Here is a 115,343-nt window from a genome sequence, read left to right on the forward strand (position 1 = left end):
TTAACTCAAGTACTTTCTTTCCTAGACGACTTCCGCTTAGTGCAATATCAACTGACTGTTTTGCAGCTGGTCCTTCTTGTGCCTTTAGCTCATCAAAACGCTGAATACGCGCCTTTTGTTTCGTAGAACGGGCTTTTGCACCACGACGAATCCAAGCAAGTTCACGACGATATAAATTTTGGCGTTTCGATTCTTGTGCCAATTCTTGCTCTTCACGAAGTGCTTTCGCTTCTAAAAATGTACTATAGTTTCCTTCGTAGCTATATAGTTTACCATTATCTAATTCAAAAATACGATTCGTCACACGATCTAAGAAATAACGATCATGGGTTACAAGTAATACCGAACCTGTATATCTCGCTAAATATTCTTCTAACCATTCAACTGTCTCATGGTCAAGATGGTTCGTAGGCTCGTCTAAAATTAATAAATCCGGTGTTTCAATAAAACATTGTGCCATTGCAATACGTTTTTTCTGTCCACCAGATAAATTCCCAACAATTGCAGTGAAGTCCGTAATTCCTAATTTCGTTAAAAGAGACTTCGCATTTGCATTTGCTTCCCATGCACTCATTGCATCCATACGTTGCTGCACTGCAAATAATTGTTCCTGTACTTTTTCATTACTTGGATCTTTTTCAATATTTAATAGTGCTTTTTCATAATCACGAAGAAGACGAATTAAAGGTGTATCACCATGGAACACTTGCTCTAATACTGTCAGTTTTTCATCAAACTCTGGTTGCTGTGATAAATAACTAATTGTATACCCACGTGAATGCGTCATATCACCTGTATCAGGAGCTTCTAATCCTGCAATAATTTTTAATAATGTCGATTTACCAGTTCCGTTTACACCAATAATTCCGACACGTTGTCCTTCTGTAATACTACATGATAATCCATCAAATAACGGCTTTTCTCCATATGATTTTGATAAGTTCTCCACAGTTAACATTTTCATATTTGTGCATTCCACTCTTTCATAAATTGTTCAATAAACTGTTCCATATAACGATGACGAATTTCAGCCTCTTGTTTTGCTGCATTCGTATTCATTAAATCTTTTAATTTCAAAAGTTTTTCATAAAAATGATTTAAAGATGGATCATTATTTTTTCTATACTCTTCTTTCGTCATTTCTTCACGCGGCGGAATAGTTGGGTCATACATTAATCTCCCTTTCGCCCCACCATATGCAAATGTACGAGCAATTCCTATTGCACCAAGAGCATCTAAACGATCCGCATCTTGAACAATTTTCCCTTCAAGTGACTCTACTGTGCCGCCATGGCCACCTTTATAAGACATATTGGCGATGATATGAAGAATATGTTTACTTTCCTCTTCTTCAACACGTAGCTCTTCTAACCAATCAGAAACTTTTTTCATTCCTGCTTCTTCACTTTCATTTAGCTTTTCATCTGCCACATCGTGAAGTAATGCTGCCATTTCAATTATAAAACGATTTCCACCTTCTTGCTCAGATAAAGAAATCGCCATTTTATGTACACGTTCAATATGATACCAATCATGCCCACTCGCATCTTTTTCTAAAATATGTTTTACAAAAGTAATTGTTTTTTGAATTTTTTCTTGTTTTGTCATTTTATCTTCACCCAGTTACTTATTGTAACACGCCCGCATTTTTTCATCACATATTTTCTTGTCCGCCCATACACTAGGTGGTAGGCATCATCATGAAGGAGGAATAAACATGTTCTATAATAATCAACCGCCTTATCCAAGGCAACCATTGTATCCTCAACAACAAGAACAGAGATACACAGAACAATACGAAGAACAAGAGTTACAACAGCAAGAGCAACAATATGACGAAAACCCATATGCAACAACGCAAAACCAAGAAACTGAATTTCAACAAAATCCATATGACACACGTCCAAATTATGAATATCCTCAAAATCCATATGCAGCACCACAAAATCAAGAACAGCGATATCCTCAAAATCCATATGTAATACCACAAAACCAAGAACAACAATATCAACAAAATCCATATGTAGCACCGCAAAACCAAGAACAACAATATCAACAAAATCCATATGCAGCACCACAAAACCCATACACAACTCAACCACAACAACCGCAATATCAACAACAAATGTATCAACCAAACTACGACGCACGTGTCTCACCACCTAAACCACCAACAATAGATCCAACTCAGCCACAAATTTTACCGCCCGGACCAACACTAGACATTACACAACCACAAATCTTACCACCTGGACCAATTACTGAACCAACACAACAACAAATTCAACAAGTTGTCGGTACACAGTTTTTACCTTTCAAGAAACCTGTACTAGATTTCGTAAAACCATGGGTAGATTACGGTTTAAATGAAGCAAAACATACATCACACGAACACGCATTAACAGAAGTTGCTGCAATTATGTTTTTAGTTGGTAAAGGCTTCAATCCGACGATTGCTCATTATATCGTTGAATCTTGGGAGAAGAATGAACAATTTTAGAATTGTTTATTTGATAAAATACAAAAACACAAAAGTGCCAAACCCCTTATAAAACAAGGGTTTTGGCACTTTTTAATATCCAGAATAAATTTTATTGAAATAATTGTTTTTATAGATTTTCATACTTTTTTATATAGTACGTGAACAAAATGTGAGCAAAATGTGCGCAAATATATGAATCACATTTTGCTGTTGGTGCACTGGTTATTTAAACCAATTCTCAATTATGAGATTTATATGAAAAGCCAACACTTTTTCCCGTTGGCACCCGGACAGTTTCATGATATCCAGCCACGACACTTATGCACCGTGGCTTTATATATAAAATCAATTAAGCTTTTCGTCTTTTTCTTCCTTTTCTCCGTCCATTCCGACCAAGTAACGTTTTGATAAAGGAGCTACGCTATCCCCACAGTATTCTTTTTTCAAAGAACAATTAACTGTAGAAATATCGTACCGCCGATTCCAATGTAAAAAGGCACCTGATTAAGTGCCCTAAATAGTGCCCCGAACAGTACTCCTAAAATTCCATCACTTTTTAAATCATGCCAAGCGCTGTAGCAAAGTTGATGATACCTGATTTACGTTTTCTATAAAACTTACCTGGTTTCATTGCAAGGATAGTATAAATGTAATCATCATTTAATTCTTTGATACTCATATACTTCATTATATAACCCTCCCACTTCTCAATCCTTACATATGTAAGACTAAAATTTAAAATATTATATATATATGCCTTTATATGTGTATGAAATTAGTTCTGTATCCCATATAGGTTGGAAACCTTCATTTTCTTATGCCTATTAATGTGTAATTTACTAGCAGTGATCATTTAACTTAACACAATTACACTACATTTTCATAGTATATTTAATCATTTTCACCAGACATAAAGTATAAAAACAATTAAAGAAAAGAGACTGTCTTCAAAAGTTAATCTGAGGATACTTTTTTGACAATCTCTTTTCTTATATCAAAATTTTCAACTACAAAACTTACAAGTGATTATACAAATGTTATACCTGCACTTGCGAAGCCTGTAATAGCAGTAGCTATATCAAAACCTGGTGTAGTCGATGAAACAACAAGTAATATCTTATCTTGTGGAGCGACCGCAATTGCTTGTGCGCTAATACCACTTGAGGTATTACCGATAGCAATAAGACCACTAAATGCTGGTGTTAATAGTAACGGTGTACCTACTGGAGTAAAAGTATTACTTGCTGCTGGTGCGCTGTACAACTGCATTTGAATTTGTATGCTTCCTATCGATAAAGCAACCGCTACAGTTACACTAAAGAATCCTGCTAACGAAGTAATTGTACCTGCGCGAGGAGCTACAAATGCGAAATCAAATACTGGAGGTACAGGGCCTATAGTAATCGGGCCACCAGGTGGGACAATTACAGGGAAGAATGAACTTCCAAATCCAAGAAGTGCTCCTGTATTTGCTAATCCACCTAAAACAGTTGCTAACGCTACTGGCCCACCTGATGCAAACGGAATAACTGCTCCAGCTCCCGTTGCTCCTGTTAGGCCTGTTGGACCTGTTAGACCTGTTGGACCTGTTGGACCTGTTGCTCCTGTTGGACCTGTTGGACCTGTTGGACCTGTTGGACCTGTTGGACCTGTTAGACCTGTTAGACCTGTTGGACCTGTTAGACCTGTTAGACCTGTTGGACCTGTTGGACCTGTTGGACCTGTTGGACCTGTTGGACCTGTTGGGCCTGTTGGACCTGTTGCTCCCGTTCCTGTTGCTCCTGTTGGACCTGTCGCTCCCGTTGGGCCTGTTGGACCTGTTGGACCTGTTGGACCTGTTGCCCCTGGAGTAGCATTGATTAATTGAATTAATAAATTAAAAAGAACTTGTAAAGTTGCAGGATCGACATTTGAGTCGCAGGATACAGGGATAAGATCTAAAGCGAAGAAGAATTGTGCAAGGGCGCTATAAAATTGTTGCAATAATGTTGACAATTGTCCTAAATTAGGTGCTGGAGATTGTAATAAAACTATAATACTTTGAGTTAATTGTTTCAAAAAATTAACTTCTGGGGAAGGTAGTAAGGAATTTAAGAAAATTAAAAATTGATTAAATAAATTGAGTAACGCTAATCTGTTTGCATCACTTGGATTTGCAAAAAATGCTGAAATAGCTGATACTAATGAGTTTAGTAAAGTAATTAATTGACTTAATTGTTCCCTAGTTATAGGAACTGACTGTGGATTTTTACAACAATCTGCTGAAAAAACAATCGGATTGCAGTTATTATGATCAAAACAATCATTATGTTTCATTTATTTCCTCCTTATTTAATAATTTTGAGAGAATATTCTTATACTAAGAAACACTCAATTGTAATGGTGTTGAATATTTTTAAATATCCATTTTTCTTAGAATAAAAATAGTTACTAATAATTAAACTATAAAAATTCAGTTTAATTACATTCACAACTCACATAATATAAGTATACGCATCTATTTATCTAGTGCTTAGATTAATTCCCTAATGAAAAAGCGTATTTTTAAAGGAATACGTTATTACTCCTATCAACGTGTTTATTTTGTCAATAAACGAAAAGGCATATTAATTTATAAGTTCAATAATTCCATTCTAGAGTAATACCAAATGAAGTTTTTTGAAAAACTTTAATCTTCACAACCTAGTTGTTTATATCATGAGTTTCTAATAATACATTTCATTTTCCATTAAGAGCTAATCATTTTGCTTTTGCTGACTAATTATTTCTTTGTAACAACTTATACTCATCTTACATACATTATCTTGAATCCTTACTTGTTAAACCATTTAATTGTTCATGACTCACAAACATCAACAATATATAAATGGTGTACTGATTCATAAAAGAGTACCCTATAATGGTGCTCTTTTTTATTTTTTGTAACAACTTACACTCATCTTACATACATTATCTTGAATCCTTACTTGTTAAACCATTTAATTGTTCATGACTCACAAACATCAACAATATATAAATGGTGTACTGATTCATAGAAGAGTACTATATAATGGTGCTCTTCTTTATTTTTTTATAACGATTTATACTCATCTTACATACATTATCTTGAATCCTTACTTGTTAAACCATTTAATTGTTCATGACTCACAAACATTAACAATATATGAATGGTGTACTGATTCATAAAAGAGTACCCTATAATGAACTGCACCTCCAATTGTTAGACTGTGTCTAACAATTGGAGGTGCAGTTTTTCTATGGCTAAATTTACAGCTGATGAAAAAATACAAATCGTTCTACGTTATTTGAACGGAAATGAAAGTTATCGAGAAATGGGTAGATCGCTCGGTATAAGTGACACAATCATTTTGAATTGGGTAAACCAATATAAACAGAATGGTCTGGAAGCTTTTCTAAAACGATGTACAAATTACACACAACAATTTAAACTAGACGTACTAAACTTTATGATTGAAAACGGTATGTCCTTATTTGAGACGGCAGCTATCTTTAATATTCCTGCCCCTTCAACGATTTCTGTTTGGAAAAAACAGCTCGAAACACAAGGAATTGATGCCTGCAGTGACCCCTGTCAAGTAGACAGGATTTAAAAAGCGCAACTAAGTAACCTGAGTTCTATATTTATATGGACTCAGATTATTTAATTTCTTTTGAAATCTTTGATGCCTAATTGATTCATCAATCTTTGTATGCGCTTATGCTTCAAATGAAGGTTATAGGTGACTTTCAGTCACACTTGCACTCCTCTATATCCATAAATCCCTCTTAGTTTTTTATGACACTTCAATATCTTTTTCTTGGTTTTAGCGTCCTCTAGTTGTTTTTCAGAAGGCACTAAGTGCCGCTTTGTCCGCTTATATACCCACTTCTAGTTACACCAGCGATGGCACATAATAGGCTAATCGTATACCCCTTTTCTAACATCTCAAGTATAGCTTCAAACTTTCTCGTTTTGGATATAGCTTACATACCTCCTTTTACATCCCTAAGAGCTTTTTTAACATTTCATTCTCGGCTTCTAATCGTTTAATCTTAGCTTCTGGATCTTTTGGTTTTGTTCTTCCTATACCTGGCCCTTTCGCTTTTCCACGTTTTTCTTCTAGTCCTTTGATACCTTCAGCTTCAAAGTATTTCACCCAACGACTTACAACCGAGTGATGAATACCTAATTCTTTCGCAATGTTTTTATAGCTCATGCCTTCTTTTAAGTATAAATCTATAGCTTTTTTCTTAAATTCTACATCGTAAGTGACTCTAATTTTCCCCATAAAAAAATCCCCTCCATAGTAAACAGGTTAATGCGCTTTCTTTTTCCTGTCTACTATAAGGGGATCATATCAAGATCTCGTCCTCTTTTTGTTTTAGATATGCTCACCATGATCAATATAAGTATCGCCGTATTCGTATGCCGGCGCAGGTGGTCTACCATGATCAGCTTGTGATGTAAAAGATTCTGTAAAACTTCCAATAGTTAAAACAGCAGCAAAACTAAAAAATCCCATTAGTAATTTTTTCATTTTAACGCACTTCCCTTCTGAAGTAATTCTTTAGCATCATAAGATATATTAAAATATTGGCTTGCTTTCTCATGATTCCCTTCTTGATAAAGTTTTTTCGCTAAAATTCCAGAGTACACTTCAATAAAACTAAAATGAACAAAATCCCAATAATTCTTTTTAACAACCCCCTCCATATATGGTTAATATATCCAAGTATACTATGTTGTTATATGTTTGTGTATAAAATTCGTAATTTTTGTAAAAAAAGAGTGTTTAATGCGGAAAAATAAAAGAAATAGCGTTTATGTTGATTGCTTTAGTGGTAATCATTGTAATAGGATTTGATATTAGGAATCTAGATGATCAAAAAGACATTCTCATGTTTGTTATCTATACTATTCCTATAATGCTATTACTGCTGTATGCGAAAAAATTTAAATACATTAAACCAAATTTGTTTTTAACCTTAATTTTTTTAACTTTAGGATTATGGAGTTTATTAACATTCTATGTATTACATGATTTAGTAATATTGATATCAATAATTTTAGGAATGGGGATTACATTGTTAGTTATTTTTTTCTACAGAATAGCAAAAAATAGTTAAGTAACCTGTATTCTTAAATATAGTTAAAAAAAGAGCTCTTTCATGACTTGAAGAGTTCTTTTTAATATCAATAATATACACTGAATATTCAGTATATATTATATCAAGTTTTTAAAAATTTATATATCTAAAGGCGTGTTAAAATAAATGGAAATAATAAACATTGTCACTCTAAGAGGAGGTTGTTGTATGGAGGTTCAGGCACAAACAAATGAACAAATCATGCAAATGCTGAATGAATGGTACATTGAAATTCGCGCTAGACGCTTAAGAAATGCACATCTATTAAAAACTGAAATTGATAAAAAAATAAAAAATATGGAAGAAGATCAAAACTTACTTTTATACTACTCTCTATTAGATTTTCGTCATCAATATTTAGTTGATAGTTTAAGTATTGGAAAAGATAGTTTCAACAAAATCGAATCTTTTAATATTCCAACAGATGATTCTCTTATATACTACTATTACTTTTTTAAGGCGATGCATTCGACGATAGTCGGAAATTACAACTTAGCTAAAATTTACTATGATAAGGCTGAAATAAAACTAAGAGAAATACCAGATCAGTTAGAGCATGCGGAGTTTTATTTCAAACTCGCTACATTTAACTGTCACCATCAGCAGTATATACCTGCATTTCAACAAGTGTCCAAAGCAGAAGAAATCTTCTCTAAATATAACGGATACGAACTAAATATAGGATATTGCAATAACGTATCTGGTCTTATCTGTACACATTTAAATGAATTTGAAACAGCCGAGGAATTTTTTATGTCTGCAATGAATATATTTCAAAAACAAAAAGAAGAACAGGCTATCTTATATGTGCGTCACAATTTAGGGTTTATGTACGCAAACCAAAAGCTATCAGACTTAGCTATTCGTCACCTTTCAGAAGTCATTAAAGAATTACCAAATGATTATAAGGCTATATTGATTGCAGCATGTGAACATGAAAAAATTGGGGAAAAAGAAAAAGCATTAGAGTTGTTTGAGAAAGGCTTGAAAATTAGTACAGATCTGAAAAATGAAGAATATGAACATCACTTTAAAATTTCACAAGCAATAGCAAAAGGTGTATGTGCGGAAGAATTAGAAAAAATTGTATTAGCAGGTAATGTATATTTTGAACGAGAAAATATATATGAGTATGTAAAGGAATATAATGAAAAATTAGCACTAACATTCTATCGGGAAAATAATCATGTGAAGTCAAGTGAGTATTTTTATTTATGTTCTATAATGAAAGGAAAAAATCATTTAGGGGGGCAATAAAATGAAAAAAACAATTCTTTATTCGTTAGGAATATTAACTGCTTTTACCTTAATCTTAGGAAATGCAAATACCCCAAAAGAAACACAAGTATCCTCTGAAGAAGTTGTACAATACTCGCACGGTCATACAGGTGGTTAATTTAATTAGTTTAAAATATATACAAAAAGTGCCTACTCATGATAGAGTAGGCCTCTTTTACTTCACATAAACATAGGCTTCATTTGCAGTTACATAGTATGTTGTTCCTTTACTATTGTGCACTTTGTATTGCGGTGAACCATTAACAGATACTTTAGCATCAATCGTAAATCCAAGCCCTTCATCTACGGTTCCTGCTACATCTTTATCAGACCAAGAAGCAGAATCATAGAAACGAAGGTCGTCCACTTTAGATACAACACGTTTTCCTACTACAGAACTTGAAGTAGTAGTTTGTTCCCCTTGATATTTAATGTAGGATGGGTTGTTATAAATCCATTGGTTACCACCAAGATTTAACCAATCCCCTTGTTTTCCCCATACTTGATATGCTTCTCCTTTATTTAATTGACGGATAACTCCATGATTTGTTGATGGTCCACTTCTTAGGTTTACGTTAAATCCATCAATATAAACTACTCCTGTTTCGCCTACAACGTTTTGAGATGGCTCTTGTGGTTTTGGTTTAACTGTAACTGTTGCGCCTTCATACGCCTTTTGTACGTCCGCTCTGAATTGTGATTCTGATACACCATGACTGCGAAGGTAATCAATCGGATCTTCGTGGTCAGTTCCACCTAATTTGTAAGTAATATCTTTATGTGTCCATAAACCTTTGCTTGGATGAATCCCTCTATCTTTTAAAATCTTAGCTAATAGTTTTACATAACGCTCGTAAGAAGATTTAAATTTATCTGGGCTGCTAGTTTCAGAAAGTTCTACGTGAACAAATCTTTTATTTGCATATGGTCCAGCACCGTAAGCCACATATTTTGTATCGGCAATTTGGACTGTTTCGTTCCAATCTACAGCATAATGTACAAATGCATTTCTCCATGTTCTAGCTTCATAATTTCGAATGTTAATTGCTGGTGCTTCTGGCGTTGCAGTACTATGTGCAACAACGCCCTCATAAGCGCCCACACCGTAGCGATATGCTTGTTTCGGTAAGTCTTGGATAATTAGTACTCTATCAGCAAAAGAAGCCGTAGCAAACGAAAATATGAGTAATAGAGTCATAAATAACGAGCTAAATAGTTTAATTGGTTTTTTCATTGTGTATTTTCCCCTTTTTGCCAAACAAAAAGAGCACCGTCTTTTGACAATGCTCTCCTTATGTAAGGCGTGTATGTTTTTATTTGGTAGTATGTTTTTCTTTTCGTGCATCACTTCTTTGTATCTTTGCTTGAATTTCAGATGCTACACTTTCTAATAACCATGCAGGAATCCATTTTTCCCAGCCAATTCGTGCACAGTTTGCTGCGAAACTATTAAAAATGTGGTAACTCAATCCACCGACTACCATGAAGAAAAAGAAATCAGGTAGTTTAAGAGCAATATCAAATAAATGTGCAAGAGCTGGTAATGATAAAAGCACCACGGTTCTCGTGATGCCCTCAATTCCATATTGTGATGAGTATGTTCCATCTAGCTTTGAAGCTTTACTACCAGTAATCCAGTCAAGCATGATAATCCAGCAATAGATCGATATCCAAATTAAGTTCGCTTTACCGTATAACAAATTAATTATTGTTCCTAATCCGCCGCCTATAGCACCACCTACTTTAAATTGAGTACTTGTAATAACATCGCTTATATTCAATGCCTTGATGAGTTCGTGAATTCTTTCCAAGTTCTCACCTCCTTTCAAATTTTGGCCAAAATAAAAAGCCTACTGTTGTACGCTTAGAATTTACGTATTTAGTCTCTTCCAAGAATGCTCTAATGGTTCTTGACGAGGGTAGTTCACCTCTTGTTTTGAATCATTATTTACTATTAAATCCTCACAAAAAATCATTCCGTTTCGTTTTAGAGACTTTCTACTTCCAATAAAAAAAATATCATCAATAATTTTTCCGGTTCTTTGAACTGAATTTCTCTTTAATGATAGGAGTTCAGGATCAAAAATAATACCTTTAAAGACAGTAATGGTAATCACCTCATTCAATACGAAATGCTAATGGAGCAGGTAAGGAACCATAACTACCACTTGCATTTACGTATTTGTATTTTTGTATGTTCCCATTCACTTCAACTTCTAATATATCGCCACTTACTATACTTGCATCTGAAGTCCGATATATTCCTTCCAATTTCCCACGCACACCATAACTATCTGATAAAATATAAAACGGAGATAGTAGAAAGGTATTATCGATATTTGGATTTAATCCTGTAGGTATTTGCAACCAAGTACTACGATATGATTGGGAGATATTTGTCTCATTAGATCCTTTTGGACGATTAAAAGTAAGCCCGGTGTAAGGGGTTGAATAATTTCCACTCCAAGCACTAGCGTACCAAACTAAAGCGCGTGTATATGGTTCATGTTTTTCTTCTAACATCAATTCTCCTAGTACCCCAATGTATGTAACTGCAGGAGCTAATCTTGTGCTTGCAGGTGGAATTGTGCAAGTTATAATTTTTTCCTTATCAACGAATAGATAGAATTCAATCTCAGTATCTATAGCGATTTTAGGGCCATTTGAAGTAACACCATCAGAGTAATTCCTTCCACGGAACCAACTAGTCGGCCAAGATTGATCCGGAGTAGTCCCACGACCTTTCTCTTTATCATATCCATAACAAAATTTAAAGAAAGCATCAGAATATAGCGTTGATCTCACATCAAAATCTAATTTTTGTGAGCTGTCCTCCATGTTTCTTCCGTCATATGGTATAAGTTCGATATAGATATTTTTTTTACCATCATTTCCGTTCGAATACATGACATAGACATCATTTGAAGTTGGTTTTCCTTCATTTAGTTGTTTCCAGCCAACACGTAACATCTCGTCAATAACCAGATTAAATATATTCTTTTTTAACGGTGTGAATCTTTTGAAGATATGTTCTGTCATAGAGGACACTCCTTTATTGTAAACTTACTGCTTTAATGATTATTGTAAATAAAGCTGGTTCATTTCCTTTGTTTTCAATAAAAACATGAGCAGCACTTGTTGTATCTTTATCTTCGCAAGGGATTGCTAATATATCGTAAGCTTTCTTCTCTTGATTACTCTTATATATTTGTAGTCCGTTTTGTTTCTTATCAAAAATCGAAATAATAGATTCAACATCTTTATCGTTTGTTACATGAATAGTTCGAATATCAAATTTGTTGTATTCCATATTCATTGAAAGGTATTGAGTTTGTCCGTTTTGCACGAGTATTTGTTCAGATTTTTCGATAAGTACGGGTGATGAACTATCACCTACAGTTCCTTTGTAACGATTGATTTTCATTTCAGTACCCATGTAAACACCTCAATCATGTTGCAATTTAATGTTAAATAAAATAGGTTCAAACCCAATGTAGTTTAAATCTTTAGTTACCAGTACCCAAAACTCCCTAGAACTATTTGCGCTTAATGTATTTATTGAAATTTGTTTTACCCAAGCTAAGCTATCTAACGAAATATTTGCCCACGTATATCCCACCTTTTCCATATATTGCTCAATAGAAATTTTGAGATTATGAACAGCTACAGAATTTTCATTTTGGACCATCATTTTAATGATTCTTTTTCCCTCAATCATATTTCCTAAATTAGTTGGATCAGTATCGTTTAATTCTTTAGAGTCCATTATGATTTTTAAAGGAGAACCCATATTATAGATGTCACCGCCATAAAATAGGGTTTTCTTTTCTGCTATAAGGCTATTTTGTTCATCGTAAACTTCAATAGTTCCTTGGAACTCTAAAGATGGTAGGTTTATATCTATACCGGTATTTAATTTGCCCACTTGATTAATAGATAGTGTGGTGCCATTTTCATCTCTTAAAATTACTCTGTTATTTGGGAACAGTTGCCTTAACTTTAATTTGTGGCCACTCGTGATAATGATGCGATCAATATCTAGCGGCTTGTATGGATCTGCGACACCTTTCTTTAATACAACACCGATTTTAGTCGCTTCTAATTTGTCGCTATCTGCATAATCAAAGGTAGCATCTACCTTGCTATAAAAGTCCCATTGTTCACCAGTAGAAGTAGCAAGCCATTCTCTGTGTTCTTTAGAACTATTAATAGAATGAGATTCAAGAAATTCTATTTTATTATCAGCGTTTTGATATATAATCAATCCGCCCTTATCCCCTTCAACATCAGGAGTATAATCAGCAATGACTTGTATTGCTATATCTCCTTCCGGTTTGTTGATTAGTAACATTACATCTTTATCTGCTGTATGATTCAATCTTATAAAGCCTTTTCTTGCAGCGATACTAAATGAATCCGAAGGTGATATAATCCATTCCGGGTTTATAGAATCGAAATCATCTACGAAGATTTTTCCACTTTGTTTTTTGTATAAAGAAACTCCTTTTGTTATTTGGGTGGGATCAAAATAATCAATGGCATATAAAAAAGTATACTTCCCTGTATATCCCATACTTGTCCTTATTGTCACGGTATGCTCTTTGTTTTCTAATTTTAGGTTTTCATAAACAACTGTAAATGGTGGAGTTTTAGAAAAAATTTTTACATATCGCTCTTCACTACCGTCAATTTTAATAACTAAATATTCACTAAGTGGAATTGTGTCGTGTCCAGCCATAATCCGAAGACCTGTACCAAAGAATGTAAAAGATAACTCTGGAGAAGGTACTGCAGCAGTTGCATAAAATGCATTTCCACCCTCTGCTTGATAGTCAGCTCCTACGGAAAACCATCCTGTATTACCAGTAAGATTTACCCCTTTAAAGAAACTACCAACATTAGCAGGTTTACAATATTTTCTTACCCAACCACTTTCCGGATATATTAAATTTGTTCCTATGTCCATTTCTTCCTCCTTATCTTGTCTTCTTCCAATTAGAATTTGTCCACCAAGAAGAGCGGCTATGACGTAACCATAATTTCGGTTCTTCTTTTTGAACTTTTCTGTTTTCATCAACTTCAATTATTTCAGTAGGGTAAATATTATTAACAAGAAACTCATCAAATTGTATACACTCTGTATCAATGAATTTATTAATAATAAATGACTCGCTTTCAATAATTACAGTATCTACTCCAAGAATCTTCTCAAATTGTTCAGCTTCCTCCACAACGGTTTCTATATTAGTTTCTCTATCAAATGTATTATCTTTTATTTCATCAGCTACAAATTGACGAGAGACATCAAATACATCTTGCTCATGGATTAAGGATTGCTTTGCAGGTGTGTCAGCTGCATCATAATCATTAGCAATTTGTGAATCTAATTCTAATACAGGTCTTTTAAAATCTATTATTCCGGACACATCCGTCATGATATTTGGTGTGCAACGCTCCATATCAATGCTATCAACAATTTCAGAAGTTATAGTAACTTTGGAACGATCCATTATATCGGACAACACCGTCGTTGCTTGTAACTCCCGTTTAACCCTTGCAAATAAAACATAATCGGGTAAATAAATAGGTAATCCCATACCTTCAAATAAATCCATTTCTTCATTTTGGGCTTCTAATTCGATAACACTTCTTTCTGCTGTAGAGGATTCTCCCTCTATAACATCAATTTGTTTGTTTTCTCGTGTGCTCAATTCATCTGTTGTAATATATGAAAGGATATTTTGTGATTTCCTATTAAACTCCCGTGATTCAATGGAATCTGCTATTACTTCTGGCACTACTTTGTGGGCATTAGTTTCATTGTCTAATATGGTATGGATCAGTTCTTTTTCACGAGTAGCATTATCAAATTCAATAATGTTTTCTGCGATAAGATCCCAAGTTAAAACAAAATCACCTGCAGTATCGACCACATCAATAGCAAGTTCACGGCCCTTATTATCCATCGATTCCAATACTTCGATAGAATCCCCAGTTAATTCATTTGTAACTCGAATTGATTGTGTTTCATCTTCAATTTCACTTTCGTGACATGAGTGAATTTTATTTGCCTGTTCATATCGTGCAGAGGATGCTATTACTTCATTTTGAGTTCTTTTTGAATCTTCCATATCAAAGGTTTCTAGTTCCAAAGATAAGTTTTTTCGTATAAATGTTTCGTCTGTTGGAACTGCTGCTATTGTTTCTATATGTTCTCTTTCAGCTAATTCAAATGATATTGAACCTCCATCAACTTGAATAATATTTCTATCTGCAGTATTAAATTTTGTATAATCTGCTTTTAATTCTCTTTGGATTCTTGCAAATAAATCATAATCAGGTAAATAAACAGGTATTCCTAGATCGTTAAATAAATCATATTCTTCATAAGAAGCAGCCACTTCATGAATACATCTATCCGCCATTTCTAAAGGATGTGTTGTTATTGCAGTTAACTCTTTAATTACAATCTCACCTGTGCCATTCTCAAATATATTAGACTGCAGTTCTTTTTCTTTTCGGTCTGCCAATATACTTTCGTAGAATTCTTCTCCATACAATACACGAGCTACTTTCACCCATTCGGGAAGTTCTTCTACTTCTGTAGCAAACTCACGAATTTTCTTATGAAGAAGCTCTTCTTCTATGACTTCATTCATTTCATATTCGTCTGTAGTTCTAGACATAATAGATTCATTTACGATTGTTATTTCATGCGTATCAAATGGTTTATCTGCAAGTTCTTCTTTCACATGGCCCATATCAAAAATACAGCTGCGTTGCTGCGCTGACTCATCAGCTGTAATATCTATTGCAAAGCATCTTGATTGTGTGAGGTTTTCCATTTCAGAAATATCTATATTAACGTTACGATCTATATCAAAAGCATTTAACGTTGTAATACTTGCTTCAACTTCAATGTCCCTGGAAGCCTGGTTAATTACATCAGAGAAGACACCTTTAATTTTGTTTACTCTTGTTGCGAATACACCTGCATTATCCTCTTTAACAGCCTTAAATCTTGAATTAGGTGGCATACTTACAGGAAACTCATGCACGTTTTCACCGAAAGGATTAGCAATTGAAATAGAAACACAATAAGTCTTTTCATACGAAAGACTTGGACTAACAGAAACTATATGATTCTTTTCATTTATAAATAAAGAAGGGGCAGCAATCGAGTAATTTTTCTCGTTCATCTTTTGCCTTCCCCCTTTCTTGTTTAAATATCTTCTTTATAGATTGCTAGGCCAATTGGATTGAAAGGCGAAAACTTACTTGTGAATGGAGAAACTGCTGTTGTTGGTAGTGTGTAGCGATATAATTGCGCCATTTGATAATTAGCTAGAATTTCACCACCAGGGTATTCCTTAAAAGTTACAGTTTTATCTTCCGGATTATAATCGTAATCCGTTTTAGGAACTTCCTTACAATCCATGAATAGATTTAATGTATTTTCTTTTGGTTTGTGCTCTAAATGGAATATCTTTTTAGTTCCATCGCCTTTACCAATCACTTCATCTGTTACAGTTTTTTCAATTTCAAGCTCATCTGCTTGTTGAATATTTTTTGGATGTACTGCGTATACATCGTCAAGTTTTCCTACATATCCATCATTAGGATGTACAATGTAAATTTGTGATAAATGGTATTTACCGCTATACATAGAAGGATTAAATCGCCCCTGGCCACTATCAATATCAGCATTATGGGTAATAAATGCAAGGTAATGCTGCTGATACATAGATCCAGTTAATGATTGAGACAAAACAGGCGTTAGGTTTCCACCGGATGTGTTTTCACCATAGTCCATATTTGCATTACCAATTTTTTTGGTAGAATTGTTGAATTCTTCCCCAGAACGGCAGCCGCCCATAATAATTAAATTCTTTTGCGGTTTGTTATCAAATGTATACATTCTTCCAATGTACAATGGAACAAACAAAGCTCTTACAGGGCTTGGTGTTGGATCAATTCGCATAAACATTACGACACGATCTTTATGAGCGTTACCATACATGTAAACAACAGAATCACGTTTCCAATCTTTTGTAAATCTTTGCTCCGGTGTCAAACTTAGGACTGTATATGGAGAAGCATTCACAAAATTGATGGATGTAAAGATTTCAGCTAGGACTTTAGATGTACTTTGTACGTCAAATGAAGTCTTTGCGGGTAGGATTTCTGTTACATCACTACCATTACTAGATTCTAGTAAACGTGTACCCGCGATTTTTATGTTGTCTGCACTTGCAGGAGCAACTTTGAAAATAATTGTATCGCCTGTAAATGTATAGTTATTTGCATCTAAAATTGTTCCGTTTTTGTATACTCCAAAACGAATTTCATCAAAATCTGGGTATGGTAATTTAAATACTGTTTTTGTACCATTCCCATTTCCTAAATCTGCATCTGGATCACTTATTTTAACTTCCTTCTCAATAAAGTAACGTGTATAAGTGAAGAAAATAATATCATTTGTTGGTTCATAGGCGTCATTAGCTAAACGATATTCCCCCGTAACTCTGGCTCCTTTTGCTACTGGTGTATTAAATTTAATTAATCCTGTTCTACCATCCACTGTATATGTGTTTTTTTCTTGATAGATACTATTTATATAAACAGATAAGGAACTAGCAATGATTGGAGAAGTAGGAATAATGAAGTCTGTTTTCTTTCCATCTCCCGTTCCGAAATCCCCTAATCGCGATTCAGTGGCTACATATCTTGAATCTGCGAAATCAGAATCAGCAGTATCGTATGCAACTGCAAAACCAAATCTTCTACGCTCCAAATCACTTCCAGCGGATTCGAATAATCGCACATCTATGAATTTGCTGGTTTCTCTTCGGATACGGAAAAATAGATCACGTTTCCATCCGTGATCTACAAATAGCTTTTCTAATTCAGTAGGTAAGGTTTGTAAATTTACAATTTTATCGAACCACATTTATATTCATCCCCTATATAGTTTTCTCGAAAATACCTAATCCTGCTGGACGATATGCAGTAGCTGGCATCTTTGTAATTGGTGAAATTGCATCCACGGTAAAGAATCTGTAGATGTCGTGTGTATCTGGACATGTATTTTTTCTAACTTTTAATTTATCTCCATTTAGCAATCCTAACGGGGAGAGAAGTACAACATACGGCATATAACCACGTACCCCTTCATCTGGATGTACAATATAAGCCCTAGATGTATGAACTCTTCCGCTATATAAAGATGGATTGAATTGATACTTATATTCGTCATTATCATGGCTTTGCCATGCTGTAGGATATTGGCCACCATTAGCACCTGTCCGATCAGGTGGCATAATATTACTTGGTATATTCCATGCAATATAATGCGCTTGGTACCTTGCGCCAAAACGGGAACGTTTAATAATTACGTTATCAATGCCGTTACCTGGTGATTTAGGGTATTTCTTTGTGCGTGGCATATAGTTCGATACGTCCCTAAATGGCGTGTTACTTTCAAAATTAAAGCTGTGAGATGAGTTTTCTCCACCTTCATCGTAAGCAGTTCCAGCCCAAAGAGCATCTGCTATGGTGTCGTCATTTCCATAGCTTTCTAAGCGTCCCATGTATACTGGGGTTACAGGGACAGTATTATTTTCAAATGCTGGCGTTTTATCTGCTTGTATTAGTAGGACAACTCTATTTTTATCAACTTGTCCTGTAATACGAACTAAAGAATCTGGCCACCAATTTGTATCAGCGTCTATATTTAGCAATTTAGGGTTTCTCAAAGTAGATTTAACCCAAGGCGACATCATCAAATCAGGCTTATCTGTATAGTCATAAACGGTATATGTATAAGGTCTTCCGTTGTTTATTTCTGTTTTTTCTGTAGCTATCACTTCGGCCAATTCTACATCTAGAATGGATTGGAACTCTTTCTTGTCTTCTGCTCCCATAATAATTACACTATCCTCTTGATAACTTGGAAGTTTTTCAATCATATATAAATACATACATGAACGATCTTTATATTGTGGGTTGTTTTCTAAGTATGTTTTAAATGCAGTTTTACCATCAGGCTTAGAAAAATCAATGTCTAATTGAGACTTTGCGGTCCACTTCCAAGCTTGAACAATTCCGTATAAACCACCATCGTTGTTTTTTAAAATTACATGCTTTGCAGCCCAATAATTATGAACAGGATCGTCTGATTTCGTAGCTTTATAAATAACCTTGTAAAAGCCACTTACTTTCTTCCATCCATTTCCAATAATGGTATTTATTAACTCCATATGGAATTCTGCTTCTGATACTATTTTTTCAATATATGCCATAGGTTTCACGCTCCTAATCTCTTAATAGTTGATAATTCAGCTTTACTACTTTGGATGTTCCGGTTATATTGTGGTATTCGAACTTTAATAAAGCGTTAGCCGGAATAGGTCTAATAATAGAAAAATTGAATCCTTCTGGTACGTCTTTTACATAAACATTTTTAAATATTTGTTTTCCATCGATAAATAGATTCCAATAATCACGATCACTATAATTTGATGCAGCTATAGAGAATGCAATTAACTCTGTATCGAATGGTAATGAGAATTCATCTTTCTTAACAGCATCATCTATTCCGATTCTTCTACCTTCTATATACGGTTCCGTTTTTGTAGGGAAATAAGGAGCGTCAAATCTACCGCCCGCCATATATGTAACAGCAAAACTCATGATACCCCTCCTTTATGATAAAAAATGCAATTCAAACCATACTGTTTTATCAAGGATGCCTTGATTTTTAAATGAAAATTGAACCGTACTTCCTGCTGCTAAAGATTTATAAACCATAAAGTGCATACCTTCGGGAATATCCTTGGTATATATGTTTTTACAAATCGTTTTACCGTTCACAATTAAGCTCCATTTATCATCTAATTCATATATAGATGCACTTACACTTATTGCATACAGCTCCATATCTGCAGGTACAGTATATGTAGTTTCATTTGTTTGGAATGAAAAAGAATCCATAATGAATCCAGGTATGAATGGTTCTGTTTTAGTTGGATGAAAAGGCGGATCTAATCGACCACCGGCTAAATAGGTTGTTTCAAACAAGAATAATCACCCTTTTTCGTGTATTAAAAAATTCCCGTGCATCATCACGATACATCGGGAATTGGTAAATCAGACAGCATACCGTTACCTTTGTTTAGAAGGCGCGGTTGCACACGTTCTAGCTGTTTTTGTGCATTGTATATTAATTGTAACTCCATCTCTTTTCCAGTTACTTTATGAGAGACAAGGACCTTTTCTAGCATACCTTGTGCGTTGAAAACCAAATCATAGTGTAGGTATTTATCGCCATCGACTGCAGATAGGCGGGCACCGTCACGAATAAGCGTATATCCTTCGGTCATGCCTTCTTTAAATACATCATTTGGATCATTCCCAGGCATTGGTTTACCACCGTTATAAATTTGCCTATCGATTAATCCCTTCATCAAATACATGATTGGATCATATAAGTTTTTTTGCATTATCATAGAATCACCCCTAGTTCACTCTCGTAACAGACCAAGTTTTTGCTGGTCGTTGGATATAATAGTGATCTTTGTCTTGATTTACCCGAGGAAATGATAAATCTGGTAAGGAACCATAATCGAACAAGATGTTGTTCTGTGTATCCAGTACTTGCAACCGTCCTGTAAGAATCCCCTTAGGATTTCGAACTGCTTCAAATACAATAATATTCACACCATATTCAAGTGGAATATCAACATATGTTGGATTGTTTCGGATGAAATAGTTTTCCGCGACTAATTTATCATTACAGTAAATATTTAATAAGTCGCCATCCTCTACATCCCAATCCCAAAGCTTTAATCTTAATGTATCTACATTTACTGTAATACCAGTTATATCTGTATATGGAGCAGGTTCATAACCATAGTTAACAGTTAAATCTAAAGTTTGATAGAATCCATCATCTGCAGAAATCATTGTATTAATTCCTTTAACAAAGTAATTCCACTGTTGGCCAGAATCTCTATTGTAAACAGAAATAACATCAAACAATTGAATCCTTGGATCACCAATTACTGCGACTGTAAGTGTTCTGAACTTCTGGATTGCTTTTAAATGATATGCTGCAGCAACCGCTCTTCTTGCAAAGAACGTTGTCGCCCAAGGAACCTCTACCATTTCCTCCCGTAAATCACCTTGCGATACGTTTTTTAATAGAAACGAATTAAGAAATCCGTTTGCGTAATCACCGCATTTAACAACAATACTGTTACTTATGTCCTGGTCAGTTAGCTGCATATCTAAAGAGATAAGATTTTCCCCTTCTCTAAAACTAAATTTTGCAGGTTCGTTAATTGCATAGTCTGGCATCTTCATAAATGTACAACTTCCGTCTGGTTCGTGTTTGATGTAGTGGAATGTTGTATCTATAATATCGCGTACAATTTCATCCCATTTTTGAAATCTCTTTCCGGTTGCTCCTTCAACAATCCAACTTTGATTGGTACCAGGAATATTTACTCTGCTACCATGCAATGTAACTCCGGCTTTTTCAAAAAAGAATTTCACCACATCATAAACATTACCGGTTGGTGCTACGATCTCATCTGATCCTGGTGTTGGGATAACTGATTTGTGTAAAACCTTTTTATATGATGTTGTACAGGTTACAGAGATTGTCCCATTTTCGGCATTTACCTTCACATCAGATACAAAACCATGTATATACGGTAAAGCTTCTTCACCGTATCCGATAGACACCTTAAATTCAGTCTGCGGATATAGCTGGTTTGTATTTGTTACTTCACTGTTATAAAACCATTCTTGAATAGAAGAGAACTTACCATACCAGTTGTCAGGAGCCATTTGACCGTATTCATTCGCAAAGGTAATAGTAAATGTACTAGCAAACTGGTCTGCGTTCTCCTGTACGTCTAGGCCTGTTACACGATGTTGTATTTGGACGTAAGAAGAAGAGTCTCTCTTTTTCATATAAACAATTAAATTAGGAGAGTTATTCCCCACTTGGAAATAGCTCCCCAACATTCTAATTAAAGAAATAGATCCTTCTCTCACATTCCATCAACTCCTACTCCTGCTTGTGACATAGATATTAATTTACATTTTGCTATGACCAACGTTCCTTTTCGTATTGCATCTACTTCATTCGGCGGTATTATACCCCCATAGGTACCGTAATCGCCAGTAATAATATGGGGGCGGTATATTTCCCTCATGAAATCACGCCAATAACTGATATCGTTAAATAAAATATTGAATTCTACTTCGCATCCTTTATTCCCGTTACTTTGGAAACGGGGATAACCATGCATAATATTATAGTTTTTTAATCCGTCTAATGATTTAGGCATTTTTGTTTGCTCAATCATTGCGATGTTTGGGACGAATCCAAAAGCGTAATAATGAACGTCACGTATATAAGCTACATCTGCACCGCCATAACCGCTTGTTGTGAATTCAATTGTTTGTGGTCCTGCACCAACAAAAATTTCTCTGGATTCCCAGGCATAGGCACCTCTTGCTCTAAATTTTTCAATACCATTTACCCGAACAATAAAGTATTTATCCGGTAACATACCATCAGAACCAATAGGAACTTGGGACATAAAAGAGAAGTTATATGTCCCTGGCCATGAAAAATCAATGGTATATCGTATTGTGTCTTTTAACTCTGCAGCCTTTCCTAAGAGATGGTATGAACCACCTCTTCTATGCAATGTTTTTAATATACTCATACATTTCGCACCGCCATTCCCATTAGATCATCAGCAACTACGTTTTGTAGAAGCTTTCTCATTTTTACAAAGTCATCTGCAGATTGTAGTTTTTCAACAGAGACTTTAAATGTAGCATTTTGAATTGAAACGCCTTTATCTGTTTTCTTCTCAACGTGGGTTTGTCCAGCAAATGGATGTGCAGTTTTCCCGATTAGATCTGCAGAACGTGCGCCCATTTGTCCGATTTGAGTAGATACATCAGTTACTAGTTTCATTGGTTTAGGTGGAACAACAGCTTTATTTAGTAGTTCAGAAGCTCTGTCTACTGCAGGAATCATTTTTTCCATCCCTACACCTAGACCTTCTGTAATAAATCCACCAAATTCCATCATTAGGCGTGAAGGACTTCGAATACCAAAGAACTTTTTAACTGCTTTTGGAATTCCACTTACTACACCTTTCGCTTTATCAGCTACCCATCCGGCCATTCCAGCCATCCCTTCACCAATACCAGCGATAATATCTTTTCCCCAGTTAACTGCATCTTTTGCTACATTTTTTACTATAGAACCAACTTTACTGAATACATCTTTTACAGTATCTACAACCCCTGTAAATGCACCAGTGATTGCTTTCTTTATAGTTTTAAAGTTACTAACAATAAATTCTTTTATACCGCCCACAACATCAGTTATCGTGTTATATAATTTGTTGAAATTAGTAATTACAAACCCAACAAATTCACGAACTGCATTAATGATTGTAAACTTTATAAAATTCCAAGCCGCTTGAATCACATTTTTAATTGTGTTCATAACGCTAGAAATTGTATCTTTAATAGATTCCCAAGAAGATTTCACAAAATCTTTTAAGAACTTTAATACTGTAGTAAAGGTTGATTTAATTGCGTCCCAGGCTTTCTTTACAATTTCCTTAATCGTATTAAAAATACTGGATATTGTATTTTTCATTTTTTCGAATTCGGTTTTTACGTACTGCTTTATTAGTGCTAAAGCCATAGAGAAAATTCTTTTAATAGCATTCCATCCAGTAGAGAAAATTTTTTTCCAGGTGTTAACTGCCTTTTGGACACTATTCTTAATGAATTTCCATGTGCCTTCTACAATCTTTTTCAAACCGCTTAATGCTAGATTGAAAACAAATTTAATAGCGTTCCATCCAAATTCGAAAATGTTTTTCCAAATTTTAATGTTGTATTCAATTCTTTGTTTTATATATTTCCAAGCTTCCTCTAAGACTTTACCCAAAAATGATGAAGCAGATTTGAAAAGTTTTTTTGTACCATTCCAAAATCCAGAGAAAAACTTACCTAAGCCATTCCATGCCTTTTTTGCACCTTTTACGGTTGCGTCCCAAGCTTTAGAACAGACATCGCCAATCCATTTAACTGCTTTCTTGGTGTATTTTACGATGTCATCCCAGTTTTTATAAATTAGATATACTAATCCTACAATTGCTAGTATGGCAATCGTCCAGGGATTCATCAGTAAGGTCATCATGGATCTGCCCAACAGCGCTAGAGCTTTCCCAATTCCACCAAACATACCGATAAGTTTAGGGCCGACTTTAAGAATACCTGTAAATAATAATGGCACTTTAGTAAGTATTGGTACTAGGAATCTTAATGAACCAACAAATGCACCTACTCCACTTGTCATAAAGCCCATCATGGCAACTAATGGACCTAATACAGCAACCATACCTAAAATTGCTACAACACCAATTTGAATTGGCTTAGGCATAGAACTAAATGCTTTTGCAGCAACTTCTACTGCTTTAATAATTGGAGGAAGTGCCACTTCTGCAATATCTAAAATAGCTTGTCCTAATGGTTCTAAAGATGCCATTGTAGTACGCATTAACTTTTGCCAACGAACACCAAAAGCTTCTTGCTGCGTCTTCTGCATTTTTCCCATTGTGCCCTCGACATCGCCTAACGCACCATTTGCATTATTAAGACCTAAGACAGCTTGAGCACCCATGTCTTCCCATTTTGTACCGAATACAGCAACACCAAGTTGGTTTGCTTTTACTTTATCGTCCATCTTACTTAAATCACCTAAGACGGCATTAAACACATCTGCAGAAGTTCCTTTACCTTTGTTAAAGTTATCCCAGACCTTTTGTGTTTGGGGTGACATTTCAGCAAAGGCATCAGATACACCTTTAGAACCATCCTGTACCCGAATACCGAACTCTTTTACAAGGTCGTTAATGTAATCGAGATTATAACTGCCATCACGAGTACCGTTTGCCATAATGGTAAACATCTCGTTAGCAGAGAAGCCGGCTTGTTTGTACAATGGTGCATATTCGGCCACATTATCAAACATTTCATTTGAATAGTTCAAACCTTCTTGTCCACCAGCAGCAAATAAATCAAATGCTTCTTTGGAAGAAATACCAAACTGATTCATTAACTGCCCTGCACCACGAGTTACTTCATTGATATCAGAATCAAATGTTTTACCCAATGTCATAGCGCTTTTTGTAGCTTCTTCTAATTCTTCGTGAGGAACGCCTTTCATATTCTGATACACTTTTATAAGAGACTGATCCACTTCTTCAATACTTTGGCCAAATCCATCTTTCCAAGTTTCTTTTGCGATTTTACCAAGGTTTTCAGCACCTTTTTCAGTAAGACCTAAAGAAGATTGGATGTTTCTTTGAGAAGTATCGAAATCAGAAGCCACTTTTACAGCTGCAGCACCGATACCAGCTAAAGGTAAGGAAACACCCGTTGTCATGTTTGTACCAACATCTTTCATTTTGTTACCTACATGACTAATTGATTCCCCTGCCTTTTGAAATTTATCATGCATTCCATTTGCAGTCTTTTGTACTCGATCTTCGAATTGTTGTAAATCTTTATAAGCGCCTTCTGCTTTAATACCAATCGTTCCGAACAGTTGGAACATTTCAGCTAACATTTACGCACCCCCTTTCACGGGGCCGATAACCATTTTATTCTGCATCTTCATCGTCTTCGTCTTCTTGGAAGTGGGCCATAATCTGCTCAACATGCGCTTCACATTCTTCTTTCGTCCATACTTCACCCATTTCATAAGACAATTCTTTATCGCCCTGGTTGTCAGTGAGACCAAAGGCTTGAAGATAATCATTGAAAGTAGTACCTTCTTCAAGCTGACGAGTTTGAAAGCCAATGAACGCCATCTTCTTCCACTCATTTAGCTCTTCTTGTTGTTCCTCTTTTGCTATGAAAGAAAATAAGTCCATTAAACGCGAATACGGTATAGATAAGACATAATCATCTGTCCATCCATACCGTTTCTGTATTTTATCGAAAGCACGTAACATATTTTGTTCGGCTTGCTCTAAATATTCATCTGTATTTTCGTCTACGCCAGGATTGGAGCCGCTGCTGATTTGCTCCATTTCTCGCTCTGAATTTTCACGAGTCCCTTGACCTGGTTGAAAAAAGTCATTAAGTCTTCACTTTCTAATAAGCCCTGTATAACAGCGACCATTGCTTCTGGAGGGAATTGACGAAACTCTGCAGCTTCTACCTTTAATAAACTTGCAAAGAACTCTGTGAAATCATCCTCACAAGCAGGAATCATCGTTAAAACACGGAAAGCGAATTCTAACCCTTTTTGTTGCTGTTTCTCTTTAAGTGCAGCTAAATACGCTTGTTTCTCATCTTCCGGAAGAGAATCTGCTGCTTTTGTTAGTTCATCCATTTCTTGCTTATCCTTTCCGAAATCAGCGAAGTTGGCCATCGCGCTGCGTCCAACCTTCGAAATAATCTTAGCGAATCGCCAAACGTCTGTTACATTTAATCGTCGCATTGTTACTTTTTCGCCTAAGATTGTAATTTCTGTACCTGTATTCATCATTTTTTCTAATATAGAAGTCATTTTGTCCGCTCCTTTTTTTGTATTCAGCTCGTTTTATGCAATAGAAAACCGACTACCATTTATGCGGTAGCCGGTGCTTTTTGTACTGTTGCTTTCTTTTTCTTTGGTAAATAGATCTCGTATGGTGGTGTAGTTGGTGCAGTTTCACTATAATGACCGATAAATTTACACTTCAAACCAACCGTTCCTTTACCGTCTTTTAAATCCACCTCAATAGAAGAAACAACCATTGCATTACGAATTACGAATATAACAGGTGATTCACTACCCGAAATCATACCAATTAATGCGATATCATGGTAATTCGAATCTGGAATATCATTTGAAGGCTTCATAATATCGTAATCTGGTTCAGTTGTACTATCTACCGTCATCCCAGGTAAAGCTAACTGCAGGTTTTCTTTTGTGAACTCTACTAATGTAAGTTCTACATGCGGTTCATCTTTTAATAACCACTTACCGCGCACCATTTTACCTAGTACACCATCAATATCTGCATCATAATACTCACGATCAAATCCCACTTTAGTTCCGCCTGTAGTCGCTCCTACAAGTTCACCTAATTCTTTTACACTTTTAAATCCTTTGTACATGACACCAGGACCGATAACAAAATTATCAGTGGTCCCTTCACGGACACCATTAATTAATTTCCAGCTCATTTGTCCTACCCCCTAATACAAGTCCGTTCGCATGGTTCGGACAAGAAATTTTACATTTATATGAATGATAGATGGGTCTTCATCTGGTACAGGGATACTACCTGCGCGATGTATAGAAATTATCCCATCATCTTTTAAACCGACTTCTCTATCTAGTAACTTCTCAATACGTGTAGCAATTGCATTTGCCTTATCATAATCCCCGTTATCACAATACACATCAAAATTAAGAATCATTCGGTCTATAATTTCAACGTCATCCGGATTATTTGCTTCAATTCTTATAACTGCATAAGGCATGTTCATATCATCTTGTGCGGTTTGGAATGTAAGAGCAGGGCCTTTGTCCTCGCCTTCACCATATTCTGATAGATTAGCTTTTATTATTTCATCGTTCTCTACAAGCATTCTAATAGCTGCAATAGCATTAGACATCTATTACCCTCCCATCATTCTTTTAAGTTCTCTACGTTCTTTTTCAAACGATTTTAATAGGAATGGACGGGCTTCCATATGACTTGTACCAGTTTCAAGCCATATTGCTTTTTTTCAAATCGCTCCCTACTGCACCCAATACCTCTGATTGAGACCGTTTAACATTGTATTTAATTGAATTTAACAAGTCACCGGTACGAACAGCAGGTGCTTCACCTGGTTTAGAAGCAGTATATTTCCGACTCGTATGAGGTATTTTGTATTGTTTACCACTACGGCTACCTGTGAGATTCTTCTTAACTTGATTTTGTAAATGAATAGATGCTGCTGTAACTTTTTCAACACACATAGCATTAATATGCGTCTTTACTTGCTCCATATTGCTTGAGTACTCAATTTCTACTGAATTCGCCATATAGAATCATACCTTTTCACAATAAATTTCAATGTGATGATTCATAAATGCAGGATTACGTGGTTCGCCTTTTACCTCAAACATATAATCAACGCCTAATTCTTCACTTTTGAAATGGATACGATCATTAGGCTTAATTTTGTAGGAAGCAGGTGCATATATCTTAAAGGTTGTATCGAAATTTTGTTTATCACGCTTAAACCTCTCATTATCAGCAGCAGAATTAGTAGTTACACGACAAGTCATATTCTCATAAACGTCTTCATCTACTTCTGCATAATTACCTGAGGATTGTTTATTTTTCATTTTTCGTTTTACTACTACCTCATGAATATATAAATCATCCATATCTCCATCATCGAAGTACGTATTCATGTAGCCATCACCGGCTTAACTCTTGCTCTAAAGCCTTTTAAACCATTGAGTATCTTATTGTTTGTAGCTGGTTCATCTAGCGTTTCTGGGCTAATCTGGTACGAATAATCCCCTATACTCTCCGATGTCTTCATACCTTTTCGTTGTAAGTTAGCACGAACTACTGCAGAAACAACCAAATCAATAATGCATTTCTTCATAAGTACCTGCAGATCATCATATTCTTGTATCTTATATTCGAATTCATACAATTGATTTTCGGATAAACCATAAACATTACGGCCATTTACAGTAATAGAATTGGTCATATCTTGTTTCGAACTAACATGAGTGACTTTTGCTATAGATTCAGCAGGAAAAGAAAGCCAGGCTAATTTACTTGTTTGGATGATTTCTTTCATTGGATTCTCCGGCTTAATTCTTAAATACTTCTTAGCAATAACCGCATAGTAATCTATTAGTTCTTGAATTACTGTATCAGGCATCTTCTGTACATTTACGCGGTCTTTAATGTCCTGTACGGTAATAATCATTATGTTTCTTTCTCCTTCTTATCGACTTCTTTTACAAGTTCAAAATGTCCAGTACTTACAAGGTAATCAGCTTTATCATTTGCAACTGTTTCTTCTTGGCCATTCTTAAACTTTTGTCCATAAGCGGTGTAAGTACCACCGTATCGCAGCGTAACTACTTTCATAATTAACACCCCTTTCACGAATGTAAACTATTGAATAAAAGTTTACATTCGTATTGTTGGTTTTATTGGTTACATCTCGTTTTCCATTAAAAACAAGAAAATATTAAAAAAGTATACATTCAAAACCCCAATAACAAAGGGTTTATTTCCATAAAAAATACGCCTGGATATTAAGCTCCAAACGTATCCGGAATATTTGTTAGGATTGCTACTGCATCCATTTCTTGAATTACAGCATCGTCATCAAAGTGAATTACATAGAATCGTTTATCTTCCATGATTGCACTTTCACCCTCGGTTGTTTTACGGACACGAGTCTCGTATGTATTAACCGCAATAAAGTTTCGTGGATCAGCAAGCATGATTACATCATCGGTTAAAGATGGAACAGTAACAATGCCATATCCCATTGGTTTATTAACTTGGTCACCAGCTCCAAGTAATGCAGCATCACCAGCGCCTGTAGAACGGTTTGTTAAATACTCAATCCATTTCTCTCTACGGTTCGGTGACATAATCCAACGTAGATTGCTATTTTTATATTTATTTGGCATTGCACCAGATAAAGCAAAAATAGAACCTTTACCAAATCCATTCGCTGCTACCGCTTCGCCTGTACCAGTTACTAATTTAGCGTGGTCAACAATATGAGATTCTGACGATTTTTTAATTTTCTTTAACCAACCATCATTGATCGATAAGAACGGATCAGAAGATTCAGTGTCTCCATTCCAATGCAAGTCCTCTAAATCAATACCTAATTGAGTTGACATAAGAGTCATTACAGTATCCTCGAAACCTTCACCTTCAATGTTTTCACGAAGAGTTTCTTCTGTAATTTCCCAAGGTAAGCGCATAGCCTTTGTATGGTACTCAATTTTAGAAGTCTTAACACCAGCACGGTATTCATCATCTTTGTTTTCTGTTTTCTTACGCAGAATACGTCCGCCAATTGCAATTTTGTCTAACTCACCTTGCTTCGCTTTACGCATTTCTTTTCGGTGTAACTGCGAGAATGGTGTTGAATCAAATGCCATTCGGAAGAATTCCTTGCTCTGCTCGGGATTTAGTAATCCGCTAGAAAGGGAACCTGTTGAAATAGTTTTTTCGATTTTTGATAAACGTTTCATTAAATCTTGATTGTTCATTGTGCTCATATTAATAATTCCTCCTTATATTACAAGTTAAGATTTGCGAATACAGATTTTTTAATTGGTTGTTTTCCTGGTGTGAACTCTTCATCTGGATCTAAACCTTTACGGATAGAAGCAGCATTTTCGATATTTTCAAGCCGCTTTGTAATTGGTTCTAATGCTTTTTGAATAACTGCTGCAGCTTTTTCTTCCTCTGTTTGCTCTTCTGGCGTCGGTTCTACCTCTTCACCATTCACCTGTTTTTCAATCTTTTCTAACTTAGTAGCTAGTGGTTCTACTGCTTGTTTAACAATTTCTGCAATATCTTCTGCTTTCATTTCATCTTCCTCCTGTGGTGAAGCAGCTTCTTTTATTTCAGTAATTAAAGCTAATGCTTCATCTAATTTTGTATGATTCTTTTGGGATAATACTTTCCCCGCTTTTTTAATACTTTCTAAAACGATGCTTTCTGCTTGTACACTGCCTTCTGATTTCGCAATGGTATAACCACCTTTAATAGAAGAAAGTATGTCCTTCATATCATCAAGAGCAGCCGTCATTCGGTCGATATCGGGGTTACTTTCCCAAATCTCCCAATAGAACACATCTTCGAACAAATTAAAAACGGCACGTAAATCGCGGTTCTGTCTTTCGTCTAAAAAACGATCTTTTACTTCTCCTTTTTTAATATCGTGTTTTTCACCTTTGAAGAAACCGACCATTTTACGAATAATACCTTTCTCTTCATGAGTAAGATCATCTGCTTTCGTGATTTCTACACGTTCACCAAATCCACCCATTGAAAAGCCAGTTACATCACCCTTTTTAATTTCTTCCCAGGTGTCTGTATCATCAACACGAACAGTCATAAGCCATGTTCCTGCTTTTACTTCTTGTTCGCCTACTGTCATATCACTTTTAGCAATCCAGTTTTCAACAACCGTCCCTTTACCAGCAATTTCATCATGTTGTTTATCGATGTGTTGGTAATTTTCCATAAAGGTATATGCAGCCTTTTCAATTTCCTCTGCGGTCATTGTGTCCCCGTGTGAATCCTCTACATCCGGTTCGTATACCACGCCTGTAACCAGCTGCTTCTCTTCCTCTGTTTTAAGGATTGGAACTTGCTTTGATATATTTGGTTGTTTATCAGTTGCACTCTTCATAATGGCGAATTGACGACCATTTGCACCTTTTGTAACCAATGAAATATAACTAATCTCGGCGTTTTTTAGTTCGTATGCCATTGTTTTACCTCCTTCCCTATAAATATTGGGGTTCCACTGTCAAAACGCATGCAGCCAATTTAAAGCCGTATACGTTTTGACGATGAAACCCCAATCAAATAGGTGTATTTTATTACTCTTCTGAAATCATTGTGCAGCGACAATGCGGATGAGCCGGCGGACACATCTTTCCATTACTAAATAGATCATCAATATCTACCGTTTCCCCATGTAAACCACCACATTCTTTACAAACACGCTCATCATTTCCTGTAAGCCATGTTTTCTTGTTTCTATTTGCGCCCTTATAAGCAATTAAATTGCCGTAATTCATTGCATATGTAGTTTCTGTACGTGCAATCATCATTGCTCTGTAGTTACTTGCTTCTGACATTACATCTGCAATAGAAACACTTAATGCATCGACCCCCATTCCCTCACTAAGATTCTTTAACATTGTTTCTCTTAATCTATCTTTAGTAGTTTCATGGATTCCCTTTGCTAATTCAAAAGCGTAAGTAGCTACCCATTTTGCAGCAACGTCACCAATTGGATCTAATACCATCCAGGGTAAACCGTTAGAAGCTATAGTACTCTGTACAAACTCTGTTACATCATCCTGTAGTGTGTCCGTGACTTCATCGACAAACATTTGTCGTTCCTCATCCCAATCAACACTATCCAGAAATTCATCAACTTCTGCTTCTGTAATTACAAAATCAATCTCTTCATCTGCTTTATTAATACGAATTACGGGAAGCAGGTTTAAAAGCCGTTTTCCCTGCTCAGAAAAAAATCAGCTACCTTCTTTTGCATAGCTTTCTCTATTTCTTCATGCTTTTCCCTAAATGCATTAATAGCAATTAAGTTATCTTGCTCATTATCTGCAGCTTTTGCAATTGGTTCTATTTGAGAAACGGATGGACCACCTTCAAAGAATGTATCTCCATCTGCTACAGGTTCGTAACCTACTACTTTACGAGATTCATTCCGTGTTAATATACGTTTCTCATAACCATCTGCCGCATATTGCATATCAGCTTCACGATCATCTGTATCAATTTCGTTTAATTTGAAATACCAATCTAATCCACCGAGTATTTCAGAAAATACACGAAATAATTGATAGTTTAATCGATGTTCTAATATTCCTTGTCCAGGCTCAATAATAGAACGCTTGTACATCTCGTTCATTTCTTTAGCGGTTGTTTGTCCTAATGAGCCTGTCATAGCCCAGCCGATACGATAAGGCGGCACACGATGAGCCACACATATCTCCATTGCGCTATCCTGCTTATATAAACGAAAACTGCCTTCTTTTACATCTGGACTAACTTTTTCTAATCTAGCTTTTGCCCCTGGCGGTACGGGGACAACGGCCAATTTATGATGTTCTCCTTTTGTTTCTGCAGAGAAAAATGCTTTTAGTTCATTTTCCGTTCCATCATCTATTTCATCAACACCCTCAAGAAATAGCAAAGCATCCGGAATTGTCTTTCCTGTAAAGAAGTTAATATTGTAATCTCTCACCGCTTGAGAACCTACTATTGAGCCGATAGAACTAACATAATTAGGTATCCCATAATAAGAAGAACGCGAACCGAATTTACGAATAACAATTACTTCTCCAGCTTTTTCTGTTCCGCTTTCTGCAACATCCTCTGCATTTATCGCCCTACCATCAGCAAGACAGAAATCATCGGGATAATTGAACTTTTTAAACCATCGTTCTTTGTTATTTACAATTTGAGCAAATCGGACTTTATCCTTATGAGCACGAACCGTATGCGCCGGAATATGGTACAGTTCCGATGGTTCGTTTTTTTGATTCCGAACAACTTCGATAATCCCCCAGCCAACAGTTTCATAATCATCCCATACAGCTCTAAGAATTTCTGAGCTCGTCATTTCTGGATTACAATTCCGCATAAATTCTTTTAACCTTTTATATTGCTTCTGATTCGCTTCTTTCACTTCTTCAAAAGGAGCAAAATCGAAACCAACACCTGCAATATCATCGACTTTTGCGCTAATACAAGCAGAATGGATTGGATTACTTTCCTTTATTTCCAACAGCACCGACATATCATAAGGTGGTTTAACCAACCCTTTATCGCCATATATTTGCGCGAATGGATCTACAGTCATTTGCTTACTGTTGTCTTCCCTATTTTTTGGGTCATCTACTGCTTTATTAATACCAAATACTTTTACATTCTTAATGGTTTTCTTGTTGCTCATACCGTTTGTGTGTCCTCCTTTCTTCTATTAATAGAGATCAAAAGAAATAGCCGAACAATAAATGTCCGACTACACTCTTTTAACCTTACCGCCCATAACTAGTTTCGGTTTATAGAAGGCTAGAACTATAGCATCTGCTCTATCGGGTGATTGCAATCCGCGTTTCTTCATTTCTTCTTTTCGCTCTAATGCAATCTTACCTCTACTTGTTATTCTGTATTTACGGCTAGAAAATTGAGAAATCATTTTTTCATCATTTGGAATCTCCATTGTAGGTTCTTCACCCTGTATAAATGCTTTCATATTCTCTTCAAGTAAATCTCTTACAACGGCCCAACCTTCTGTACCTGCATTATCATAATGCTCATCATCAAGCGGCTTCCCGTTATTCACAACCGGATATACTTTGAATGGTAATCGTTCAGATTTAATAACTTCTTTCAATCTGTCCGTAACACCACCACCAACACCACTATCATCGACTTTTATATCCACTCTTTTTAACTGCTTGTACTTTGCCATGTATTCCTTAGCTAATTTCAATACATGACCAGCAGTTTCCATAGTATCTTGTTTATAGTGGTTTAATAATTTAAAGACTTTATTTCCTATCCTTGGAACAATTACAGTTTCATCATCACCAAATCGCGCAACGTCAACACCTAAGTCAAGTGTTTCACCAGTTGGCTCCACTTTACAAGATGCTGCTTGCTCTACAATTTCTAACGGGATAAATGCATCTGCTTCTGCTTTAGGAAATTCACCAAGTACACGTACACGCCAAACATCTGAACCCTCACCATATTTCTTTTTCAATACTTCTATATTGTCTTTACTGGTTCGAGGGCTATCTAAGCTAGAGACTTTATGTATTTTATATAAATCTCTGTCACGATTATGAGAATCATAAAATACACCGCTTGTTCTTGTTGGGTTTCCGCATAAAAACAATTTATTTTCTGCGCCAGATAAAGTACCAAGTATAGCTTCCATAATAGGATCTGCTATACCAGAAGCTTCATCACATACAAATAACATATAGTCTTCGTGAAAACCTTGCATATTCTCCGGCTTTGTTGCCGTTCTAGCAGTAGCAAACCAACGTTCTTCACTACCAATCATGTATACTCGTGTTTTAGTCCATTTAAGTAGATTTTTAACTGCACTACCTTCTAACCACTTCGCTATTTCGGCCCAAAGTACAGTAAATAACTGTTCCTTTGTAGGAGCTGTACAAATAACTTTTGGATTCGGCCTACAGCAGAGGAACCAGATAACAACAACTGACTCAAGACCTGTTTTACCTACACCTTGGCCAGAACGCACTGAAACCTTTGGGCTTTGTGCCAAATCCATAAGAACTTTTCTCTGCCATTCATCCGGATAAAAATTCAGCATATCCTCGGCAAACGCAACCGGATCATCCCAATAAACATCGATAATCTCCATAAATTCACTAAAAGCCGTATTATCCATTAGCTTCAGCTTCCTTTTGTTTACGTCTGCGCTCCGCTATCTTCATAAGTGACTCTTTCCAGTCTTCAGTATTCTGATTAGTGTCACCATCAACTTTAATAGAAGCAATTTCTTTCTTGAGTTTCTCAATGCGTAGCTTTTGTTCCTCTGTATTAGCTAACCTATCATACTTTTCAATTTGAGTTACTAACGTTGACATAGCTTTCGATTGAGCATTTAAGAAACTAGCTTGCTTATCCCAGGCGAATTGAATTTCCCATTCTTCCTCGAATCCGCTTTCGGTAAGCTTTTTCTTTCGCAGTTCCTTTGTCATGTCCTCTTTATCCCTAACAAACATGATACGTTGAGCATGAATGATTTGAGTGTACTGCAGCATAATACTATCCCAAATGATTGATAATGAATCATTGTTAACTGCTTCTTTTAATTCTTCTTTCAGATCATATATTTCTTGCGGTAAATACTTTCTATATAAACCATGAGTAGCTGCATTACCATTACGTAGTGGAGCAGCGCCACCAGAATTACCAACAGCATTTTTATTACCCTTTTTGGCTCCACCACGATTGTTTACAGCGTTCTTATTACCCTTGGGTGCTCCTGGTTTCTTTTTGGAGTACTCCGTATCTTTCTTTGGAGTACTCCGTTCATTTTTATGGAGTACTCCATTTAATTTGTCTATCCATCCATCTTTGGATTTCCATCCGCCAACCGTTTTTTCACTTACAGTTTTTTCGGATGTAGACAACAATTCGGCAATTTTACGATTCGTAATATCACCATTATGTTCTTTAAATATTTCATACGCTTTGTTACGGTCTGGACTTCGTTGTCTGGCCATAATTACATAACACCTGCCCCCTTATCCAATTATTTGCACTTCCTTCTCTAAACACTCAATGCATATATGAGCATTATCCGCATTTGCTTCACGGAGATATGTTTTATCAAAATGAGTAATAGTTAATGGCATTTTTAATGTCCACATGCAGGGTTCATTACAAACAGAGCATGTAGGAACGTTTATAGTTTCTCCTTCCATTTACACCACCTCACGCTAATCGCTTCACAAAATAAAAAAGCAGCGAATTCGCTACTTCAAATTTTTCGTATTTTTTTCTTCTTCATTTATGTATCTATATAAAGTTGCCCTTGAGACATTGAACATCTTACAGACATCAACTTTAGGTAACCCTTGTTCAACCATTTTTAGCATACCCTCTATCTGTTCCGGAGTATGAGCACGTTTGCGACCGCCTTGTTTTCCTCGTTCTTTTGCAGCAGCTACACCACTAACAACGCGTTCATTAATAACCTCGCGTTCCATTTCAGCCATTGCACCAAATATATGAAATAAAAACCTTCCCATTGTTGTAGATGTATCAATACCATCTTTAATAGAAACAAAGTGAATTTCCTTATCATTAAATTCTTGCAATAAATTAACTAACTGGTGCATGGTTCTTCCTAAACGATCTAACTTGTAAACAACCAATGTATCACCTTTGCGAAGTTTGCCAAGTAATAATTGAAGCTCTTTTCTGTCCTTTTTCGCTCCACTTTCTTTTTCTGTAACTATTTCTTCACAACCATAACGGTTTAATTCATCCAATTGCATATCTAAATTTTGTTTTTTAGTAGAAACCCTAGCATATCCGAATATCATGCACCATCATCCCTTGTTATTTGATATAAAAAGTGTATCAAATTCCTGTATCAAAATCAATTATTAATTGATACATAGTTTTGAGACATTTGTTATACCATTTTTATAGGTTTTAAGGCCCATATATTCAGTGTCTCATAATGTTTTGTTTTTGAGACACTAGTTTTCGGACAAACGCAGTTGCAATCCACTTAAAATACCATTAATTAGTTCAGTTTCTTTTTCATTGGATTGAGTTAGCAATTTATCGATAACTTTCTGATCAGAATAAGCTAACAAAAATGAAGATATATAAGCTAATGCATTTACATATTCTGTAGCATCTTTACTACCATTATTTGCATGAGCAGTATATTGCACATTTGACAATACCATCACCCCTTACAATATTTGGGTTGTGTTGAGTTTGTTTCGTTTAATTGGGAGCATTCAAACCATACTCTAAATCTCTCATTATCTAAAATCCACGTATTGCCGACCTTTTTGGATTCAATAGCACCTGCTGCACATAGATTCTTTATATGACCAGGAGAAAGGCCGCTAATAAGATGGGCATCATTAACACCAATAACATTATCTAGCGCTGCATATGGTTTCAAATTAACATCTTCCCATTTAACACCATACATCCCTATACCCATTTCATTCATTTTTGTTTTATCTGTCATTCTCTCTAAATGATCCAATACAATAATATTAATTAATTCCCATGTAACTGCATCAGATAAAACTCGTGTCTTTAACTCTGCTGTTAAATCATTTAATAATTCTAATTCCATATGTATCACCTCATAATAAATGCAACACGTTTGCGCTTATCTTTCCTTAACAACAAACAAGACACCACCCAGATCACGGCAGCGCCTGCTCTAATTGCTATACACATGTTTGTTCTAAAAATAAAACATCCCTAATGGACACATCATAAGATTAGTAACCGTATTTTCTGTTCGTTAATTATTATGTTTATAGGCCTAGATTGTGCACATCTATATTCAGTAAGCGCATACCCTATTACATGAATACTACTTTAGGAGTGATTATATTATGAATCCTTTACCGATGAGGATTGTTGTAGCTCCAGCTTCTTCTTGGCAACATTTACCTCAATATCCTTCATATGGTCAATATGGTATGCAACCTGGGCACATTCCCTTTACTCCTACAATTCCGCCTTCTCCCGTAATATATCAATATCATTATAATTTCCCATCATTGTATTTCCAAGAGTTTCACGGTACATTTAACATCTAATATCTGTACCATTGGTCAATTCATGTTACACATTAAACGTATTTAAATACGTTTAATATGTATTTTCTATATAACAAAGAAGAAAGCACCCGTTATGGATGCTCTGATATCAATTATTTATTTGTATTTTAATTAAGGTAAATGAAGTTTTACCCTTCTTCCAATCACCTAATATTGCTGCACCAATCTTTTTATGCATTATTAAGTAACTGGAAGAAGAGCAAAAGCTCTCCTTAATAACGGTATCATTCAATCGTTACCATCTGCTGGTTTCGGATTTTATGCGCCATCATTACGAACCGTTTAGAATTTAAAAAACAACATAATGAGTTGTGTTTCCCGCCACTTCCCACAATACAAATATAACACGTTAATTACAAAATAACCGGCACATTTCCTGCCAAAAAGCGGTCACGACTCTGCCAACTTTTTCATAGTTCAAATTTTCCCACTGCATCTGTTAATTTCACTGATACACCGAATATACTTTTTTTCATTTCTGTCATTTTCTTTTTTATAATCCACTGTGGATAATTCAATTCTTCTAGAATATTTCTAAAATAAGTTGGATTTAGCTTTAACACATCAGGATTTCTTCCAGTATTCCTTTTGTATCTAATTATTGCTTCTAATAGTTCTTCATTTAACATGAATCACAATTACCTCCCCCTTGCATTTTATATTTATGTATATACACCATTCGATACCTTGATACTGCCACTTACCCATATCTTATATTGTGTGTAACTGAACTCTTTGCTGAATCCCTTGGTATCATTGATTTCATTTAACTTTCTCTTTTGAGTTACACAGTTCGAAAATTATGAGTAACTGTATAGGGATACCACCAGCATTTTGCAAAATAACCTACGCTATGTGGAAACATAAAATAAAGCTGCCCATGTGGACAGCTTATTTACATAATCATCGTTATTGGTGGTCGTATCCGAATACTGTAAAAATTGCTAATCCATTAGGGAAATCTAGATCTCCAGCACCAAACGGTCCTACACGTATAGGGGTTGTAGGATTAGTAATATCATAAATTTCTATATTGTCACCGAAAACATTCGCTACATAAAGGGTAGTATCTGTAATAGCTAATACAGCAGGACCATTTAAATTTTCAGCGCCGAACTCTCCTACACGAACAGGAGTTGTAGGATTGATAATATTATAAATTTCTATTGTGTTATCTCCAGCATTTGCTACATAAAGAGTGGTACCTATAGTAGCTAATCCTGCAGGAATATTTAAATTTCCTGCGTTAAATTCGCCAACTCGTATAGGAACCATAGGATTGGTAATATTATAAATTTCTACTGTGTTATCTCCAGTATTTGCTACATAAAGAGTGGAATTTGTAATAGTCATGCCAGAAGGACCATTTAAATCTCCAGCGCCAAACTGGCCTATACGAACAGGGGACGTAGGATTAGTAATATTATAAATTTCTACTGTATTATCACCACCATTTGAGACATAAAGAGTGGTACCCGTAATAGCTAATTGATCAGGAACATTTAAATCTGCTGTCCCAAATTCTCCTATGCGTATAGGGGCTATAGGGTTAGTAATATTGTAAATTTCTACACCATCGCCTAAATTTGCGATATAAAGAGTAGTACCTGTAATAGCTAATCCCGCAGGACCTAAACTAGTTATAGATGCAAATTCTCCTACGCGTACAGGAGTTGTAGGATTGATAATATTATAAATTTCTATAGTGTCATCATCGATGTCGCCGTCAGTACTAGATACATAAAGAAATTTAGCTTTCACAATAATAGGAGGAACAGCAGGTGGGAAAGCAGGGAAAAGCCTAGGACAGCATCTCTTTGCTTTTGAAAAATATGAGTTCAAAATAATTCACCGCCTTTTTTTGAAACATAATATAATTATTTATATTCAAATCAAGTAATTTGGCTTGTATACTTGTCTAATAAAATTTGTGATGTATATTCTATACATATTCAGTTAACATAATGTCTCATTATCGATAGTTAATTAAATAAATTATGATAGATCCCATTACAATATCACCGCCTATAGTTAGGGGACCATATAAAACACGATCAGATAAATCATCTGTTTTATGGGGGTAGCAGCTTATCGTTATTCATATTTCTCTGACTGTATCCTTTATTTATCAGAGTCTTTTAATATAATCTTTTCTTTAGGAGGGAAGAATCAAGCTAGCCACAACTCCTGCATGGTCAGAAGGCCATAGCGCCGTTGGTGTACGATCCTCTTGCTCTTCTCCTACAACGTCCACTTTTTCAACATTGAAATCGCCTCGAAAGAGAATTAAGTCTATTCTAACAAATAGTTGCGAGATCAAATTTAATACATTAGAATCTTGGCAACATGTTAATCCATTTCCTTTTCCTGCGATAGTCCATGTATCTTTAAATCCAGCATTTATCAAAAGATTGTAAGATGGACCACTGCCGTCAGAATTTGAGTTGAAATCCCCTATGAATACTAAGGGAAGATCAGTCGCTCCTGGGCCAGTTAAAAGTTCGCTAGCTTGAGCGAGTTGTATTGGAAGTGTTTGGGGGATTTCAGGTGTAACGGGTTGTAAATGAGTATTTACGAGTCTAAATTTCTTTCCAGATATTTCAACATCAACAGATATAAAACCAAACAGGAGTTTTTCAACATTACCGCCAACTGGAACGGGAAGAAAAGCTTCAAAAATCTTTGTTTGTATATTTGAGAACTTAAGTCCTGAATTTTTTCGCACCAAAATCGCATCTCGATCTACAAATCGAACGTTGAAGCCGGTGCTACTAGGTAACGTAGCGTCCGTAGTGTCTAATATTGTTAAAACTTCATAATACAATCCTCTTTTTTCTAACTCCTTGAGAAGGATCGAAACCAAATCATACTCTACTGCTACTTCAGAATTTTGAGGTAACAAAAGTTGCCATATTGCTGCTTCTTGAAGACCTAATATATCTGGTTTTTTTCTTGCAATTTGATCAGCAATAGCCCCTGCTCGTACCGGAAAATTTGTTGCTTGAAATAGTGTAAAGATCTCAGTAACGCGTTGCGGGAGTTGCTCTGGAGTGGTTCCTAATAAAGGCGTTAAGATAGTTCCAAAATAGATGTTCCATGTCATAATCGTTAGTGGTCCTTGGGGTTCTGGAATCGGAGGGACAGCAGGTGGAAAAGCTGGAAAAAGTCTACGACAGCATCTTTGTTTTGAAAAATATGAGTTCAAAACAATTCATCTCCTTTTTTCGAAATTTAATATAATTATTTATATTCGAATCTAATACTTTGGCTTGTATGCTTGTTTACGCCTAATCAAATTTATGATGTATATCTTATACATGTAAGGTTAACATAACGTCCTATTATAGACATAAAAAAAGGATCTTCAATCCAAGATCCTTTTTAATACTTTTAATAGTTTTATTCATTTACCATGGCATCAGCTTTTGTTACATGTACAGTACCAAATGGATGGTTAGGAGGAGCATATATTGAATAAAGTTTTAGAGGGATATTACCTGTATTGGTTAGATTATGCCATGTTCCAGCCGGTATCATTATGGCATAATCATCATAGACATTTCTTTTAAAGTTTAAATTATCTTTACTTTTTCCCATTTGAACAATCCCCTGGCCTTGTTCAATACGTAAGAATTGATCAACGTTAGAATGCATTTCTAAACCGATATCTTCGCCAACATTGAGACTCATTAAAGTAACTTGTAAATGTGTTCCTGTCCATAAAGCAGTACGATAGGTATTATTTTGTTTCGTTGCTTCATTGATATTAACGACAAATGGTTTTGGTCCATAATCAGTTAATGAAATTCTTCTGTCACCGTTGGAAGAACGAAAAGAATCATATCTGTTTGCATGCTCTATCTCATTAGGAAAAGTCGAGTAAACAGACTGTCTTCCATAGTTATACATTGGTATTGGCATGTTAACATAATAAAAATATTGATATGGATATATATAAGGATTATAGTGCATTTTCCCCAATCCTTTCACGTTTTTACAAAATTATTCTATGCACTTGTTAAGGAAATGTACTTAGATTCAAGATGAATTATTAAAAACATATGAATACTCTATACAGAACTAGGCAACATAACGTCTCATTATCGGTAGCAAGAAAAAAGCGAATCACTATTTTCAAAAGGAATTCACCTTTTTCTTTAACCCTATTCATATTTTTATACATCCCTATCCTGGCGCGGTTTTAGTGTTCTCCTTTGTTACTGAATGAGCCGAAAAACTGTATAAAATCTTGCATGCTCTTAGCGTGGGATTTTTCCAAAATGCTACGATACCCCTAGATTTTAAAAAAAAGCAATGCTTAGATTTTAAACCTAGTCATTGCTTTATCCATTGCATCTTGGTTTACGCCTATATAGCGTAGTGTGACCTTCTCTGACGAATGATTGAATATCTCCATAAGTAATGCTATGTTTTTCGTTTGCATGTACATATGGTACCCGTATGTCTTTCTCAGCGTATGCGTTCCTATTTCATCTAATCCAAACTCTCCCGCTGCTCCACTTAATATCTTATATGCCATACTACGACCTATTGGACGATTCTTCCCTTGTCTGCTTTGTAGTAAATACTCATTGTCTTCTCTTTCTTCAATAAACCTTTTAAGTTCTCTTTTCAGTGCTGCAGTAATTTGTATGCGTTTTTGTTTCCCTGTTTTCTTTTCCCTCATAGATATATGACTGCCTTTGACATCCCCTACTTTTAGTTTCAAAATATCTGAGATTCTAAGACCTGTATTAATACCCATAATGAAGAGAATGTAATTACGTAAGCTTTTTTCCTTAAAGAATTCTTTTAGCTGTTGTATTTGCTCTGGATCACGTATCGGTTGAACAAAATTCACTATTCATTACCTCCTGTTTCTTCTGTCTCGTAAACTTCTAATCCAAGCGCAAAAGCGAGTTTGTAAAATGCTTTAGACTTCCAACGTCGATAAGTACGCTCTGACATCCCTATTTCGTTATAAACCATGTAATCACATACATCCTCATCTTCTAAATAACGTTTATAAATAATATCTCTTTGAATTCTTCCAGCACGTCCGTTTCCTAATCGATTTAAAAACTGATCAATACGTACTGACATTCTTTCAAGCCACTCTTCTCGTCTACTTTGTTGAATATTTGCTATTGCAACATCTTCTAACGGTTTACCAACTGCATGTGTAGGACCGTACTCACGCATTTCATAAGAAGGAGTGACCTTCATTTCTTTACGCATCATCCCGAATTGTCTATGTATACGTACACTTTCCAACAAGCCTTCTAAATCCTCTTGTGTTGCTGTTCTATCGATTTTTGGTAAGAAAGATAATTGTTTAGTCATGTAAGACCACTCCTTTTTATTTTTAAATTATTTTTGTCTTAAAGCTCCACGTTTCCGCTCATAACAAGGTCTATGCATCCCCATCAAATCCTCAATTTCACGAGTGCTAAATTTCTCTTTTCCTTTTTTCTTTTTCGATTGGTTCGATTGCTTTTTCCATTCGCGTAGTTGACCTTTTAATACCTTCATTCCCCATCTCCCTTTTTAAAATAAAAAAGACACCTATTCCTAAAACAGCTTTAATTACTGTTCTAAAAATTGGTGTCCTCTAGTTTTCTAGCCGGACTATATTCTGTTTGCTTTCACTTTAAAAGAATTATTGTTTTAACTGTTCTATTAAATTACTCTATTCATCATTCCCTTCCAATTCCTCACTCTCTTCACGTATTTGTCCAATCAATGAAATTACAGAACCAACTGCCTGAACCCAACTTCCTATAATATCTATTAGTTTTCCTTCTTCATTTTCATTAGTTTCGTTGTTTACCTGCGTGTCTGTATCTCTCTCCCCATCATTTATACTACGTTCTTTATTAGACTGTTCCTTATTTCTGATACTTTTTAATTCGTCAATACCTCCTATTGCTTGTAATGAATTCCCAATTGATTGCAATAAGTTTCCTATAATATTTAAGGATTCATCTTTATCGGATGTATCCTCAAATTCATCTGCTAATGCTGTAAGTCCACCCAAAGCCTGTGTCCAATTCCCGGCGATCACTAATTTAATTTGTGTTTCTTCTCTAAAATCAATAATCAATCCAGATATTACAGTGACATTACCAATTGATTGGATTTCATTACCGATTTGTTCAAGAGACACTTCTCCTTGACCATCAGCCTCTAAAGCATTTCCAACAGCCTGTAATACGTTTCCATAAATATTTAAATCCTTTCTTACATTACTGCTTATAAAATCAAAAGGCGTACTTCCAATAGCGGAAGTAATTGTTCCTATTGCTGCTACCCATGCACCAAATATCTCTTTAAATTGATTCTCCATTTAAAACATATCCCAGCATTAAGTAATTAATATAATCCTATTCAATTACTCATCTCACTGTTAATAATTTCAAATGTCTCTTTGCCATCTCCTTTTTTATAATAATGTCTTATAAAAGTATTTTTTTAGGAATTATACGTATTTGTTAAACGTAATTCTATATTGCTTTTATACATATTACTGAACCAACTTTATAAACCGACTACATCTTTGAACTTATTAAAATACTCAAGATTCATTATCCCCTCCACATAATGTAAAATGTTCAAAAAGCTCATATTGATCAGTGAAACATTCTAAACATTTTGGACAGATATACATTTGTATCACCACTTTCTTTTAAAATAAAACTTTTATTAAGTTTTATTCCCATATAACTCTTCCGATTCCGTTTATACTCTAATTGTAACTTTAAGTTACATACCACTTCTATACTATAACTACATCTAAAGTTTCATCCCTGATTGAAGCAGTTAGCTTTGCTAGCTGCTTTTTTGTTCTTATTTTCCTACTCATCACATACATTTTTAACGTGTTCATTTTGTTCACTGAGTTACCTCCTATCTTTAGAGCAACCTAAGTGGTTGCTCTTTTCGATTTCTCCTTCACTACAAAATGAAATTTTTGCATGTAAGGATACTTTTTTAATTACTTAAAACAAACCAATTTATATTTTATAAATACATATTTATACTTTTTTACTAGTGTACAAGCCGTATCTTTTAAAAGAATCACAACATAGAATACTATACAGGACAAGGCTTTCAAAAACTTGTCTGAGTTAAACCTCAAAAAGGGGTGAACATAAATGCCTATCGTTAAGCCTTTTATAGCTGGGAGACGATTTGTAAGTACAGCAGCAACTGGAACTGCCGCTGGAGCGGATTTAACTTTTGCTAACACAGACTTCACTGATGACACCGGTGCTGTAACAACATTCCCTGCTTCTTATGCTTATTTTACACTTTATATTAATGGCATTATTCAAACTAGTGATACTATTACTGGTGTGACTACTACAGCTGCTACTATTGTAGGGGGAGCCGTCCTAGATGGAGGTACTCCTATCGCAATTGAATTTACAATAACGTAAATTTAGTTTTCTTTTTAGAGGTTTCATTAAAAGAAACCTCTAATTTTTAAAAATGACATTAAGATTAGTAGCAACTACATATACAGTGCATATACTAGTATAGAATGATAGGAATTTATACTCACTCTCGAAAAGAGCACTTATAGTGCTCTTTTTCAGCTTTTTATTATACAAAATGAAATTTTTATATTACTCTTCATCTAAAGCGGTAACAGTTAAATAATTACGAGCCTTCTTTCTGCTGGCCACTCTCTTTTATAAGCTGGCTTTTTATAAAAAAGTATTGTCTTAGGAAGTACACCAAAATGTTGAGTGCACTCCTGTACAGTTCCAATACATATTAGCGATTCACCCTTATAAATGGCGTACTCCTTTAACTCCTTTATCCAACCCCCTTCGCTCTAAAATTTAAGATTATTTTCACTTCCACATAATATTTTAAATTCTGCTTATAATATAGCTGTAACTTAAAGTTACATATCATTTACATGTAGGGCCTAATTTTCCTTTGTACAACAAGTAGTTAGTTAATTACGCTGACTGCTCTGTTGTACAAAATGAAGTTTTTATTACATTCACTTTCATTTCCGGATAATATTTTCAAGTTCGTGCAAACTATTTATGGGATGCTTGATTGATTGTCATTTGAGATGTTCTCCAATTTGATCCCACTCCGTGTAAGGAAAACAGCTATATAAGCTGTTTTCCTTTTTAAATAAAATGAAGTTTTTATTTGGTTTTCTTTTTTGCATAATATTTTCGATTCTGCTCATACTATTGTTGTAATTCGCAATTACAAAAGCAACATTTGATAAGCACCGTTTTCTTTTCTTAACAGGACAGCTAGCTAATCACGCTAGCTGTTTTATTGTATAAAATAGCGTTTTTATAAAAAATCTTTCACATTTAAACTGGACAAGCATATGTTATTGTATAGAGATCCTCCGCTCATAGGATTCTTACCTTTCTAAGAGCACGCTTATAGGTGTGCTCTTTTATATTTGCTATGAAATAACGATTTTGTTCACTTTTTCGATACATTTATGAAACATTCATGTGTTATCTTCAGTAAGTCCTTTTAAAAACAGAAAGATTTATTATGTAAAAGGCCCTAGTCCCCTCTAGGGCTTTCTTACATTCAAATAAAAATTTTGTTAAAGTTTTTTCACCTTTTAACTGGACAAGCATATGTTATTGTATGGAGACTCTCCACTTATAGAAATCTACCTTCCTTGTCAAAGAGCATGCTTATATGCGTGCTCTTTTCGCTTGTTATAAAATAAGGATTTTGTTTTAAAATTGCACCTACCTAAATAGCACGCATACAATATCGTGTGTATTCATATTCAATATAAATTTGAATCGGAGAGCTCTTTGAAAAGAGCTCTCTATTTTTCAAATCAGGACCTTGTTCTATTTTTTTATTTAAAACATAGAAATCAAAATGGTGGTAAGTAATTATCTTGATCATTCTGTACACCCCATTTAGGCACCTATACAAGGTGCTCTTTTTTGATACATACAAAATAACGTTTTTAATTAATTACGAGAGCGGATTTTATTATTTTGTACAAGCACTCTATTCTTTTTTTTATAAAATATATAGATATCTCAAAGAAAGGAGAGCGACATAAGTATGGCTGATTATTTTTATAAAGATGGTAAAAAGTATTATAAAAAACAATCATACACTCACCATCAAAAAGACAACTGTTTTATCGAAACCCATACAATAACTGGTTCGAATACAGCTTTAAATTTCAGCGTACCAGCTAACACTTCAAGAACTGCTTTTGAAGATTTCACCAATAACCACAATAAAACATTACTTGATCTTCGCATCCCCGGTACTTCCCAACCAATTGAAGTAACTATCCGAACAAGAAGTTCTCGTCTGCCGATTACTGTAACAATAGTTGCAGGTGAAACCAGGGTATTCCAAGTAGAGGATTTCCATAGCCTCACTCTCACAAATAATACTAATATCAATAGCAATATTGGTATATTCATTCAAAAAACATTTTGTATCTGTTGCAATAATCAAAATGATTCTCGTAACAAGTATTATAAAGAACAATCAAATTCTCACTATCAAAAAGATAACTGTTTCATCGAAACTCATACCGTAGCTGGTTCAGAAACTACCCCAACCGAAAATGCACCTTTAACTATTATCGTACCCCCTGACACTTCAAGAAGAGTTTTTGAAGATTTCACTAATAATCACAACAAAACATTACTTCAAATATCTGTTCCCGAAGATGTCTCCCCCATCGAAGTCACTATTCAAACAAGAAAATCTCCTACACCAATTATCGTGACTCTTGCTACAAATGAAACAAGAGTATTTCAAGTAGAAGATTTTCAAAGCCTTACTCTCACAAATAATACCGAATTCCTTAATTTCATTGAAGTATTGATCCAAAAGACATTTTGTATCTGCTGCAATGATAGAAATGATTCGTGCGATGAATATTACCGTGATTACGAATGTGAATGTTAGATTGACTCCCCAAAAGAATCCTTATAAAGGGTTCTTTTTCTTTTACCTTAGTATCATCTAATCATTCACATTTGTTCAACATTTCATCTCTTAACAAAATTCCGATTTAATTAATATCCTACAAAATAATACTTTCATTAAAAAATCATTCATATTTCATTTTACGAATAATCTTTTTTACATCGTACATACTATCTGCAAGCCGATTTCCCAAGGCTGTACTCTTTCCAAACGGAGCTCTCTCCTCCGTACCACTTGAGAACAGGCGGGTAACTTAATTAGTTGCCTGCCGTTTTTACGTAAAATCGTAAAATTTCTTGTCCATACTTTTTAGAGAAAACATCTTATGCCGCAAATCTGTTTATATTTAATTTCTTGTTACATAAGTAGCAAGTTTTCACTTTTGTTTTTCTCCATCTTTGTTTTTTCAGCACAGTTCCCCGTTTCTTATTCAAATAAAGATTTTGTCAAAGAATTTCTTCACCTATTAACTGGACAAGCATATGTTATTATATGGAAGGTCCCCCTTTCATATAAAGCTACCTTTCTTGTCAAAGAGCATGCTTAAATGTGTGCTCTTTTTCGCTTGTTATGAAATAAGGATTTTTTTAAATTTTTTTAAATTTTATTAATCTAATTGATTCCTTTGCATACAATATTATCACAAGGAATTCCACAGGTTTCTCTGGTCCAGTTACCTTGAATTTCTTGCAGACCTTGAGGAAAGAATCCTTTTATCAAAAAGGGTTCTTTCCTTTATTCGTTATAAAATAACTCTTTTATTAAAAACTTCTCACATTTAAACTGGACAAGCATATGTTATTGTATGGAAACTTTCCATTCATAGAATTCTACCTTTCTTATTTGAGAGCACACATATAAGTGTGCTCTTTTTTATTTAAGATAAAATAACACTTTTGTTATAAATCAATTGTAATTAATTCCTTCTTCCAGCAACCAATTCAATACGTAACTTGTCTCATAATTAAATTGATTTCCTATGAGCCGTGACCCCTTAATAAAAACAAGCATCTAATAAGGTGAAGTATTTTTATATTTCGATAAGTACTATTTAACAAATGAAAGGATGTTGTATATGTGTTGTTGTCCAGATCCTCAGTTTGTCTCTGTTTCTACATGTAATACTTTCACCACAACAGGAGGCGATGTAGTTGGTGGAGCTACAGTATTTAACAATACTGGCGGTCCAGTCCTTTCTGGTTATGTTACTCTAACTAATAATCCTGCAAGTGGTATTATCACTGCTTTTTTAGCAAATAATGGTACAAACATTATTGGCCCAATAACTCCAGGAAATAGCCAAACTGTTTATGTGTCTAACATAGGAACTTTGGTTGCCTTTTCTGGTACCGCTAGCCAACCTGTAAGTGGTAGAGTTTGTGTTGACGCTGCACGTCAAGTAGCTTAGATTGCAAGAAAAAGATATTAATTCATTTTGGATTTAATATCTTTTTCTTAATTTATTTACAACACTCATACTATAGAAATGAGGCATTAAATATGAAGAAGGACATTTGGAGTTTTAAATATCCAATTCCAATACCATGTGCTTTTCCAATCCCAATCTGTAATTCATTACCAATACCAAAAGAAGAACAAAAACTTGTGTGTAATGACATTTGTGGTAATTTTCTACTTAGTGACAACATTACCTTGCTAGAAGTTTGGGAAAAAAAATTAATCAACCCGTTACTGCTACTGTCACGATTTTTAACAGTTTACAAAGCTCACTTATTGAAGCTGATGTGCGACAAAACACAGGTAACTCAATTCTTTTCACAGTTCCTCCTGGAAATTCGATTTCCAAAACGATTGAAGATATCAAGGCCGTTACCATTGGCCTCACCGAATCTGGTAGTGCAAATGGTAAGTTTTGTTTAGATATAGTTTTCACTATAAAGTCCCTATAATTATTCTGAAGGGGCTTATACATATTTCTACAAACCTCCCTCGTTCCTTAACAAAATTCAAATTTGATTAAAGTAACTGTGTTTTTCGTTCTTCCATACGAATTACTTTTCCACTTTGATATACAAATGATTGTTCACCAAATCCACCTTGGGGTGGTTCTATTAGTCGGACCTGACCATTTTTAACAACATATATTCCGTTTATTTTCAAATCTATTTCAGCTGTCATTTCTACAAGATTTTCTTTAATAATTCCCACTAAAACCACTCCCGTATGTTATGATTATTTTGTCGAAGCAAGTCGGGAGCAATCTCGACTTTTTTATTTTGTTATAGATATTCCACAACATTATCAGGAATAAATGATTGTTCTAATGATAAATAAAGTCGTATTGAAATCGGTTCTTTATTATCTCTCGCAGACTTGCAAAGCTCCTCCGCTTCTTCCCAATCGAACCGCTTATCATTCACTCGCTTAAATCTCCAAATTCCAATTGTATATTCCTCAAATAATTCATACTGATCATTTGGCGCTGTTGTTGGTTTTAATTCATCAGTAGCTCTTACTTGCTTTGGTACTTGAACAACTACATCCGTAAAACGAACTTTAGAATTCAATCGATGAATGTGTGCTTTCTCAGTATCGAATGCTACTACAGGCTCAACATCAAATATCGTTAACTGCTTTGGCATTACAATCCTCCTAAGCCTCTTTTTTATATTTAGATAACACTTGTTCTAAACGTTTCCGTTCAGCTTCTAATTCGATTTCACTATGCTCTACTGATTGAGGATGTGTTTCCGTATCTTGAGTATGTAACCAATCAGGAACAATTTCTTTTCGAGCATTACTTGTCCCGCCACGAGACTGGTATTTCTTACGGAATTGAGCTTGTGCAGCTTCAACATCAGCAATACTCTTATACCCCTTAGCATGCCAATCTCTTAAAATACCTTGTACATAAGACATATTAGGTGCATTCTTTTCTAAAGCTATTTTCATTGCTTTAATAACAAGCTGTGCATTCAAATCTTCAATCCATGCATTAATACCCTCAGCTACAAATGGTTTAAGAACTCCAAAATTTTGCTCATAGAATGCTATTGGATTTTCTTCTGCAACTTTTTTATCTCTTGAGCAGCTTGCTGCTTCTTCTTTTGTTTTTGTTTCTTCTTTTTCTTTTTCTTTTGTTTCTGTTTTTGTTTCTTCTTTTTCCTTCATAGGGTCTTCGAAGCCCCTTATAAGCCACTCAAAACGAGCTTGGAAGTATTCCTTAATACGAGGGATTTTAAAATCTTGCTGCTGTTCTAACTCTAAACATGTCTCATAAAAATCAATTAAAAAATCTTCACACTTAATATTTTGGATTTCTTTTAACACACACTTTTCAATATTCATATTTGTAATAGCATTGAATTTAAGCCAATTAAGCAACATAATTTCTTTCGTCTTTTTGTTGTAATGAATTTTCCCGTAATCAGCAAACCGCTCTAGCAGCTTCTCAACCGTTTCACGGTTATACCCTGTATCCATTTCTATCACCCGTAATGGAAGCTCATAGATACCACTCTGAGAAGTTTTGCTATTAGTCATTAAATATAAGTAGAAGTATTTTTCCTCCGGTGTAAGATCTAAAACGAAAGCATCTTGCCAATACGAAACTTGAACAGGTCTATAAACTGCCATATTATTCATCCTCCATTGTTTTACTTGATTTGCTTTGATATACTTAATCTAATTCAATTTTTAGAAAGGCTCTTTATAAGAGTCTAAAATCTATCACTCTGCAAAGTGATAGATTTTTTATTTTCTTCGACTAACTACTGATGCATTGATCCCCTGCCCTTGAAGGCTTTTAACAACTACATGATAACTCTTTGATACATCGTGATCCTCTTTTTCATTACGAAGACTCTTGAATTCTTTTGCGCATCTATTTAATTCCTTCTCCCAATGATCTGCTTCATCTAATGAACTAGCATTGAACATGTTATGAATACATGTCACCATGCAGTTATGTAATTCATTTGCAAAAGCAAAATCACCTGGTAGAACTAAGTCGAACAGACGATTACATTCTACTTTCATAAATTGCTCCCCATTTTTAATAATTTGATACTGTACGCATCGCTATGACCAGAATGTAATGTATATTAAGCGGTTAGAGTTAACAAATCTTTCTGGTCATAACGACAAGCACAACAGCTTGTCGCACTAAATTGTTATATGCTATAATTTATCTATTGTCATGATTGGCTATCGCAGGCTATGCGGTGGCCTTTCCTTTTTTCTTTTTGTTTTTCAAAACAAATGCTGCTTCTATAATTCGAATTCTTATCTCCATTAATTTCTTCTCTTGTTTTAAATCCCTAGCTTTCGTATAGTCCCCACAAACTGCTGCAATTCTAATATCACCATATAAATTTGCTTCCTTACGAATTAGAGCCTTATATTGATTTAAAGTTGGACTTGCATAATCAATCGTCATAACTTAAACCTCCCCAATAAAATAATTAAATTAAGCTTTTATATACTTCCTAGCTCGTAATGATACTTTCCAATACTTAAAGACTTCTTTCATTGAAATACCATATTGATCACATAGGACCGCTACGAGGCTCATCATTGAACCTGTAGCATCCAAGATTTCATGCATTACCTTTTTCAAATCCTCTTTCTCACTTTCGGACCAAGTTTGTGAAGGTTTAAACCAACATACCGTATCGAGTTGTCCCAAAGCTTCATTTGTCTCTTGATAAACCATATATCTCATACTTGTAGGATGAAGATCTATTTGCTCTCCATTAAAGAACGGGATACTTACATATCCTGCTGCTTCACTCCACATTTTAAAAAACAACTGTGGATCATCAATTCCTTCAGTAATGCATTTTCGTAAATCTCCTGGTAATCGTCGCTGTTCAGTTTCATATTTTGCTAGTGACTCACGACTCACGGGGATTTCTAAGGAGAGTTGTTCTTGGGTGATTCCCTTTCGTTTTCGTGCCATAGCAACTTCTTTTCCTATGGACATCGTTTACTTCCCCCATTCGTACCTAAAGCAATATTTATTTGTGACAACTTACTATGGTAATTTATTATTAGATGGATTCTTTAAATGGATTGTAATACTCAGTATTGTTTTCTACCCAGTCGGTATGATTCTCCATCCACTTAAAAAGAAGATGTGTAGGAATAAGAACTCCTGCTTCGCGACATACTGGAAAATCAGAACGGTTTAATAGCTCAGATGCTTTAGTGCGTTTAATATGTAACAGCTCCATTAATTCCGAAATAGTTAAAAATGGCGGTAACTCTTTCATTGGTTGAAGATGTTCGGTTGCCTTTTGTACTTCTTCTCGGATTATTTTACGGAATGATTCAATATCAAAATTAATCATTAACATCCCCCCTTCATCACATTATGTTCCTTTAAGGAACATTTATTCTCAAAAAAAATAGTCCAATTGAAATTCAAGCTTCTTCCCAATCTTTTAGCGATTAGAACTGACGGTGTTTTAGTTCCATTTTCAATATGTGTGTAATAACTTCTAGACATATTACATTGATTTGCAACCTCTTCTTGAGTATAACCTTTTACGCATCTAAAATCTTTTAACCATTTCCTCATATCAATACTCCTCTCTATATTACTAATGATTATCTTAATTCAATTATATGTTTCTAAAAGGAACAAGTCAACAATAAAGTTCCTTTTAGGAACTTAAATAACAAGTTACTATTAGTAACATAAAAATTAGTTTATAATAAGAGATACTATTTTAACTCAATGGTGGTGATTATTTTGAAGACTTTTGGAGAACAGTTGAAATGTTTACGCGAAGAAAAAAAGAAGAAAGACTCTATTTGGACACAAACATATGTATCTAATAAGTTAGGTGTTGCACGTACTACATATACTGCATATGAAAATAACACAAAACAACCACCTATGGAAACTATTTTAAAAATCGCTGATCTTTTTAACGTTACTACTGATTTTTTACTAGGCAGGGTGTCCAATTCTAATCGAATAGAAACATCTATATTAGATAAAACCACATACGATCCAGAACTAGGTCTCTGGTTTAAAGATATTAAAGATGCGTCTCCTGAGAAACGTGAAGAATTAAAACGTTTTTGGGAATTTATTAATCAATCTGAAAACAAGCAATTTCCAACAAATAAAAAAAGTTAAGTGTTGATATGCTATTAACACTTAACTTTACTTCAACTAAACATTGCGCTTTTTCCAAAAATAACCAATTCTATAAAAAAGAACACTTACTTAATAAAAAGAACAAAAAACATTGTATAATACTTATCATTTCTCTACTCAATATTTAAAACCAAAGAAACGATTTTCATCTTGATCCTTTTTCAAATCTGCTATCACAAGCTTGTTCTTTTTAAAATAAGCTAATGCCTCTACATCTACATCTTTTCTATTAAGCGTAACAATATATTGCCCTCTTCCATGCGCACATAAAAACTCATGAGCGGTTTTTAGCATTTTAAATGTTGCATAATTATCAGTTACAGAAAATGAACCATCATGTACCAAGAAGTTTATAGGTAGTCCGTTTTCGATTCTATACATTAACCATGTTAAATCAATTGCTCTTATTTTAGAATTATATCGTCCAAATGACTCTTCTTCAGGAATGAAACTATCAATTGTTATTCTCCCTGATTTTGCGTTCATTTTATCATTATTATTAAAAGAGAAGGTCAGATAGCCAGTTTGAACATTATATGTATCTAAAATAATTTGATTAAATAATTGATTTAGTCTAATTATTTGTTCATTATATGATTTGAAATTGTTGTTTAATTTTACAATTTCTTTGGATCTCTCTAATTTTTTTTCTTGGATTTCTATATTAATTTCATTTATTCTTTCGTAATCGGCTATTCGTATCTCAATTTGAGCAAGTTGACTTTGAAGAAGGCTTAATTTCCTCTGAATATGAGAAATATCATTAATAAAATTTGTTTCTTTGAGAGTTTTTGTGCACTCATTAATTTTATCAGTCAGAGTATTGTTTTGTTTTTCCAAAATACTTAATTCAAATTCCGCTTCTTCAATTTTCGTTATAAAGAAATTCCCTCTATCTTGTCTCATTAAATTATAAAATGTTTGGATATCCTCAAAATTCTTTTCAATATTCTCTGGCAACACAACATTGATTTGATTATAGAATTCTTTTAACCCATTTAGTTTTTCTAACTCAACACTTTTTCGATTAATATGTTCAATATTTTTCTGATACTGCTTAATACTATGTTTTATTTTATAGATAGATGATTGAATCTTACTCTGTTGTTCTTTTAACACTGAATATACATCTGCTTGTTTAGTACTAAAATCCCCTATATTAAGTTCTAAAATTTGCTTCTCTAATATAGCAATTTCCTTTTCAATATTCTGTTTTTCAATTTCTAATTTTTCAGCCGAATGCTTGTAAGATTCTATAAACTTTTTATCATCTTCCATTTTTTTAATTTGCTTTGTCATTTTATCTATATCAGTTTCATAGTTGTTAGGTAAATTGAATAATGAATTCAATACTTTATGTTGCTGTAAAGCATTCCTTCCCTTAATAATGACAGAATTAAACCCTTCTTTCTCATCTCTCATTATGTATTCCCTTAAAGCCGCAAAACTAATATTATTCATATTAAAATTCATTAATTTATCGATATATAATCTATATCTATTTGTTTTATATTTTTCCCATATACTTAAATCGATATTGAAACTTTCTCCATCCAAAATATAACCATGCTCTTGATCAGTAAAAAGCCTCGCTAAGTGTACACTTTTTCCATCTACCACTATTTTTAAAGTTACTAATATATTATTTTGAATTAAAACACCTGGAATTTTTTCTTTTGAAAAGTCTTTTCCTAGTAAAAAGTGTAACTGCCTAATAAAAGTTGATTTTCCTACACCATTAGTGTCCTCGTTTTCATTTCTTTTATCTCCTAATATGACATTCAATCCAACTGTATTAAATGTGTAATCCTTTATTAATTTTCTTGTATGAAAATTATATATGCTTAATTTCTCAATTATCATTACATCACCTTCTTTATTACATGATTGACAGTTTCTAATTTTCCTATACTATATAAAAAAACTAAACTAAGAAAAAGTGTCTTTTCCATGTTTATATTAATTTCTTTTTTTTGTGTTTCATAATATTTTGTGAATAACTCATCAATATGCATTGGTTTTTCTAAACATTGATATAAAACTTTAGATGTATATAAAATATTTTCTTCAAGAGTTTTATGTTTGGTCATCATAAAATAGTTCATCTTTATTCCTACTTTCACTCTCTATATAACATCTTCAATACTCTCATTAAAGATATCACACTCATTAATCACCCATGCAACAAAAATTTTAGTATAAAACCTCAGTCTATCACCATTAAGTGGGATTTTATTTTCATATAATTCCGTTATATTTGTTACTAAGGTTTCAAAAACCATATCTCCAGATTTATAACTCGACAAATCAATTTTACAATACTCAGTAATAATTAAATCCGTAATTAATTCTTTTTTATCACTTTCAATATAATCTTCTGTATCAAGTATTTCAGTAATTAATGGAAACCTTACTGACAAACGCTTATCAAAGTTAATTTTCATGGTAGGACTACATTTCATATCCTTGAATTTTCTTGTAATTCCTTTAAACTCCGACCCTAGTGCTAATGGTCTATAGCTAGGTGATTTCTCATGAAAATCAATTATAAAATCTCTAAAATCATCGTCATCATCTATTTCAAATAACTTTTCCTCTGTAACTATCTCATTAATTATTCTTTTTTTTTTTAATTCTTCTAGGTCATTTAATAATAAATCTAATTGATTCCAATTTTCAATTTTTACGGTTTCTATGTATTTTGCTGATGGTAAACTATTTTCTGTTGATACTAAATAATGAGTTTTCGAATATCCATTTAAAATAGTATCTATGTGATCAAATAACTGCTTTACATATGGATCATTGAAACTAAAACCAAGAAATAGAAATGTATAATCTTGAATTAATGTCTCCATTTTTAATATTGCAGCACTTTCTTTCGTATATATATCATCATATTGCTTTCTGAATAATATACATTTATCCGGATCATTTATACAACCATGAAGTTTTAATATAAACTCATCTTTCTCCCGAATACCAGCAATATGATATAAGTTATCATATGTGAAAATATGTTTTATATCAGAATTATATTCAATTAACTTATCATAATTAGTAGTAATTAACTTTTTACTAATATGGATTAATTTCTCATGCTTTTCTGAAACTATTGGGTCTTTAATATTATTTAATAATCCCTCTATCATTTTACGTTTAGGTGTAGATTTTTCCATTAAATCTAGTATATCTAGAACATCTGTCCCAGTTTCTAATAAAATCTTTAGCGCTTCATACTTTTTATCCTGAGTTTCCCTTTGAAGATGAATAATAATTTGTTCTACTAAATCAACCCAATTATAATTTCCACAATCCAGAGAAAATCCAGAACCGACAAATAAAATTAATTTTTCATTTTGTAAATCACTTTGAAAATCAGGTATTTCCAAAAGTTGGTTAGGAGATATCATTTTAACATTTTTCCTTCCTTCTACTATAATATATTTAGATTTTTTGAGATTTTTATTTTATCTATCTGCTTTAATAATATAATTATATGTTTTTAAATCGTTATTTAAGTTCTATGATAAAAAACGAAAACTTACGAATAAGTCACTGTCTATATTTTACCTTAATTTCTAAAATATAGACAGTGATTTACAAATGTGTTCATTCAACTTTTCTTATCCATTCCACTACCTAATCCCCCTTACTTGCAGTACGAATAATAAATACAAGCCATTAACTAATCCATATTTGTTTAAATTTTGTTCATTAATATTCTTCCAACTTCTTCATTTTTGTTATATCATAAGAACATACGTTCTCAAAATACGAATGGAGTGAAAATATGTTTCAATCGCAACCCTACTATACAACACAACTTGAAGACTATATCCAGCACTTGTACCAATCCATATCTATTATTGTTCCTGAACAAATAGATATGATAGAGATTGCGAAAAAGTTAAACATTTGGCTGTATTTTGCTCCGTTTGGAAGTCATGCAATGGAAAGAAATCAAATAGCTAATTTAGTTATTGATAGTCGTATCTCTCCGCAAGAACAATGGGAGGATTTTGGCCATGAGGCCTGTCACATCCTATTTCATTCTGGTAATCAATTATTAATGCATCAAATGTTTCTAGATTATCAAGAAGCAAAGGCCAAAAACTTCGCACAACAATTTTGTGTACCTACTTTTATGTTAAGAAAGCTTCCTCCCCTACAGTTAAAAGCATATATAATCTCAGAAAAATTCAATGTAACCACACAGTTTGCTGAAAAAAGGCTTTTACATTATGAAAATCAATTATTAGCAAGTAAATTACAGAATCAAATATCACAATACTGTAATTTTCAGAAATAACGATTTGGGAGGTGTTGAATATGAAAGGAAGTTTTCGTAAACGTGGAAATACATGGTCTTTTACAATAGATATCGGTATAGATCCGGCCACAGGAAAACGCCAGCAAAAAAGTAAAAGTGGATTTAGAACAAAAAAAGAAGCCCAAAATGCTGCTGCAGCGATGATTACAGAGATAGAGAAAGGAATATATTTTGATGACAAACAATTAACTGTTTTAGATGTATGGGAAAAGTTAAAGCCTCTTCGTAAGGCTGAATTAAAAATTACATCTTATGAGAAAGACATGAGCTTAGTAAAGCTCTATATCCTTCCCCCATTTGGTTATAAAAAAATTAAAAGTATTAAACCTGTAATGATTCAAAGCTACTATGCTGAACTTAAAGAAAAAGGCCTGTCAAATGGTACAATCAGCAATATACATCGCTGCTTCAGATGCATATTCAAACATGCAGTAGAATGGGAAATCATACATGATAATATAATGAATAAAGTAAAAAAACCACGTGAAGAGCAAGGCGAGATGAAAACATGGTCTAGTGAAGAATGTAATCGATTCCTCCAGTATCTAAAAGAAAAAAATATTAAGTATCATATGTTCTTCTTACTCGCAATCTATACAGGTATGAGACGTGGAGAATTACTTGCACTAACGTGGAAAGATATTGACTTTGATAATAAACGTATCCTGGTTAATAAATCACTTGTAAAAACAGAAAAAGGACTATTTAAAGCTGCTACAAAAACTAAGTCCTCAAATAGAAGTATTAGTATCTCTTCTTTTGTTATAGGAAAGTTACAATCCTACTACTCCTATAAAAAGAAAGAATTTTTCCGTTGGGGTATACACTTGAATGAAGAGGCGTTTATTTTCACCGGCAATACGATACATTCGCCCTTACATATAGATGCTCCTCATCGCTTTTTGAATGATCACTATAAAAAAGCTGGTGTTCCTCGGATTCGTATACACGACTTACGACATACTCATGCTACACTTATGCTTCAGGCTGGAGAACATCCTAAAATCGTACAAGATCGCTTAGGACATTCATCTATTCAAATGACTTTAGACAAGTATAGCCACATCACACAGAACATGCAGCAACAAGCAGCAGAAAACTTCGAGAGCATAATAAAATCTAATGAAAACACCTGATAAAAAATGAAAAGATTTAATGTGAGCAAAATGTGAGCATCAAGGGAAACCAACACTTATAAACCTTGATATAATAAGGTTTTTCATACTATATCGTTGAATCTTGGGAAAAAAATGAGCAGTTTTAAGGGTGTTTATTTTTAAAACATCAAAAATGCCAAATCCCTTATATCATAAAGGATTTGGCATTTTTAAGTATCTAGAACACTCGCTAAGTTTAAGGAGAACTTAACAGACATGCGTCCGGCATAATGCCATGTCCACACCCAAGGATCGGTTACATAAAATAACGTATCTAACATGGGAAGTCTATTGGTCTTTTCCCCTTATAGTAACACTCTCTTCTACTAAGACCTTTTCTTTCTAGGGCCTACAATTAATTTAATCGCTGTTCTTTCTTCATTATTGATAGAAATCTCTTGAAATGCTGGTACGAAGGCTAAGTCAATACCACTTGGAGCGACGAACCCTCTTGCAATCGCAATTGCTTTAATCGCTTGATTTATAGCTCCAGCCCCAATCGCTTGAATTTCCACATTACCACTTGTTCTTAGTACACCCGCTATTGCACCCGCGACTGAATTTGGGCTTGATTTTGAAGATACCTTTAATATATTTTCCATGTAAGTTGCTCCCTCTATTATTTAATCTCTCTTTCGTTACAATTTTAAATATTTTAGCGTATCTTTAATTACTATTCACACCAAAAACAAACGATGCTTCATATGTACATTATTCTATATTTTCTGATTTCTTCCTGCTCAGCTACGCAAATAAAAAAATAAACTGAATAACCTAATATACATACAGTTAAATGCCATAACTTCACCAAATGATAACATCCATACAGCGAAAGATAATATTGCTGTTTGTCAGACGAAATTAATATAGTAAAGTGAAACTTTAATGAGTGGGGGTTTTGTTCATCCCCACCTAACTTCTTTGCTTTCGCTGAATTTTGAGATGGGAGTCTTACTGCTCGGAAAATAGCGGGATAAACGTATCCTCATTACTTCCATCTATTTAGAAATTCCATTTATTTTTCTATCAAATTATGAACCTTATCATCTTCAAAAGGTGTTACAGGTAATACCCAAATACTACATTTCATCATTTGACCACTTTATATTCCACATCTATCTCCTTTTATAGTACAAGCATACACGCCAATTGTGATTCACCTTCATAAACTACTATGTGGTTTAAATTTATTAAGAATAGGAGGTAATATATTGGGTTCATACTATCATTCTTCAAACTCGTATAAAAAATGTTCATGTGACCATTCACATAAACGAAGCTGTCCTGCATACGGAACTTTTTGGCAAACTGAATTTATAACTGTTCCTTTTGGCGATCCTTTTCCATTTAATCACGTTGGACCTTTAGCAGGAGGCGTTTCCTTACTAAATCCCACTACTATACACTTTAGACAAGCTGGTGATTATAGAGTTTCGTTCATTTCCAGTATTAATACTACTTTAAATCCTGTATTTCCACATATCCCAGTCATAACCATATTTTTAAATAATAATCCACTTGCTAATAGTCAAGGTGACTTCGCTATTCAAATGAATACTTCATCAAATAACGAATGTCTTCAACTTGTTGGCGAAACGATTGTTACAGTGCCTGCTAATTCAACTCTTCAACTTAGAAATAATAGTGGTTTTAATCGTCAAAGTATTGCAACTTGTGACAATGGTATAAATTCAGTTGAATTAACAGTTACAAAACTAAGTTAATATTATTTCTTTACATTCAGATGCTATTTCAGCATCTTTTTTTATTGAATAACAGTTTTCTTCGACTTTTATTATCTTTCATCACGCAAAAAAAGTGCAGAATTCTTTCTAACACAAGATTTCTGCACTTTTTTATTATACTTATTTATTCTTCCTTATTTCTCTACATAAACCGACTTAACAATCGTACGATTATATGATTTTCCTTCTTTATTCATCCCTTTTATATCCATCGTAACGTTATATACTCCCGGTTGTTTTATATCTTTCAAAGCACCTGTAAATGTATTCGTATTAACATTTTGTAATTCATTAAATTCAGAGACTAACTTACCTTCTTTATTAACGACTCTTACTGTTATGGAAAGATCCCCTTTCATTTCAGGTGCTACAGGTGATTTTTTCAGTTTATACTCAGGTTTATTTACTTTAACTTTTGTAGGCATTTGAAGAACAAATGGCGCGCCACCCTTGTAATCGCTTACAACTAAATATGCATCTTTCGACTGTTTCGCCATCATTTTGATTTTCCATTCGCCTACTTCCAATTTATTAAACTTAAATGTTCTAATTGTCGCCCCATTAAAGAAAGATTCGCCTTCACTAGTAGTTATAGCGCTATCTTTATTTGCATAGATTTTTCCTTTTGGAGATACCATTTGTACTTCAACATCAGAAGAAGCAGTTAGTACAGAAACTATTCCTTCAGCCTTTTTATCAACAGAAATACTTTGCTCTATCCACTGATTTTGTGGTAATTCGCCTCCTAAAATATTTTGATTTGAAGTTGTATTTAATTGTTCTAGATTTTCATTTGAACTAGTGCTGGATGCTACTAAAGCTGGTAATCCCACATTTGTCGTACGTAAATATGGTTCAATTCGTGCAAAAACAGCTGATCCTTTTCTTATATTGTCATGATCAAATCTGGAATCTGTAAATAAATGTGTACCGTACGATAGCTTGGCACTCCATTCATTTACTAGTCCATCATTTGAACCGTACGATGATAAATATAACCCACCCATAGATAATGCAGAAAATGTTGGCCCCCAGCTAGTTCCAGTAGCCGTATAGTAACGGTTTAATTTAGCTGCTGGGTTGTTATCTATTATTGAACGAAACTTTGCCATTTCACCTATTTGTAACGAGTACGTACCATCATCTTTTTGACCTAATATAGAAGCAAGCCACCCTGCCCACCAACTATATGACAAATCTGCTAAATTTGAGCCGTGATGCGGTGTAGCAAGTGTAATAACATTTCCAACAAATCGATTCGCACCATATTCAACTAATGCGGCTTGTGTATCAATACCACCTTTACTATGCGCTACAATATTAACTTTTTTACCGAAATGATTATATATTTCTTCCAGTTTTTGTGCTAACAATTTTCCGTTATCCCACTGACTAGCCGAACCTTTCCCCGCTGCATCATACAATTGTATAAACACTGTTTGATAGCCTGCTTTTAAAGCATAATCATACATATCATTTATATCATGATATACTGTCTTTCCATACCAACTATCAGCATTACCATTTCTTCCTTGTACAAAGAGAATTGGCGGTTTATTCTCATCATAATTAGCAGGTTTTTGGCCTAAAAACCATTCTCCAGGTGTGAATACTTCTGTATCAGGAAACCCCTTTCCAAGCTCTTTTACAACTTCTGCCTGTACATTTGTGCTAATCGTTGGAGCCATGATAAAAAATACAATTAGTAAGGCCACACATCTTCTCATCAGTCGCATATTACTCCCCCTATTTTTTTGAAAGAAGGTGTTCTTTATAATATTTTCCCTTCCTTAATAATAGCTAATCTTTTATTTTAAAAAGATGTTAGCCCTATTTTTAGAAGGTTACTAGTTGTATACCCTCTTCCTTAACTCTCGTTATTCTCTTTGTTTCTACCTCTTCCTTTTGATAGAATACGACAAAAAAGTTTCTCAATAATTGTTAACTTAGCTACATCCAGATATTTTTTAAATCAATATTGTTTATATAAAGCATACAAATCTTGAAAAAATTTTAGTGAAAAAACATTTTATTACTAGTTAGTTATTTAAAAATATAATAAAGATATGTACTTTCTTTTCATTAAATACAAACTAATTTTAAAGGAGCTTATATTATAAGACTTTCCTACGATTAAAAATTAAACTGAAATTTCAGAATAGAAAATCACATTTCCAGAAACATATATTATGATAATTTCCGCGCACTTGAATTAACTTTTTAGAAGTACTAACCTATCGGTGAGCAGAAGAAAATTCTGTAAAAAGAAAGGAGAATACTTTATGATGACCAATTTACAAAAGGAGTTTTTTAAACGCTTAAAAATTCCTGCAAAAGAAATAACATTTGATGATTTAGATGAAATTCTCTTAAAAATGGGAATGATTCTCCCCTATGAAAATCTTGACATTATGGCTGGTACTATTAAAAATATCTCAAAAGATAACTTAATAGAAAAGTTACTTATTCAAAAACGAGGTGGACTTTGTTATGAATTAAACTCCTTATTGTATTATTTTTTAATTGATTGTGGGTTTCAAGTATACAAAGTAGCCGGTACTGTTTATGATCTGTACGATAATAAATGGAAACCCGATGATGGTCATGTCATTATCATATTAAGTCATGAGGATAAAGATTATGTTGTGGATGCAGGTTTTGCATCTCATCTCCCTTTACATCCAGTCCCTTTTAACGGAGAAGTCATCTCCTCTCAAACAGGAGAATATCGAATTCGTAAGCGAAATACTCGAAAAGGTACGCATATTTTAGAAATGAGAAAAGGAGCTAACGGGGAATCTACAAGTTTCTTACAATCTGAACCTTCAAACGAATGGAAAATAGGCTATGCTTTCACTGTAGATCCAATAGATGAGAAAAAAGTGAATAACATTCAAAAAGTGATTGTAGAGCATAAAGAATCTCCTTTTAATAAAGGGGCTATCACTTGTAAATTAACTACTTATGGTCACATATCATTAACAAATAAAAATTATACAGAAACCTTTAAAGGCACTAAAAATAAACGACCAATAGAATCTAAAGATTATGCTCGCATTCTTCGTGAATCTTTTGGAATAACGCAAGAGAAATATGTAGGAAAAACACTAGAAAGAGGTTAGTTGACTACAAGTACTTCATAATAAAGCAGATTCTATATTTAGAATCTGCTTTATTTTATAATTTGTTATAAATTAATTTAATTTTGTTGTTACCCTTTAATTTTCAATTATATATTCATCATCATATTTATCGTATTGTAACCCTTTCCCTATCTTTGATTCTGTAACTTGATCTCTTAAAAACGGTGCAGCATCCATTTTGCTAGTTGCAATTTCAATTCCATATTTTTTCGTTAAATAAGCTAACTCTAGTAAAAACCACTCTCTTCGCAATGTAACTGGAATATCAAATGTTTTTCTTTTCATATATAATAGCACCTCTTTTATTTTCATAACTTAAAAACATCACTGGATGCACTTATTAAAACTACCTTTCACCGCTAACATCCAATGAAACATTATAGTATATGCATGTCCATTTCAAACGTGCTATCACAAATATGATATTTAAGTTTACATAATTATATTATGTAATAGTAAAAAAGGAAGGCATGTCCCTTCCCCTTCTACTATAGAGATTTAAATTAAGAACATCTTGGTACACCTAAAGCTAAAAATAAACCTGCTACTCCCGCAGTAATCGGTACTTTTAACGTAATAACATCGTCTACCTTCGTTACTAAAAAGTAAGCATTACCTTCTTGTAATATACAAGTTACCAACAATTGAAATTCCATTCAAATCTCCTCCTTTCAATCGATATACTATAATTTATGAAATCTCTTTCAAAACGTAATAGGAAATATATCTATTTTTCCTTATATACAAAATAAATGTTTATAAGTCTAGTAAAAATATTAACTTTCTAAATTTATATAAAACGTGTAATATCCAATAAGTTCCTATATAATCAATAAGAAGAATCTTACAAATGGAGGTATGAAAATGACGATTTTAAGTAATATTGTTGCAACTTTATTTTTTATTGCTTTTATTCTTTTAATCTTATGTATTATTTCATTCTTTAAGAAAAATGGAAAAGCAAAACAATATGGACGTCCTACCGTTATTCTTTTTATGATTTCTATTATATTAATAACGGCCGGTACAACAAAATCGGAACACCCCGTCGTCGAGTTTTTTTCTACTTTAAGTTTCATTCTATTTATATTCTTCCTTGTTCTAGCAATCTTATCTGTTATTAAGAAAACAGGTGTAGCGAAAAAACAATTTATTATTACAGCCGTATTATTTGTCATTTTTGTTGCGCTATCAGGTATTTCAGATTCTTCTTCTGAAAAAACGACAGCAACTAGTACAAAAGTTGCTTCTAACAATGAAGAACACAAAGATAGCGAAAAGAAAAAAGAGGCGGACGAAAAAACTCAAAAGCAAGAAGATGAGAAGCGTCTAGCCGATGAACAAGCTCGTAAGCAAGAGGATGAAAAACGTCAGGCTGATGAACAAGCCCGTAAACAACAAGAAGAGCAAAAACGTCTAGCCGATGAACAAGCTCGTAAACAACAAGAAGAGCAAAAACGCCTAGCTGATGAGCAAGCTCGTAAGCAACAAGAAGAGCAAAAACGCTTAGCTGATGAGCAAGCTCGTAAGCAACAAGAAGAGCAAAAACGTCAGGCTGATGAACAAGCTCGTAAGCAACAAGAAGAGCAAAAAGCACAGCAAGCTCAAACACAACCTGCTTCAGGAAATACTAGTAGTGCATATTACAAAAATTGTGCCGCAGTTAGAGCTGCCGGGAAAGCTCCTCTATATAAAGGACAACCAGGTTATGACTCACATCTTGATCGTGATGGCGATGGAGTTGCATGTGAAAAATAGTAGTAAAAAAGAAGCTTCTAGTAAGCTTCTTTTTTATTATCAGAAACTATTATGACGAATTCCCTCTCCCTCTTCCTTTTATAAAACTCATTTGATTATCCTTAAAATTGACACATTATAAGTGATTTCAATCACCACATTGTTTTTCATTTATTGCTATTCTTAATTTAGATATTACATTCAAACTTTATGGAGGCATTCATATGGAACATACATTTACTGAAACTTCTATTGTCGGTGAGATTGTTACACAATTTCCAAAAGCTAGTAATCTTTTTAAATCATATAGAATAGACTTTTGTTGTGGTGGTAATAAACCACTTATTGATGCAATTCATGAAAGAAATTTATCAGCAACAGAAGTACTTACAGAATTAAATACGCTTTATCATAATACGAAACGATTAAATGAATCTGAAATTGATTGGAAAAATGCTTCTTATCGTGAATTGATTGATTATGTTATAAATAAGCATCATCGCTATTTAAATGAAGAATTACCACAGTTAAGTCCGTATGTGACGAAAGTATTACGCGTCCATGGAGCAAGTCAGCCTCACTTAGCTCAAATTCATAAGCTATTTCACGAATTAAAGATGGAATTAGAACAGCATTTAATTAAAGAAGAAACAGAAGATTTCCCATTAATTTTAGAATTTGAACAAAATCCAATTGACGAAAACTATGTGAAATTACGTAAAGTAGTAGATGAGTTGGAAAATGAACATAACCACGCAGGCAACATTATTAAAGAACTTCGTAAAGTTACAAATGACTTTACTCCTCCAGAAGGAGCTTGCGGTACTTATCGACTTGTTTACCAACGTCTTGAAGCGCTAGAGTCTGATTTATTTGAGCACATTCATTTAGAAAATAATATTTTATTTCCACGTGCCATTACGAGAGCATAAATAAAGAGCAGGACATGAGTATACATACTTATGTCCTGCTCTTTCATTTGGTAAAGACTATACACATCCCTCTCGAATAAATCCGAATTTTAACAATTTGTGAATCATTATAAAAATGTGATAAACATCACATCTCTTCCTTTTTTGATTTTCTATAATAAAAACATAATCCTTTGTTCAACATTTCACAGAAAAAGGGGAAACGAAAATGAAAAAACGTTTAGTTATGATCGGAAATGGTATGGCTGGCATACGCTGTATGGAAGAAATATTAAAACATGATAGTGATTCATATGAGATTACTATTTTTGGAGATGAACCTCATCCAAACTACAACCGTATTATGCTCTCTCATGTTTTACAAGGCAAAACAAATATGCAAGATATCATTATGAATGAATACAGTTGGTATGAAGAAAACGAAATAACTTTGTATACAAATGAAAAAGTTCAAAGTATTAACCGAGAAGAAAAAATTATTATTACAGAAAAGAATCGTACTCTTACATATGACAAACTCATTATCGCAACAGGTTCTAGTGCTTTTATTTTGCCTGTAGAAGGTTCCACTCTCCCTGGTGTAACAGGATTTCGAACAATTGAAGATACACAATTTATGATTGATACCGCTAATGAAAAGAAAAAGGCTGTTGTCATTGGTGGTGGGTTACTTGGTTTAGAAGCCGCAAGAGGTCTTATTGACTTAGGGATGGACGTACATGTTGTTCATTTAATGCCAAACTTAATGGAGCAACAACTAGATACGAAAGCAGCTTCTCTTCTGCGCGAAGATTTAGAAGCGCAAGGCATGAAATTTCTAATGGAAAAGAAAACTGTAAAAATTCTTGGTACAGACCATGTTGAGGGCATTCAATTTGAAGATGGTGAAGTTGTAGATTGTGATTTAATCGTAATGGCTGTCGGAATACGCCCAAATACGCAAATAGTAAAAGATGCTGGTTTAATTGTAAATCGCGGTATTGTAGTCAATGACTATATGCTAACAAATGATGAGTCCATTTATGCAGTTGGAGAATGTGCAGAGCATGACGGTATCGCATATGGACTTGTTGCTCCTCTTTATGAACAAGGTGCGATACTAGCAAAACATATAACAAATTTACAAACTGATGGATATTCGGGCAGTATCGTCGGTACGCAATTAAAAGTTGCAGGTTGTGATTTATTCTCTGCTGGTCAAATTTATGAAGATGATCAAACGAAAGCAATATCCATCTTTGATGAATGTAAACGTTCCTATAAAAAAGTATTAATTCGTGATAATAAAGTCGTCGGTATCGTTTTATATGGTGACACAGCTGACGGTACACGTCTCTTTAGCATGTTAAAGAAGGAAGAAGATATACAAGAATATACACCAGCTTCCCTTCTTCACAAAGCTGGTGAAGAAAGTGAATTTGACGTTGCTACAATGAGTGCGGATGACACGATTTGTGGATGTAATGGTGTTACGAAAGGTTCAATCGTTCACGCCATTTTAGAACAAGAGTTAACGACTTTTGAAGAAGTTAAAGGCTGTACGAAAGCCGCAGGTTCTTGTGGTAAATGTCGTCCACTTGTGGAACAAGTTTTATCTCATACACTTGGAGATGCTTTTGATGCCTCAGCGCAATCTGCCGGTATGTGTGGATGTACACCTTTATCCCGTGATGAAGTCGTAGCAGCCATTCACGAGAAAGGCTTAAAATCTCCAAAAGAAGTACGAAATGTTCTTGGTTTTGCACATGAAGACGGCTGTTCGAAATGCCGCCCTGCTTTAAACTACTATTTACGTATGGCGATTCCAGAAGAATATGAAGATGATAAATCGTCCCGTTTCGTTAATGAAAGAATGAATGGTAACATCCAGCACGATGGTACATTCTCTGTTATTCCACGTATGTACGGAGGCGTTACAACAGCTGATGATTTAATGAAAATTGCTGAAGTTGCGAAAAAGTACGATGTTCCTCTTGTGAAAATTACAGGTGCAAGCCGAATCGGCTTATATGGTGTTAAGAAACAAGATTTACCTAACATATGGGCTGACTTACATATGACTTCGGGATATGCATATTCAAAATCGCTTCGTAATGTAAAATCATGTGTTGGTTCTCGCTTCTGCCGTTTCGGTACGAAAGATTCATTAGGACTTGGTATGCTCCTTGAACAATCATTAGAAATGGTAGATACACCTCATAAAATGAAGATGGGTGTAACGGGCTGTCCGCGTAACTGTGCGGAAGTACTGACGAAAGATTTTGGCGTTGTTTGTGTCGAAAATGGATACCAACTTTATATTGGCGGAAATGGTGGTACAGAAGTACGTGAAGCTGATTTTGTAATGATTGTCCCTACTGAAGATGATGTCCTTCGCATCGCTGCAGCTTACATGCAATATTATCGTGAAACTGGTATTTACGGAGAGCGTACCGCCTACTGGACAGAACGTTTAGGCTTCGATCACATAAAAGAAATACTACAAGATGCAAGTATGGTTACTACGTTAAATGAACGTTTCCAAACAGCTCGTAGAACATATACGGAAGCATGGGGACAAGCACTAGAAACGAAATCATTAAAAGCGATGTATGAAGTAGAAACTGTGAAATAAGGAGCTGTGATCTAAATGATACACACGAAAGAAAAAATAAAAGTTATGCGTGCGGAAGATCTTGCTATTCAAATCGGTAAAGAAGTGCAAATGAAAGGTATGTCTATCGCCCTATTCCGCCTTTCAAATGGCGATATTCGAGCTGTAGAAAATCGTTGTCCTCATAAAAACGGACCGTTAGCAGAAGGGATTGTGTCTGGAGAATTCGTCTTTTGTCCACTGCATGATTGGAAAATCTCACTACTAACAGGTGAAGTTCAAAAACCTGATGACGGCTGTATTCAAACATACGAAGTAGAAGTTATTGACGGTGACATTTATTTATACATGTAATTTTCGAAAGGAAGCCTCCTCTGGCTTCCTTTTAAATAAAAATTGATGAGGTGCAATTATGAACGGATATGTATATTTAGTTGGTGCAGGACCAGGTGATGAAGGGCTTATTACAAAAAAAGCGATAGAGTGTTTAAAACGTGCAGATATTGTTTTATATGACCGTTTACTAAACCCTTTCTTTCTTAGCTATACAAAACAAACATGTGAACTTATGTATTGCGGAAAAATGCCAAAGAATCATATTATGCGACAAGAAATAATTAACGCACACCTTCTTCAATTTGCGAAAGAGGGCAAAATTGTTGTCCGATTAAAAGGCGGAGATCCATCTATTTTTGGCCGTGTTGGTGAAGAAGCAGAAACTTTAGCAGCAGCAAATATTCCATATGAAATTGTACCAGGCATTACATCTAGCATCGCCGCTAGTAGCTATGCAGGTATTCCCCTCACCCACCGTGACTACAGTAATAGTGTCACTTTATTAACCGGACATGCAAAAGGTCCCTTAACCGATCATGGAAAATATAATTCATCTCACAATAGCGACACGATTGCCTACTACATGGGTATAAAAAACTTACCTACAATTTGTGAAAACTTACTACAAGCAGGAAAAAAAGAAGATACGCCAGTAGCAGTCATTGAATGGGGTACAACTGGTAAACAGCGCGTTGTCACAGGGACACTGTCTACCATTGTTTCTATTGTCAAAAACGAAAATATTTCTAATCCTTCTATGACAATTGTTGGTGATGTTGTTACTTTGCGGAATCAAATCTCTTGGAAAGAACGTAAACCATTGCACGGCAAGAAAGTTTTATTTGCAGCTGCAACAAATAAAAAAAGCGCAATAAAGCAAAAGTTACAAGAGTCCGGTGCAGAAATATATCAAATTCCAACTTTCAAAAAGAAAGAATACACAGTAACCTCTGAACAAATCAATAAGATTTTTAACGTTGATCGTCTTGTATTTTGTTCCGCTGACAGTGTAGACATCTTAATGCAATCATGCAGTAAATATCATAAAGATATTCGTTCCTTACAGGCAGAACTTCAGTATATGAACCTTTCTATTCAAGAAAAGCTCATGCAATATGGATTGTTCAGTAAACCTGCGCAATTTTCTTCGAATTCAACGATTTATTTAGGACGAAACATTAACCGAATTGCTGTTATTCAAGAAAAAATTGGTGCTGGTTCCTATATGATGACTCATGAGTACACAATTGATCATCGCTTCGATGAAATTCATTCACGTATTCTTTCTGAATTCTCATGGGATAGCATTGTATTTGAAGGTCGTGCTTCTATTGATACGTTTCTAGCAGAAATAAAACGCCTTGGCTTTATCAATATTCTTACTCTCCCATTCTCGTATACCGACGTTCCAACTTTACACTATGCAAATAAAGTTGGGTTTCATAACGTAGATCATCAATTACAAGAAACTCTTATGAAGAAAGACATGGTGAGACAATGAAAGGAATTGTATATGTTGGACATGGAAGCCGGCTACAAGAAGGTAATGAACAATTCATTCAATTTATTCAATCTGTTATGAAAGAGCGAAACGAAAGAATTCAAAAAATAGCTTTTCTAGAACTAACGACACCTACTATTTCGGATGCAGTTACAGAAACGATAATAGAGGGAGTAACTGAAATAATGATTGTACCTGTTTTATTATTTGCAGCAGCTCACTATAAACGTGATATTCCTTTGGAGATAGCGAAAATGAAAAATCAATATCCACATATCTCATTTTCAGTTGTACAACCTTTTAGTACGCATCCGCATATGGTTGAACTTGTAGTGAAAAGAATACGTGAAACTATGCCAATGCAAGGTAGTAGTGTTTTACTCGTAGGGAGAGGTAGTAGTGATTTTCAGCCGATACATGAGTTACAACAAATCGGAGCAGCTGTCGAACAAAAACTCAGTCTACCAGTATCATGCTCCTTTTTAACGAAAGGAACGCCCTCTTTTACTGCTGAGCTAAAGACTATAACATCAACTGCATCCCATGTATATGTCATGCCCTACCTTCTCTTTACCGGATTATTGCTTCAAAAAATTAAGTTGTATACAAAAAAATACGATCACGTGACGACTTGTAATTGCCTACAGTTTGATACATATATGAAATTAACATTGTTAGAACGAATGGAGGAATGCATATATGTATAACATGTACCCCCTTATGTTTAATCTGCAAAATAAAGTGGTCGTTATCATTGGTGGAGGTAAAATTGCATATCGAAAAGCGTCTGGATTAAAAGATACAGGCGCTTTCGTCACCGTTATTAGCCCCGAGATTTGCGAGGAAATGAAAGAACTTCCTTATATTACTTGGAAGCAAAAAACTTTTAGTAATGATGATATTAAAGATGCTCATCTAATTTATGCAGCTACAAATCAACATGCTGTAAATATGATGGTCAAACAGGCCGCTCATGATTTCCAGTGGGTTAACGTTGTAAGTGATGGTACAGCATCATCGTTTCACACACCTGGCGTTATACGAAATGATGAATATGTTGTCACTATTTCGACTTCAGGTAAGGACCCATCGTTTACGAAGCGTATGAAACAGGAATTAACTTCTGTCCTTCCTAAACTTATAAAAAGACTTTCTCGTACTCATAAAATGTAATCTATCACTTAGCTAAAATAGGAATTAACTGTGAACAAACGTTTTTTAGAGGCGTTTGTTCTTTTTGCTTTAGTTTCGTTTTTTAGGATCAGACAAACAATTGGACAAGAATCTGTGAAGAAAAATAACGGCAACAATTACGGACAAAAAAGCAGTTGCTTGAGAGCAACTGCTTCAATACAGGTTTTATATTGGATATTCATTCAACCAAATTAGCGCTTGTTCATAATCATCAAAAAATCTCACAGATTCTTTCGTATTAGATTGTTGTAAATAATCCATTATCTCCCCCTCTTCAAGGAGAAATGCAATTGCCTTACTGTTATTCAAAATGATTTCATTGAAGAACTTCTCTTTCCATACTTTTTGAACAGAAAAATGATTTGGCGTGTATCCTTTTCTATCCACCAACAATTTGTATTTCCGCCCTTCAGAAATGAATTGCTGACAAACCTGCTCAAAACCATTAAACCATTCATACACATCATCTGTTTTTATATTGCCTACTAGATGGGTAACAATTATATCTCCTGAAACTGTTGTGCTGATATTCTGTTTACTCAACTTGGAATCCCCCTTAGTTACAATTTTGCGGAAAAACCGCTATCAAACTAAGCTCATGTAACGTCAATTATAAGCGAAATTGTGTCTTTTTTCGCTAAGCTACTTGATTATCAGACATGGTACAATTGTAAACGATACCCAATATATCATAGACTGTTTTCTTCTCATATCTATGGGATTTCCGCCATCATTTACCGCCTCAAATCTATTCGTTTTAACACGTATATTCAAAACAAAATATATGACAAATAAATAACGACAGTTACTGTAATAATGCTGAAAAGTGTTGAAAATAAAACGATTTGTGCATGTAATTCAGGCTCTATTTGATATTCCATAGCAATGGTTGATGTATTTCTTGAAGTAGGAAAAGAACTTGCAATAAATAATGATTGTGCAACAATACCATCGATGTTTAGTATGTATATTACGGCAAGTGCTAATAATGGTCCCATCAGTAACCTTCCAATTAAAGCCCATGTTATGACTCGATGGAAAAAATTAAGCTTAATGTTGGATAATTGTGCCCCTAGCAATATGAGTGCTATTGCAACAAAACCATTCGCAAGCTGATTAAGAGGAATAAAGATAGAATTAGGTATTTGAATTGTAAAAGATTGAAAGAAAACCCCTAATACGAGTGCATGAAATACAGGCAGTCTTAGAAATGATTGAATAATACCTCCGATTGTTTTTGTTGCTGATAGTAAGTTATATATCCCATATGAATAAGTTAAAAGATTCTGGAAAATAACAATAAAAATTTGAATGGAAACCCCCACTGGATTGTGACTGAAAATCAATTGACTTACTGGTAACCCATAATTACCGGAATTCATTAACGAAATGCTATTTTTTAGAGCTGCACTTTCTCCTTTTTCTAACTTTAATATTTTTGAAATGAAATGACTTACTATGATCAGACTCAGACTATAAAGCATTAAATAGTATATTATCTGGAGCAACAAACCTGTTTCTATACGAATATCATATATATTCACAAATACAGCCGCTGGCATTAAGCAATAAGTAATAAGTGTAGATAGCTGCTTTAAGTTAAATTGGAACTTTCTTTGTAAGATTGCACCAATTAGCATCAATATTAATATCGGTAATATTACGTCTAATATAATAAATACAAACATTTAAAACCTCATTCTAAATATATTTTAGTTGGATTAAACGCTTTACTAAATGTGGACACATTTCATTCATCGGAAAACACCCTTAGTTCTCAATAATCAGAAAACTGAAATCGATAATATGAAAATGCTCATCAAAAATTCTTATTTCATTTCCCCCCCCTCTCTTTTCTTTAACATATCAAATATAACTCATAAAGAAAATTATGGATTATTTATACAAACTCATAATTTTATCTTATTGAACTAAACTGTATTCTTTAGTGTAGTACTTTTTTCACAATATCCGTTAGCCTTACCAAAAAATTTGGCCCTAAAAAAATCTGATACTGCAGTTACTATGCGAAGAATACTTACATCAATCCCATACTTGTCGCTTAAACCACCTAACACACCTGATACTTGTTTATCTTGAGTGGACTTATATTTTTTTCATCTAAACATCCCGATTCAATTAAATATTTGCATTCTAAAAATGAGTTCGATCTTTAGAATAGATTTAAGATTTCCTTCACTAATCTATCCTTTAAATGAATAACTTTTGACTTCTATATTTTAAAATAAAATTCCATAAGCCTTCTGTTTTTCATTTTAAAAACACATTCTTATAGAAAACAAGCGTTTATTGAGATATCAATAAAAACATGTTGAAGCCTATTACTAAAAGAACCATCCCAATATACTTTGGGATGGTTCTTTTTCCTTATTAATGATTCTTTAACATCACTAACAATTTCTCTTGGCTATACATCCATACTGTAATGATTAAACAAGCAAGTGCGACTTCTGATAGCGCCATAAATCCAATTGCATAATGACCTGTTAATTGGAATAGTAATGTTAAAATTAGCGGTGGGAAGAATCCTCCTAGTCCACCTAAAGCTGATACGAGACCATTTACAATACCAGCTTGTTCTGAGAAATACATTGGAACGAGTTTGAAGATTGTACCATTACCAATCCCTGCACAAAATGCTACTAGTAAGCAACCAAATGTATACACGTTCATACTTGGCATAAACGATAAAATAATACCTGAAAGTGTTAAACCGATAAATACGAAGATTAATATTTTAAATGGATTAAACTTATCACCGAGCCAACCACCAATCGGGCGCATAATTGTTGCGAGTACGATGAATCCGGCTGTCCGCATACCTGCATCTACTTTCTCTAATCCGAAGTGAGATACTAGAAAGTTTGGTAAGTATACTGTAAATGCGACAAATGATCCGAATGTTAAAAAGTAAAAGATACATAAAAACCAAAGTTTCTCATTTTTATATACACCTTTTATTTGTTCCATTAGTGGTGTATTCACTTTTTTCTCCTTACGATCACCTAATAAAAAGTTCATAAGTGCAAACGCTGCAAGTAAAACTAAATAACATTGTACTGTCGTTCTCCAGCCAACTGAAGTTGCAATGACAGGTGCTAAAAACGAAGTAATTGCTGTTCCGGCGTTACCGACACCGTAAATACCATTTACAAAACCGTGACTCTCTTTCGGAAAGTATTTTGGTAAAGAAGTTACTCCTACAGAGAATACAGCACCACCGATTCCTACAAATAATCCACCAATAATTAAATCCATCATAGAATTGGCAACACTAATATAAAAAACAGGAAATAATAATAGAATAAAACTAATATAGAATAATTTTCTTGCTCCGAAACGATTCGTCCAATAACCAATTGGAATACGAAGAATAGAGCCTAAAATAACAGGTACTGCTGTGACCATAGAAATTTGTCCCGCAGTTAATGGAATATCCGCTTTTATATAAGGCATTAATGATGATAAAATGACCCATACCATAAAACCGATAATTAGATTAGAAGTTTGTAAACTTAATTGAAAATTAGGACTTTTCATCCTGTTCCCTCCTATGTATGCATAGTTATATTCATTCTCTCCAGCCTAATCACGTCCTAACATGATTAGGCTGAAAAGAATCAACCACCACTTACTGGCGAAATCATTGCTACGATATCGCCAGTTTGAATGATGTCATTCTCATTTGCATACTCTTCATTTATCGCGACCATAATCTCGTTTGAAATTGCTATGTTGTATTTCTTAATGAGTACTTCCTTCAGCTTCGCAACTGTAATATTTTCACAATCTATGTGCAATGACGACTTACTTACTTCTTCCTGTAAATGTGCAAATAATAGCACTTCAATCATATTCTCATCTCCTTTCTAGGCTCACCATTTGCATATGTTACCCTCTCTAACTGATCACCTATCCATGACTCACCATCTTCCCAAAACTCTTTCTTCCAAATTGGAACAATTTGTTTAATACGCTCCATAATATATTCGTTCGCCTCATAGGCAGCTTTCCGGTGTGGTGTAGAAACAGCAACGACAACAGCAAGATCAGAAATTTGTAATGTACCAATGCGATGTGTAATAGCGACATATATCCCCGGCCAATTCTCTCCTACTTCAGTGCCAATTCTCTCAAGCTGTTTCTCCGCCATTGTCTTATAAGCTACATACTCTAAACAAAGTGTACGTCGACCTTTCGTAAATTCTCTAACAGTACCAATAAAAGTAGTAACCGCACCACACTCACGACGAATTACTTTGTTTGTAACTTCTTCAATTGAAATAGGTGTATCAATTACTTCATAATACGTATGTGTCATTTTGCACCTCTTATCTTTATATAAGTTAGCAACCTATTTTTCTATTACTTGTATGATCGAAGCGGCTCTTCCCACGGCCACTCACTTCCGTTGTTTGATTCTAATAACAGTACCGAAACAGTAATTCCAGCTTTAAATCCTCTCGTTCCCCCTGGCAAAACGATAAATGCATTCGCTTCTGCAAGTGAAGAAATTACGCTAGATTTATCTAAACCAACTGGTGTAACTTGTAATTGCCCATCTACAATTTCCACTCTCCCTCTTACAAAACGAGTAAATGGGTTTGCTTTCGGAAAGTCTTTTTGTAAAATTGCCTCTGCACGATATATGTGCGAATCTTCCCTATGCAAGTATTTTCCAATCACTGGTCTAACATATAATTCACAACCGACATAACAAGCAGAAGGATTACCAGATAGACCAAATAGTAATTTTCCTTCTACCTCAGCTACAGTTGTCACACTTCCTGGTCGCATCGCTATTTTGTCAAAAAGTACATTAGCTCGTAATCTCTCATAGATGGCAGGTAAATAGTCATAGTCTCCTACTGAAACACCACCAGTTGTAATTAATATATCAACTTCTTTTATCGCCTTTTTTACAGTGTTATAACACGTCTCAAAATCGTCAGCGAATTGCCCATAATACTGTACAATCCCCCCTGCTCGTTCAATTTGAGCAGCTATCATATAGGAGTTACTATTTCGAATCTTCCCTGGCTTTAATTTTTCATGTACTTCAAGCAGTTCGCTACCCGTCGTTACAATTCCAATCACTGGTTGTTTTATAACATATACCGTACTATAACCAAACGTAGCAAGAAGTGCTGCTACTCCAGGATTAATAACAGTCCCTTCTTTCACAAGGATAGTATTTTGTTTTACATCTTCACCTTTAAAAGAAATGTTATCACCGGCTGTGAAACAGCGTTTTAATGTCATATAAGTCTTTTCGTTTTTTTCAAATCCTTCCGTTAGTTCTAACATAACAACCGCATTACACCCTCTCGGAATTGCGGCTCCTGTCATAATACGGACAGCTTGAAATGCTTTCACTTCTTCTGTAAAAACAACCCCTGCTCCAATTTCACCAATTACTTCAAACTGAATAGGGTTACTACTACTTGCTTCTTTCGTATCTTCTGATCGAATCGCAAACCCGTCGTACGGAGAGCGATCAAAATGCGGGACATCATGATCTGCAATAACATCTTCTCCAAGCGTTCTTCCGTAACTTTCTATAAGAGAAACCTCTTCTGTTTCACCTTGATGAGCATATTTCATTACTCGTGCAACTGCTTCTGCCACTGGAATCGGTATACGTTTTGCTAACATTCTTTTTCACCTCGTTTTAATAAGGGGGAAACTCTCTCTGTTCATCCTATATATTTTGCGTACAATCGTTTTGCTATTTTCACATCATTTGTCCCATGAATAAATGCCCTACCGTCTGTAAATAAAACGAAACGATATTCATCAATTAGAAATGATAGTAAGTACGGCGTTTTTTGGACATGTACAATTTTTTGTAATCTTTTTTGGATTTCGTTTAAATTTAGAACTCTCTTTATTCCTGAACGGATTTGAACTGTATTCCGTCCGCATAGCACCTCCGTTTTCACCTGTGATTCAAATGTTAAACTTGGGTACGTACGTGTATTTCCGCAAGATGGACATGTACTTTTTTTCTGTTTATTTACTTTTAATGAGAGAAATTGATTGTTCCAAATATCAAATGATAACATTGTTCCTCGTAGCGTCTCGAAATCATCCACCAATATTTTCATTGCTTCTGTCACTTGGTGAGCAACAACCATCTGTACAGCTGGCTGAATAATTCCCGCTGTATCACATGTTGCACCGCCCATCGGATGATCCATTAAGCAGCGAAAACATGGTGTTTTTCCTGGAAGACTTGTATACGTTACACCGTAACTTCCAACGCATCCACCGTATATCCAAGGTATATTTTCTTTTTGTGAAATATCATTTATAAGTAGGCGCGTATCGAAGTTGTCAGTGGCATCTATAATGAGATCCACTTCTTTTGTTAACTCTTCTATTTCTTGCATTGTGACATCCATTACAACTGGTACAATTTCCACTTCAGAATTAATCTTTCTTACATGTTCTGCCGCTGCAATTGCTTTTGGTTTGCATTGTTTTGCATCTTCTTCTGTATATAACTGTTGCCGTTGTAAATTACTCCATTCGACATAGTCACGATCGGCAATTGTCAATTTCCCAATTCCCATCCTAGCGAGTGCTTCTGCATTCGCAGCCCCTAGTGCACCCGCACCGATTAGGAGCACATGCTTTTCTCTTATTTTTCTTTGTCCCATTTCACCAATTCCAGAAAACAACACTTGTCTTGAATAACGCTCTTGCATAAGAAATCCTCCTTTCACTATCCACCAATGTAAGACATTTCAACTTTTGGACGTTTACTCGCACTCTCAACCGTTCTTTCATCTGAATATCGATCTGTTCTATATCGCCATGTATGTTGTAAAATTTTTAATAGTGAGGCATCAGAAATATTTTCTCGAAGAAGCGTTCGCAAATCCGTTCCTTTTTCTCCAAATAGGCACGTAAAAAACTTACCATCTGCCGAAATACGTGCTCTCGTACAAGAAGAACAAAATGACTCAGAAACAGAAGTAATAAATCCCACTTCTGCATTACTCCCTACATATCGATACAATTTCGCAACCTCTCCAAAGTAACGAGGCTGAGCGGGCTCAATTGGATATACACGATTAATTTTCTCTATTAATTGTTCCTTCGTAATAACTTGTTCAAAGTTCCAGCCGTTTGTACTGCCCACATCCATAAACTCTATAAAACGGAGCTGAATTTCTTGTTCTTTAAAATAACGAGCCATATGAAGAATTTGACTATCATTCATTCCTTTTTTTACGACCATATTTACCTTTACTTCTAACCCTACCTTCTTTGCTTCTTCAATTCCTTTTAATACAGGTTTTGTGCTTACATTTCGTCCATTAATTTTTTTGAAGACATAATCCTCTATCGCATCTAAACTAATATTTACACGCTTTAATCCCACTTCTTTTAACGCCTTTGCTTGTTTTGCTAAATGAATACCATTTGTTGTGAGTCCAATATCTTGTAAGCCTTCTAGATTTGCAAGTCTTGCAATTAACGTCGGTAAGTGTTTACGCAATAAAGGTTCACCGCCAGTAAGCCTAATTTTATTTACTCCCATACTTATAAATAATCTCGCTAATCTTTCTATTTCATCGAACGTTAATAAAAGCTCTTCCTGTAAAAAAGCATAATCAGGTCCGAACACTTCAGCAGGCATACAGTATGTACACCTAAAATTACAACGATCAATAACTGAAATACGTAAATCTTGAAGTGGCCGCTTTAAAGAATCTTTCATGTTCTCGTGCATCTATATCCCTTCTTTTCTGCTACAATCCTTAGTAAGCTTTCATTTTTTTATTTGCCTTCATTATAAAAAAGAAGCTACATATTCAATGTGACTTTTCTCACATTACTTTCCCCATTCAAAAATTTTTCACAAATCCGTTCGAATTTTGTTCACATCTTTAATCTCATCTACTTTGTCTATTGAATTTTTCAAACTAAAAACTGAAAATCTCTTCCCCTTACGGTCATTGAAATTTCAATTTATTTTTAAAATAGCTCTTGCATTTTCATCATATTTACACTCAAAATAGGAAATGTATTGCTTATAAGAAGAAAGGTGATCACTGTGGCAAACAGTATGACATTATCTCAAGATTTAAAAGAATTACTTGCATCTGTTGAATATAAAATGCAAATTAAAAAAGGTAGTTTTATTTTTCAAGAAGGTATGGAGGCAACAGAGCTCTATATCATCCACTCAGGAAAAGTACAAATTAGTAAACTAAGTGCTGACGGACAAGAATTAACACTTCGAATTTGTTCAGAATATGACATTATTGGAGAATTAACATTGTTCACGGACAATGCGAAATACTTATTAAATTCAAAATGTCTTGAGGATGTGGAAGTAGGCGTTATAAAGCGTGAAGCATTAGAAAAAGCATTACTCCAAAAACCTGCACTCGTATTTGAATTTATGAAATGGATTAGTGAACATTTAAGAAGAATGCAAACGAAGTTCCGAGATTTAGTATTACACGGCAAAAAAGGTGCCCTGTATTCTACCCTTATACGAATGACAAATAGTTACGGTATATTAAAAGAAAATGGGATTCTCATCGATTTACCATTAACAAATCAAGAACTTGCTAATTTCTGTGCAACTTCACGTGAAAGTGTAAATCGAATGTTAAATGAATTAAAAAAGCAAGGTACAATTTCAATTCATAAAGGAAAGATTACAATCCACGATTTACAATTTTTAAAATGTGAAATTGCTTGTGAAGATTGCTCTGCTTCTGTTTGTAGCATTGATTAGCATCTTATTTAGATGCTAATCTTTTTTCAATTTAAGCCATTTATTAACGGTTATTCCCTCTGTAAACAAAAACGAGGCCTTCCATATTAGACCTCGTTTCGTTTTAACCATTAGCTCCTATCCGTTTACAGCAGTATTATTTTTTCAATTCATTAGGAATACGTCTTCTGTAAATTACATAACTACGGCTTACATATTTAATTGGGGCACTAAATACATGTACTAGTCTTGTAAATGGCCATACTGCGAATAAACCCATCCCTGCAAGAATATGAATTTTAAACCATACTGGTACTTCCATCATATATTCAACTTTCGGTTGGAAAATAAAGAGGCTTCGGAACCAAGGGCCAATTGTTGTACGATAATCAAATCCTTTTGAATCGATATTTAAAAATGTTGAAGAAAGTCCTGCTAGCATTACGATAAGTAATAAAATAAGCGCAATATAATCTCCCTTTGTACTCGTTGCAATGATACGTTTTACAGTTACGCGGCGGTACGTTAATATAATTAAACCGATGATAGAAGCAACACCTGCCGGAAGCCCAAAACTAATTGCTACTACATGATACATATGCTCAGAAATACCTATTGAACGGTATACAGCTTCTGGAATTAAAATCCCCATAACATGACCGCCAATTACGAACATAATCCCAAAGTGGAATAATAGACTTCCGATTCGGAGCATTTTCTTTTCTAATAGTTCACTAGATTTTGATGTCCATCCAAATTGATCATAGTTGTATCTAAAAATATGTCCACCGATAAAGATTGCAAAAATGATATAGGGAAACAATACCCATAGAAATTGATCCATCATTTTAACAACTCTCCTTTCTAATTTGTCTGTACACCCCATGTATCGATAGCGAGTAGAACAGCCGCAAGAATTGGTTCATACATACTACCTGCTTCTTTTAACTGAACGTGTAATGCTTGTATGTTTTCCTTGTATTTACTCATAATTGGTTCACTGTCTTGCTCATTTGCATTTGCAAAAAACTCAAGCAATAGCGGTAAATAATCAGGTAATTCTTTATCTGTTACTTCAAAACCTGATTTTTTATAATGCTGTTTTAACTCCAGTAATTCAATACCTCTTTCTCTTTGTTCACCAGTGTTCATATAAGTAAGATACATATTTGTTTTCTTACCAAAATCGAATGTATATACGTAACTATCAATCAATTGATCATTCGTTTTATTTAGCGCTTGTTTTATAAATGTTGCAAGTGAAGCTTTAACATCGTCCTGTTCAATCGCTTCAATCTCTTCTAGTAATTCAGTTAAAGCTTCCCTCCACCCTAGTTCAGGATAGGAGAGAAGGAATGAAGAACAAGAAAAAGCAGTTTGTAAACTTTGTTTCATATTTTTCTGCCCCCTTTATTTAAGAAATTGTCATACAAGAGCCTGGACCACCTGCGAATGCTAAACCACAGCTTCCTTGTTCACTATATAAATCTGCAACTTGTTCTCTGTGAGATGTCGGGATAACAAAACGATCTTTATATTTTGCGATAGCAAGAAGACGATACATATCTTCTACATCCTGTTTCGTTAAGCCAAGTTCTTTTAATACAGCTTCATTTGGTTCTTTATTAATTTGCATTGCTCTCATATGCGTTCGCATAACAGCCATTTTTTTCAATGTAAGACGAATATGTGATTCATCTCCTGCAGTGAGTAAATTCGCTAAATATTGAATTGGAATACGCATATTATCGATAGCAGGGAAAATCTCTTCTGCTTTCCAGTTACTTCCTTTCCCTTCCACCATATTCATAATTGGACTAAGCGGCGGGATATACCAAACCATTGGCATTGTACGATACTCTGGGTGAAGAGGTAGAGCAATTTTCCAATCGATAATCATTTTATAGATTGGTGACTCTTGTGCCGCTTTAATCCATTCTTCAGGAATGCCTTGTTTTTTCGCTTCAGCCGCCACTTCTGGATCATTTGGATCTAGGAAAACAGTAAGCTGAGATTCATATAAATCTTTTTCGTCTTCAACAGACGCAGCTTCTTTTACTTTATCAGCATCATATAGCATTACCCCAATATATCTGATACGTCCTACACATGTTTCTGAACAAATTGTTGGCATACCAGCCTCAATACGCGGGAAACACATTGTACATTTTTCAACTTTATTCGTTTGCCAGTTAAAATACACTTTTTTATATGGACAAGATGATACGCAGAATCTCCAAGCACGACATGCATTTTGATCCACAAGTACAATCCCGTCTTCTTCACGTTTATACATTGCACCAGATGGACAAGATGATACGCACGATGGATTCATACAATGTTCGCATATGCGTGGTAAATACATCATAAAGACGTTTTCAAAATCAGTTTTAATTTCTTCTTCCATTTTCTTTACGTTCGGATCTTGTAATCCTGTTATATGTCCGCCTGCTAAATCGTCCTCCCAGTTTGGACCCCATTCAATTTTGTCGATAAATTCGCCTGTAATTGCTGATTTCGGACGAGCAACTGGTTGATGCTTACGCTGTGGGCTATTTGTTAATGTTTCATAATCATAATTCCAAGGTTCAAAGTAATCATCAATTGTTGGTTGATCTGGATTGTGGAAAATGTTCATAAGACGTTTCATTTTCGAACCAGATTTCAGCTGAATTTCACCATTTTTCAATTCCCAGCCGCCTTTATATTTCTCCTGATCTTCCCATTGCTTCGGATAACCAATGCCAGGTTTCGTTTCTACGTTATTGAAATACATATATTCAGCACCTGGACGATTTGTCCAGGTGTTTTTGCACGTTACGCTACAAGTATGGCAACCGATGCATTTATCTAGGTTCATAACCATTCCGACTTGTGCTTTAATCTTCAAGCCAATCTACCTCCTTCAGTTTGCGAATTACAACGTTTAAATCGCGCTGGTTCCCAGTCGGACCATAATAGTTAAATCCATAACTTAATTGACCGTATCCACCAATCATATGTGTTGGTTTAACGTGAATTCGAGTTGGACTATTATGCGTTCCCCCCCGGTTACTTGTTAATTTCGTACCAGGTACGTTAATGTGACGATCTTGCGCATGGTGCATAAACGCCATTCCTCTCGGTATACGATGCGTTACAACAGCACGCGCTACAACAACACCGTTACGATTAAAGCACTCAATCCAATCATTATCTGCAACACCCGCTTCAGCAGCGTCCTCTTTATTCATCCAAACAGTTGGACCACCTCTAAATAGCGTTAACATCGGTAATGAATCGAAGTACATACTATGAATCGACCACTTATTATGCGGTGTTAAATAGTTTAGTGTAATCTCTTTCCCTTCTACTTCGGGCCGTGATTTACGGAACGGTTTATGTTGCAGAATTGGTTTAAATGTTGCCATCGTTTCACCAAATTCTTTCATCATGTCATGGTCTAAGTAGAAAGATTGTCGACCAGTTATCGTTCTCCAAGGGATAAGACGTTCCACATTTGTTGTAAACGGTGAGTAACGGCGTCCACCTTTTTCTGAACCTGTAAATGCTGGAGAAGTAATTACTGTTTTCGGCTGTGCTGTAATTTGTTCGAATGTGAAGCATTCCTCTTCACGTTCTTCTGCTAAATCACGTAATTTTAGATCTGTTTGTTTTTCAAGTGCTTCCCATGCTTTTACTGCCATATGACCGTTTGTTGTAGAAGATAGTGTTAATACCGCTTCAGCAGCATTGATTGCTTCTTTGATGTCTGGGCAACCTTTCGCGATAGAATCCGTTCGAACAACTCCTAATTTGCTCTTTAATTGCTCATATTCTTTTTCCGCAGACCAAGAGATCCCTTTCGTACCAATCGGTTGTTTTCCGACATTCGGTCCAAGCGCAGTCATTTTGTCATAAATCGTTTTATAATCTCTTTCGACAACATGAATTTGTGGCATCGTTTTACCCGGGATTGGTTCACATTCACCTTTACTCCAATCTTTAATCTTGCCAAGTGGTTGCGCTAATTCTTGCGGTGTATCATGAAGAAGTGGTGTTGCAACAACTTCTTTCATTGGTTCAAGATCAATTTTCTTCGCTAAATCTGACACAGCTTTAGAAAGTGAAGTGAAAATGTCCCAATCAGAGCGTGCTTCCCACGGTGAACCGATTGCTGGATTAAAAGGATGCACAAATGGATGCATATCTGTACTACTTAAATCATGTTTTTCGTACCAAGTTGAAGCTGGTAATACGATATCAGAATACAGTGCTGTTCCAGCCATACGGAAATCTAAATTAATAAGTAAATCAAGCTTCCCTTCTGGTGCTTCTTCATGCCACTTAATTTCTTCTGGTCGTAATGAATCACTATCGTCATTCATTAATCCGTTTGTTGTACCTAGTAAATGTTTTAAGAAATATTCGTGCCCTTTACCGGAACTTGAAATTAAGTTCGCACGCCATACGAATAAGTTGCGCGGGAAGTTATTTTTGTTATCTGGATCTTCAATCGCAAATTTCAGTTCTTTTTCTTTTAGTTTTTGTGCAACGTATTTTCCGATTTCTTCTTGTGTTGTTGCACCAGCAGCAACAGCTTCTTTATATAGTTCAATTCCATTTTTCTCAAATGTAGGATAAGAAGGTAACCAACCAAGTCGCGCCGCTAAAACGTTATAATCACCGTGGTGTTGATAACGAGAGTTTCCTTCCACTGGTGATGCTAAATGTCCAACTGATGTATCTTCATAGCGCCATTGATCTGTTACGAAATAGAAGAAAGATGTACCATTTTGTAATTTTGGTGGCCCTTGCCAATCTTTTGCCATCGCGATTGTTTGCCATCCTTCTGCTGGTCGTAATTTTTCTTGCCCAACGTAATGCGCCCAGCCACCGCCGTTTACACCTTGTGCCCCAACGAGAAGTACAAGATTTAAAACGGCGCGATAAATCGTATCAGAGTTAAACCAATGGTTAATACCAGCTCCGACAATAATCATTGAGCGACCGTTCGTATCAACAGCATTTTGTGCGAACTCACGAGCGATTTGAATAATAAGCTCACGTTTTACTCCTGTCATTTTCTCTTGCCATGCAGGTGTAAACGGAACGTCATCATTGAAGTCTTTCGGCTCTTGTCCGCCAAGCCCTCGGTTCACACCGTAATTTGCTAACGTTAAGTCGTATACAGTTGTAACGAACACTTCGCCTTCTTCTGTCATAACCTTTTTCACTGGAATTGTACGTTCTAATACTTTGTTTCCATCATCAGAGAAGTACGGAATTTGTACCGTTCCAATCGATTCTTCCATTCCAAGTAAAGAAAGACGTGGATCAATCTTTTCACCTGTTTCTTCATCTTCTAAACGCAAGTTCCATTTCTTTTCGTTATCCCAACGTGAGCCCATTGTGCCATGAGGTGTTGCAAAATCATTCGTGTTCTCGTTCCAAAGAACAGGTTTCCATTCTCCTAACTTCGTTTCGCGTCCAATATCAGCAGCGTTTAAGAAACGATCAGCAACGAATTGATCTCCTTTTTGTTTCAATGTGACAAAGAAAGGAAAATCAGTATATTGCTTCGCATATTTTGTGAAATATTCCACTTGATTATCTACGTAAAATTCTTGTAAGATCACATGCCCCATTGCCATCGCAAGTGCACCATCTGTACCTTGTTTCACACTAATCCAATCATCTGCAAACTTTGTAGATTCAGCGAAGTCAGGACTGACAGAAACGACTTTCGTTCCTTTATATCGAACCTCTGCTAAAAAGTGAGCATCTGGTGTTCTCGTCATCGGTACATTTGAACCCCATGTCATAATGTAACCAGAGTTATACCAGTCACTACTTTCTGGTACATCTGTTTGATCGCCCCAAATTTGCGGAGAAGCTGGTGGTAAATCTGCGTACCAATCATAGAAACTAAGCATTGGTCCACCCATAAGTTGCATAAAGCGGCTGCCTGCAGCATGACTTAACATCGACATAGCTGGAATTGGTGAAAAACCAACATTTCGGTCTGGACCGTATTTCATTACTGTATATAATAATGAAGCTGAAACGAGTTGTAACACTTCATCCCAATTCGCACGAATGAATCCCCCTTTACCACGTGCCTGCTTATACTTTCGTGCTTTTTCAGGGTTTTCCACAATGCTTTTCCAAGCATCTAATGGTGACTCATTATTTTGTAATTCCTCTTGCCACACACTCCAAAGAACACCACGTACATACGGATATTTCACACGAAGTGGACTATAAATGTACCAAGAAAAACTTGCTCCACGTGGGCAGCCTCGCGGTTCAAAATCTGGCATATCAGGACCTGTCGTTGGATAGTTAAGCTCTTGCCCTTCCCACGTCACAATTCCATCTTTCACATATATATTCCAGCTACATGAACCAGTACAGTTCACGCCGTGTGTAGAACGAATTACTTTATCATGCTGCCAACGCTTTCTGTACATATTTTCCCATTCGCGATCTTCATATGTTTCTTGTGTATGATTATCGTTATAACGATCTATTGGTGAAAAATATTTTAAACGTCTCATTAGTGCTGAAGGTTTTTTCTTCATACTGTTCACTCCTTTAATACGTCTCTCTTACATACCCTTACTATAAGAGAGGTTGTAAAATACAGATGTGACATTTCGCACAGTTCAAGAGATTGTCAAAAATTCAGTAGAAAATAAGTTTGTGAGAAAATCTTGTGTTCCGTTGTGAAGATTATGGTTAATCTTAATTATTAGGAGAATGGTATTTTGAGGTGTCGACTATTTTGCAAAAGAAAAAGAGTTTTGATATTATTTCAAAACTGCCATAAGGAAAAGAGTATAAATTGTATGTAAAAATATTTTTTCTAATGTTATTATTTTATATCGAGTCTTATTTTACATAAAACTACAAATCATTATTTACTGTATTGCCCTTAGTTACGGAAACAATTATACTAGATGTAATCGAAATAAATAATCTGAATATTCTCAGAATTCAAGGTAGAAGTTTTACTATCTACATATAGAATTAGAAATATGTCCACTAAATTGATTAGAAAACGATAATAACATTAGGAGGATTACGATGCCCCAGCTTGATTCATTACATCCCACTGTAGAAAAAATAATCAATAATATTGAAAAAATAATCAATAATATTGAAAAAATAATGGTCGGAAAACGAAAAGAAACAATCTTAGCTTTGACAGCTCTCTTAGCTGAAGGTCATGTGCTATTAGAAGATGTTCCTGGTGTCGGGAAAACAATGCTAGTACGTGCTCTTTCTAAATCCATTGATGCTGATTATAAGCGAATTCAATTTACACCTGATTTATTGCCGTCAGATGTAACAGGAGTTTCTATTTATAATCCGAAAGAGCTCCAATTTGAGTTCAAGCCTGGACCAATTATGGGGAATTTTGTACTTGCTGATGAAATTAATCGTACATCTCCAAAGACACAATCTGCTTTACTTGAATGTATGGAAGAAGGCAATATTACAATAGATGGCATTACAAGACCTTTACCAAAACCGTTCTTTGTCATGGCTACACAAAATCCGGTCGAATATGAAGGAACATATTCTCTACCAGAAGCTCAGCTCGATCGTTTCTTATTGAAACTAAAAATGGGATATCCTACACCAGAGGAAGAATTTGAAATTTTAAACCGGATGGAAAAAACAAATCCACTCTCTCAATTACAGACCATTACTACAATAGAAGAATTAATTTATTTACAACAAAGCGTACGGGTAGTAAGTATGGACAAAGCAATTAAGCATTACATTGTAAAGCTTGTTAATCAGACTCGTACGTACAGTTCTATACAGTTAGGTGCAAGTCCACGTGGCTCGATTGCTTTAATGAAAGCTTCACAAGCTTATGCATTTATCCATGGCAGGAATTATGTTATTCCAGACGATGTTAAATTTTTAGCTCCTTACGTTTTAGCACATAGACTCATTCTAAAAATGGAAGCAAAATTTGAAGGAATAACAGGAGAACAAGTTATCGGAAAAATCGTTGCACGAACTACCGTGCCTACTCAAAGGACGATGAACCCTTGATAAAACGAATGCTGCGAGCGCTATATCACGTTATGAAGTTATTGCTACTCCCTTTATGCCTAGTCTTAACATTTATATACGCTATGTTTCAAGGCGGGTTTGTCAGTTGGTTTTTGTTTTACAGCATAATTCCCATTGCTCTTTATTCGCTACTACTCCCCTTCTACGCTTTACGGGACGCTGAAGTAAAGCGAATAACAAACCAGAATGGATATGTAGTAGGAGAACAATTTGTAAGCACGATTACAATAAAAAGAAAATTTCCTTTTCCCTTACTTTATTTAGTTATAGAAGATGAACTGCCACCACAATTTATAAGTTGTAAACAAACAAAGATGAATAAGGTAGTACTCTTCCCAGGATTGAAACGAAATATTTCGTTTCAATATGTTATTGACACAATCCCTAGAGGCGAGCACACTTTTTCAAGCGTTCGTGTCAAAACCGGCGATTTATTCGGCATGATAGAGAAAGAAGTAACTTTTTCAGTTCCAGATACATTTTTAGTCTATCCCCAGTATGTAGATATAGCATATCGACAATTGGAAAATCATTTCGAACAAGGAGCGCTTTCAGCAAATATAAATTCAGCAAAAGACTCTACAATCTCTGTCGGTGTCAGAGACTATAAACCTGGTGATCGCTTTTCATGGATTGATTGGAAAGCAACTGCACGAACAAACAATATTATGACAAAAGAGTTTGAACAGCAGCGCAGCCATAATGTCATGATATTCATAGACAGAACCGAGTCTCCTCTATTCGAATCAGTCGTCACATTTACTGCCTCTATCGTAAGGGCTGTCTTGAAACAAAATTCACCAGCATCATTCGTGTCTATCGGAAAAGAACAAACTATCTTCCCTTTAGACAATGGAGATACGCAGTTACAACAAATCCTTTGTCATTTAGCAAAAGTGCAAGCAGACAGTGTATTCCCGCTCTCCCAGAGTGTAGACATGGAACTAAGAAAAATTTATGAGCCCGTCACGGTTATACTCGTGACCAGTAATCTTTCTCCCGATATTCAAAAGGCGGCTGATTGTGCTGCTATAAAAAATAGAAAATGTATGGTTTTTGTCGTGAAAGAAAAAGCGAATCAACTTTCACACCGAGAAATCAGTATAATAGAAACTCTAAAAAAACGACAAATATTTGTAAACACGGTTTATGAAAACCGGTATACAAACGTGTTTTTTGAGGTGAGCAAATGATAACATTACAAACAAAATACAAGTGGGATACGAACAGATTCTTTATGCATGCATGTGTATTTCTTCTTTTACTAGAACAGCTAAGACCTCTTATAGGCATTACAAATGTAGGTAGATTAGATATTTTCGTAACATTTATAGGAATTTGCTTCGCTCTCTCTTTTTTTCAGACGAGGTGGCAGATTCCAATAAAAATTGTCACAGTCCTATTTATCATTCATTCCCTATATTATAAAAATGCTTTTATAAATCCATCTTGGCTAACAACATTCTTTTCTGATATGTCTCGAAATTCCTCCCTATTTTTCCAAGGGAATTTACTAGATATTTCTCCAGTTTTTCCGACGGTTTTATTTTTTCTCTCATTTTGGTTTTTGAGTTCTTTCACTTCATTTTGGATTATTCATAAAAAACGTGGGTTTCTATTTCTTGTATTGACTATTATTTATATCGCAACTTTTCATAACTTACATTTATACAATGCAAACTACGCTATTATTCGAACTGTTGTCATCGGATTTTTTATGCTTAGTCTTCTTCAAGTAGAACGAATAAAAGAGCGTGAACACTTACAAAATTATGCTAGGGAAATCTCAAAATTACTTAGACCACTTACAATATTTATTGTATTATTAGCAACCATCGCATACTTTGCTCCAAAATTTGGCCCTCAATGGCCAAACCCAATGGATTTTTTAAAATTCAACACATCTGAAGCAAGTAAAGAAAAAAAAGTTTCTACAATTGGGTATGGTTTAGATGACTCACGATTAGGTGGTCCTTTTAAGGCGGATCCTACAATTGTTTTCACAGCACGAACGCAAAACAAACAATATTGGAGAGTCGAAACGAAAGATTTTTATACCGGAAAAGGCTGGGAGGTTTCTGAAAATCCGAAAAAGGTTTCTTTTAAAAATAAAAACGACGTCGTAAGCTGGTACGAACAAAATACAAAAACGGAAACGACTGAGGCAACAATTACCATGCAAAAAAGTTACCCTCACCTTACCTATCCAGCAGGATTAGTATCAGTTAAGGCTTCTTCTGATGTATCATACAGTGTTGACCCGTTTTCAGAAAAAATTTATACAATGAATGGAGACTCTTCTACTACTTTACATTCGTATAAAGTAACATATGAGATCCCTGAGTTTTCCATAAAAAACTTGAAAGCTGTAAAAACAAATGAAGGTCAAGAAACAAATCCTTATTTTATGACAAAGTACACACAACTTCCCGAGTCATTACCACAGCGCGTAAAAGACTTGGCTATCAATCTTACAAATGATAAAGACAACCGATATGATAAAGTATTAGCTATTGAAAATTACTTCACAGACAACTCTTTTACATACGAATCAACGAATGTCTCATTCCCTGCCAAAAGCCAAGATTATGTAGATCAATTCCTTTTCGATACAAAAGGCGGCTACTGTAATAATTTTTCGACGTCTATGATTGTACTACTTCGTTCTGCCGGGATTCCAGCTCGCTGGGTGAAAGGCTATACAGAAGGAACTCTTGACAATACACTTGCCTCTGCAGAAGGTGAGGATGTTTATACAATCACGAACGATAACGCACACTCTTGGGTCGAAGTATATTTCCCAGAATACGGATGGATTCCATTCGAACCGACAAAAGGATTTACTAATCCCTATAATTTTATAAATAATACGCCTGCTCCTATTTCACAAAATAGCGAAGCAAATAATTCTAATAACGAGCAAATACAACAACGAAATAATGAAGCAAAACTTAAAAGTTTAATTGAAAATACAGAAGAAGCTTCTACTAAAAAGGTCACAAATTCTCAAACTAGTTTTTCTTGGTGGTACGTATTCCTCTCTACGATACTAATTAGTATTATAGGATACATTCTCTTCACCACTAGAATGAAATGGATGACATTTCTTATTATTCATTTCTATAAATACCGAAAAGATGATGCTGTTTATCAAAAAGCTTACGGTGCACTTTTAAAACAATTTGCGAGAATTGGCATACCACGGGGTGAAAGTCAAACATTCCGAGAATACGCTCTCCATATCGATACACTTTACAACTCGGCCGATATGCAACAACTTACTGCCAGTTATGAGAACGCTATGTATCAACAGGGGCAGGCTACGGTAGAATGGAAGAAATCCGTACACTTATGGGAAGTACTTATGAAAAAAGCAGCTTCTCCACCTAAATCAGATGGCTTTGATACAGTTATTTAATCTTGAAAATTTGAGTTTAAAGAAAACGTCTCAAAGAACTACATTGTTCTTTGAGACGTTTTTTAATAAAGTGAAACTCCTACTTATTCCCCAAGCACCTTCTCAATCTCAACTTCTAAATCTACCGGCTTCGTCTGCGGCGCAAAACGCCCTACTACTTTCCCGTCTTTTCCGATTAAAAACTTCGTAAAATTCCATTTCACTGCTTTCATACCGAGTAAACCTGGTGCTTGTTCTGTCATGTATATATATAAAGGATGAGCCTTATCACCTTTCACATCCACCTTTGCAAACATCGGGAAGTTTACACCGTAGTTTAATTCACAAAAACTAGTAATGTCCGCTTCTGTACCTGGTTCTTGTCCCCCGAATTGGTTACAAGGAAATCCGAGTATTTCGAGTCCTTGGTCTTTATATTTATCATATACCTCTTGTAATCCTTTATATTGTGGTGTGAAACCACATTTGCTAGCTACATTGACAATAAGAAGTGCTTTTCCTTTGTAATCTTTTAACGATTTTTCTTCACCTGTAATTGTTTTAGCTGAAAAATCATAAACTGTCATTGTCTTTGCCCCTCTCTTCACTATCATTCTATGTTTATACTATACTACATTCGTGAATATACAGCTCTTATTACGTACTTATAAGCTATAATGATAGCGCTTTATTTCCATTCAAAATTCGACACATACCACTAGACTTTTATGATGGAAAGTTTTACAATTGAAATGTGAACAAAATGTGACAGTTTATATTCCATTATAAAAGAAAAGGATGGTGTTCATTATGAAAACTGCACAACATGAAACGATTTCAAATCGCGAGTTTTATTTCGTACTATATATGATGTTATTGTATGTTACTGGCTGGGTAATCGATGTAAATGGTTTATTCTTAAGCTCCTACTTTAATTTAGCAGGAGAGATTATGCTTCCATTAGTAGGCGGGATTGTTGGACTGTTCATTATGTCTATTAATAAACAACAAACGAAATAATAATATTACAAAAAGGCAGAAGACGAGCTTCGTTTTCTGCCTTTTTTCTATTTTAGCGTATAATAAAAACATGCAGTATATAAGGAGTGGTAACTATGAAAAAAGTAGAGCAATTATCTTCTCACCTATATCTTATTGATGATTTCGATTTACAGCATAATGAACGAACAGGTACGTACGTTTTATTAGGTGACGATATTACTTTAATTGAAACTTGTGCAGCCCCTTCTCTTCCGTATATTTTAGACGGCTTACAACAATTACATATTGATTTAAACGATGTTAAAAACATTATCGTTACACATGTGCATTTAGATCACGCTGGCGCAGCTGGTTTAATGATGGAACAGTGTCCAAATGCTACGTTATATGTGCATTCTCGTGGTGCTCGTCATATGATTGATCCAACAAAACTTATTTTAGGTGCAAAAGCTGTCTACAAAGAAGATTTCGATAAACTCTTTGACCCAATTCTTCCAATTGAAGAAGAACGTGTTCATATTGTACAACATGGTGATACGTTAAAAATTGCAAAAGACCGCACCCTTACATTTTATGATACACCAGGACATGCGAAGCACCATATTAGCATTCACGATTCATTAACAAACGGGATTTTTACTGGCGATACAATTGGAATTTATTATAGAGAACTCGCAGACGTTGATGTAGAGTTATATCTACCATCAACGTCCCCTTCACAATTCCAACCAGATGCGATGATTGCTTCTAAAAATCACATTCAAAGCATGAATGTAGATACTATTTATTTCGGTCATTACGGCGCATCCTCTCATGTTACAGAAGTATACAATCAATTGGAACATTGGCTACCTATTTTCGTTCAGACTGGTAAGGAAGTCTTTGAAAAGTATAATGATTTCGATGAAGCGACTAAAGCTTTACAAACTTTGTTAATGGATAAAATCTCTTCTCATCTTACAAAGTTAAACGTTCCATCAGATCATTCCGTTTATAATATTTTACATTTAGATATAGAAATTAGCGCAATGGGCATTATTGATTATTTCACGAAGCAAGAAAAAGCAAACTCCACTATTAACTAACAGTAAAAGAAGAGATATACAACAGTAGTTATTGTATATCTCTTCTTTTTTTGAATATATTTTGAGTAAAGGATGGTGGAATATAATGCAAAAATTGATGCTATACCTCTGCTTCACATTATTTATCGTCTTATTATTATTTGTAGGAGTAAAAATTCAATTTTATTTAGATACAGATGCACAAGTGAACTTTAACGTTTATCCAAGATTATTCTACTTTACACTCTTCCCTCTTATAGTTGGCATTTTATTACGATTCCTTCAATCTATTAATCGCGAAACGAGTAAACAAAACTGGAGCTTTCAACCGGATAAATTTATTGCTATTACAGTGCCTACACTATTCATTTCCTTTTCCCCAGCACTACTCTTTTCACCACTTGCCGAATACCTACCTTATTTAGTTAATATTATTCTAATAAATACAACTTTTGTTACGATTATTAGTTTAATAGCTGGTTATTCCCTTTTAGATTGTTTTATACAAAAGGACAATGCAACGATGAAAAAATATAATTGAATACTTTATTTTCTTTCAATAAAAAAAGCTCGAAGCTAAAGCTTTGAGCTTTTTACTTATCGCACCTTTTCATTTACATACTCCATAAACTGCTCTGCTTTAATAAATCTTTCTTTGTACGCCTCAGGTACTTCTTCTACTGTTATCCCTCCACTCGATTTCGTTTTTACTAACACAGTTTGATGTGACATTAATGCCTCCATATATTGTTCATACTCTTCAGGAGTTAGTACTTCTTTACTAGATTTATGGCCATTTAATTTATCAAAATACGGATGAAGCTCCATTACTACCTTTTTCAATTCCTCTTTTTTAGCTGGTGATAATTGATCATAATCTATATTACCGTTCGAATCTCCGTACGCAAGCTTTGCATTAGTTAATTTTTTCAGTTCTTTTGTAAACTCTTCATATTCCTTCGCACCCATTTCATCTTTCGCTTCTGATAATTTTGCATTAAAACGCATATACGTTTCTAATGTCATTGCTCCGGCATGTTTTTTTAAATTCTCAAAAGATCCATATATACCATCCGCCATAATAGATTGGTACGCAAAACCTGTCGTCGGGATTAAAAGAGCTGCTGCAAGTACTCCTGCGATAAGGCGTTTCTTCCTCTTACTCCCGCCGTGCTTCATTTTTATTTGCACGATTACTTTTTCTTTTAAATCCGGCGGGGCAACAATACCCTTTGCTTCTTCTTGTATAGATTCCCTAACTCTACAATCTAAACTCATTTCACATTCCCTACCTCTCCTAAAAAAATTTCTTCTACTTGCTCTTTTTGACGTAGTTTCTTTAATGCCGCATGAATTCTAGATTTCACTGTACCGATTGGAATATGTAATATTTGTGCTACTTCTTCTTGTGAATAATCGTGTAAGTATCTTAAGATAATAACTTGTTTCAATTTATACGGTAATTTATGAATGAGTTCGATTAGTTTTTGGTTTGATATTTTACTTACAACATCGTTAGAAAAATCAATTTGCACTGGCTTTCTTTGCTCTTCTGCTTTTTTTATAATTCGTAGTCGCATCCACCTCTTTCTTCTATAAGAATGAATTTGTTTAATCGCAAGCCCAATTAGCCAAGGGCGAAATGGCTTCTCGCTATCATATTTACGAAGCGATTCATATAGCTGTATGTATACTTCTTGAACGACATCATCTACATCCGTTTTATCTTCAATTAAAAAATGTGCTGTTTTATATACTTCTTGAATCGTTACATCATACAATTCGCTATACGCTTCTTTATTGCCTGATAAAGTTAATTGAATTAAATGTGCGTAATCTATTTCACCCTTCATATTCCAGCCCTCCTTTGTCTTACACTATATATTGGCAGGTAATTCATATTTCGTTCGATTTTTCCGAAAAAGTTTTTTATATAAATTAATATAATGATCCACTGAGTTCATAAGCTTCACTTATAACCACACATAACTATTATATAATTTTCCAATTTCTGATAACGATTTAAAATAATTTATATAGTCAAATTTAGGAGGACATATAATGAAAGCTATCGTTGTAACGTCGTTCGGTGGTCCTGAAGTGATGAAATATACAGATTTTGATATACCGGCTATTTCAGAAGATCAAGTTTTAATTCGCGTAGTTGCTACTAGTGTAAATTTCGCTGATATTAAATCACGTTATGGCAAAAAAGGAAATAAAGCACTACCTTTTATTCCAGGTATAGATGCCACTGGTATTGTAGAACGTGTCGGTTCTCATGTGAAAAATATTCACCCTGGACAACGTGTCATTGCTTTTCCTCAAAATGGATCTTACGCAGAATACGTTGTTGCAAATGAAAATCTTACTTTCGTATTTCCCCATGAAGTTGACTTTCAAGCTGCAGCCGCTTGTCCAATCGTATCCTTTACAAGCTATAATTTACTCGCAAATGTTGCAAGAATTCAAAAAGGTGAATCTGTACTCATTCATGCAGCTGCTGGCGGGATTGGTACTACCGCAATTCAACTTGCTAAACTATTAGAGGCTGGAACAGTTATAGGCACTGTCGGAAGTGAAGCAAAAAAAGAAATTGCTTTAGATGCTGGAGCTGATTATGTTATTTGTCATCAAGATGAAGATTTTGTAGAGAAAGTCAATGAACTGACAAATGGTGAAGGGGTTGATGTAATTTTAGACTCTATTTCTGGAACGGTTTCTGAAAGAAGTTTAAACTGCCTTGCTTATTACGGTCGCCTCGTTCATTTCGGTAATGCTAGCGGTGAAATTGGTAACTTTCAAACGAAAGATTTACATGCAAGTTGCCGCTCTATACTCGGTTTTAGCTTTGGAACCACACGAAAAAAGCGTCCTGAACTGCTCCAAGAAACTGCAAATGAAGTTTTCCGTTATTTGCGTGACGGACGTTTACAAATTAAGGCTACGAAATCTTTTCCACTTCAAGATGCAGGGAAAGCACATGAATGGGTCGAAAGTAGAAAAAGTACAGGGAAAGTAATACTAACTGTTCAGTCCTCTTCCTGAAATGAATACTGGAAACAGAGGTGGCATTCATGGGATCACGAATTATGCATGTTATTATCGCTAACGGTATTGCTGAGAAACTATCTATTCACGATAAGACTTCTTTCTTACTTGGAGCTGTAGCCCCTGATGCTGTTCATTCAAAAAAAGAAAAAGGAACCTCACATTTTTATGCCGGTACAACGAAGAACTATACGAGAAGAATAGATTATGATTCATTTTTTCATAAATATGAATCACATATAGATTCCCCATTTATTTTAGGCTATTATACCCATCTCATCGCCGATGATAATTGGCTAAGTGGATTTTTTCTACCTTGGCTAAAAAATAGAATAGAGAATGACGAAACTATCGCACCCCTGTACTATAACGATTTTAAATTGTTAAATGCAAAGTTGCTTCATCATTACGATCAAGAACAACAGCTTTTCTCTCTTCTCAATCAAGAGGCTCACATTGTGGATATTGAAGAGGTTTCTAAAGAAAACGTTTTAGCTTTTCGAAAGTATCTTTTTGAAGATATGTTGTATCCAAAGCAACATTTGCATGAAGACTTACAAGTATTTACGTTTGACCAAATCGTTGGCTATATTGAGACAGCGATTGAAAAAGGAGTATTTTTTATTAAACAACTCTCTAATGAAAAATCCACTTCAAAAATTTAATCCCCCTCAAATATATTTGAGGGGGATTTTCACATAGCAATATTATTATTGGTTCTTCTCCATAACCGCAAAATAATTCCCTTCGCTATCAGCAAAGTTAAACACTTTACCAGAAGGCATAGTTACCATTTCTCCAACAGTAACATTTTTGTTTGTTAAATCTGTATATAATTGATCAAGATTTTCTGAGAAGAACATTAAGGACGGTGTACCAAGATTCAATTCTGGGCTCATTTTAGAAATAACTTCTTTATTATGTAATATAATGCTCGTTTCTGCACCGTTAGTCGGAGCAATTTCAATCCATCTCATTCCTTGCTTGTTATCTTCCTCTGCTACTACATGAAACCCTACCTTTTCCGTCCAAAAATTTACTGCCTCATCTTGATTATTTACATATAACATAATTTGTCCTACTTTATGGATCATTACATTTCCCCCTAATGGTTTTTATATTCTATGTAGCTTTCTACAAATACTATCGTTATTCCTTTTGAGTTGGTATGTACTTCTTTGCAAAATTTATCGACTGACTCATCCCATCCAGTTCATCAAAATAATCATTTCTTTCAATCATGTTATATCCGTCGAATCCAATTTTATCTAATACTTTGAAGAATATATCGAAATCTACTTCACCATTCCCTGCTGCGACTTCAATATACTTACTTGAACTATCGCTTTTCACCTTTGTACAATCTTTAATATGAGTTTGCACTATATAATCTTTTAATAGTAATAAACCTTCTCCCGGATTTTCATTTACATCACTTATTAAATTTGCTGGGTCAAAGTTAACAGCTAGTCCTTTCGAGTTTGCAGTTTCTAAAAATCGTTTTAATACTATTGCTTTTTCAGATCCCGTCTCAATGGCGAAGAATCCTCCAAATCTGAACGCTAAGTCCCCTATTTCATTACAAACACGTAGCATTTTATCATAGTACTCACTATTTTCATCATCAGGGATTTTCCCAATATGGGCTGTTACTATGTTAGCTCCTAACCTTAACCCTTTATCAGTAATATATTTAAAACTCTCTATTACACATTCAGCTTCAGTTCCTATTATTCCATTTTCTCCGAAGCTAATTGCTAATGACGGGACTTGAATCTCATTAAAAGATAAGTTTTCTTTTAATGTATTCCATTGTATCTTTGAGATGTTAGCTAAGTTGAAAGTCGGATTCATAGCATATAATTGAATATATTCTAAATCCCATTCCCTTGCTTTTTGTATTCCTTCGTTTACTTCAATATATTTTGTATTCAAAAACATTCCTAATTTCCTATCCATATGTGTACCTTCTTTTTATTATTTCGCATCATTTTAATATTCGACTTTTTTATATTATCTCCTCGTATAAACCAAATAAATAAACTACCCTTTTTTCGATACTCCCAGTAGAAGCATATATATGATAGGCACATTAAAAACACTAATACAATTCCCATTATCACTTGTTTACAAACAAAAAAGACGTAACTACAAATAGTTACGCCTTCTCCATCATTTATCTAGGCTTTTTCTTCCCAGTAAATGCTGGTTTCTTTTTCTTTGGTGCTTTCGGTTTCGTTTCTACGAATGATCCTTTGAACATTTCTTGCTTCGTAAATACGATGCCTAGTTTTTTCGCAAATTGCAGTAATTTGCGCTCTTCTTGTGGAGTTACAAGAGATACGACAGTTCCTTCTTTACCCATACGTCCAGTACGTCCTGAGCGGTGAATGTATTGGTCTACTGTGTCTGGTAATTCTAGGTGAATTACGTGTGTTAAATCGTCAATATCGATACCGCGCGCTGCAATATCAGTAGCAAGTAGAATTTCTAATTTCCCTCCGCGGAAAGCACGCATTGTCGCTTCACGCTCTTGTTTACTTGCTTCTGCATGAAGAGCCGCTGCTTTCATTTTACGGAATTTCAATTTCTCAGTAATTTCATCTAAACGGAATGGGTCGTTTAAGAAAGCAACTGCTTTTACATCGCCCATATGCATAATTCTTCTTACGTAATCATTTTTTTCGCGTCGCTCACAAATGATATACGTATGCTCAACTAAGCTTTTTGATTCTGCACGTGTTACACGTACTAATTGTGGTTCAACTGCTAAATCACGTGCCGCATCTTCTGCCGCTTTTGTCATTGTCGCCGAGAAGAATACTAGTTGACGATCGCGCATCGTTGATTTAATTACATCTTGCACTGCGCCCATCATTTTTTGCTTTACAATTTGATCAAACTCATCAAATACAATTGTTTTTACTTCATGCATTTTTAGCTTTTTCATTCGAATTAATTCTAAAATACGGCCTGGTGAACCGACAATTACTCTTGGGTGTTTCTTTAATTTTTCAACTTGGCGCTTAATATCTGCACCACCAATTAAAGATGCACCTGAAATTTCAGTTCCTGCTGTAAACTTTTGAACCTCTTCATGAATTTGCATTACAAGTTCACGTGTTGGCGCTAAAACAACAACTTGTGGCTGTTTTACTTCAGGATTAATTTTATGTAAAAGTGGTAATAAGTACGCTAATGTTTTTCCTGTTCCAGTTGGAGATTCAGCTATAACGTCTTGTCCTTCTAAAATAGTTGGAATCGCTTGTTTTTGAATTTCAGTTAACTCTTTAAAACCAGCCTTCTCCCAAGCTTGTTGTAAAAATGGTTGCATATCTTTTATCATTTGTTTTTCTCCTTTATCTCTATTTTTGAAGAAAATGCTGTATTGTTCGCACCGTTTCTATCATGTGTGAAATAACAGCTATTAAATCATCAACATGGTCTTCTGTAATCGCTTTTTGAAATAGAACCTCTACCTTATTATGATATGAAATCGCTTGCTTATTATATTCGTATGAAACTTTCTGCATAATCATTCTTTCTTTTCCCCATATAGAACGCATTAATGTTTCAATTTCTTCGCATTTTACTTCTGGTTGTTCTAACGGGAATGAAAATGCTAGCTTCATTTCACAACCTGGTGTAAACTGAGGCACTTCTAGTATTTCACCAGACAAGTTCTTTGCATCCACAGATAATGAAAATGTTGCTTCTACTAATGGTTCAAACGGTTCTGTTAATTGAAATGAGATATGATATATACGACTTAATGAAGCAAGATCCATCATATCTTTTCGATCTGTTACAAGAATATCTCCATGTAGATCAAAATCATACACAGCACCTTCTACGATTACTTTTAAATTGTCAAAAGCAGTTGGATCAAACATAATTTCCTCCAAAAAACAGGCGCCTTTCGATGGAAAGGCGCCACTTGATGTATATATAGTTTACAGATAAACGAGATGAATTACAACCTTTTAGAATAAACCTACTGCTTTTCCATCTTCATTTACATCCATTTGAAGTGCTGCTGGTTGTTTTGGAAGACCTGGCATTGTTAACATTGTACCTGTTAACGCAACGATAAAGCCTGCACCGATAGATGGTTTTAGCTCACGAATTGTAACGATAAAGTCAGATGGACGACCTAATTTTGTTGCATCGTCAGAAAGAGAGTATTGTGTTTTCGCCATACAAACTGGTAGGTTACTCCAACCTTCTCCTTCATATTGAGCTAATTGCTTACGTGCTTTCGGAGCAAATTCAATATCTTTTGCGCCATATACTTTTTGAGCAATTGTACGAATTTTTTCTTCTAATGGTAATTCTAATTCATAAAGTGGTGCGTAGTTGTTTTCACCTTTTTCGATTTCTTTTAGTACTTTTTCAGCAAGGTCAACTCCACCTTGGCCACCCTTCTCCCAAACTTCTGTTAAGGATACTGCATAGCCACGCTCATTACACCACTCTTGTAAGTATGTAACTTCTGCATCTGTATCTGTAATGAATTTATTAATTGCAATTACGAAAGGCACACCGAAGCTTTGAATTGTTTCAACATGCTTCTGTAAGTTTTCCATACCTTTTGCTAATGCATCTACATTTTCTTCTTTTAATTGATCTTTTGCAACGCCACCATGCATTTTAAGCGCACGAATCGTCGCAACAATAACAACTGCTTCTGGTTTAATGCCAGCTGCACGAGCTTTAATATCTAAAAACTTCTCAGCGCCTAAATCAGCACCGAATCCAGCTTCTGTAATAACATAATCACCTAATTTTGCTGCCATTGTTGTAGCGATAACACTGTTACAACCGTGAGCGATATTCGCAAATGGTCCGCCATGAATGATAGCTGGTGTATTTTCTAACGTTTGTACTAAGTTCGGCTTTAATGCGTCTTTTAATAATAGTGTTAACGCACCTTCTACACCTAAATCTTTAACCGTTACAGGTTGATTTGCAAAGTTATAGGCAACTACGATGCGAGATAAACGTGCTTTTAAGTCTTGAATATCTGTTGCAAGGCAGAACACGGCCATAATTTCAGATGCTACTGTAATGTCAAAACCGTCTTCACGTGGTACACCTTGTACAGGTCCACCAAGACCAATTACTACGTTACGAAGGGCACGATCATTTAAGTCAACGCAGCGTTTCCAAACGATTTTACGCGTATCAATTCCAAGTGTGTTTCCTTGTTGGATATGATTATCAATAAACGCTGCTAATGCGTTATTGGCAGTTGTGATCGCATGGATATCTCCAGTAAAGTGAAGGTTAATGTCTTCCATTGGTACGACTTGTGAAAAACCGCCACCTGCTGCTCCACCTTTTAATCCCATCGTCGGTCCAAGAGATGGTTCACGAAGTGCAATTACTGTTTTCTTACCAATTTTGTTAAAAGCTTGACCTAAACCAACTGTTACTGTTGATTTACCTTCTCCAGCTGGAGTTGGGTTAATCGCTGTTACTAAAACAACTTTACCGTCTTTCTCATCTTGTAAGCGCTTAAAAATATCAAGAGATAACTTACCTTTATAATGCCCGTATGGCTCTAATTCATCTTCTAAAATATTTAAATCAGCTGCAATTTCTTGAATCTTCTTCATACTCGCTTCTTGTGCGATTTCAATATCGGATTTCACTGTTGTAGTAGTTGTCATATACCCTAGTCCCCCTTTAATTGGTTCTGATGATATTGTATCAGTTTTTTGTATTTTCTGCACTTATTTACCTCCTAAAAATTCTTTCATTTCTTCATACGTTTTTTAACATAAATACCCATAAGAATGTTAACGATTGTTGTAACTCTGTAGGTAGTTGACCTAACATCTTCTCATTTACTCCGCGCTTATATACGCCGATGCCATCTATAACTTTAAAACCTTGTTCTTTCGCTAACTGTTCAAATTCCCAAGGCATCATCGTATTACAAACAACGTCTTTTCCATACAAGCGAGGATAACTGTTCTCTCGTGGCTTTGCTGTCGGCCCTAAAATTGCAATACATGCATATCCATCTTTCTTTAACACACGCTTTATTTCATTTAACGCTCGTAATGGCTCTTCCGTCCATTCTAAAGAATTAATTGCCATAATTGATTCAAATTGCTCATTTTCAAATGGTAATGCAGAAAGATCTCCTTTTATAAAAGATAAATTCGGTCCTTCTCCGCGCTCCTTACCTTTTTGAATCATCACTTCCGATAAATCTACTCCCACTGCTTTATAGCCTGCGCGACTTAATTTATATGTACCGTACCCATCACCACAACCAACATCGAGCACTTGTGCTTCTTTCTTCACGTATTGTTCAAAAAACGGAATAATTGTACTTCTGCTACCACTGTCCCACATCTCTTGACTATTTTGATTCCAAAACTCTGCGCTACTATCCCATTTCTTTTCTGCTGATTCATGCCAATTAAATTTCGTCATACATTCCCCTACCTTCACGCTTTATCACTCATTTCATTCTACATCATTTTCCAAAATTCCTGTTTTATCTTCATAAGGAGATATACATGCTAATGAAGGAATCTTTATTCTCCAATTTTTGCTTTACTTGGGTTTAACTCATACTCATGTTCTTCTCTTTATGAAAGATACTATAGGTACACCCAATTGAAAGAGAGGGATGTACATGCGAAGAAAGAGAAATCATCATTTTAAAAGTGGTGAAAAAAACGAAGAGTATGCAGCTGAAATATCACCAGCTGGCATTCCAATTAGACATAAGCGTAAAGAAATTGCAAATGAGATAGAAGGTACAAATACCGGTGCAATGGTAGGCTATGTCGCTTTATTTCTTTCGTTATTCTCCATTGCTTTTTATCCAGTTACGCTCGGCTCCCTAGCAATTTTAGTTGGCCTATTAGCTGTCAATTTCGGAGCAAGAACACTTGGATATACAGCCATTGGTTTTGGTAGTTTTTCTGTTTTATTTACTTTACTTTACCCGCTTGCTTTGTCAGCGTTTTAAAAAAACACACCAAGTCATACTTGGTGTGTTCATTCATGATACAACATAATATGACCGCATCCACAACAATGTTTCGCTGTAATTTCTTGAAACACTGGATAATTTTCTTCATCTCGATGCTCAATAAATACTTTTTCAAATCGATACATGTTTGGTGCATATGCCCAATCTTGTTTCGTACGTGCATATAACGTTGAGGAAAAAAACTCCTCACCGCCACAAACAATACATGTGTTCTTCATCAATACCCCTCCTATGCTTGTCTTACTTCATCTATATGAACATAAGCATAAAAAAAAGACCTTCTATTACTAGAAAGTCTTCTCTGAAACAAAAAGAAATGTACCAAACATTCCTACTCCGCTATATTCTTTTGAAACACCAGCTTCTGTTTTAAATGTTTGCTTTACAGTCATAAAGAATACACCATTTCGTGCATCTGTACTTTCAAATTGTAGTTTTTCTTTTTTACCATCTACATTTTGCGTGCATTCAAAACTACTCTCATTACAATTCAACGCATACTTATCCTGTACATACACTTTAAAATCTGATTCTTTTGGACAAGTTATAAGTAATATTGCCACGAGAATAATACTTATAATACCCACAATTGTATAATATTTCTTCATTTGTACTCCTTTCAAATGACAAGAAAACTTGACTTCATACGCCAAGTTTTCTTAGTCAACAACCCATTGCCACTCTTGTTCTTTCTTATCAAAAATGAGCCAACCTGTTTCTGTTGCTTCCTCTTTCAATTCATCGATATTATCTAACACCTCATCCGTACTTTCATACGAACCAACTACATATACCGGAATTTCAAGACCTCTTCTTGACTCAATCTTCCCTGCTAAATCTATGTAAAGACCATCTTCCATTAGTGGAATAAGTCCCATAATCAATTCTTTTGAAATCGCTGGGAAAATTTTTGATTTTTGGAAGAAAGAAAAACGTTTCTTACCGAAAGCACCGAGTTTATACGGAATGACTTTACTTAACATTCCTACAAAATCAGCAATTCTACGATAATACACTTTGTTGTACCATCCGTCATCATGTGAAAAATAAACAAATCGATTTTTCAGTAACGGAAAGAATGTTCTTGCAAGTGGTTCTTTTTTGTGAGCCAAATATAATAATTCTGCAATTTCTTTCGGCTCTAATTCATCTAAATCGCTTGCATCATCAAAATCTACCCAACAAAATTCATCAAATTCATCAATCTCTGCTTGAATTAACTTATGTATATTTTCTTCCTCAACATATTCAAATAAAGTATGATAATGAAAATCCGTCCATTCAAAGTTGTGCTTTAAAAGCAACACTTGATGAAGCGGTGAAGGGATGTTACTCGCAAACTCTTTAAACGTAATTCCTGATGTAATAAAACAATGACCTCGACGATTACCATTAATATATATCATATTCTTTACTTGGTCAGATCCTCCAGACAAAGCACCTAGCCACCTTCGTTTTATATGTTTCAATTCTATAGCATATTTTAACATGAAAAATTTTAGAAACATAGAAAAAACTTCAAAAACTATTTACAATTTCATGTGTTTTATTACATAGTGATTACAAGAAAAAACGCCTGCTCATAAGCAGGCGTTTTTAAAGGATTTCATCAGGGTTTTGAGGATGATGATTTCCCTCTTTCTTTTCTTCTTTTTGGAACATCGATTGAATTTTATCAATTGTTTGTGGAGCTAATTCAATCATTTTTTCTGCTAAATGTGTCGCATTTTGTAGATGTAGAATATTTACTCCATCTTTATTCACCACAAGAAATGCTACTGGTGTAATCGAAACACCACCCGCGCTACCGCCACCAAATGCAGGGTTACCGTTCGCTCTTTGTCCATCATTCGTTTGGAAATCAGAACCTCCTGCTCCAAAACCGAACGCTACTTTAGAAACCGTTAACACTACACCACCGTCAGCCGTTTGAACAGGCTCTCCAACAATCGTATTTACATCGACCATTTCTTTTAAATTTTCCATTGCTGCTTTCATTAACCCTTGAATTGGATGATCCACCGTTCATAACCTCCTTTGTCATATCTTTCCTAGTTTTTCCGAAAGTTTGTGAACTAAACATAAAATTTTATATTGATTTCAAAAAACTTAAGTTGTAATATTTAGAAAAATAAAAAAAGAGGTCGATTCGTTATGATGCGAAAATTAACAAAGAAAGATCATGAACAAGTATTCGCTTATCTAAAAGAAGAAGCAGCCCTTAACTTGTTTATTATTGGAGATATTGAAGCTTTCGGTTATGACACAGATTTTCAAGAATTATGGGGAGTATTTAAAGAGAATGGAACATTAAAATCAATTCTACTCCGATTCCACGATTCATTTATACCCTATAGTAAAGAAGAATTTATTACCACTGATTATGAGGCACTTCTTTCCACATATAAGCCGCTTAAACTCTCTGGTAAGTCAACTATCGTAGAACAATTTGAAACTGCTTCAAATATACAACTAGGTACTAAAAATGAAATGTATTTTTGCGAATGTCTAAATGACAACAACTTACCTAGCACACCAATTCATGAAACAATTAAACTTGCCTCACTCGATGATATAGAACGAATTATGAAATTACGAAGTGACATCGCTGAATTTCCGACTACCAATGAATCAGAGAAAATATTAAGGCAGGCTATCGAAACAAATACAGGACGCACATACTATATTGAAAAAGATGGCGTGATCATCGCATCCGCCTCTACTTCCGCTGAAAATTCATTATCTGCTATGGTAGTTGGTGTATGTACACACCCGAATTATCGCGGAAATGGTTACGCTTCACTCATATTACAAAAAATGATCCAAGACTTTACGAAAGAAGGCCGAACACTTTGTTTATTTTATAACAATCCAGCTGCTGGACGAATTTATAAACGACTAGGATTTAAAGACATTGGAATGTGGACGATGTATCGATAATAAGAGATACTCTATAAACGAAAATAGTTGTAACTTAGCAATAAAAGTTGATTACACAAAAAACCCACACCGTTATTATGAAGAAACTACTTGTAAAGCCGTGCCCCTAACTAAAACATGTCATGTATTCAAGCTAAATTTAGACAGATAAACGCCCCAGTTGCATCTACTCCAGCAACTGGGGCTACATATTTATACTCAATTTCTTTCCACTACAAATAGACATATTTATGAAACATTTATCACACTTATGTCGCTATTATCTTTCCGTACAAATGCCCTTCTAAATATTACTGCGTCTCATTATACTTTGCTTTAAAATCAATATATTCCTGTTTCGCATCTTGGTTATTACCTTGGTGACTATCAAAAGATGTGTGTATTTGTGATATATATTCTACTAACTTACCTTCATCATTTCGCTTCTTATAATTTATTACAATACTTACCTCCAATATCTGCTCTGAACCATCTTTAGAATCTATATGCAGTACAATCGATCCACCATCATATTCATCATATTGTATTTTCAACTTATCATTAACAATACTCTGAAACTCTGATTCATTTAGTTTATATCCAACTGTACTAGGTTGATCAAACTTTTTTATATCATCTCCGGGCTTCATCTTTAGTTTCCCTATTCCTTTTAAACGATCAACAATTAAGTTTACGTATGAAACATCCAGACTTGAATCCGTACTTTGTACCTGTCCATTCTCATAACTAATATTTGTACTATAATTAACTTCTTCTTTATAATTTTTATTATCTACTTCCGAGGTAATTTCTTGTGTTGTATTTCCATATAAACTTTTATCTTTCGTATTATATATGCCTTTCGAAGTTTGATAGATTGTTTTACTGTGCTCTCCATCTTCCTTTTGCTCATATGTACTATATATACCTCTTTGTTTCACATACGCATATCCATCATCACTAGCGGACATAACCTTTTTCATGTCACCTTCATCCAAAGCTTTGACAAATGGCTCATACTCTATCTTCGTCTCCCCAAAACCACATCCACTTAATAAACTTGATACTATTAACAGAACTATCATCATCCTAGCTTTCTTCTTTAACTTCATACTGACACCCCGTTGATTTCTCTAGGCATTTTTAGGTTCATTACATTCCCATTTTGATAGTAATATAGTTCACCTTTACTTACCGGTATTTATTAACTCATACAGATTATGTTGAAGATACTTTAATTTTTAATAGCATCGATTTTTATACAATCCTTAATTGTTTATATATTCCGTTCGAATTTTCAGAAAGCAAGACTTATTTTATTTCTTTGGCTTGCTTTTTTTCCTTTTCTTCATAAAGCTTTAGTCTTTTCTGACGTTCCCTTTCGTGTTCCTCCCATGAAATATAAAATGATGGAAATTTAAATCTACAATAGGCTAATAATTGGAACTCTGCTGCGCCTACGGCTACCGCGTACATGATTAAAGTTCCTCCCGCATACAATCCAAAAATCTTCAGTGTATAATCATTATGCACATAAATTAAAATGAGAAGAGTTAACACATAAATTACAGCACACTTAATTGCAATCCTCTTTGTTTTACTAAAAAATGAAGGGGATTCTTCTCCCGTATTAAATGCCCCTTTACTTGCCTGTCTAAAAGTATCAATAGTCGCTAAAATATGTAATATGACTGCACCTAAAAATAATAACCCAACATACATTAATGTAATTTGATCAATTGAATAATTTGACATTCCCGGGATTATCAACATTGTAAATGTAATAGTACCTAGCTGAAACGCATATAACAGTACCACAAGTGTTTGTAGTTTCTGAAATTTAAATGGCATCTTAGGAAACAGATAAATAATTAAAAAAATTACTTGAAGACTATAAAGCACTAACTCAAGGCTAACAATTATTTTATCAAAGAGAGTCGGGTAATAACTCCAACCAAACCTTATTAACCCTCCAATAAGAAAAAACATTATTAATGAAATAAAAAACATCGTTCCAAACATAAACCCTGTAGCCCAATCGGGTCTTAAGCGATTGTTGCAAGTACTTTTAAATTCATTTAAATCTTCTTCTTTTATATTCCACACCCTGACATTTCACCTTCTATACAGTTTAAATAATTTTCATTCACTAAAATTCTATTACACTCTTAATATTTTTAAGTACATAGATTTTTGTACAACTAAATTCAGATAATCTTTTAGGTATATCATTACCATATTAATTACCATAATCATCTAACCAGAATGCCTTTTGATGGTTCAAGTAGTGTTCTTTTTCCTCAAAAGTTCCAAATATTCTTCTTTCGATTAAGTATAACCGTCTTCTTGCCACCTTCATCCAATGCCTTTATTAGACTCTCATACTCTATTTTGATTTACCAGAACTATACGCGCTCAGTAAAACATAACTGTTATCACAATAACTATTTTTTACTACCCCTTTACTCATATTTTCACAACATTTATCGTTCTCAAAATTCAATTAAAATATATTATTTTTGATTTATATACTCTTTTTCATAATTTACATATTCTTTTTTGGAACTTTGATTGTTATCTTCCCTGGTATGATAATATGTTGAAATCTCTTGATTGCGTTTTATAAGCTTATCTTCTTTTTTTTCTTCATAATTTACCGATATTGTTATTTGTGTTATTCTCATTTGATTTTCTTTTGTATCATTAGGCGTATTAAATTCAATCATCAATATTGCAGAATCAAATTTATCATATTTTAAATTTAATTTATCATTCATGATGTTTTTAAACTGTAATTCAGTTAAATCATAGCTTATTATGCTCGGTTCACTAGATCTTTTTGTATCTTCACTCGGTTTCAATTTACTAAGTTCATTTAATCCTCTAAACATTAATTTTACATATGAAACATTCATAGCTTGATCCTGAGCTACTGAACGGGATTTTTCATTTTTTAAATTTGTACTATAGACTGTTTCTTTTTTGTAATTTTGATTACTACCAACGTTTTTATCATTTTTTATATCAGTAACAACCTTTTGAGTTGTTTTCCCATATAAGTCGTCTTCTTTCACATTATATACTCCATGGGTTGTTTGATATATTATCCTGCTATGTTCACCATCTTCTTTTTCTTCATAAGTACTGTCGCTAGTCTCTTCTTTCACATATGCATATCCATCATCACTCGCAGACATTACCGTCTTCATATCACCTTCATCCAATGCCTTTACTAATCTCTCATACTCTATATTCGTCTCCCCAAAACCACATCCACTTAATAAACTTGATACTATTGACAGAACTATCATCATCTTAGCTTTCTTCTTTAACTTCATACTGACACCCCGTTGATTTCTCTAGGCATTTTTAAGTTCATTATGTTCCTTTTTGGAAAGTAATACATCTCACCTTTACTTACTGATATTTACTTACTCGTACAGATTATATTGAAGATGCTTTAATTTTTAATAGCATTGATTGATTTATATACAATCCTTAATTGCTTATATATTCTATTCGAATTTTCAGAAACCAAAACTTATTTTATTTCTTTCGCTTTCTTTTCCTCCCTCTCTTTATAACGTTTTAAGAATTCCTGCCGTTCCCTTTCATGCTCCTCCCACGAAATATAAAATGATGGAAATTTAAATCTACAATAGGCTAATAATTGGAACTCTGCTGCACCTATGGCTACCGCGTACATGATGAACGTAAATATAAAGTAACCAAACATTATGCTCAATGAGTAATTGTTTTGTATATAAATTAAAACAAGAAGAATTAGTATATAAATTACCACACCAAACATTACATTTTTCTTTGCCTTATTAAAAAATGAAGTAGATCTTTCTCCCATACTAAATGCACCTTTACTTGCTTGTTTAAAAGTATCAACTGTTGTTACACCATGAACAAGTATTGCTCCTAATACTAGTAAACCTACATAAATAAGCGTAATAAAATTAATAGAATAATTACTCATCCCTGGAAGAACAAATGCCGTAAGACCTATAGTACCTAACTGAAACGCATATAATAATATCACCAATGTCTGGAGCTTTTGAAATTTAAAACGTACCTTAGGGATCAGATATATAATAAAAAAGATTACTTGTAGGCTATATAACAACAATTCCATTCTAACTATTACTGTGTCAAAAAGAGTAAGATAGTAATCCCAGCCAAATCTAATTAATGCTACAAAAATAAAAAGCATCAATAACGAACTATAAAGCATTCCACCAAACATAAACAACATAGCTCCTTCAGGGCTTAAACGATGTCTACATGTTATTTTAAATTCATCTAAATCTTCTTCTTTTATGTCCCACATTTGTTAGTTCCACCTTTCCCCGAACTATAGTATATTACCAAAATAAAGATTCAATTTTCTTAGTCACTGATTTTATACCTTTTTATTTTCATCGCCACTCTTAACTATCTCTTTTGTTGTACTGCGCCTTGTATTTTAAATATTCCTGTCTCGCATCTTGGTTATTATCCTGTTTTCTATTAAAATACGTTATTATTTGGAACATATTTTCTACTAATTTTCCATCCTCATTCTTTTCTTTAAAATCTATATCTATCCTCATTTGCAAAATTTGTTTTGGATTTTTTGAGGCATCCAGGTGCAATACGATTGTTGCTCCATCAAATTCATCGTATTGTATCTTTAATTTATTATTAATAATATCTTTAAATTCAGATTCAGTTAGTCGATATCCGACTGAATTAGGCTGATCAAACTTTTTTATATCATTCTCGGGCTTCATCTTTAGTTTCCCTATCCCATTTAAACGATCTACAATTAAGTTTACGTATGAAACATCTAGATTTGAATCCGAACTTTTCACCTGTCCATTTTCATACTTAACATGGGTACTATAAATAGTTTCTTTTTTATAATTTTCATTTGTCCTTTTCCCCTTGTCTTTTTCTATATCAGTCGCAACTGTTTGTATCGCCTCTCCATATAAACTTTTATCTTTTGTATTATATACACCTTCCGTAGTTTGAAGAATTGTCTTACTGTGCTCTCCATCTTCTTTTTGCTCAAACGTACTATAAATACCTCTTTGAGTCACATAAGCATATCCATCATCACTCGCAGACATTACCGTACTCATGTCCTCTTCATCCAATGCCTTTACTAATCTCTCATACTCTATTTTTGTTTCCCCGAAACTGCACGCGCTTAGTAAAAACGTTACAGTCATTACAATAACTATTTTTTTAACTAACCTTTTACTCATACCATAACTACACCTTTCCCCTTATTTTATACATTACTTGCTATTTGAATATTGTTTTTCATACTTCTCATATCGGGTTTTAGAAGCTTTATCGTTATCTTCTTTACTATTTAAATAGATTGCTATTTTTTGATCATGCCTTATTAATCGGCCTTCTTTATTCTTTTTTTCATATCCCATTGTGATGCTTATTGTAGTGAATTCCATTGGATTTTCTTTTAAATCTTTCGCCGAACTAAACTCCATTAATAATATTGCTTCATCAAATTTATCGTAGTCCACCTTTAACTTATTATTAATTATTTCTTGAAATTCCGATTCAGTTAAGTAATATGTTACCTTGGATGACTCACTAAATCTTTTTTTATCTTTTTTGGTTCTTAAACTATCTATTCCCTTTAATCTATTAAATATAAATCGAACATTCGAAACATCCAAATTTTGATCTGGACTTTTTAATTGATTATCTTCATATTTAATACTAGTTCTATATACAATCTCTTCTTTTTTTTGCTCACTATTTAATGAACTAGCAATTTCTTGCAAAGTTGTTCCATAGAACTTTTTTTCTTTGACATTATATACTCCTCCTGTTGTTTGATATACAACGCTAATGCGATTATCATTTTCCGCCCAAAACGTGCTATCCCTAACCTCTTCTTTCACATACGCATACCCTTCATCACTCGCAGACATAACCGTCTTCATATCACCTTCATCCAATGCCTTTACTAATCTCTCATACTCTATCTTCGTCTCCCCAAAACCACATCCACTTAATAAATTTGCTACTATTGACAGAACTATTATCATCTTAGCTTTCTTCTTTAACTTCATACTGACACCCTTATTCAATCAAAATAAGCTTTCCTCTTTCCATTTTGGAAGAGGAAAGCTTATTTCCTTTTAAATTTATTTTTTTCCCTTTATTTCTAACTCTTGTGCTTGTTGTTGCTTTTTATTTTTTTCAATTACTTTTTCAACAAACTCATTCCGCCACATTTTAAACTTAGCTGCGAATTGACCTTCAATTTTATTTCGATACCCTTCAAATTTAACCTCTGCAATATCCGTGTGGTTAAATAATTTATACGTCTCTTCGGTTAAACCCACTGGATGCAACACTCCACCATAATCATAGAATGTGTTTTCATCAAGTAATAAACCTCTCGTAGTGATTACATACTCCACATCTTCCTCTTCTTTAAGACCCAATCTTACAACACTGCCTAAAGGTAATACTTTATCCATATAGTCTTTCATATTAATTCACTGTCCCTTTTAGTACGCTAATTTTCTCTTCTATTTTTTGTCTTTTTTTCTCTAATTGACGGATACGATCAATAAATGCCTCACGTGTTTTTCCTTGTAATGTACTATCAATACTACTCTCTAACCTTCTAATATCTCCCGTTAAAGATGTAGCTGCTTTTTCCAATTGCACTACAACGTTTATAATTTGTTCTCGTCCACCACTAGCTGGAAATGTACTATGAACTCTTGACATTATCGTATGTAAATCCACCTTCATACCCCTCTCTTTTAAATTTATAAACTTGGAGTTTTAATAATATGAAACTGCTCCTAATTCTTCGTCTTTTGCAAACATAGAAAATACCGCTTCTGAAACATCGTCATTTAATTGTTTTAAATCTTTCGATAACTCCTTCACATCTTTAGCAATTTCACCTAATAAAGAACGGTTTATCCCCCTACTGTTATCATTCATAAAGAGATTTAACAATGAGTGACGATGACTTAATATATGTTCAGATACAATTGTAGCTACATTTGTATCAACTACAAAATCTCCTTTAAACAAATCTAGTAAATCTTGCACGTAAGAAGCTGCAACTTCTTTTGCAATATCTAAAATTTCACTTGTAGCTAAATATACTACAACACTTCCA

The 115,343-nt window shown here is 34.5% G+C and carries 125 protein-coding genes and 5 pseudogenes (2 of these 130 cut by a window edge); 32 read left to right on the forward strand and 98 right to left on the reverse strand.

The genetic code is table 11. From position 1 onward, the window contains the following. Together ACUN13_RS13290 and ACUN13_RS13295 are read right to left on the reverse strand one after the other, a co-directional pair. Positions 1–964: the 5' portion of an ABC-F family ATP-binding cassette domain-containing protein gene (locus ACUN13_RS13290; protein WP_000783160.1), read on the reverse strand. 932 nt of this gene lie to the left of the window's left edge; only the first 964 of its 1,896 coding nucleotides appear in the window; the start codon lies at positions 962–964; the stop codon falls past the left edge of the window. Beyond that, positions 961–1,608: an HD domain-containing protein gene (locus ACUN13_RS13295; RefSeq protein WP_000165966.1), complete on the reverse strand. Its 648-nt coding sequence runs from the start codon at positions 1,606–1,608 to the stop codon at positions 961–963. Before ACUN13_RS13295 ends, ACUN13_RS13290 begins: the two co-directional genes overlap by 4 nt. Positions 1,609–1,717: 109 nt before the next feature. Between ACUN13_RS13295 and ACUN13_RS13300 the strand changes: the two genes are divergently transcribed. Continuing rightward, positions 1,718–2,500: a hypothetical protein gene (locus tag ACUN13_RS13300; RefSeq protein WP_071740447.1), complete on the forward strand. Its 783-nt coding sequence runs from the start codon at positions 1,718–1,720 to the stop codon at positions 2,498–2,500. A gap of 538 nt (positions 2,501–3,038) precedes the next feature. Here ACUN13_RS13300 and ACUN13_RS13305 read toward each other — a convergent pair. Then, the gene (locus ACUN13_RS13305; RefSeq protein WP_276565566.1) at positions 3,039–3,170 is read right to left on the reverse strand and encodes a hypothetical protein; all 132 of its coding nucleotides are present in this window, start codon (positions 3,168–3,170) and stop codon (positions 3,039–3,041) included. Positions 3,171–3,508: 338 nt separating this feature from the next. Beyond that, positions 3,509–4,798, reverse strand: a complete 1,290-nt coding sequence (locus tag ACUN13_RS13310) for an exosporium glycoprotein BclB-related protein (RefSeq protein WP_445423818.1) — start codon at positions 4,796–4,798, stop codon at positions 3,509–3,511. Between the two features lie 941 nt (positions 4,799–5,739). Between ACUN13_RS13310 and ACUN13_RS13315 the strand changes: the two are divergent. Beyond that, positions 5,740–6,060 (forward strand): annotated as a pseudogene (locus ACUN13_RS13315) (transposase); the annotation flags it as partial. 420 nt (positions 6,061–6,480) lie between these two features. Here the strand turns inward: ACUN13_RS13315 and ACUN13_RS13320 are convergent. The 3 genes and pseudogenes from ACUN13_RS13320 to ACUN13_RS13330 form a co-directional block, all read right to left on the reverse strand. Next, on the reverse strand, positions 6,481–6,771 hold the full coding sequence (locus ACUN13_RS13320) for a transposase (protein ID WP_061457133.1): 291 nt from the start codon (positions 6,769–6,771) through the stop codon (positions 6,481–6,483). Between the two features lie 93 nt (positions 6,772–6,864). Continuing rightward, positions 6,865–7,020, reverse strand: a complete 156-nt coding sequence (locus tag ACUN13_RS13325; RefSeq protein WP_170879369.1) for a hypothetical protein — start codon at positions 7,018–7,020, stop codon at positions 6,865–6,867. Further along, a pseudogene (locus ACUN13_RS13330) lies at positions 7,017–7,154 on the reverse strand (aspartate phosphatase); the annotation flags it as partial. The gene ACUN13_RS13325 and the pseudogene ACUN13_RS13330, both read right to left, overlap by 4 nt. 644 nt (positions 7,155–7,798) lie before the next feature. Between ACUN13_RS13330 and ACUN13_RS13335 the strand changes: the two are divergent. Then, positions 7,799–8,887 carry a response regulator aspartate phosphatase gene (locus tag ACUN13_RS13335; RefSeq protein ID WP_061457129.1) on the forward strand — a complete coding sequence of 363 codons (1,089 nt, stop codon included), beginning with the start codon at positions 7,799–7,801 and terminating at the stop codon, positions 8,885–8,887. A 1-nt stretch (position 8,888) separates the two neighbouring features. Then, the gene (locus tag ACUN13_RS13340) at positions 8,889–9,026 is read left to right on the forward strand and encodes a hypothetical protein (protein ID WP_170879373.1); all 138 of its coding nucleotides are present in this window, start codon (positions 8,889–8,891) and stop codon (positions 9,024–9,026) included. 57 nt (positions 9,027–9,083) lie between these two features. Here the strand turns inward: ACUN13_RS13340 and ACUN13_RS13345 are convergent, their stop codons facing one another. From ACUN13_RS13345 to ACUN13_RS13500, 32 genes and pseudogenes are all read right to left on the reverse strand, one after another. Next, complete coding sequence (locus tag ACUN13_RS13345) at positions 9,084–10,142, reverse strand: N-acetylmuramoyl-L-alanine amidase (protein ID WP_078420661.1); 1,059 nt, start codon at positions 10,140–10,142, stop codon at positions 9,084–9,086. Between the two features lie 79 nt (positions 10,143–10,221). Beyond that, the gene (locus ACUN13_RS13350) at positions 10,222–10,719 is read right to left on the reverse strand and encodes a phage holin family protein (RefSeq protein WP_000439587.1); all 498 of its coding nucleotides are present in this window, start codon (positions 10,717–10,719) and stop codon (positions 10,222–10,224) included. Between the two features lie 307 nt (positions 10,720–11,026). Continuing rightward, positions 11,027–11,947, reverse strand: a complete 921-nt coding sequence (locus ACUN13_RS13355; protein WP_078420662.1) for a hypothetical protein — start codon at positions 11,945–11,947, stop codon at positions 11,027–11,029. Between the two features lie 13 nt (positions 11,948–11,960). After that, the gene (locus ACUN13_RS13360; RefSeq protein WP_078420663.1) at positions 11,961–12,344 is read right to left on the reverse strand and encodes a hypothetical protein; all 384 of its coding nucleotides are present in this window, start codon (positions 12,342–12,344) and stop codon (positions 11,961–11,963) included. A 9-nt stretch (positions 12,345–12,353) separates the two neighbouring features. Next, positions 12,354–13,874: a cell adhesion protein gene (locus ACUN13_RS13365; protein ID WP_098852128.1), complete on the reverse strand. Its 1,521-nt coding sequence runs from the start codon at positions 13,872–13,874 to the stop codon at positions 12,354–12,356. 10 nt (positions 13,875–13,884) lie between these two features. Next, positions 13,885–16,107, reverse strand: coding sequence for a hypothetical protein (locus ACUN13_RS13370; protein ID WP_445423819.1), 2,223 nt, complete (start codon positions 16,105–16,107; stop codon positions 13,885–13,887). A gap of 23 nt (positions 16,108–16,130) precedes the next feature. Beyond that, on the reverse strand, positions 16,131–17,858 hold the full coding sequence (locus ACUN13_RS13375) for a hypothetical protein (protein WP_420685455.1): 1,728 nt from the start codon (positions 17,856–17,858) through the stop codon (positions 16,131–16,133). Positions 17,859–17,871: 13 nt separating this feature from the next. Further along, a complete protein-coding gene (locus ACUN13_RS13380) occupies positions 17,872–19,209 on the reverse strand; it encodes a hypothetical protein (RefSeq protein WP_445423820.1) in 1,338 nt (445 codons plus the stop codon). A 13-nt stretch (positions 19,210–19,222) separates the two neighbouring features. Continuing rightward, positions 19,223–19,600: a Low copy number virion structural protein gene (locus ACUN13_RS13385; RefSeq protein ID WP_326234847.1), complete on the reverse strand. Its 378-nt coding sequence runs from the start codon at positions 19,598–19,600 to the stop codon at positions 19,223–19,225. 12 nt (positions 19,601–19,612) lie between these two features. Beyond that, entirely contained in the window at positions 19,613–19,987 is a 375-nt protein-coding gene (locus ACUN13_RS13390) for a Low copy number virion structural protein (RefSeq protein ID WP_445423821.1), read from the reverse strand. A gap of 44 nt (positions 19,988–20,031) precedes the next feature. Next, positions 20,032–20,415, reverse strand: a complete 384-nt coding sequence (locus tag ACUN13_RS13395) for a hypothetical protein (RefSeq protein WP_224414122.1) — start codon at positions 20,413–20,415, stop codon at positions 20,032–20,034. 10 nt (positions 20,416–20,425) lie between these two features. Beyond that, complete coding sequence (locus ACUN13_RS13400; RefSeq protein ID WP_445423822.1) at positions 20,426–21,970, reverse strand: hypothetical protein; 1,545 nt, start codon at positions 21,968–21,970, stop codon at positions 20,426–20,428. Then, on the reverse strand, positions 21,967–22,650 hold the full coding sequence (locus ACUN13_RS13405) for a hypothetical protein (protein WP_445423823.1): 684 nt from the start codon (positions 22,648–22,650) through the stop codon (positions 21,967–21,969). The genes ACUN13_RS13400 and ACUN13_RS13405 overlap by 4 nt, the downstream gene beginning before the upstream one ends. Continuing rightward, positions 22,647–25,583, reverse strand: coding sequence for a phage tail tape measure protein (locus ACUN13_RS13410; protein ID WP_445423824.1), 2,937 nt, complete (start codon positions 25,581–25,583; stop codon positions 22,647–22,649). Before ACUN13_RS13410 ends, ACUN13_RS13405 begins: the two co-directional genes overlap by 4 nt. A 34-nt stretch (positions 25,584–25,617) precedes the next feature. Next, positions 25,618–26,049 carry a hypothetical protein gene (locus tag ACUN13_RS13415; protein WP_445423825.1) on the reverse strand — a complete coding sequence of 144 codons (432 nt, stop codon included), beginning with the start codon at positions 26,047–26,049 and terminating at the stop codon, positions 25,618–25,620. Then, positions 26,013–26,531: a hypothetical protein gene (locus ACUN13_RS13420; protein ID WP_151920367.1), complete on the reverse strand. Its 519-nt coding sequence runs from the start codon at positions 26,529–26,531 to the stop codon at positions 26,013–26,015. Before ACUN13_RS13420 ends, ACUN13_RS13415 begins: the two co-directional genes overlap by 37 nt. A 59-nt stretch (positions 26,532–26,590) precedes the next feature. After that, positions 26,591–27,193 (reverse strand): hypothetical protein, encoded by a 603-nt coding sequence (locus ACUN13_RS13425; RefSeq protein WP_090976367.1) that lies wholly within the window; start codon positions 27,191–27,193, stop codon positions 26,591–26,593. Between the two features lie 12 nt (positions 27,194–27,205). Further along, a complete protein-coding gene (locus tag ACUN13_RS13430; RefSeq protein ID WP_445423826.1) occupies positions 27,206–27,628 on the reverse strand; it encodes a hypothetical protein in 423 nt (140 codons plus the stop codon). Positions 27,629–27,631: 3 nt separating this feature from the next. Beyond that, positions 27,632–28,043, reverse strand: a pseudogene (locus ACUN13_RS13435) (HK97 gp10 family phage protein). Positions 28,044–28,049: 6 nt separating this feature from the next. After that, positions 28,050–28,418: a hypothetical protein gene (locus ACUN13_RS13440; RefSeq protein WP_086389809.1), complete on the reverse strand. Its 369-nt coding sequence runs from the start codon at positions 28,416–28,418 to the stop codon at positions 28,050–28,052. Beyond that, on the reverse strand, positions 28,415–28,951 hold the full coding sequence (locus ACUN13_RS13445; RefSeq protein ID WP_445423827.1) for a hypothetical protein: 537 nt from the start codon (positions 28,949–28,951) through the stop codon (positions 28,415–28,417). The genes ACUN13_RS13440 and ACUN13_RS13445 overlap by 4 nt, the downstream gene beginning before the upstream one ends. Continuing rightward, positions 28,951–29,115 (reverse strand): YqbF domain-containing protein, encoded by a 165-nt coding sequence (locus ACUN13_RS13450; RefSeq protein WP_000869887.1) that lies wholly within the window; start codon positions 29,113–29,115, stop codon positions 28,951–28,953. Before ACUN13_RS13450 ends, ACUN13_RS13445 begins: the two co-directional genes overlap by 1 nt. A 170-nt stretch (positions 29,116–29,285) precedes the next feature. Next, positions 29,286–30,263 carry a phage major capsid protein gene (locus tag ACUN13_RS13455; protein ID WP_106825134.1) on the reverse strand — a complete coding sequence of 326 codons (978 nt, stop codon included), beginning with the start codon at positions 30,261–30,263 and terminating at the stop codon, positions 29,286–29,288. Between the two features lie 29 nt (positions 30,264–30,292). Next, complete coding sequence (locus ACUN13_RS13460) at positions 30,293–31,495, reverse strand: XkdF-like putative serine protease domain-containing protein (protein ID WP_257116034.1); 1,203 nt, start codon at positions 31,493–31,495, stop codon at positions 30,293–30,295. 112 nt (positions 31,496–31,607) lie between these two features. Then, positions 31,608–32,126 carry a phage head morphogenesis protein gene (locus ACUN13_RS13465; protein ID WP_257116033.1) on the reverse strand — a complete coding sequence of 173 codons (519 nt, stop codon included), beginning with the start codon at positions 32,124–32,126 and terminating at the stop codon, positions 31,608–31,610. Positions 32,127–32,239: 113 nt separating this feature from the next. After that, positions 32,240–33,715 carry a phage portal protein gene (locus ACUN13_RS13470; RefSeq protein ID WP_257116032.1) on the reverse strand — a complete coding sequence of 492 codons (1,476 nt, stop codon included), beginning with the start codon at positions 33,713–33,715 and terminating at the stop codon, positions 32,240–32,242. A gap of 69 nt (positions 33,716–33,784) precedes the next feature. Next, positions 33,785–35,191 (reverse strand): DEAD/DEAH box helicase family protein, encoded by a 1,407-nt coding sequence (locus ACUN13_RS13475; RefSeq protein ID WP_445423828.1) that lies wholly within the window; start codon positions 35,189–35,191, stop codon positions 33,785–33,787. Next, positions 35,184–36,032, reverse strand: a complete 849-nt coding sequence (terS, locus tag ACUN13_RS13480; protein ID WP_445423829.1) for a phage terminase small subunit — start codon at positions 36,030–36,032, stop codon at positions 35,184–35,186. The genes ACUN13_RS13475 and terS overlap by 8 nt, the downstream gene beginning before the upstream one ends. Positions 36,033–36,053: 21 nt before the next feature. Beyond that, positions 36,054–36,233: a hypothetical protein gene (locus ACUN13_RS13485; protein ID WP_078420679.1), complete on the reverse strand. Its 180-nt coding sequence runs from the start codon at positions 36,231–36,233 to the stop codon at positions 36,054–36,056. 51 nt (positions 36,234–36,284) lie between these two features. Further along, a complete protein-coding gene (locus tag ACUN13_RS13490; RefSeq protein WP_000576168.1) occupies positions 36,285–36,857 on the reverse strand; it encodes a recombinase family protein in 573 nt (190 codons plus the stop codon). A gap of 159 nt (positions 36,858–37,016) precedes the next feature. After that, a complete protein-coding gene (locus ACUN13_RS13495; protein ID WP_063536220.1) occupies positions 37,017–37,232 on the reverse strand; it encodes a hypothetical protein in 216 nt (71 codons plus the stop codon). Then, on the reverse strand, positions 37,232–37,636 hold the full coding sequence (locus ACUN13_RS13500; RefSeq protein ID WP_063536219.1) for a hypothetical protein: 405 nt from the start codon (positions 37,634–37,636) through the stop codon (positions 37,232–37,234). The genes ACUN13_RS13495 and ACUN13_RS13500 overlap by 1 nt, the downstream gene beginning before the upstream one ends. 268 nt (positions 37,637–37,904) lie before the next feature. On the opposite strand from ACUN13_RS13500, the gene ACUN13_RS13505 reads away from it, so the two are divergent. Further along, positions 37,905–38,111 (forward strand): hypothetical protein, encoded by a 207-nt coding sequence (locus ACUN13_RS13505; RefSeq protein WP_078420680.1) that lies wholly within the window; start codon positions 37,905–37,907, stop codon positions 38,109–38,111. Between the two features lie 431 nt (positions 38,112–38,542). On the opposite strand, the gene ACUN13_RS13510 is transcribed toward ACUN13_RS13505, so the two are convergent. From ACUN13_RS13510 to ACUN13_RS13545, 8 genes are all read right to left on the reverse strand, one after another. Continuing rightward, positions 38,543–38,761 carry a hypothetical protein gene (locus ACUN13_RS13510; protein WP_063536218.1) on the reverse strand — a complete coding sequence of 73 codons (219 nt, stop codon included), beginning with the start codon at positions 38,759–38,761 and terminating at the stop codon, positions 38,543–38,545. A 280-nt stretch (positions 38,762–39,041) separates the two neighbouring features. Then, positions 39,042–39,974 (reverse strand): LVIVD repeat-containing protein, encoded by a 933-nt coding sequence (locus ACUN13_RS13515; RefSeq protein ID WP_078420682.1) that lies wholly within the window; start codon positions 39,972–39,974, stop codon positions 39,042–39,044. A 313-nt stretch (positions 39,975–40,287) separates the two neighbouring features. Further along, entirely contained in the window at positions 40,288–41,337 is a 1,050-nt protein-coding gene (locus ACUN13_RS13520; RefSeq protein WP_445423830.1) for an endonuclease/exonuclease/phosphatase family protein, read from the reverse strand. A 194-nt stretch (positions 41,338–41,531) separates the two neighbouring features. Continuing rightward, positions 41,532–42,104, reverse strand: coding sequence for a cupin domain-containing protein (locus ACUN13_RS13525; RefSeq protein WP_044810153.1), 573 nt, complete (start codon positions 42,102–42,104; stop codon positions 41,532–41,534). Positions 42,105–42,450: 346 nt separating this feature from the next. Next, on the reverse strand, positions 42,451–42,993 hold the full coding sequence (locus ACUN13_RS13530; RefSeq protein ID WP_098852111.1) for a site-specific integrase: 543 nt from the start codon (positions 42,991–42,993) through the stop codon (positions 42,451–42,453). After that, positions 42,993–43,475: an ArpU family phage packaging/lysis transcriptional regulator gene (locus tag ACUN13_RS13535; RefSeq protein WP_106822206.1), complete on the reverse strand. Its 483-nt coding sequence runs from the start codon at positions 43,473–43,475 to the stop codon at positions 42,993–42,995. Before ACUN13_RS13535 ends, ACUN13_RS13530 begins: the two co-directional genes overlap by 1 nt. A 27-nt stretch (positions 43,476–43,502) precedes the next feature. Beyond that, the gene (locus ACUN13_RS13540; protein WP_106822208.1) at positions 43,503–43,664 is read right to left on the reverse strand and encodes a hypothetical protein; all 162 of its coding nucleotides are present in this window, start codon (positions 43,662–43,664) and stop codon (positions 43,503–43,505) included. 157 nt (positions 43,665–43,821) lie between these two features. Beyond that, positions 43,822–44,478 carry a DUF6944 family repetitive protein gene (locus ACUN13_RS13545; RefSeq protein ID WP_445423831.1) on the reverse strand — a complete coding sequence of 219 codons (657 nt, stop codon included), beginning with the start codon at positions 44,476–44,478 and terminating at the stop codon, positions 43,822–43,824. 808 nt (positions 44,479–45,286) lie between these two features. Between ACUN13_RS13545 and ACUN13_RS13550 the strand changes: the two genes are divergently transcribed. Further along, a complete protein-coding gene (locus ACUN13_RS13550) occupies positions 45,287–45,571 on the forward strand; it encodes a DUF4183 domain-containing protein (protein WP_098711241.1) in 285 nt (94 codons plus the stop codon). A gap of 189 nt (positions 45,572–45,760) precedes the next feature. On the opposite strand, the pseudogene ACUN13_RS13555 reads toward ACUN13_RS13550, so the two are convergent. Beyond that, positions 45,761–45,957 (reverse strand): annotated as a pseudogene (locus tag ACUN13_RS13555) (hypothetical protein). Positions 45,958–47,207: 1,250 nt separating this feature from the next. On the opposite strand from ACUN13_RS13555, the gene ACUN13_RS13560 reads away from it, so the two are divergent. From ACUN13_RS13560 to ACUN13_RS13570, 3 genes are all read left to right on the forward strand, one after another. Further along, on the forward strand, positions 47,208–48,074 hold the full coding sequence (locus ACUN13_RS13560) for an exosporium protein D (protein ID WP_445423832.1): 867 nt from the start codon (positions 47,208–47,210) through the stop codon (positions 48,072–48,074). A 1,096-nt stretch (positions 48,075–49,170) separates the two neighbouring features. Next, positions 49,171–49,503, forward strand: a complete 333-nt coding sequence (locus tag ACUN13_RS13565; RefSeq protein ID WP_000332680.1) for an S-Ena type endospore appendage — start codon at positions 49,171–49,173, stop codon at positions 49,501–49,503. A gap of 256 nt (positions 49,504–49,759) precedes the next feature. Beyond that, positions 49,760–50,005, forward strand: a complete 246-nt coding sequence (locus tag ACUN13_RS13570; RefSeq protein WP_445423833.1) for an S-Ena type endospore appendage — start codon at positions 49,760–49,762, stop codon at positions 50,003–50,005. A gap of 67 nt (positions 50,006–50,072) precedes the next feature. On the opposite strand, the gene ACUN13_RS13575 is transcribed toward ACUN13_RS13570, so the two are convergent. The 8 genes from ACUN13_RS13575 to ACUN13_RS13610 form a co-directional block, all read right to left on the reverse strand. Next, a complete protein-coding gene (locus ACUN13_RS13575) occupies positions 50,073–50,264 on the reverse strand; it encodes a DUF3954 domain-containing protein (RefSeq protein WP_322373030.1) in 192 nt (63 codons plus the stop codon). A 71-nt stretch (positions 50,265–50,335) separates the two neighbouring features. After that, positions 50,336–50,698, reverse strand: coding sequence for a cell division protein SepF (locus ACUN13_RS13580; protein WP_322373028.1), 363 nt, complete (start codon positions 50,696–50,698; stop codon positions 50,336–50,338). Between the two features lie 10 nt (positions 50,699–50,708). Next, the gene (locus ACUN13_RS13585) at positions 50,709–51,692 is read right to left on the reverse strand and encodes a DnaD domain-containing protein (RefSeq protein WP_445423834.1); all 984 of its coding nucleotides are present in this window, start codon (positions 51,690–51,692) and stop codon (positions 50,709–50,711) included. A gap of 117 nt (positions 51,693–51,809) precedes the next feature. Further along, positions 51,810–52,094 (reverse strand): hypothetical protein, encoded by a 285-nt coding sequence (locus ACUN13_RS13590; protein WP_445423835.1) that lies wholly within the window; start codon positions 52,092–52,094, stop codon positions 51,810–51,812. A 178-nt stretch (positions 52,095–52,272) separates the two neighbouring features. Beyond that, positions 52,273–52,494, reverse strand: coding sequence for an RNA polymerase subunit sigma (locus tag ACUN13_RS13595; protein ID WP_445423836.1), 222 nt, complete (start codon positions 52,492–52,494; stop codon positions 52,273–52,275). Between the two features lie 30 nt (positions 52,495–52,524). After that, entirely contained in the window at positions 52,525–53,040 is a 516-nt protein-coding gene (locus ACUN13_RS13600; RefSeq protein WP_445423837.1) for a helix-turn-helix domain-containing protein, read from the reverse strand. A gap of 67 nt (positions 53,041–53,107) precedes the next feature. Continuing rightward, on the reverse strand, positions 53,108–53,407 hold the full coding sequence (locus ACUN13_RS13605; protein WP_445423838.1) for a DNA-binding protein: 300 nt from the start codon (positions 53,405–53,407) through the stop codon (positions 53,108–53,110). Next, positions 53,407–53,637 (reverse strand): helix-turn-helix transcriptional regulator, encoded by a 231-nt coding sequence (locus tag ACUN13_RS13610; RefSeq protein ID WP_445423839.1) that lies wholly within the window; start codon positions 53,635–53,637, stop codon positions 53,407–53,409. The genes ACUN13_RS13605 and ACUN13_RS13610 overlap by 1 nt, the downstream gene beginning before the upstream one ends. A gap of 174 nt (positions 53,638–53,811) precedes the next feature. On the opposite strand from ACUN13_RS13610, the gene ACUN13_RS13615 reads away from it, so the two are divergent. After that, positions 53,812–54,204, forward strand: coding sequence for a helix-turn-helix domain-containing protein (locus ACUN13_RS13615; protein ID WP_098920106.1), 393 nt, complete (start codon positions 53,812–53,814; stop codon positions 54,202–54,204). A 138-nt stretch (positions 54,205–54,342) separates the two neighbouring features. On the opposite strand, the gene ACUN13_RS13620 is transcribed toward ACUN13_RS13615, so the two are convergent. Genes ACUN13_RS13620 through ACUN13_RS13630 form a run of 3 tightly spaced genes read right to left on the reverse strand, consistent with a single transcriptional unit; the run spans position 54,343 to position 57,638 of the window. Continuing rightward, the gene (locus ACUN13_RS13620) at positions 54,343–56,088 is read right to left on the reverse strand and encodes a DUF2326 domain-containing protein (protein WP_445423840.1); all 1,746 of its coding nucleotides are present in this window, start codon (positions 56,086–56,088) and stop codon (positions 54,343–54,345) included. After that, the gene (locus ACUN13_RS13625) at positions 56,088–56,330 is read right to left on the reverse strand and encodes an ABC-three component system middle component 6 (protein ID WP_016512937.1); all 243 of its coding nucleotides are present in this window, start codon (positions 56,328–56,330) and stop codon (positions 56,088–56,090) included. Before ACUN13_RS13625 ends, ACUN13_RS13620 begins: the two co-directional genes overlap by 1 nt. 21 nt (positions 56,331–56,351) lie before the next feature. Further along, the gene (locus ACUN13_RS13630; RefSeq protein ID WP_445423841.1) at positions 56,352–57,638 is read right to left on the reverse strand and encodes an SIR2 family NAD-dependent protein deacylase; all 1,287 of its coding nucleotides are present in this window, start codon (positions 57,636–57,638) and stop codon (positions 56,352–56,354) included. A gap of 380 nt (positions 57,639–58,018) precedes the next feature. Here ACUN13_RS13630 and ACUN13_RS13635 point away from each other — a divergent pair, with 380 nt between their 5' ends. After that, positions 58,019–58,537: an ImmA/IrrE family metallo-endopeptidase gene (locus tag ACUN13_RS13635; RefSeq protein ID WP_445423842.1), complete on the forward strand. Its 519-nt coding sequence runs from the start codon at positions 58,019–58,021 to the stop codon at positions 58,535–58,537. Positions 58,538–58,557: 20 nt separating this feature from the next. Continuing rightward, the gene (locus tag ACUN13_RS13640) at positions 58,558–59,694 is read left to right on the forward strand and encodes a site-specific integrase (RefSeq protein WP_445423843.1); all 1,137 of its coding nucleotides are present in this window, start codon (positions 58,558–58,560) and stop codon (positions 59,692–59,694) included. A gap of 347 nt (positions 59,695–60,041) precedes the next feature. On the opposite strand, the gene ACUN13_RS13645 is transcribed toward ACUN13_RS13640, so the two are convergent. Continuing rightward, positions 60,042–60,317 (reverse strand): stage V sporulation protein S, encoded by a 276-nt coding sequence (locus ACUN13_RS13645; RefSeq protein WP_000427801.1) that lies wholly within the window; start codon positions 60,315–60,317, stop codon positions 60,042–60,044. A gap of 609 nt (positions 60,318–60,926) precedes the next feature. Between ACUN13_RS13645 and ACUN13_RS13650 the strand changes: the two genes are divergently transcribed. Continuing rightward, complete coding sequence (locus ACUN13_RS13650) at positions 60,927–61,439, forward strand: hypothetical protein (protein ID WP_000536147.1); 513 nt, start codon at positions 60,927–60,929, stop codon at positions 61,437–61,439. 155 nt (positions 61,440–61,594) lie between these two features. Here the strand turns inward: ACUN13_RS13650 and ACUN13_RS13655 are convergent, their stop codons facing one another. Beyond that, complete coding sequence (locus ACUN13_RS13655) at positions 61,595–63,196, reverse strand: esterase/lipase family protein (RefSeq protein ID WP_409532277.1); 1,602 nt, start codon at positions 63,194–63,196, stop codon at positions 61,595–61,597. A 546-nt stretch (positions 63,197–63,742) separates the two neighbouring features. On the opposite strand from ACUN13_RS13655, the gene ACUN13_RS13660 reads away from it, so the two are divergent. Further along, positions 63,743–64,582 carry an arylamine N-acetyltransferase family protein gene (locus ACUN13_RS13660; protein ID WP_000988903.1) on the forward strand — a complete coding sequence of 280 codons (840 nt, stop codon included), beginning with the start codon at positions 63,743–63,745 and terminating at the stop codon, positions 64,580–64,582. A 96-nt stretch (positions 64,583–64,678) separates the two neighbouring features. On the opposite strand, the gene ACUN13_RS13665 is transcribed toward ACUN13_RS13660, so the two are convergent. Both ACUN13_RS13665 and exsG read right to left on the reverse strand, forming a co-directional pair. Continuing rightward, a complete protein-coding gene (locus ACUN13_RS13665) occupies positions 64,679–64,888 on the reverse strand; it encodes a hypothetical protein (RefSeq protein WP_000824197.1) in 210 nt (69 codons plus the stop codon). Between the two features lie 218 nt (positions 64,889–65,106). Further along, on the reverse strand, positions 65,107–65,259 hold the full coding sequence (exsG, locus tag ACUN13_RS13670) for an exosporium protein ExsG (protein ID WP_000395679.1): 153 nt from the start codon (positions 65,257–65,259) through the stop codon (positions 65,107–65,109). 208 nt (positions 65,260–65,467) lie between these two features. On the opposite strand from exsG, the gene ACUN13_RS13675 reads away from it, so the two are divergent. The 7 genes from ACUN13_RS13675 (at position 65,468) to ACUN13_RS13705 (ending at position 72,875) form a co-directional block, all read left to right on the forward strand. After that, complete coding sequence (locus ACUN13_RS13675; RefSeq protein ID WP_257116023.1) at positions 65,468–66,361, forward strand: excalibur calcium-binding domain-containing protein; 894 nt, start codon at positions 65,468–65,470, stop codon at positions 66,359–66,361. 203 nt (positions 66,362–66,564) lie between these two features. Next, on the forward strand, positions 66,565–67,272 hold the full coding sequence (ric, locus tag ACUN13_RS13680; protein WP_257116022.1) for an iron-sulfur cluster repair di-iron protein: 708 nt from the start codon (positions 66,565–66,567) through the stop codon (positions 67,270–67,272). A gap of 208 nt (positions 67,273–67,480) precedes the next feature. Continuing rightward, the gene (nirB, locus tag ACUN13_RS13685; RefSeq protein WP_445423844.1) at positions 67,481–69,886 is read left to right on the forward strand and encodes an NADPH-nitrite reductase large subunit; all 2,406 of its coding nucleotides are present in this window, start codon (positions 67,481–67,483) and stop codon (positions 69,884–69,886) included. Between the two features lie 15 nt (positions 69,887–69,901). Continuing rightward, entirely contained in the window at positions 69,902–70,219 is a 318-nt protein-coding gene (gene nirD, locus ACUN13_RS13690) for a nitrite reductase small subunit NirD (RefSeq protein ID WP_000581982.1), read from the forward strand. A gap of 58 nt (positions 70,220–70,277) precedes the next feature. After that, on the forward strand, positions 70,278–71,702 hold the full coding sequence (locus tag ACUN13_RS13695; protein WP_001014945.1) for a uroporphyrin-III C-methyltransferase: 1,425 nt from the start codon (positions 70,278–70,280) through the stop codon (positions 71,700–71,702). Then, the gene (locus tag ACUN13_RS13700) at positions 71,699–72,409 is read left to right on the forward strand and encodes a sirohydrochlorin chelatase (RefSeq protein ID WP_000676478.1); all 711 of its coding nucleotides are present in this window, start codon (positions 71,699–71,701) and stop codon (positions 72,407–72,409) included. The genes ACUN13_RS13695 and ACUN13_RS13700 overlap by 4 nt, the downstream gene beginning before the upstream one ends. Continuing rightward, a complete protein-coding gene (locus ACUN13_RS13705) occupies positions 72,402–72,875 on the forward strand; it encodes a precorrin-2 dehydrogenase (protein ID WP_000282590.1) in 474 nt (157 codons plus the stop codon). Before ACUN13_RS13700 ends, ACUN13_RS13705 begins: the two co-directional genes overlap by 8 nt. 186 nt (positions 72,876–73,061) lie before the next feature. On the opposite strand, the gene ACUN13_RS13710 is transcribed toward ACUN13_RS13705, so the two are convergent. The 9 genes and pseudogenes from ACUN13_RS13710 to moaA form a co-directional block, all read right to left on the reverse strand. Next, a complete protein-coding gene (locus tag ACUN13_RS13710) occupies positions 73,062–73,463 on the reverse strand; it encodes an STAS/SEC14 domain-containing protein (protein WP_445423853.1) in 402 nt (133 codons plus the stop codon). A 203-nt stretch (positions 73,464–73,666) separates the two neighbouring features. Further along, complete coding sequence (locus tag ACUN13_RS13715) at positions 73,667–74,584, reverse strand: AEC family transporter (RefSeq protein ID WP_000497498.1); 918 nt, start codon at positions 74,582–74,584, stop codon at positions 73,667–73,669. A gap of 300 nt (positions 74,585–74,884) precedes the next feature. Next, positions 74,885–75,013: pseudogene (locus tag ACUN13_RS13720) on the reverse strand (PspC domain-containing protein); the annotation flags it as partial. Positions 75,014–75,287: 274 nt separating this feature from the next. After that, positions 75,288–76,457, reverse strand: coding sequence for a nitrate transporter NarK (gene narK, locus ACUN13_RS13725; protein ID WP_044307180.1), 1,170 nt, complete (start codon positions 76,455–76,457; stop codon positions 75,288–75,290). Between the two features lie 80 nt (positions 76,458–76,537). Then, positions 76,538–76,771, reverse strand: a complete 234-nt coding sequence (gene moaD / locus ACUN13_RS13730) for a molybdopterin converting factor subunit 1 (RefSeq protein WP_409532274.1) — start codon at positions 76,769–76,771, stop codon at positions 76,538–76,540. After that, positions 76,768–77,238 carry a molybdopterin synthase catalytic subunit MoaE gene (gene moaE / locus ACUN13_RS13735; protein WP_000149962.1) on the reverse strand — a complete coding sequence of 157 codons (471 nt, stop codon included), beginning with the start codon at positions 77,236–77,238 and terminating at the stop codon, positions 76,768–76,770. The genes moaD and moaE overlap by 4 nt, the downstream gene beginning before the upstream one ends. Positions 77,239–77,282: 44 nt before the next feature. Beyond that, entirely contained in the window at positions 77,283–78,572 is a 1,290-nt protein-coding gene (locus ACUN13_RS13740) for a molybdopterin molybdotransferase MoeA (RefSeq protein ID WP_078386278.1), read from the reverse strand. A 41-nt stretch (positions 78,573–78,613) separates the two neighbouring features. Then, positions 78,614–79,627, reverse strand: coding sequence for a molybdopterin-synthase adenylyltransferase MoeB (locus ACUN13_RS13745; RefSeq protein ID WP_001158125.1), 1,014 nt, complete (start codon positions 79,625–79,627; stop codon positions 78,614–78,616). A gap of 17 nt (positions 79,628–79,644) precedes the next feature. After that, positions 79,645–80,658, reverse strand: coding sequence for a GTP 3',8-cyclase MoaA (moaA, locus tag ACUN13_RS13750; protein ID WP_000545031.1), 1,014 nt, complete (start codon positions 80,656–80,658; stop codon positions 79,645–79,647). 324 nt (positions 80,659–80,982) lie between these two features. Here moaA and ACUN13_RS13755 point away from each other — a divergent pair, with 324 nt between their 5' ends. Next, a complete protein-coding gene (locus ACUN13_RS13755; protein WP_000013865.1) occupies positions 80,983–81,675 on the forward strand; it encodes a Crp/Fnr family transcriptional regulator in 693 nt (230 codons plus the stop codon). Between the two features lie 136 nt (positions 81,676–81,811). Here ACUN13_RS13755 and narI read toward each other — a convergent pair whose 3' ends face one another. From narI to ACUN13_RS13775, 4 genes are read right to left on the reverse strand one after another with little or no spacing between them, the layout of a single operon-like run. Continuing rightward, positions 81,812–82,501: a respiratory nitrate reductase subunit gamma gene (narI, locus tag ACUN13_RS13760; RefSeq protein WP_000969213.1), complete on the reverse strand. Its 690-nt coding sequence runs from the start codon at positions 82,499–82,501 to the stop codon at positions 81,812–81,814. Between the two features lie 17 nt (positions 82,502–82,518). Continuing rightward, positions 82,519–83,049: a nitrate reductase molybdenum cofactor assembly chaperone gene (gene narJ / locus ACUN13_RS13765; protein ID WP_000814216.1), complete on the reverse strand. Its 531-nt coding sequence runs from the start codon at positions 83,047–83,049 to the stop codon at positions 82,519–82,521. A 19-nt stretch (positions 83,050–83,068) separates the two neighbouring features. After that, positions 83,069–84,544 (reverse strand): nitrate reductase subunit beta, encoded by a 1,476-nt coding sequence (narH, locus tag ACUN13_RS13770; RefSeq protein ID WP_445423845.1) that lies wholly within the window; start codon positions 84,542–84,544, stop codon positions 83,069–83,071. Beyond that, positions 84,534–88,217: a nitrate reductase subunit alpha gene (locus ACUN13_RS13775; protein ID WP_409532272.1), complete on the reverse strand. Its 3,684-nt coding sequence runs from the start codon at positions 88,215–88,217 to the stop codon at positions 84,534–84,536. Before ACUN13_RS13775 ends, narH begins: the two co-directional genes overlap by 11 nt. A 505-nt stretch (positions 88,218–88,722) precedes the next feature. Between ACUN13_RS13775 and ACUN13_RS13780 the strand changes: the two genes are divergently transcribed. From ACUN13_RS13780 to ACUN13_RS13790, 3 genes are read left to right on the forward strand one after another with little or no spacing between them, the layout of a single operon-like run. Continuing rightward, positions 88,723–89,706 (forward strand): AAA family ATPase, encoded by a 984-nt coding sequence (locus ACUN13_RS13780; protein WP_445423846.1) that lies wholly within the window; start codon positions 88,723–88,725, stop codon positions 89,704–89,706. Further along, positions 89,706–90,920, forward strand: a complete 1,215-nt coding sequence (locus ACUN13_RS13785) for a DUF58 domain-containing protein (protein ID WP_033666560.1) — start codon at positions 89,706–89,708, stop codon at positions 90,918–90,920. The genes ACUN13_RS13780 and ACUN13_RS13785 overlap by 1 nt, the downstream gene beginning before the upstream one ends. Further along, positions 90,917–93,145 (forward strand): transglutaminase TgpA family protein, encoded by a 2,229-nt coding sequence (locus ACUN13_RS13790; RefSeq protein WP_445423847.1) that lies wholly within the window; start codon positions 90,917–90,919, stop codon positions 93,143–93,145. The genes ACUN13_RS13785 and ACUN13_RS13790 overlap by 4 nt, the downstream gene beginning before the upstream one ends. A gap of 83 nt (positions 93,146–93,228) precedes the next feature. Here the strand turns inward: ACUN13_RS13790 and bsaA are convergent, their stop codons facing one another. After that, positions 93,229–93,711, reverse strand: a complete 483-nt coding sequence (gene bsaA / locus ACUN13_RS13795) for a glutathione peroxidase (protein ID WP_409532271.1) — start codon at positions 93,709–93,711, stop codon at positions 93,229–93,231. A 223-nt stretch (positions 93,712–93,934) separates the two neighbouring features. On the opposite strand from bsaA, the gene ACUN13_RS13800 reads away from it, so the two are divergent. The 3 genes from ACUN13_RS13800 (at position 93,935) to ACUN13_RS13810 (ending at position 95,731) form a co-directional block, all read left to right on the forward strand. Continuing rightward, positions 93,935–94,144 (forward strand): DUF3925 domain-containing protein, encoded by a 210-nt coding sequence (locus ACUN13_RS13800; RefSeq protein ID WP_000844984.1) that lies wholly within the window; start codon positions 93,935–93,937, stop codon positions 94,142–94,144. 95 nt (positions 94,145–94,239) lie between these two features. Then, a complete protein-coding gene (locus tag ACUN13_RS13805; RefSeq protein WP_000754976.1) occupies positions 94,240–95,211 on the forward strand; it encodes an MBL fold metallo-hydrolase in 972 nt (323 codons plus the stop codon). Positions 95,212–95,296: 85 nt separating this feature from the next. Beyond that, positions 95,297–95,731 carry a hypothetical protein gene (locus tag ACUN13_RS13810; RefSeq protein WP_001170914.1) on the forward strand — a complete coding sequence of 145 codons (435 nt, stop codon included), beginning with the start codon at positions 95,297–95,299 and terminating at the stop codon, positions 95,729–95,731. Between the two features lie 56 nt (positions 95,732–95,787). Here ACUN13_RS13810 and ACUN13_RS13815 read toward each other — a convergent pair whose 3' ends face one another. Both ACUN13_RS13815 and ACUN13_RS13820 read right to left on the reverse strand, forming a co-directional pair. Then, positions 95,788–96,468, reverse strand: a complete 681-nt coding sequence (locus ACUN13_RS13815) for a DUF3600 domain-containing protein (RefSeq protein WP_078186667.1) — start codon at positions 96,466–96,468, stop codon at positions 95,788–95,790. Continuing rightward, positions 96,465–97,043 (reverse strand): sigma-70 family RNA polymerase sigma factor, encoded by a 579-nt coding sequence (locus tag ACUN13_RS13820; RefSeq protein WP_000675556.1) that lies wholly within the window; start codon positions 97,041–97,043, stop codon positions 96,465–96,467. Before ACUN13_RS13820 ends, ACUN13_RS13815 begins: the two co-directional genes overlap by 4 nt. 208 nt (positions 97,044–97,251) lie before the next feature. Here ACUN13_RS13820 and ACUN13_RS13825 point away from each other — a divergent pair, with 208 nt between their 5' ends. Both ACUN13_RS13825 and ACUN13_RS13830 read left to right on the forward strand, forming a co-directional pair. Beyond that, positions 97,252–98,238: a quinone oxidoreductase family protein gene (locus ACUN13_RS13825; protein WP_409532270.1), complete on the forward strand. Its 987-nt coding sequence runs from the start codon at positions 97,252–97,254 to the stop codon at positions 98,236–98,238. Positions 98,239–98,267: 29 nt separating this feature from the next. Continuing rightward, positions 98,268–98,906, forward strand: coding sequence for a zinc dependent phospholipase C family protein (locus ACUN13_RS13830; RefSeq protein WP_033695483.1), 639 nt, complete (start codon positions 98,268–98,270; stop codon positions 98,904–98,906). 45 nt (positions 98,907–98,951) lie between these two features. Here the strand turns inward: ACUN13_RS13830 and ACUN13_RS13835 are convergent, their stop codons facing one another. The 6 genes from ACUN13_RS13835 to ACUN13_RS13860 all read right to left on the reverse strand — a co-directional run bounded on the left by ACUN13_RS13835 (position 98,952) and on the right by ACUN13_RS13860 (position 104,688). Next, positions 98,952–99,335 carry a VOC family protein gene (locus ACUN13_RS13835; RefSeq protein WP_000581478.1) on the reverse strand — a complete coding sequence of 128 codons (384 nt, stop codon included), beginning with the start codon at positions 99,333–99,335 and terminating at the stop codon, positions 98,952–98,954. A 55-nt stretch (positions 99,336–99,390) separates the two neighbouring features. Further along, the gene (locus tag ACUN13_RS13840) at positions 99,391–100,200 is read right to left on the reverse strand and encodes a sugar phosphate isomerase/epimerase family protein (protein ID WP_033695484.1); all 810 of its coding nucleotides are present in this window, start codon (positions 100,198–100,200) and stop codon (positions 99,391–99,393) included. Between the two features lie 217 nt (positions 100,201–100,417). Continuing rightward, positions 100,418–101,587 carry a DEAD/DEAH box helicase gene (locus tag ACUN13_RS13845; RefSeq protein WP_000588613.1) on the reverse strand — a complete coding sequence of 390 codons (1,170 nt, stop codon included), beginning with the start codon at positions 101,585–101,587 and terminating at the stop codon, positions 100,418–100,420. 19 nt (positions 101,588–101,606) lie between these two features. Further along, on the reverse strand, positions 101,607–102,134 hold the full coding sequence (locus tag ACUN13_RS13850; protein WP_000460219.1) for a hypothetical protein: 528 nt from the start codon (positions 102,132–102,134) through the stop codon (positions 101,607–101,609). Positions 102,135–102,224: 90 nt separating this feature from the next. Next, on the reverse strand, positions 102,225–103,913 hold the full coding sequence (locus ACUN13_RS13855) for a formate--tetrahydrofolate ligase (protein WP_014482011.1): 1,689 nt from the start codon (positions 103,911–103,913) through the stop codon (positions 102,225–102,227). A 94-nt stretch (positions 103,914–104,007) separates the two neighbouring features. After that, the gene (locus ACUN13_RS13860; RefSeq protein ID WP_000160043.1) at positions 104,008–104,688 is read right to left on the reverse strand and encodes a class I SAM-dependent methyltransferase; all 681 of its coding nucleotides are present in this window, start codon (positions 104,686–104,688) and stop codon (positions 104,008–104,010) included. A 205-nt stretch (positions 104,689–104,893) separates the two neighbouring features. Here ACUN13_RS13860 and ACUN13_RS13865 point away from each other — a divergent pair, with 205 nt between their 5' ends. Further along, positions 104,894–105,232 (forward strand): hypothetical protein, encoded by a 339-nt coding sequence (locus tag ACUN13_RS13865; protein ID WP_001253201.1) that lies wholly within the window; start codon positions 104,894–104,896, stop codon positions 105,230–105,232. Between the two features lie 29 nt (positions 105,233–105,261). Here the strand turns inward: ACUN13_RS13865 and ACUN13_RS13870 are convergent, their stop codons facing one another. The 4 genes from ACUN13_RS13870 to ytfJ form a co-directional block, all read right to left on the reverse strand. Next, the gene (locus ACUN13_RS13870; RefSeq protein WP_000798747.1) at positions 105,262–105,474 is read right to left on the reverse strand and encodes a hypothetical protein; all 213 of its coding nucleotides are present in this window, start codon (positions 105,472–105,474) and stop codon (positions 105,262–105,264) included. A gap of 69 nt (positions 105,475–105,543) precedes the next feature. Continuing rightward, positions 105,544–105,864, reverse strand: coding sequence for a hypothetical protein (locus ACUN13_RS13875; RefSeq protein WP_000761174.1), 321 nt, complete (start codon positions 105,862–105,864; stop codon positions 105,544–105,546). A 51-nt stretch (positions 105,865–105,915) separates the two neighbouring features. Continuing rightward, positions 105,916–106,692 (reverse strand): oxalate:formate antiporter, encoded by a 777-nt coding sequence (locus ACUN13_RS13880; RefSeq protein WP_000014087.1) that lies wholly within the window; start codon positions 106,690–106,692, stop codon positions 105,916–105,918. Between the two features lie 160 nt (positions 106,693–106,852). Next, complete coding sequence (ytfJ, locus tag ACUN13_RS13885) at positions 106,853–107,278, reverse strand: GerW family sporulation protein (RefSeq protein ID WP_000349991.1); 426 nt, start codon at positions 107,276–107,278, stop codon at positions 106,853–106,855. Between the two features lie 132 nt (positions 107,279–107,410). Between ytfJ and ACUN13_RS13890 the strand changes: the two genes are divergently transcribed. After that, the gene (locus ACUN13_RS13890) at positions 107,411–108,196 is read left to right on the forward strand and encodes a GNAT family N-acetyltransferase (protein WP_000984760.1); all 786 of its coding nucleotides are present in this window, start codon (positions 107,411–107,413) and stop codon (positions 108,194–108,196) included. A gap of 290 nt (positions 108,197–108,486) precedes the next feature. Here ACUN13_RS13890 and ACUN13_RS13895 read toward each other — a convergent pair whose 3' ends face one another. From ACUN13_RS13895 to ACUN13_RS13935, 9 genes are all read right to left on the reverse strand, one after another. Then, positions 108,487–109,287 (reverse strand): DUF3952 domain-containing protein, encoded by an 801-nt coding sequence (locus ACUN13_RS13895; RefSeq protein ID WP_025688262.1) that lies wholly within the window; start codon positions 109,285–109,287, stop codon positions 108,487–108,489. Between the two features lie 199 nt (positions 109,288–109,486). Then, the gene (locus tag ACUN13_RS13900; protein WP_025688260.1) at positions 109,487–110,281 is read right to left on the reverse strand and encodes a hypothetical protein; all 795 of its coding nucleotides are present in this window, start codon (positions 110,279–110,281) and stop codon (positions 109,487–109,489) included. A gap of 407 nt (positions 110,282–110,688) precedes the next feature. Continuing rightward, positions 110,689–111,489 (reverse strand): DUF3952 domain-containing protein, encoded by an 801-nt coding sequence (locus ACUN13_RS13905; protein WP_142292982.1) that lies wholly within the window; start codon positions 111,487–111,489, stop codon positions 110,689–110,691. 227 nt (positions 111,490–111,716) lie between these two features. After that, on the reverse strand, positions 111,717–112,511 hold the full coding sequence (locus ACUN13_RS13910; protein ID WP_242278024.1) for a hypothetical protein: 795 nt from the start codon (positions 112,509–112,511) through the stop codon (positions 111,717–111,719). A 100-nt stretch (positions 112,512–112,611) separates the two neighbouring features. Further along, positions 112,612–113,433, reverse strand: a complete 822-nt coding sequence (locus ACUN13_RS13915) for a DUF3952 domain-containing protein (RefSeq protein ID WP_445423848.1) — start codon at positions 113,431–113,433, stop codon at positions 112,612–112,614. A 33-nt stretch (positions 113,434–113,466) separates the two neighbouring features. Further along, complete coding sequence (locus tag ACUN13_RS13920) at positions 113,467–114,270, reverse strand: DUF3952 domain-containing protein (protein WP_445423849.1); 804 nt, start codon at positions 114,268–114,270, stop codon at positions 113,467–113,469. Positions 114,271–114,345: 75 nt separating this feature from the next. After that, positions 114,346–114,696: a DUF4176 domain-containing protein gene (locus tag ACUN13_RS13925; RefSeq protein WP_000656383.1), complete on the reverse strand. Its 351-nt coding sequence runs from the start codon at positions 114,694–114,696 to the stop codon at positions 114,346–114,348. A 1-nt stretch (position 114,697) separates the two neighbouring features. Then, positions 114,698–114,958, reverse strand: a complete 261-nt coding sequence (locus ACUN13_RS13930; RefSeq protein WP_025687481.1) for a hypothetical protein — start codon at positions 114,956–114,958, stop codon at positions 114,698–114,700. A 39-nt stretch (positions 114,959–114,997) separates the two neighbouring features. Beyond that, positions 114,998–115,343, reverse strand: partial view of a lipase family protein gene (locus ACUN13_RS13935; protein WP_025687482.1) — the 3' end only. The gene runs 1,238 nt beyond the window's last position; the window shows 346 of its 1,584 coding nt (coding positions 1,239–1,584); its start codon lies off the right edge, out of view; it ends in the stop codon at positions 114,998–115,000.

Source organism: Bacillus cereus group sp. Bce041, from assembly GCF_052646455.1.

What these genes read in the sequence shown, in the direction of transcription:
- ACUN13_RS13640 (WP_445423843.1), top strand. Translation starts at nt 58,558, where the DNA reads ATGAAAGGAAGTTTTCGTAAACGTGGAAATACATGGTCTTTTACAATA.
- ACUN13_RS13565 (WP_000332680.1), top strand. Translation starts at nt 49,171, where the DNA reads ATGTGTTGTTGTCCAGATCCTCAGTTTGTCTCTGTTTCTACATGTAAT.
- ACUN13_RS13470 (WP_257116032.1), bottom strand. Translation starts at nt 33,715, where the DNA reads ATGAGCAACAAGAAAACCATTAAGAATGTAAAAGTATTTGGTATTAAT.
- ACUN13_RS13355 (WP_078420662.1), bottom strand. Translation starts at nt 11,947, where the DNA reads ATGACAGAACATATCTTCAAAAGATTCACACCGTTAAAAAAGAATATA.
- ACUN13_RS13305 (WP_276565566.1), bottom strand. Translation starts at nt 3,170, where the DNA reads ATGAAGTATATGAGTATCAAAGAATTAAATGATGATTACATTTATACT.
- ACUN13_RS13335 (WP_061457129.1), top strand. Translation starts at nt 7,799, where the DNA reads ATGGAGGTTCAGGCACAAACAAATGAACAAATCATGCAAATGCTGAAT.
- ACUN13_RS13860 (WP_000160043.1), bottom strand. Translation starts at nt 104,688, where the DNA reads ATGACGAAATTTAATTGGCATGAATCAGCAGAAAAGAAATGGGATAGT.
- ACUN13_RS13365 (WP_098852128.1), bottom strand. Translation starts at nt 13,874, where the DNA reads ATGGACATAGGAACAAATTTAATATATCCGGAAAGTGGTTGGGTAAGA.
- ACUN13_RS13695 (WP_001014945.1), top strand. Translation starts at nt 70,278, where the DNA reads ATGAACGGATATGTATATTTAGTTGGTGCAGGACCAGGTGATGAAGGG.
- ACUN13_RS13790 (WP_445423847.1), top strand. Translation starts at nt 90,917, where the DNA reads ATGATAACATTACAAACAAAATACAAGTGGGATACGAACAGATTCTTT.
- ACUN13_RS13910 (WP_242278024.1), bottom strand. Translation starts at nt 112,511, where the DNA reads ATGTGGGACATAAAAGAAGAAGATTTAGATGAATTTAAAATAACATGT.
- ACUN13_RS13715 (WP_000497498.1), bottom strand. Translation starts at nt 74,584, where the DNA reads ATGTTTGTATTTATTATATTAGACGTAATATTACCGATATTAATATTG.
- ACUN13_RS13600 (WP_445423837.1), bottom strand. Translation starts at nt 53,040, where the DNA reads ATGTCCATAGGAAAAGAAGTTGCTATGGCACGAAAACGAAAGGGAATC.
- ACUN13_RS13370 (WP_445423819.1), bottom strand. Translation starts at nt 16,107, where the DNA reads ATGAACGAGAAAAATTACTCGATTGCTGCCCCTTCTTTATTTATAAAT.
- ACUN13_RS13835 (WP_000581478.1), bottom strand. Translation starts at nt 99,335, where the DNA reads ATGATCCATAAAGTAGGACAAATTATGTTATATGTAAATAATCAAGAT.
- ACUN13_RS13660 (WP_000988903.1), top strand. Translation starts at nt 63,743, where the DNA reads ATGATGACCAATTTACAAAAGGAGTTTTTTAAACGCTTAAAAATTCCT.
- ACUN13_RS13590 (WP_445423835.1), bottom strand. Translation starts at nt 52,094, where the DNA reads ATGAAAGTAGAATGTAATCGTCTGTTCGACTTAGTTCTACCAGGTGAT.
- ACUN13_RS13845 (WP_000588613.1), bottom strand. Translation starts at nt 101,587, where the DNA reads ATGATAAAAGATATGCAACCATTTTTACAACAAGCTTGGGAGAAGGCT.
- ACUN13_RS13345 (WP_078420661.1), bottom strand. Translation starts at nt 10,142, where the DNA reads ATGAAAAAACCAATTAAACTATTTAGCTCGTTATTTATGACTCTATTA.
- ACUN13_RS13430 (WP_445423826.1), bottom strand. Translation starts at nt 27,628, where the DNA reads ATGTCTAATGCTATTGCAGCTATTAGAATGCTTGTAGAGAACGATGAA.
- nirD (WP_000581982.1), top strand. Translation starts at nt 69,902, where the DNA reads ATGATACACACGAAAGAAAAAATAAAAGTTATGCGTGCGGAAGATCTT.
- ACUN13_RS13655 (WP_409532277.1), bottom strand. Translation starts at nt 63,196, where the DNA reads ATGCGACTGATGAGAAGATGTGTGGCCTTACTAATTGTATTTTTTATC.
- ACUN13_RS13850 (WP_000460219.1), bottom strand. Translation starts at nt 102,134, where the DNA reads ATGTTTGATCCAACTGCTTTTGACAATTTAAAAGTAATCGTAGAAGGT.
- ACUN13_RS13925 (WP_000656383.1), bottom strand. Translation starts at nt 114,696, where the DNA reads ATGAAAGACTATATGGATAAAGTATTACCTTTAGGCAGTGTTGTAAGA.
- ACUN13_RS13810 (WP_001170914.1), top strand. Translation starts at nt 95,297, where the DNA reads ATGCAAAAATTGATGCTATACCTCTGCTTCACATTATTTATCGTCTTA.
- ACUN13_RS13460 (WP_257116034.1), bottom strand. Translation starts at nt 31,495, where the DNA reads ATGGCATACGAACTAAAAAACGCCGAGATTAGTTATATTTCATTGGTT.
- ACUN13_RS13425 (WP_090976367.1), bottom strand. Translation starts at nt 27,193, where the DNA reads ATGAGCTGGAAATTAATTAATGGTGTCCGTGAAGGGACCACTGATAAT.
- ACUN13_RS13320 (WP_061457133.1), bottom strand. Translation starts at nt 6,771, where the DNA reads ATGGGGAAAATTAGAGTCACTTACGATGTAGAATTTAAGAAAAAAGCT.
- ACUN13_RS13675 (WP_257116023.1), top strand. Translation starts at nt 65,468, where the DNA reads ATGACGATTTTAAGTAATATTGTTGCAACTTTATTTTTTATTGCTTTT.
- nirB (WP_445423844.1), top strand. Translation starts at nt 67,481, where the DNA reads ATGAAAAAACGTTTAGTTATGATCGGAAATGGTATGGCTGGCATACGC.
- ACUN13_RS13360 (WP_078420663.1), bottom strand. Translation starts at nt 12,344, where the DNA reads ATGGGTACTGAAATGAAAATCAATCGTTACAAAGGAACTGTAGGTGAT.
- ACUN13_RS13630 (WP_445423841.1), bottom strand. Translation starts at nt 57,638, where the DNA reads ATGATATCTCCTAACCAACTTTTGGAAATACCTGATTTTCAAAGTGAT.
- ACUN13_RS13580 (WP_322373028.1), bottom strand. Translation starts at nt 50,698, where the DNA reads ATGCCAAAGCAGTTAACGATATTTGATGTTGAGCCTGTAGTAGCATTC.
- ACUN13_RS13780 (WP_445423846.1), top strand. Translation starts at nt 88,723, where the DNA reads ATGCCCCAGCTTGATTCATTACATCCCACTGTAGAAAAAATAATCAAT.
- ACUN13_RS13635 (WP_445423842.1), top strand. Translation starts at nt 58,019, where the DNA reads ATGTTTCAATCGCAACCCTACTATACAACACAACTTGAAGACTATATC.
- ACUN13_RS13445 (WP_445423827.1), bottom strand. Translation starts at nt 28,951, where the DNA reads ATGATTATTACCGTACAGGACATTAAAGACCGCGTAAATGTACAGAAG.
- ACUN13_RS13595 (WP_445423836.1), bottom strand. Translation starts at nt 52,494, where the DNA reads ATGACGATTGATTATGCAAGTCCAACTTTAAATCAATATAAGGCTCTA.
- ACUN13_RS13915 (WP_445423848.1), bottom strand. Translation starts at nt 113,433, where the DNA reads ATGAGTAAAAGGTTAGTTAAAAAAATAGTTATTGTAATGACTGTAACG.
- ACUN13_RS13665 (WP_000824197.1), bottom strand. Translation starts at nt 64,888, where the DNA reads ATGAAAAGAAAAACATTTGATATTCCAGTTACATTGCGAAGAGAGTGG.
- bsaA (WP_409532271.1), bottom strand. Translation starts at nt 93,711, where the DNA reads ATGACAGTTTATGATTTTTCAGCTAAAACAATTACAGGTGAAGAAAAA.
- ACUN13_RS13485 (WP_078420679.1), bottom strand. Translation starts at nt 36,233, where the DNA reads ATGGAAGGAGAAACTATAAACGTTCCTACATGCTCTGTTTGTAATGAA.
- ACUN13_RS13325 (WP_170879369.1), bottom strand. Translation starts at nt 7,020, where the DNA reads ATGAAAAAATTACTAATGGGATTTTTTAGTTTTGCTGCTGTTTTAACT.
- ACUN13_RS13545 (WP_445423831.1), bottom strand. Translation starts at nt 44,478, where the DNA reads ATGGAGAATCAATTTAAAGAGATATTTGGTGCATGGGTAGCAGCAATA.
- ACUN13_RS13380 (WP_445423820.1), bottom strand. Translation starts at nt 19,209, where the DNA reads ATGGCATATATTGAAAAAATAGTATCAGAAGCAGAATTCCATATGGAG.
- exsG (WP_000395679.1), bottom strand. Translation starts at nt 65,259, where the DNA reads ATGGAATTTCAATTGTTGGTAACTTGTATATTACAAGAAGGTAATGCT.
- ACUN13_RS13805 (WP_000754976.1), top strand. Translation starts at nt 94,240, where the DNA reads ATGAAAAAAGTAGAGCAATTATCTTCTCACCTATATCTTATTGATGAT.
- ACUN13_RS13620 (WP_445423840.1), bottom strand. Translation starts at nt 56,088, where the DNA reads ATGATAATTGAGAAATTAAGCATATATAATTTTCATACAAGAAAATTA.
- ACUN13_RS13740 (WP_078386278.1), bottom strand. Translation starts at nt 78,572, where the DNA reads ATGTTAGCAAAACGTATACCGATTCCAGTGGCAGAAGCAGTTGCACGA.
- ACUN13_RS13500 (WP_063536219.1), bottom strand. Translation starts at nt 37,636, where the DNA reads ATGGAATTAGAATTATTAAATGATTTAACAGCAGAGTTAAAGACACGA.
- ACUN13_RS13475 (WP_445423828.1), bottom strand. Translation starts at nt 35,191, where the DNA reads ATGGATAATACGGCTTTTAGTGAATTTATGGAGATTATCGATGTTTAT.
- narI (WP_000969213.1), bottom strand. Translation starts at nt 82,501, where the DNA reads ATGATGGATCAATTTCTATGGGTATTGTTTCCCTATATCATTTTTGCA.
- ACUN13_RS13300 (WP_071740447.1), top strand. Translation starts at nt 1,718, where the DNA reads ATGTTCTATAATAATCAACCGCCTTATCCAAGGCAACCATTGTATCCT.
- ACUN13_RS13895 (WP_025688262.1), bottom strand. Translation starts at nt 109,287, where the DNA reads ATGAAGTTAAAGAAGAAAGCTAGGATGATGATAGTTCTGTTAATAGTA.
- ACUN13_RS13700 (WP_000676478.1), top strand. Translation starts at nt 71,699, where the DNA reads ATGAAAGGAATTGTATATGTTGGACATGGAAGCCGGCTACAAGAAGGT.
- ACUN13_RS13535 (WP_106822206.1), bottom strand. Translation starts at nt 43,475, where the DNA reads ATGACTAAACAATTATCTTTCTTACCAAAAATCGATAGAACAGCAACA.
- ACUN13_RS13920 (WP_445423849.1), bottom strand. Translation starts at nt 114,270, where the DNA reads ATGAAGTTAAAGAAGAAAGCTAAGATGATAATAGTTCTGTCAATAGTA.
- ACUN13_RS13340 (WP_170879373.1), top strand. Translation starts at nt 8,889, where the DNA reads ATGAAAAAAACAATTCTTTATTCGTTAGGAATATTAACTGCTTTTACC.
- ACUN13_RS13855 (WP_014482011.1), bottom strand. Translation starts at nt 103,913, where the DNA reads ATGACAACTACTACAACAGTGAAATCCGATATTGAAATCGCACAAGAA.
- ACUN13_RS13510 (WP_063536218.1), bottom strand. Translation starts at nt 38,761, where the DNA reads ATGTTAAATGAAGAACTATTAGAAGCAATAATTAGATACAAAAGGAAT.
- ACUN13_RS13465 (WP_257116033.1), bottom strand. Translation starts at nt 32,126, where the DNA reads ATGTTTGTCGATGAAGTCACGGACACACTACAGGATGATGTAACAGAG.
- ACUN13_RS13905 (WP_142292982.1), bottom strand. Translation starts at nt 111,489, where the DNA reads ATGATGATAGTTCTGTCAATAGTATCAAGTTTATTAAGTGGATGTGGT.
- ACUN13_RS13775 (WP_409532272.1), bottom strand. Translation starts at nt 88,217, where the DNA reads ATGAAGAAAAAACCTTCAGCACTAATGAGACGTTTAAAATATTTTTCA.
- ACUN13_RS13625 (WP_016512937.1), bottom strand. Translation starts at nt 56,330, where the DNA reads ATGAACTATTTTATGATGACCAAACATAAAACTCTTGAAGAAAATATT.
- ACUN13_RS13585 (WP_445423834.1), bottom strand. Translation starts at nt 51,692, where the DNA reads ATGGCAGTTTATAGACCTGTTCAAGTTTCGTATTGGCAAGATGCTTTC.
- ACUN13_RS13420 (WP_151920367.1), bottom strand. Translation starts at nt 26,531, where the DNA reads ATGACTTCTATATTAGAAAAAATGATGAATACAGGTACAGAAATTACA.
- ACUN13_RS13745 (WP_001158125.1), bottom strand. Translation starts at nt 79,627, where the DNA reads ATGCAAGAGCGTTATTCAAGACAAGTGTTGTTTTCTGGAATTGGTGAA.
- ric (WP_257116022.1), top strand. Translation starts at nt 66,565, where the DNA reads ATGGAACATACATTTACTGAAACTTCTATTGTCGGTGAGATTGTTACA.
- ACUN13_RS13295 (WP_000165966.1), bottom strand. Translation starts at nt 1,608, where the DNA reads ATGACAAAACAAGAAAAAATTCAAAAAACAATTACTTTTGTAAAACAT.
- ACUN13_RS13525 (WP_044810153.1), bottom strand. Translation starts at nt 42,104, where the DNA reads ATGCACTATAATCCTTATATATATCCATATCAATATTTTTATTATGTT.
- ACUN13_RS13875 (WP_000761174.1), bottom strand. Translation starts at nt 105,864, where the DNA reads ATGAAGAAATATTATACAATTGTGGGTATTATAAGTATTATTCTCGTG.
- ACUN13_RS13410 (WP_445423824.1), bottom strand. Translation starts at nt 25,583, where the DNA reads ATGTTAGCTGAAATGTTCCAACTGTTCGGAACGATTGGTATTAAAGCA.
- ACUN13_RS13395 (WP_224414122.1), bottom strand. Translation starts at nt 20,415, where the DNA reads ATGATAATGCAAAAAAACTTATATGATCCAATCATGTATTTGATGAAG.
- ACUN13_RS13870 (WP_000798747.1), bottom strand. Translation starts at nt 105,474, where the DNA reads ATGAAGAACACATGTATTGTTTGTGGCGGTGAGGAGTTTTTTTCCTCA.
- ACUN13_RS13645 (WP_000427801.1), bottom strand. Translation starts at nt 60,317, where the DNA reads ATGGAAAATATATTAAAGGTATCTTCAAAATCAAGCCCAAATTCAGTC.
- ACUN13_RS13440 (WP_086389809.1), bottom strand. Translation starts at nt 28,418, where the DNA reads ATGAATACGTACTTCGATGATGGAGATATGGATGATTTATATATTCAT.
- ACUN13_RS13890 (WP_000984760.1), top strand. Translation starts at nt 107,411, where the DNA reads ATGATGCGAAAATTAACAAAGAAAGATCATGAACAAGTATTCGCTTAT.
- ACUN13_RS13310 (WP_445423818.1), bottom strand. Translation starts at nt 4,798, where the DNA reads ATGAAACATAATGATTGTTTTGATCATAATAACTGCAATCCGATTGTT.
- ACUN13_RS13375 (WP_420685455.1), bottom strand. Translation starts at nt 17,858, where the DNA reads ATGTGGTTCGATAAAATTGTAAATTTACAAACCTTACCTACTGAATTA.
- narK (WP_044307180.1), bottom strand. Translation starts at nt 76,457, where the DNA reads ATGAAAAGTCCTAATTTTCAATTAAGTTTACAAACTTCTAATCTAATT.
- ACUN13_RS13865 (WP_001253201.1), top strand. Translation starts at nt 104,894, where the DNA reads ATGCGAAGAAAGAGAAATCATCATTTTAAAAGTGGTGAAAAAAACGAA.
- ACUN13_RS13540 (WP_106822208.1), bottom strand. Translation starts at nt 43,664, where the DNA reads ATGAAGGTATTAAAAGGTCAACTACGCGAATGGAAAAAGCAATCGAAC.
- moaD (WP_409532274.1), bottom strand. Translation starts at nt 76,771, where the DNA reads ATGATTGAAGTGCTATTATTTGCACATTTACAGGAAGAAGTAAGTAAG.
- ACUN13_RS13705 (WP_000282590.1), top strand. Translation starts at nt 72,402, where the DNA reads ATGTATAACATGTACCCCCTTATGTTTAATCTGCAAAATAAAGTGGTC.
- ACUN13_RS13825 (WP_409532270.1), top strand. Translation starts at nt 97,252, where the DNA reads ATGAAAGCTATCGTTGTAACGTCGTTCGGTGGTCCTGAAGTGATGAAA.
- ACUN13_RS13815 (WP_078186667.1), bottom strand. Translation starts at nt 96,468, where the DNA reads ATGAGTTTAGATTGTAGAGTTAGGGAATCTATACAAGAAGAAGCAAAG.
- ACUN13_RS13490 (WP_000576168.1), bottom strand. Translation starts at nt 36,857, where the DNA reads ATGATATTCGGATATGCTAGGGTTTCTACTAAAAAACAAAATTTAGAT.
- ACUN13_RS13605 (WP_445423838.1), bottom strand. Translation starts at nt 53,407, where the DNA reads ATGATTAATTTTGATATTGAATCATTCCGTAAAATAATCCGAGAAGAA.
- ACUN13_RS13455 (WP_106825134.1), bottom strand. Translation starts at nt 30,263, where the DNA reads ATGAACAATCAAGATTTAATGAAACGTTTATCAAAAATCGAAAAAACT.
- ACUN13_RS13385 (WP_326234847.1), bottom strand. Translation starts at nt 19,600, where the DNA reads ATGAGTTTTGCTGTTACATATATGGCGGGCGGTAGATTTGACGCTCCT.
- ACUN13_RS13505 (WP_078420680.1), top strand. Translation starts at nt 37,905, where the DNA reads ATGAATCCTTTACCGATGAGGATTGTTGTAGCTCCAGCTTCTTCTTGG.
- ACUN13_RS13550 (WP_098711241.1), top strand. Translation starts at nt 45,287, where the DNA reads ATGCCTATCGTTAAGCCTTTTATAGCTGGGAGACGATTTGTAAGTACA.
- moaE (WP_000149962.1), bottom strand. Translation starts at nt 77,238, where the DNA reads ATGACACATACGTATTATGAAGTAATTGATACACCTATTTCAATTGAA.
- ACUN13_RS13610 (WP_445423839.1), bottom strand. Translation starts at nt 53,637, where the DNA reads ATGAGGAAATGGTTAAAAGATTTTAGATGCGTAAAAGGTTATACTCAA.
- narJ (WP_000814216.1), bottom strand. Translation starts at nt 83,049, where the DNA reads ATGAAACAAAGTTTACAAACTGCTTTTTCTTGTTCTTCATTCCTTCTC.
- moaA (WP_000545031.1), bottom strand. Translation starts at nt 80,658, where the DNA reads ATGCACGAGAACATGAAAGATTCTTTAAAGCGGCCACTTCAAGATTTA.
- terS (WP_445423829.1), bottom strand. Translation starts at nt 36,032, where the DNA reads ATGGCCAGACAACGAAGTCCAGACCGTAACAAAGCGTATGAAATATTT.
- ACUN13_RS13495 (WP_063536220.1), bottom strand. Translation starts at nt 37,232, where the DNA reads ATGGTATTGTCAAATGTGCAATATACTGCTCATGCAAATAATGGTAGT.
- ACUN13_RS13560 (WP_445423832.1), top strand. Translation starts at nt 47,208, where the DNA reads ATGGCTGATTATTTTTATAAAGATGGTAAAAAGTATTATAAAAAACAA.
- ACUN13_RS13800 (WP_000844984.1), top strand. Translation starts at nt 93,935, where the DNA reads ATGAAAACTGCACAACATGAAACGATTTCAAATCGCGAGTTTTATTTC.
- ACUN13_RS13840 (WP_033695484.1), bottom strand. Translation starts at nt 100,200, where the DNA reads ATGGATAGGAAATTAGGAATGTTTTTGAATACAAAATATATTGAAGTA.
- ACUN13_RS13820 (WP_000675556.1), bottom strand. Translation starts at nt 97,043, where the DNA reads ATGAAGGGTGAAATAGATTACGCACATTTAATTCAATTAACTTTATCA.
- ACUN13_RS13450 (WP_000869887.1), bottom strand. Translation starts at nt 29,115, where the DNA reads ATGAAAGTAGTTACGCTGCGATACGGTGGTACTTACACCGCTTATGGA.
- ACUN13_RS13830 (WP_033695483.1), top strand. Translation starts at nt 98,268, where the DNA reads ATGGGATCACGAATTATGCATGTTATTATCGCTAACGGTATTGCTGAG.
- ACUN13_RS13415 (WP_445423825.1), bottom strand. Translation starts at nt 26,049, where the DNA reads ATGGAGCAAATCAGCAGCGGCTCCAATCCTGGCGTAGACGAAAATACA.
- ACUN13_RS13405 (WP_445423823.1), bottom strand. Translation starts at nt 22,650, where the DNA reads ATGAGTATATTAAAAACATTGCATAGAAGAGGTGGTTCATACCATCTC.